At 68.4% G+C, this 84,507-nt stretch carries 92 protein-coding genes and 1 tRNA gene (1 of these 93 running past the window's edge); 42 read left to right on the top strand and 51 right to left on the bottom strand.

Annotated elements, in window-relative coordinates:
* Positions 1–211 precede the first annotated feature (211 nt).
* Together ACFVW6_RS12210 and ACFVW6_RS12205 are read left to right on the top strand one after the other, a co-directional pair.
* The gene (locus ACFVW6_RS12210) at positions 212–904 is read left to right on the top strand and encodes a GntR family transcriptional regulator (RefSeq protein ID WP_378832100.1); all 693 of its coding nucleotides are present in this window, start codon (positions 212–214) and stop codon (positions 902–904) included.
* 107 nt (positions 905–1,011) lie between these two features.
* Positions 1,012–1,380, top strand: coding sequence for a hypothetical protein (locus ACFVW6_RS12205; protein ID WP_355282419.1), 369 nt, complete (start codon positions 1,012–1,014; stop codon positions 1,378–1,380).
* 70 nt (positions 1,381–1,450) lie between these two features.
* Here ACFVW6_RS12205 and ACFVW6_RS12200 read toward each other — a convergent pair whose 3' ends face one another.
* Complete coding sequence (locus ACFVW6_RS12200; RefSeq protein ID WP_378831791.1) at positions 1,451–2,587, bottom strand: lactonase family protein; 1,137 nt, start codon at positions 2,585–2,587, stop codon at positions 1,451–1,453.
* A gap of 237 nt (positions 2,588–2,824) precedes the next feature.
* Between ACFVW6_RS12200 and ACFVW6_RS12195 the strand changes: the two genes are divergently transcribed.
* The 11 genes from ACFVW6_RS12195 (at position 2,825) to ACFVW6_RS12145 (ending at position 13,227) form a co-directional block, all read left to right on the top strand.
* The gene (locus ACFVW6_RS12195) at positions 2,825–3,952 is read left to right on the top strand and encodes a lactonase family protein (RefSeq protein WP_378831789.1); all 1,128 of its coding nucleotides are present in this window, start codon (positions 2,825–2,827) and stop codon (positions 3,950–3,952) included.
* 65 nt (positions 3,953–4,017) lie between these two features.
* A complete protein-coding gene (locus ACFVW6_RS12190) occupies positions 4,018–6,330 on the top strand; it encodes a nitrate- and nitrite sensing domain-containing protein (protein ID WP_378831787.1) in 2,313 nt (770 codons plus the stop codon).
* Positions 6,331–6,361: 31 nt separating this feature from the next.
* Positions 6,362–6,784, top strand: a complete 423-nt coding sequence (locus ACFVW6_RS12185; protein ID WP_378831785.1) for a roadblock/LC7 domain-containing protein — start codon at positions 6,362–6,364, stop codon at positions 6,782–6,784.
* Positions 6,781–7,164, top strand: coding sequence for a DUF742 domain-containing protein (locus ACFVW6_RS12180; protein ID WP_355282433.1), 384 nt, complete (start codon positions 6,781–6,783; stop codon positions 7,162–7,164). The genes ACFVW6_RS12185 and ACFVW6_RS12180 overlap by 4 nt, the downstream gene beginning before the upstream one ends.
* Positions 7,145–7,753: an ATP/GTP-binding protein gene (locus tag ACFVW6_RS12175; RefSeq protein WP_378831781.1), complete on the top strand. Its 609-nt coding sequence runs from the start codon at positions 7,145–7,147 to the stop codon at positions 7,751–7,753. The genes ACFVW6_RS12180 and ACFVW6_RS12175 overlap by 20 nt, the downstream gene beginning before the upstream one ends.
* A 98-nt stretch (positions 7,754–7,851) precedes the next feature.
* Positions 7,852–8,274, top strand: a complete 423-nt coding sequence (locus tag ACFVW6_RS12170) for an ester cyclase (RefSeq protein ID WP_378831778.1) — start codon at positions 7,852–7,854, stop codon at positions 8,272–8,274.
* Positions 8,275–8,407: 133 nt separating this feature from the next.
* Positions 8,408–9,553 (top strand): lactonase family protein, encoded by a 1,146-nt coding sequence (locus tag ACFVW6_RS12165; protein ID WP_378831776.1) that lies wholly within the window; start codon positions 8,408–8,410, stop codon positions 9,551–9,553.
* A 117-nt stretch (positions 9,554–9,670) separates the two neighbouring features.
* Positions 9,671–10,099 (top strand): MarR family winged helix-turn-helix transcriptional regulator, encoded by a 429-nt coding sequence (locus ACFVW6_RS12160; RefSeq protein ID WP_378831774.1) that lies wholly within the window; start codon positions 9,671–9,673, stop codon positions 10,097–10,099.
* Positions 10,096–11,481, top strand: a complete 1,386-nt coding sequence (locus ACFVW6_RS12155) for an MFS transporter (protein WP_378831772.1) — start codon at positions 10,096–10,098, stop codon at positions 11,479–11,481. The genes ACFVW6_RS12160 and ACFVW6_RS12155 overlap by 4 nt, the downstream gene beginning before the upstream one ends.
* 233 nt (positions 11,482–11,714) lie before the next feature.
* Positions 11,715–12,575: a DNA/RNA non-specific endonuclease gene (locus ACFVW6_RS12150; protein WP_378831770.1), complete on the top strand. Its 861-nt coding sequence runs from the start codon at positions 11,715–11,717 to the stop codon at positions 12,573–12,575.
* A gap of 22 nt (positions 12,576–12,597) precedes the next feature.
* Positions 12,598–13,227 carry a LysE family translocator gene (locus ACFVW6_RS12145; RefSeq protein WP_378831767.1) on the top strand — a complete coding sequence of 210 codons (630 nt, stop codon included), beginning with the start codon at positions 12,598–12,600 and terminating at the stop codon, positions 13,225–13,227.
* 6 nt (positions 13,228–13,233) lie between these two features.
* On the opposite strand, the gene ACFVW6_RS12140 is transcribed toward ACFVW6_RS12145, so the two are convergent.
* The 4 genes from ACFVW6_RS12140 to ACFVW6_RS12125 form a co-directional block, all read right to left on the bottom strand.
* Positions 13,234–13,383, bottom strand: coding sequence for a hypothetical protein (locus ACFVW6_RS12140; protein ID WP_355282452.1), 150 nt, complete (start codon positions 13,381–13,383; stop codon positions 13,234–13,236).
* Positions 13,380–13,652 (bottom strand): hypothetical protein, encoded by a 273-nt coding sequence (locus tag ACFVW6_RS12135; protein WP_378831764.1) that lies wholly within the window; start codon positions 13,650–13,652, stop codon positions 13,380–13,382. Before ACFVW6_RS12135 ends, ACFVW6_RS12140 begins: the two co-directional genes overlap by 4 nt.
* 182 nt (positions 13,653–13,834) lie before the next feature.
* Positions 13,835–14,062: a hypothetical protein gene (locus ACFVW6_RS12130; RefSeq protein WP_378831762.1), complete on the bottom strand. Its 228-nt coding sequence runs from the start codon at positions 14,060–14,062 to the stop codon at positions 13,835–13,837.
* 158 nt (positions 14,063–14,220) lie between these two features.
* Positions 14,221–14,688, bottom strand: coding sequence for a hypothetical protein (locus ACFVW6_RS12125; RefSeq protein ID WP_378831760.1), 468 nt, complete (start codon positions 14,686–14,688; stop codon positions 14,221–14,223).
* A 145-nt stretch (positions 14,689–14,833) separates the two neighbouring features.
* On the opposite strand from ACFVW6_RS12125, the gene ACFVW6_RS12120 reads away from it, so the two are divergent.
* Positions 14,834–15,001 carry a DUF4236 domain-containing protein gene (locus ACFVW6_RS12120; RefSeq protein ID WP_218721039.1) on the top strand — a complete coding sequence of 56 codons (168 nt, stop codon included), beginning with the start codon at positions 14,834–14,836 and terminating at the stop codon, positions 14,999–15,001.
* A gap of 19 nt (positions 15,002–15,020) precedes the next feature.
* On the opposite strand, the gene ACFVW6_RS12115 is transcribed toward ACFVW6_RS12120, so the two are convergent.
* Positions 15,021–15,473 carry a MarR family transcriptional regulator gene (locus ACFVW6_RS12115; protein ID WP_355282463.1) on the bottom strand — a complete coding sequence of 151 codons (453 nt, stop codon included), beginning with the start codon at positions 15,471–15,473 and terminating at the stop codon, positions 15,021–15,023.
* A 93-nt stretch (positions 15,474–15,566) separates the two neighbouring features.
* A complete protein-coding gene (locus ACFVW6_RS12110) occupies positions 15,567–16,115 on the bottom strand; it encodes a dihydrofolate reductase family protein (RefSeq protein WP_378831756.1) in 549 nt (182 codons plus the stop codon).
* Positions 16,116–16,574: 459 nt separating this feature from the next.
* On the opposite strand from ACFVW6_RS12110, the gene ACFVW6_RS12105 reads away from it, so the two are divergent.
* Positions 16,575–17,198, top strand: a complete 624-nt coding sequence (locus tag ACFVW6_RS12105) for a hypothetical protein (protein ID WP_378831754.1) — start codon at positions 16,575–16,577, stop codon at positions 17,196–17,198.
* A gap of 39 nt (positions 17,199–17,237) precedes the next feature.
* Complete coding sequence (locus ACFVW6_RS12100; RefSeq protein WP_378831751.1) at positions 17,238–18,608, top strand: FAD-dependent oxidoreductase; 1,371 nt, start codon at positions 17,238–17,240, stop codon at positions 18,606–18,608.
* A gap of 7 nt (positions 18,609–18,615) precedes the next feature.
* Here ACFVW6_RS12100 and ACFVW6_RS12095 read toward each other — a convergent pair whose 3' ends face one another.
* The 3 genes from ACFVW6_RS12095 to ACFVW6_RS12085 are packed head-to-tail and all read right to left on the bottom strand — an operon-like array spanning position 18,616 to position 19,891.
* The gene (locus ACFVW6_RS12095) at positions 18,616–18,894 is read right to left on the bottom strand and encodes a hypothetical protein (protein WP_365014103.1); all 279 of its coding nucleotides are present in this window, start codon (positions 18,892–18,894) and stop codon (positions 18,616–18,618) included.
* 60 nt (positions 18,895–18,954) lie between these two features.
* Positions 18,955–19,560, bottom strand: coding sequence for a class I SAM-dependent methyltransferase (locus tag ACFVW6_RS12090; RefSeq protein ID WP_355282478.1), 606 nt, complete (start codon positions 19,558–19,560; stop codon positions 18,955–18,957).
* 49 nt (positions 19,561–19,609) lie between these two features.
* A complete protein-coding gene (locus tag ACFVW6_RS12085; RefSeq protein ID WP_355282481.1) occupies positions 19,610–19,891 on the bottom strand; it encodes a hypothetical protein in 282 nt (93 codons plus the stop codon).
* 243 nt (positions 19,892–20,134) lie between these two features.
* On the opposite strand from ACFVW6_RS12085, the gene ACFVW6_RS12080 reads away from it, so the two are divergent.
* On the top strand, positions 20,135–21,031 hold the full coding sequence (locus ACFVW6_RS12080) for a D-alanyl-D-alanine carboxypeptidase (RefSeq protein WP_355282483.1): 897 nt from the start codon (positions 20,135–20,137) through the stop codon (positions 21,029–21,031).
* A 44-nt stretch (positions 21,032–21,075) separates the two neighbouring features.
* A complete protein-coding gene (locus tag ACFVW6_RS12075) occupies positions 21,076–21,642 on the top strand; it encodes a hypothetical protein (RefSeq protein ID WP_378831747.1) in 567 nt (188 codons plus the stop codon).
* 13 nt (positions 21,643–21,655) lie between these two features.
* Here ACFVW6_RS12075 and ACFVW6_RS12070 read toward each other — a convergent pair whose 3' ends face one another.
* On the bottom strand, positions 21,656–22,420 hold the full coding sequence (locus tag ACFVW6_RS12070; protein WP_355282489.1) for a GTP pyrophosphokinase family protein: 765 nt from the start codon (positions 22,418–22,420) through the stop codon (positions 21,656–21,658).
* Between the two features lie 63 nt (positions 22,421–22,483).
* Here ACFVW6_RS12070 and ACFVW6_RS12065 point away from each other — a divergent pair, with 63 nt between their 5' ends.
* Together ACFVW6_RS12065 and ACFVW6_RS12060 are read left to right on the top strand one after the other, a co-directional pair.
* Positions 22,484–23,065, top strand: a complete 582-nt coding sequence (locus ACFVW6_RS12065; protein ID WP_378831744.1) for a hypothetical protein — start codon at positions 22,484–22,486, stop codon at positions 23,063–23,065.
* Between the two features lie 15 nt (positions 23,066–23,080).
* The gene (locus tag ACFVW6_RS12060; RefSeq protein WP_378831741.1) at positions 23,081–24,196 is read left to right on the top strand and encodes a metallophosphoesterase; all 1,116 of its coding nucleotides are present in this window, start codon (positions 23,081–23,083) and stop codon (positions 24,194–24,196) included.
* 7 nt (positions 24,197–24,203) lie between these two features.
* Here ACFVW6_RS12060 and ACFVW6_RS12055 read toward each other — a convergent pair whose 3' ends face one another.
* Both ACFVW6_RS12055 and ACFVW6_RS12050 read right to left on the bottom strand, forming a co-directional pair.
* Complete coding sequence (locus ACFVW6_RS12055; protein ID WP_378831739.1) at positions 24,204–25,589, bottom strand: DUF1214 domain-containing protein; 1,386 nt, start codon at positions 25,587–25,589, stop codon at positions 24,204–24,206.
* A 118-nt stretch (positions 25,590–25,707) separates the two neighbouring features.
* Positions 25,708–26,709, bottom strand: coding sequence for a helix-turn-helix transcriptional regulator (locus ACFVW6_RS12050; protein ID WP_378831737.1), 1,002 nt, complete (start codon positions 26,707–26,709; stop codon positions 25,708–25,710).
* A 110-nt stretch (positions 26,710–26,819) separates the two neighbouring features.
* Here ACFVW6_RS12050 and ACFVW6_RS12045 point away from each other — a divergent pair, with 110 nt between their 5' ends.
* A complete protein-coding gene (locus tag ACFVW6_RS12045; RefSeq protein WP_378832098.1) occupies positions 26,820–27,215 on the top strand; it encodes a RidA family protein in 396 nt (131 codons plus the stop codon).
* Positions 27,216–27,290: 75 nt separating this feature from the next.
* On the opposite strand, the gene ACFVW6_RS12040 is transcribed toward ACFVW6_RS12045, so the two are convergent.
* The 3 genes from ACFVW6_RS12040 to ACFVW6_RS12030 all read right to left on the bottom strand — a co-directional run bounded on the left by ACFVW6_RS12040 (position 27,291) and on the right by ACFVW6_RS12030 (position 29,560).
* The gene (locus ACFVW6_RS12040; protein WP_378831734.1) at positions 27,291–28,247 is read right to left on the bottom strand and encodes an Acg family FMN-binding oxidoreductase; all 957 of its coding nucleotides are present in this window, start codon (positions 28,245–28,247) and stop codon (positions 27,291–27,293) included.
* Positions 28,248–28,520: 273 nt separating this feature from the next.
* Positions 28,521–29,216, bottom strand: coding sequence for a DUF2993 domain-containing protein (locus ACFVW6_RS12035; protein ID WP_378831732.1), 696 nt, complete (start codon positions 29,214–29,216; stop codon positions 28,521–28,523).
* A gap of 83 nt (positions 29,217–29,299) precedes the next feature.
* Positions 29,300–29,560, bottom strand: coding sequence for a hypothetical protein (locus tag ACFVW6_RS12030; protein ID WP_378831729.1), 261 nt, complete (start codon positions 29,558–29,560; stop codon positions 29,300–29,302).
* A 184-nt stretch (positions 29,561–29,744) separates the two neighbouring features.
* On the opposite strand from ACFVW6_RS12030, the gene ACFVW6_RS12025 reads away from it, so the two are divergent.
* Positions 29,745–30,635: an SDR family NAD(P)-dependent oxidoreductase gene (locus tag ACFVW6_RS12025; RefSeq protein WP_378831727.1), complete on the top strand. Its 891-nt coding sequence runs from the start codon at positions 29,745–29,747 to the stop codon at positions 30,633–30,635.
* Positions 30,635–31,396 carry a glucose 1-dehydrogenase gene (locus ACFVW6_RS12020; protein WP_355282512.1) on the top strand — a complete coding sequence of 254 codons (762 nt, stop codon included), beginning with the start codon at positions 30,635–30,637 and terminating at the stop codon, positions 31,394–31,396. Before ACFVW6_RS12025 ends, ACFVW6_RS12020 begins: the two co-directional genes overlap by 1 nt.
* Before the next feature lie 6 nt (positions 31,397–31,402).
* Here ACFVW6_RS12020 and ACFVW6_RS12015 read toward each other — a convergent pair whose 3' ends face one another.
* The 4 genes from ACFVW6_RS12015 to ACFVW6_RS12000 form a co-directional block, all read right to left on the bottom strand.
* A complete protein-coding gene (locus ACFVW6_RS12015; protein WP_378831724.1) occupies positions 31,403–32,113 on the bottom strand; it encodes a hypothetical protein in 711 nt (236 codons plus the stop codon).
* A 191-nt stretch (positions 32,114–32,304) separates the two neighbouring features.
* A complete protein-coding gene (locus ACFVW6_RS12010) occupies positions 32,305–33,960 on the bottom strand; it encodes an AMP-binding protein (RefSeq protein WP_378831721.1) in 1,656 nt (551 codons plus the stop codon).
* Positions 33,957–34,511 (bottom strand): nuclear transport factor 2 family protein, encoded by a 555-nt coding sequence (locus ACFVW6_RS12005; RefSeq protein WP_355282520.1) that lies wholly within the window; start codon positions 34,509–34,511, stop codon positions 33,957–33,959. The genes ACFVW6_RS12010 and ACFVW6_RS12005 overlap by 4 nt, the downstream gene beginning before the upstream one ends.
* Positions 34,512–34,593: 82 nt before the next feature.
* The gene (locus ACFVW6_RS12000; RefSeq protein ID WP_378831719.1) at positions 34,594–35,760 is read right to left on the bottom strand and encodes a PucR family transcriptional regulator; all 1,167 of its coding nucleotides are present in this window, start codon (positions 35,758–35,760) and stop codon (positions 34,594–34,596) included.
* 159 nt (positions 35,761–35,919) lie between these two features.
* Between ACFVW6_RS12000 and ACFVW6_RS11995 the strand changes: the two genes are divergently transcribed.
* Positions 35,920–36,681, top strand: coding sequence for a class I SAM-dependent methyltransferase (locus tag ACFVW6_RS11995; protein ID WP_378831717.1), 762 nt, complete (start codon positions 35,920–35,922; stop codon positions 36,679–36,681).
* Positions 36,682–36,899: 218 nt separating this feature from the next.
* Positions 36,900–38,960: an AMP-binding protein gene (locus tag ACFVW6_RS11990; RefSeq protein WP_378831714.1), complete on the top strand. Its 2,061-nt coding sequence runs from the start codon at positions 36,900–36,902 to the stop codon at positions 38,958–38,960.
* A 25-nt stretch (positions 38,961–38,985) separates the two neighbouring features.
* Here ACFVW6_RS11990 and ACFVW6_RS11985 read toward each other — a convergent pair whose 3' ends face one another.
* On the bottom strand, positions 38,986–39,642 hold the full coding sequence (locus tag ACFVW6_RS11985; protein WP_378831712.1) for a TetR/AcrR family transcriptional regulator: 657 nt from the start codon (positions 39,640–39,642) through the stop codon (positions 38,986–38,988).
* 101 nt (positions 39,643–39,743) lie between these two features.
* Between ACFVW6_RS11985 and ACFVW6_RS11980 the strand changes: the two genes are divergently transcribed.
* Entirely contained in the window at positions 39,744–41,540 is a 1,797-nt protein-coding gene (locus ACFVW6_RS11980; protein ID WP_378831710.1) for an FAD-dependent oxidoreductase, read from the top strand.
* A 24-nt stretch (positions 41,541–41,564) separates the two neighbouring features.
* Here the strand turns inward: ACFVW6_RS11980 and ACFVW6_RS11975 are convergent, their stop codons facing one another.
* Together ACFVW6_RS11975 and ACFVW6_RS11970 are read right to left on the bottom strand one after the other, a co-directional pair.
* Positions 41,565–41,915: an Lsr2 family protein gene (locus ACFVW6_RS11975; RefSeq protein WP_378831707.1), complete on the bottom strand. Its 351-nt coding sequence runs from the start codon at positions 41,913–41,915 to the stop codon at positions 41,565–41,567.
* A 129-nt stretch (positions 41,916–42,044) separates the two neighbouring features.
* A complete protein-coding gene (locus ACFVW6_RS11970; RefSeq protein WP_378831705.1) occupies positions 42,045–43,226 on the bottom strand; it encodes an MFS transporter in 1,182 nt (393 codons plus the stop codon).
* A 153-nt stretch (positions 43,227–43,379) separates the two neighbouring features.
* Here ACFVW6_RS11970 and ACFVW6_RS11965 point away from each other — a divergent pair, with 153 nt between their 5' ends.
* Together ACFVW6_RS11965 and ACFVW6_RS11960 are read left to right on the top strand one after the other, a co-directional pair.
* Positions 43,380–43,721, top strand: a complete 342-nt coding sequence (locus ACFVW6_RS11965; protein ID WP_378831703.1) for a hypothetical protein — start codon at positions 43,380–43,382, stop codon at positions 43,719–43,721.
* Between the two features lie 231 nt (positions 43,722–43,952).
* Complete coding sequence (locus ACFVW6_RS11960) at positions 43,953–44,987, top strand: cytochrome P450 (protein WP_378831700.1); 1,035 nt, start codon at positions 43,953–43,955, stop codon at positions 44,985–44,987.
* Positions 44,988–45,026: 39 nt separating this feature from the next.
* Here ACFVW6_RS11960 and ACFVW6_RS11955 read toward each other — a convergent pair whose 3' ends face one another.
* The 5 genes from ACFVW6_RS11955 to ACFVW6_RS11935 all read right to left on the bottom strand — a co-directional run bounded on the left by ACFVW6_RS11955 (position 45,027) and on the right by ACFVW6_RS11935 (position 49,382).
* Positions 45,027–46,304 carry a hypothetical protein gene (locus ACFVW6_RS11955; RefSeq protein ID WP_378831698.1) on the bottom strand — a complete coding sequence of 426 codons (1,278 nt, stop codon included), beginning with the start codon at positions 46,302–46,304 and terminating at the stop codon, positions 45,027–45,029.
* The gene (locus ACFVW6_RS11950) at positions 46,304–46,819 is read right to left on the bottom strand and encodes an AAA family ATPase (protein ID WP_378831695.1); all 516 of its coding nucleotides are present in this window, start codon (positions 46,817–46,819) and stop codon (positions 46,304–46,306) included. Before ACFVW6_RS11950 ends, ACFVW6_RS11955 begins: the two co-directional genes overlap by 1 nt.
* A gap of 29 nt (positions 46,820–46,848) precedes the next feature.
* A complete protein-coding gene (locus ACFVW6_RS11945) occupies positions 46,849–47,394 on the bottom strand; it encodes a dihydrofolate reductase family protein (RefSeq protein WP_378831693.1) in 546 nt (181 codons plus the stop codon).
* 90 nt (positions 47,395–47,484) lie between these two features.
* Positions 47,485–48,162 carry a response regulator gene (locus tag ACFVW6_RS11940; RefSeq protein WP_378831690.1) on the bottom strand — a complete coding sequence of 226 codons (678 nt, stop codon included), beginning with the start codon at positions 48,160–48,162 and terminating at the stop codon, positions 47,485–47,487.
* Positions 48,159–49,382: a sensor histidine kinase gene (locus tag ACFVW6_RS11935; protein WP_378831688.1), complete on the bottom strand. Its 1,224-nt coding sequence runs from the start codon at positions 49,380–49,382 to the stop codon at positions 48,159–48,161. The genes ACFVW6_RS11940 and ACFVW6_RS11935 overlap by 4 nt, the downstream gene beginning before the upstream one ends.
* Before the next feature lie 163 nt (positions 49,383–49,545).
* Here ACFVW6_RS11935 and ACFVW6_RS11930 point away from each other — a divergent pair, with 163 nt between their 5' ends.
* The gene (locus tag ACFVW6_RS11930) at positions 49,546–50,691 is read left to right on the top strand and encodes a lipase family protein (RefSeq protein WP_378831685.1); all 1,146 of its coding nucleotides are present in this window, start codon (positions 49,546–49,548) and stop codon (positions 50,689–50,691) included.
* Positions 50,692–50,709: 18 nt separating this feature from the next.
* Here the strand turns inward: ACFVW6_RS11930 and ACFVW6_RS11925 are convergent, their stop codons facing one another.
* The 4 genes from ACFVW6_RS11925 to ACFVW6_RS11910 all read right to left on the bottom strand — a co-directional run bounded on the left by ACFVW6_RS11925 (position 50,710) and on the right by ACFVW6_RS11910 (position 53,613).
* Positions 50,710–51,750, bottom strand: a complete 1,041-nt coding sequence (locus ACFVW6_RS11925) for an oxygenase MpaB family protein (RefSeq protein ID WP_378831682.1) — start codon at positions 51,748–51,750, stop codon at positions 50,710–50,712.
* A gap of 110 nt (positions 51,751–51,860) precedes the next feature.
* Positions 51,861–52,400, bottom strand: coding sequence for a nitroreductase family protein (locus ACFVW6_RS11920; RefSeq protein ID WP_378831679.1), 540 nt, complete (start codon positions 52,398–52,400; stop codon positions 51,861–51,863).
* A 41-nt stretch (positions 52,401–52,441) separates the two neighbouring features.
* The gene (locus ACFVW6_RS11915; protein ID WP_355282570.1) at positions 52,442–52,873 is read right to left on the bottom strand and encodes a MarR family transcriptional regulator; all 432 of its coding nucleotides are present in this window, start codon (positions 52,871–52,873) and stop codon (positions 52,442–52,444) included.
* 134 nt (positions 52,874–53,007) lie between these two features.
* Positions 53,008–53,613 carry a TetR/AcrR family transcriptional regulator gene (locus tag ACFVW6_RS11910; protein ID WP_378831677.1) on the bottom strand — a complete coding sequence of 202 codons (606 nt, stop codon included), beginning with the start codon at positions 53,611–53,613 and terminating at the stop codon, positions 53,008–53,010.
* 105 nt (positions 53,614–53,718) lie between these two features.
* Between ACFVW6_RS11910 and ACFVW6_RS11905 the strand changes: the two genes are divergently transcribed.
* Entirely contained in the window at positions 53,719–54,570 is an 852-nt protein-coding gene (locus tag ACFVW6_RS11905; protein WP_378831674.1) for an SDR family NAD(P)-dependent oxidoreductase, read from the top strand.
* A 201-nt stretch (positions 54,571–54,771) separates the two neighbouring features.
* On the opposite strand, the gene ACFVW6_RS11900 is transcribed toward ACFVW6_RS11905, so the two are convergent.
* The 3 genes from ACFVW6_RS11900 to ACFVW6_RS11890 are packed head-to-tail and all read right to left on the bottom strand — an operon-like array spanning position 54,772 to position 58,057.
* A complete protein-coding gene (locus ACFVW6_RS11900; protein ID WP_378831672.1) occupies positions 54,772–55,620 on the bottom strand; it encodes an SDR family NAD(P)-dependent oxidoreductase in 849 nt (282 codons plus the stop codon).
* Complete coding sequence (locus ACFVW6_RS11895; RefSeq protein WP_378831670.1) at positions 55,617–56,546, bottom strand: alpha/beta fold hydrolase; 930 nt, start codon at positions 56,544–56,546, stop codon at positions 55,617–55,619. The genes ACFVW6_RS11900 and ACFVW6_RS11895 overlap by 4 nt, the downstream gene beginning before the upstream one ends.
* The gene (locus ACFVW6_RS11890; RefSeq protein WP_378831667.1) at positions 56,543–58,057 is read right to left on the bottom strand and encodes a flavin-containing monooxygenase; all 1,515 of its coding nucleotides are present in this window, start codon (positions 58,055–58,057) and stop codon (positions 56,543–56,545) included. Before ACFVW6_RS11890 ends, ACFVW6_RS11895 begins: the two co-directional genes overlap by 4 nt.
* Positions 58,058–58,217: 160 nt before the next feature.
* Here ACFVW6_RS11890 and ACFVW6_RS11885 point away from each other — a divergent pair, with 160 nt between their 5' ends.
* Positions 58,218–59,456, top strand: a complete 1,239-nt coding sequence (locus tag ACFVW6_RS11885) for a PucR family transcriptional regulator (RefSeq protein ID WP_378831665.1) — start codon at positions 58,218–58,220, stop codon at positions 59,454–59,456.
* Positions 59,457–59,678: 222 nt separating this feature from the next.
* A tRNA-Pro gene (locus tag ACFVW6_RS11880) sits at positions 59,679–59,755 on the top strand.
* A 39-nt stretch (positions 59,756–59,794) separates the two neighbouring features.
* On the opposite strand, the gene xerC is transcribed toward ACFVW6_RS11880, so the two are convergent.
* The 12 genes from xerC to ACFVW6_RS11820 form a co-directional block, all read right to left on the bottom strand.
* Positions 59,795–61,006 (bottom strand): tyrosine recombinase XerC, encoded by a 1,212-nt coding sequence (xerC, locus tag ACFVW6_RS11875; RefSeq protein ID WP_378831662.1) that lies wholly within the window; start codon positions 61,004–61,006, stop codon positions 59,795–59,797.
* Positions 61,006–61,221 carry a helix-turn-helix transcriptional regulator gene (locus ACFVW6_RS11870; protein WP_378831660.1) on the bottom strand — a complete coding sequence of 72 codons (216 nt, stop codon included), beginning with the start codon at positions 61,219–61,221 and terminating at the stop codon, positions 61,006–61,008. Before ACFVW6_RS11870 ends, xerC begins: the two co-directional genes overlap by 1 nt.
* Positions 61,222–61,233: 12 nt before the next feature.
* The gene (locus tag ACFVW6_RS11865) at positions 61,234–62,937 is read right to left on the bottom strand and encodes a replication initiator (protein ID WP_378831657.1); all 1,704 of its coding nucleotides are present in this window, start codon (positions 62,935–62,937) and stop codon (positions 61,234–61,236) included.
* A 43-nt stretch (positions 62,938–62,980) separates the two neighbouring features.
* Positions 62,981–63,616 (bottom strand): hypothetical protein, encoded by a 636-nt coding sequence (locus ACFVW6_RS11860; RefSeq protein WP_378831655.1) that lies wholly within the window; start codon positions 63,614–63,616, stop codon positions 62,981–62,983.
* Positions 63,617–63,785: 169 nt separating this feature from the next.
* The gene (locus ACFVW6_RS11855) at positions 63,786–64,463 is read right to left on the bottom strand and encodes a DNA methylase (RefSeq protein ID WP_378831653.1); all 678 of its coding nucleotides are present in this window, start codon (positions 64,461–64,463) and stop codon (positions 63,786–63,788) included.
* A complete protein-coding gene (locus ACFVW6_RS11850; RefSeq protein WP_378831650.1) occupies positions 64,460–64,651 on the bottom strand; it encodes a hypothetical protein in 192 nt (63 codons plus the stop codon). Before ACFVW6_RS11850 ends, ACFVW6_RS11855 begins: the two co-directional genes overlap by 4 nt.
* 2 nt (positions 64,652–64,653) lie before the next feature.
* Complete coding sequence (locus ACFVW6_RS11845) at positions 64,654–64,974, bottom strand: hypothetical protein (RefSeq protein WP_378831648.1); 321 nt, start codon at positions 64,972–64,974, stop codon at positions 64,654–64,656.
* Positions 64,971–66,269, bottom strand: coding sequence for an FtsK/SpoIIIE domain-containing protein (locus tag ACFVW6_RS11840; protein ID WP_378831646.1), 1,299 nt, complete (start codon positions 66,267–66,269; stop codon positions 64,971–64,973). The genes ACFVW6_RS11845 and ACFVW6_RS11840 overlap by 4 nt, the downstream gene beginning before the upstream one ends.
* Positions 66,269–66,472, bottom strand: coding sequence for a hypothetical protein (locus ACFVW6_RS11835; RefSeq protein WP_378831643.1), 204 nt, complete (start codon positions 66,470–66,472; stop codon positions 66,269–66,271). The genes ACFVW6_RS11840 and ACFVW6_RS11835 overlap by 1 nt, the downstream gene beginning before the upstream one ends.
* Position 66,473: 1 nt before the next feature.
* Entirely contained in the window at positions 66,474–67,064 is a 591-nt protein-coding gene (locus ACFVW6_RS11830) for a DUF2637 domain-containing protein (RefSeq protein ID WP_378831640.1), read from the bottom strand.
* 2 nt (positions 67,065–67,066) lie between these two features.
* On the bottom strand, positions 67,067–67,333 hold the full coding sequence (locus tag ACFVW6_RS11825; RefSeq protein WP_378831638.1) for a hypothetical protein: 267 nt from the start codon (positions 67,331–67,333) through the stop codon (positions 67,067–67,069).
* A complete protein-coding gene (locus tag ACFVW6_RS11820) occupies positions 67,330–67,776 on the bottom strand; it encodes a hypothetical protein (protein ID WP_378831636.1) in 447 nt (148 codons plus the stop codon). Before ACFVW6_RS11820 ends, ACFVW6_RS11825 begins: the two co-directional genes overlap by 4 nt.
* 143 nt (positions 67,777–67,919) lie before the next feature.
* Between ACFVW6_RS11820 and ACFVW6_RS11815 the strand changes: the two genes are divergently transcribed.
* Both ACFVW6_RS11815 and ACFVW6_RS11810 read left to right on the top strand, forming a co-directional pair.
* Complete coding sequence (locus ACFVW6_RS11815) at positions 67,920–68,657, top strand: XRE family transcriptional regulator (protein WP_378831634.1); 738 nt, start codon at positions 67,920–67,922, stop codon at positions 68,655–68,657.
* A gap of 4 nt (positions 68,658–68,661) precedes the next feature.
* Positions 68,662–69,144 (top strand): NUDIX hydrolase, encoded by a 483-nt coding sequence (locus ACFVW6_RS11810; protein WP_378831632.1) that lies wholly within the window; start codon positions 68,662–68,664, stop codon positions 69,142–69,144.
* Here the strand turns inward: ACFVW6_RS11810 and ACFVW6_RS11805 are convergent.
* Positions 69,120–69,647 carry an HD domain-containing protein gene (locus ACFVW6_RS11805; RefSeq protein ID WP_378831630.1) on the bottom strand — a complete coding sequence of 176 codons (528 nt, stop codon included), beginning with the start codon at positions 69,645–69,647 and terminating at the stop codon, positions 69,120–69,122. The two genes, ACFVW6_RS11810 and ACFVW6_RS11805, sit on opposite strands and share 25 nt — an antisense overlap.
* 1,269 nt (positions 69,648–70,916) lie before the next feature.
* Here ACFVW6_RS11805 and ACFVW6_RS11800 point away from each other — a divergent pair.
* Positions 70,917–71,099: a hypothetical protein gene (locus tag ACFVW6_RS11800; protein WP_378831627.1), complete on the top strand. Its 183-nt coding sequence runs from the start codon at positions 70,917–70,919 to the stop codon at positions 71,097–71,099.
* Between the two features lie 489 nt (positions 71,100–71,588).
* Here ACFVW6_RS11800 and ACFVW6_RS11795 read toward each other — a convergent pair whose 3' ends face one another.
* Both ACFVW6_RS11795 and ACFVW6_RS11790 read right to left on the bottom strand, forming a co-directional pair.
* On the bottom strand, positions 71,589–72,386 hold the full coding sequence (locus ACFVW6_RS11795; RefSeq protein WP_378831624.1) for a hypothetical protein: 798 nt from the start codon (positions 72,384–72,386) through the stop codon (positions 71,589–71,591).
* Positions 72,387–72,564: 178 nt separating this feature from the next.
* Positions 72,565–73,530, bottom strand: coding sequence for an HNH endonuclease (locus ACFVW6_RS11790; RefSeq protein WP_378831622.1), 966 nt, complete (start codon positions 73,528–73,530; stop codon positions 72,565–72,567).
* 558 nt (positions 73,531–74,088) lie between these two features.
* Here ACFVW6_RS11790 and ACFVW6_RS11785 point away from each other — a divergent pair.
* Positions 74,089–75,357 carry a hypothetical protein gene (locus ACFVW6_RS11785; RefSeq protein ID WP_378831620.1) on the top strand — a complete coding sequence of 423 codons (1,269 nt, stop codon included), beginning with the start codon at positions 74,089–74,091 and terminating at the stop codon, positions 75,355–75,357.
* A 285-nt stretch (positions 75,358–75,642) separates the two neighbouring features.
* Here ACFVW6_RS11785 and ACFVW6_RS11780 read toward each other — a convergent pair whose 3' ends face one another.
* Positions 75,643–76,863 (bottom strand): tyrosine-type recombinase/integrase, encoded by a 1,221-nt coding sequence (locus ACFVW6_RS11780; RefSeq protein ID WP_378831617.1) that lies wholly within the window; start codon positions 76,861–76,863, stop codon positions 75,643–75,645.
* A gap of 429 nt (positions 76,864–77,292) precedes the next feature.
* On the opposite strand from ACFVW6_RS11780, the gene ACFVW6_RS11775 reads away from it, so the two are divergent.
* The 6 genes from ACFVW6_RS11775 to ACFVW6_RS11750 all read left to right on the top strand — a co-directional run.
* Positions 77,293–78,048 carry a hypothetical protein gene (locus tag ACFVW6_RS11775; protein ID WP_378831615.1) on the top strand — a complete coding sequence of 252 codons (756 nt, stop codon included), beginning with the start codon at positions 77,293–77,295 and terminating at the stop codon, positions 78,046–78,048.
* 432 nt (positions 78,049–78,480) lie between these two features.
* Positions 78,481–79,212 carry a hypothetical protein gene (locus tag ACFVW6_RS11770; protein WP_378831611.1) on the top strand — a complete coding sequence of 244 codons (732 nt, stop codon included), beginning with the start codon at positions 78,481–78,483 and terminating at the stop codon, positions 79,210–79,212.
* A 535-nt stretch (positions 79,213–79,747) separates the two neighbouring features.
* Entirely contained in the window at positions 79,748–81,445 is a 1,698-nt protein-coding gene (locus ACFVW6_RS11765; protein WP_378832095.1) for an aldehyde dehydrogenase family protein, read from the top strand.
* A gap of 315 nt (positions 81,446–81,760) precedes the next feature.
* The gene (locus tag ACFVW6_RS11760) at positions 81,761–82,522 is read left to right on the top strand and encodes an iron-containing redox enzyme family protein (protein WP_355282635.1); all 762 of its coding nucleotides are present in this window, start codon (positions 81,761–81,763) and stop codon (positions 82,520–82,522) included.
* The gene (locus ACFVW6_RS11755) at positions 82,519–83,103 is read left to right on the top strand and encodes a hypothetical protein (RefSeq protein WP_378831608.1); all 585 of its coding nucleotides are present in this window, start codon (positions 82,519–82,521) and stop codon (positions 83,101–83,103) included. Before ACFVW6_RS11760 ends, ACFVW6_RS11755 begins: the two co-directional genes overlap by 4 nt.
* Before the next feature lie 90 nt (positions 83,104–83,193).
* On the top strand, positions 83,194–84,507 hold the 5' portion of the coding sequence (locus ACFVW6_RS11750; RefSeq protein WP_378831606.1) for an RND family transporter. It continues 1,104 nt past the right edge of the window; only the first 1,314 of its 2,418 coding nucleotides appear in the window; its start codon is at positions 83,194–83,196; its stop codon lies beyond the right edge, outside the window.

Raw genomic sequence — 84,507 nt, 5'->3', positions numbered from 1 at the left:
AAATATTTTTTTTTTTGTTATCGTACCCACTATCCGACCCTGGGTCCTGCTCCCCCCCTCCCGGGGGGCCTGGGGCCGGGGCGTCGATCACCGTCCGGTGATCGACGCCGTTTCCATGGGTCGGCGCTGCGCTTTCGCGCGTTCTAGACGCATAATGCATAACGTGCCGAACGACAACGATCGCCGCCTGTCCGATTCGACGACTCGGGATCTGCCCCGCCGCGCGAACTCGCAGCGTCAGCAGCTCTCCGAAGACGTCGCCAGCTACGTTCGGGAGCTGATCATCTCGGGCCGTGTGCGCTCGGGCGAGTTCCTGCGTGCCGAGCCGATCGCCGAGGCCGTCGGCGTCAGCAACACACCGGTGCGCGAGGGTCTGCTGCTGCTCAGCGGCGAAGGCTTCGTCGAGCTCGTGCCCCGGCGCGGTTTCATGGTCTCGGCCTTCAGCAGGCAGGACGTGCGCGATCTGTTCTGGGCGCAGGCCACCCTGGCCGGTGAGCTGGCCGCGCGCGCCGCGAAGTCCATCTCGCCGCGCCAGCTCGCGCACCTGGCCGACATCATCGCCGAGCACGAGCAGGCGGTCGCCGACGGCGCCGATCTGGATCGCATCGTGGCGCTCGGGCACGAGTTCCATCGCACCGTCAACCTCGCCGCCGACTCGCGCAGGCTGGCGCTGCTGCTGCGCTCGATCGTCAAGCAGCTGCCGAACCGGTTCTACGGCAATATCGAAGGCCACGCCAACGAGTCGCTGGACTTCCATCCGGCCATTCTCGAGGCGCTGCAGAAGGGGCGCGCCAAGGCCGCGAGCAGCCTGATGCGCGACCACATCATGTCCGGCGCCGACGAGCTCATCGCGATGCTGGAGAAGCAGGGCATGTGGTCGGAGCCGGAGAAGTCCACCGCCTGAGCGGAGGTGTCCAGAAATCTGGACACTCGTCCTGGCGGTTCGCGCGCAGCATGGGTGACGCAGCACACCCACTGCAGCGAACCGGACAGGAAAGGCACCGTTCAACGATGAGCACCCCCGATCAGGCCACCAAGGATCTCGCCGAGAACTGGATCAAGGCCCTCGTCGACATTGATCTGTTCACCGAGATCAGCACCGAGGACTGCCTCGTGTGGCACAGCGCCGACGACAAGTGGGTCACCGTCGCCGACGCGGTCGCGGCCGTGTACGAGCGATCCGGCGACGGACCCGTGCCTGCCTTCGCCTCCGTCGGCATCACCTACACCGAGAACGGCTTCTTCCACGAGTGCACCACCGAGGTCACGATCGGTGGACAGGAGATGAAGCTGCACCTGCTGCAGATCGTCGAGGTCCGCGACGGCAAGGCCGCGCGGGTCCGCGAGTACATCGGCCCGGAGATGGGCGTGCAGCCCTGATCCTGGGTGCTCGGCCGTAGGGGCCGGTGTCGGTGATCGTGCGGTCACCGACACCGGCCCCTGTCGGTTGTCAGCGGGTCAGGACCACCACCGGTCCGTCGGACATGATCACGCCGGTGTCGGCGGCGGGTCGCCCGGACGGGACGAGGCTGCCGTCGGGGCGGATCGTGTAGGTGTGCACCCGGGTCGTCACCTGTGCGGTGAGGACGTCGACGAGGTAGAGGGTCGTGCCGTCGGGGTGCAGCGCCACCTGGCCGGGCAGGGTGCCGCCGGGACCGGCGTACGGTGAGCCCGGCAATTCGGTGAGGCGGCCGTCGTCGTGCACGTCGAAGCCGGCGATCGAGGTCCCCATCGCGTTGGGGACGTAGAGCCGCGTGCCGTCGGCGGTCGGCACGGCGCCGTGCGGGACGCCGTGGGTCGGGTAGGGGGAGCCGGGCGTCGGTGTCAATCGGCCGTCCTCGCCGACGGCGAAGCCGGACAGGTCGAAGCCGAATTCGTTGCTCACGTACAGGTATCGCCCGTCGGGGGTGAATCCGGGCGCGACCGGACCGAGCTCCACCGCGGTGGCGCCCAGCGGCGTCAGGGCGCCGTCGGGTGCGATCGCGTAGGTGGACAGCGTGTTTCCGAGATAGGTGACGACCCGCAGGAAACGGCCGCTGGGATCGACGCGGGCCATGCCGACGGCGCTGAAGCCGTCCACCGGCACAGCGGGCGCGCCGGTCGCGGTGAGCGCGCCCGAGGACGCCACCGCGAACGACTCGACATGGCCGGGCGCGCCGCCGACGACCACGAACAGCCGGGTGCCGTCCGGGGTGAGGGCCGCCGAGGTCGGCGGGCCGCCGACGGTGATGTCGGCGCCGGGAATCGGGCGCAGTGCGCCGTCGTCGTCCAGGCGATAGCCGCTGACGCCGGCATCACCCGCGTGCGGGACGTAGACGGTCCGTCCGTCCGGTGCGACGACCAGCGACAGGACGCCGAAGCCGGTGGGAAACGGGCTGCCGGGCACGGTCGACAGCGTGCCGTCGTCGGCGACGCGCAGGACGCTGATCCCCATCGACGCGGTGCCCGCGGTGATCAGGAAGCGGGACGGCGCGGCGGCGGTGGCCGGCGCCGGCCGGCTCACCGTGGTGCACAGCACGGTGAGGAAAGCCAGTGCGGCACAACGGAAGAACCGGCGGCGAGAGTGGAGGGTGGGTGGCGAAGCCATCGAACGATCTCCTCGATGAGATGTGAAAGGGTGATCTACCTGCCCGGCAGATCGGAACCAGATCGAACGATCACATTTTGTATTTGGGGCAGCAACCACCGTTGTGCGAAATAACAACAGGTGACGGCGTTCGGCACCGGATCTCAAATCCTTCGCCGCAATAGAAAAGCAAACTATATTGTGCATAGTTCAGGTGGGCGACGTGGCCTGCCGGAACACACGGAGGTTTCGTTTCCGATGCTCAGGACCGTTTTCGGACAGCCGGGGCGCGTCGCGGTCGGTATGGCCGCCGCACTGGCACTCTCGCTGTCTCCGTCGCTCGCCCACGCGGACGACGCACCGCGCTATCTGCTCGTCACCGGCACCGGTTCCTCGAACATCAGCGTGCTGCGGGTCGACGACGACGGCACGCTCACCCGGGTTCCCGGCGCTCCGTTCGCGAGCGACACCGGGTCGCTGACCCTCGAGCTCACCCCCGACGGCCGTCGCGCCTACGTGGGTCACGTGGTGTCCGGCTCGATCATCGGCTACGACCTCGGCGCCGACGGCGCACTGCACGAGATCGCGGGCAGCCGAAGGGATTTCGGTGCCCCGGTGATCGGCGTGACGATCACCCCGGACGGGTCACGGCTGTTCGCGACGATCGGCACCGTCACCACGGAGGTGCGTTCGTTCGACATCACCGCCGCGGGCGTGCTGGTGCCGACCGGCGCGCCCGCCACCCCGGTGCCCGGCGTGAGCGGGCTGAGCCTGCCGCAGGTCACCCCGGACGGGCGCAACCTCATCGTGAGCACCTTCGTCGGCGCGTCGGTGACCAGCTACGCGATCGGTGCCGACGCCTCGCTGACCCAGGTCGGTGCCATCATGGCCACCGGGGAACGGCCCGCGCTGCCCGCCGTCACCCCGAACGGCCGCTACCTCTACCTCAGCAACGAGGGCAGCGGAACCCTGTCGGGCTACGTGATCGCCCCCGACGGCGGTCTCTCGAACGCGCCCGGATCGCCGTACCCGACCGGCGCGACACCGCACGGTTCGGCGATCACCGCCGACGGCACCCGCATGTATGTGCCCGCGTCGACCGGTGGCCAGGTCGACGGGTTCCGCATCGGGGCCGACGGCGCGCTCACCGCGCTGCCCGGCTCGCCCTACAAGACCCCCGACGGTGCGCTGCCCGGCCGTCTCGTCCTGAGCGCGGACGAGAACGAACTGTTCGTCATCGACACGCTCACGCTGCAGGGTCCGGCCCGGGTGCACACCTACACCGTCGCCGCCGACGGCAGTGTCGCCCCGTCGGGTCTGCCCGCGGCGGACACCGGCGTGCTCTTCCACGACGGCCCGTCGGCCCATCTGACCCCCGCACGATGACGCCACGCGGCGGGCCGCCCGGCCCGCCGCGACCGCGTCGCCCGCACCCTCCGAGGAGAACCGCTGTGCCATCGGCCGTCGTCGAGCCGAGCGCCGAGACCACCCGCGCCCGCCGCCGCCCGTTCCGTGATCGCTTCGGCACGAGTGTGCGTACCCGCATCATGGCGATCGCGCTGGTGCCCAGTGCCGTGCTGTTCGGCACCGGCGCCGTCGCCGTGGCACTGGTCGGGTTACAGGCGCAGTCGGTGAAGGAATGGGCGGACTATCGCGGATCGGTCATCGACCCGTTGCTGCGCTTCGTGACCGCGATCCAGGCCGAACGGCTGGCCAGCGTGACCGCCCAGGCACCCTCGCCCGCCGCCGCGGCGGAGCTGCGGGCCAGCCGCGACGACACCGATCGCGCGATCCAGGAGACCGTTCGCATCGCCTCGTCGGCGCAGAACATCGACCAGAACACCGGCGCCGAATCCATCAGGGCGCTGGGCGATCTCATCGGCCGGATGCAGGTGATCCGGGAATCGGTCGACAGCAGGCGGGCCACGACGGGCGATGTCGACCAGTATTTCACCGATGTCATCGCCGCCATGCTGGCCTCCGGCCAGGATTCCGCGCGGTACAAGTCCTCGGACACCACCACCATGGACGCCGAGCTCACCTCGATCGAGCTGCTGCGCGCGGCCGAGGGCCATTCCCGCGTGGTGGGTCTCGTCGCCGCCGGCGCCGCGCACGGCATGCCGACGCTGCGGGAGCGCCGCACGCTCGCTCAGCACATCGGCGTCTACCGCAAGCAGTTCGATCTCGTCGACACGCGGCTCTCGGCCGAGGTCAGGGCGAGTGTGCGCGCGCTGACCGCCGGGTCCGACTGGCGCTTCGGCACGGCGGGTGAGGACGAGATGTCCGAGCGCGGCGACCTGACGATGCCGGCCGAGGAGTGGCTGGCCGCCGAACGCGCGGTCGACACCCGATTGATCGCGGTGATCCGCGACCAGTTCCGGGTGACGGTGGACGCGACCAGCGGCGCCGCCGACCGCATGCTGAATCGGCTGATGGTGATCTCGGGCGTCATGCTCGTGGTCACCTTCGCGGCCGTGTCGATCTCGTTGGTGCTGGCCAATCGACTGGTGCGCCGGCTGAAGGCGTTGCGCTCGGCCAGCCTGGGCCTCGCCAATGATCGGCTGCCCGAGCTGATTCGGCGTATCCATCACGGCGATCAGGTCGACGCGGAGTCCGAGACCGCGGTGGTCGATGGTGGTCGGGACGAGATCGGTCAGGTGGCCGCGGCGTTCGCGGTCGCGCAGCGCACGGCGATCGAGACGGCGGTGGTGGAGGCGAGTACCCGCAACGGGTTCAACAAGGTGTTCCTCGATATCGCGTTTCGCAGTCAGGCGTTGGTGCGCAGGCAGTTGGATGTGCTCGATGTCGCCGAGGCCAGGCAGGACGATCCCGAGGATCTGGAGCTGTTGTTCCAGCTCGATCATCTGGCGACGCGGGCCCGCCGCAATTCGGAGAATCTGCTGATTCTCGGTGGTCGCGCGCCGGGGCGGCGGTGGCGCAATCCGGTGGCGCTCGAGGAGGTCGTGCGGAGCGCGGTGTCGGAGACCGAGGGGTATGCGCGGGTCAGCGCGGTCCGGTTGCCCGCCGTGAGTGTGCTCGGCAGCGCGGTGGCCGACCTCATCCACCTGCTCGCCGAACTGATCGACAACGCGGCGGCGTTCTCGCCGCCGGAGGCGCCGGTCTCGGTGCACGGCAATGCCGTCGGCAGGGGAGTGGTCGTCGAGGTCGACGATCAGGGTCTGGGGATCGTGTTCGAGGAGCGTGAGCGGCTCAACGCGCTGCTGGCCGAGCCGCCCCAGTTCCATGAGATGGCGTTGGCGGGGCATCGGCATCTGGGGTTGTTCGTGGTGAGCAGGTTGGCGGTTCGGCACGGTGTCACGGTGACGTTGCAGGAGTCGCCCTACGGCGGGGTGAAGGCGATCGTGCTGGTGCCGTGGGCGGTGCTCGAGGCCGGCGACGACAACCCCACCACCGCGGTGGAACCGGTGACCACCCGGGACCTCGGGCCACGCTTCCCCGAAGCCGCCGCCCTGCCCAGGCCCGCCCCCGCGCTGCCCACCGGGCGCAACGGGTTCGCGGCCGCCATGACACCCCACGGCTCGGACGACGCGCCCGCCGACCGCAGACCCGCCCTCCCGCGCCGCGATCGGCTGACCCACCTCTCGCCGCAGCTGAGTGTCGAGTTCGAGGAAACCGGCACGCGCACAGCGGTTCCCGAGCCACCGGGGCGCACCAGGGGGCCCGAGAAGATCCGCGCGGCGATGAGTTCGCTGCAGCACGGCACGCGACAGGGTCGCGGCCGCCCACCCCATACGCACCCGTAGAACGAACGGTCGGAACATGAACGAGGACATGATGGTTCGCCAGCCCCCCGCGGGAACCCTGGACTGGCTGCTCACCACCCTGGTGAAGAACACGTCCGGCGCCGAGTCCGCGGTGGTGCTCTCCGCCGACGGCCTGGCGCTGGCCGGTTCGGTCGGGATCGAGCGCGAGGACATCGAACACCTGGCGGCGATGGCGTCGGCGCTGCACAGCCTGGCCCGCGGCGTCGGCACCCGCTTCGGCAAGGGCGCGCTGCACCAGACGGTGATCGAGCTCGAGCTCGGTTATCTGCTGGTGACCGAGGCCGGTCAGGGCGCCTGCCTGGCGTTGCTGGCCGACGCGGACGCCGATCTGGGGTTGGTCGCCTACGAGATGAACGTGATCGTCGGACAGGTGCGCGACCATCTCTCGGCGTCACCGCGGAGTTCGACGACGCGAGCGTCGCATCTGTCGTGAGCGGGGGACCGGAGGACGCGTGGGGCTACGAGGACGACGATCCGGGACCCCTGGTCCGGCCGTTCGCGCTCACCCGTGGCCGGGCGGGCAAGGAACTCCAGGATCTCGACATCCTGACCCTGGTGATCTCGGTCGGCTACGACGCCGACGTCGCCCAGCTCGACCGCGAGTACGCCGAGATCTTCCGCCTGTGCAGGCACCGTCCGCTCTCCATCGTCGAAATCGCCGCGCACCTGGGGTTGTTGCTGGTCACCGTCAAGGTGCTGGTCAGCGATCTGATCTCGGCGGGCTATGTGATCTTCCGTTCCCCTCCACGGGCCGATACCGGCCCCGACCCCGAACTTCTGCAGGCGGTACTCGATGGCATACGCAATCTCTGACGGCTACAGCTCCCCGGCGATGTCGGCCGAGCTGGCCGTGAAGGTCCTGGTGGCCGGTGGATTCGGCGTGGGCAAGACGACGATGGTCGGCGCGATCAGCGAGATCACCCCGCTGCGCACCGAGGAACAGCTCACCGAGCTCAGCTCCTCGGTCGACGACCTGCGCGGCATCGAGAACAAGCGAACCACCACGGTCGCCCTGGATTTCGGCCGGATCACCATCAATCCGCGGGTGATCCTGTATCTGTTCGGCACGCCGGGACAGGATCGGTTCTGGTTCCTGTGGCCGGAATTGTCGCGTGGCGCGCTGGGCGCGGTGGTGCTGGTCGACACCCGCAGGCTGGCCGACAGTTTCGCGGCGGTGGACTATTTCGAGTCCCGGCGGATTCCGTTCGTGGTCGCGGTGAACTGCTTCGACGGCGCGGATCGCTACGAGCCCACCGAGATCCGTGCCGCGCTGGGGATACCGACGCATGTGCCGATCCTGCTGTGCGACGCGCGTGACCGGGCGTCGTGCAAGGAAGTCCTGGTGTGTCTGTTCGAATACATCACGGCGAACACCACCGCCGTTCGTGATCGGTCAAGCTGAATATATAAAGCGCGCAATAACTCTGAGCGCTTAGCTGTGCACAATATATTATTGGCTCGACCCGGAGATCCGGGCAGTCATTCAGCGAAAGGTGAACCATGAGCGACCTGCTCGACCTCGTCCGCACGCATTACGCCGGCCTGGAGACCGGTGATCTCGACCTCGCCGCGAGCCCGTTCACCGACGACGTGGCGGCCGAGTTCCCGTCCGGTCCGCTCGCCGGTATCGAGGCGCTGCGCGGTCTCATCGGCGCCTTCATCACCGCCTTCCCCGGCATGCGGATCGAGCGCCGCAACACCTGGGTCGACGGGGACACCGCGATCGCCGAGATCGTCTTCACCGGCGTCCAGACCGGTCCGCTGGCGACCCCGGACGGCGAAGTACCGCCGTCCGGGCGGACCGTGACCTTCCCGCTCATCGACACCTTCACCCTGCGGGACGGCAAGGTCGCCGAGCATCGGGTCTACTGGGACAACGTCAGCTTCCTGACGCAGCTGGGTCTGCTGCCCGGCCAGGAGTAGCCCCGGCCATCGGTACCGCGAAACCCCTTCGGCTCCGCCGCGGGGGTTTTCGTCGTCTGCGCTGGTCAGCGGCTCGACAGTGTGCAGATTCCTGGACAGTTCGGTGGGCTGTCCGAGACATAGCCTCCCAGGTATGACCTCTGATTCAACGTCGACAGGTGGTTCGGGGAGGCGGCGGGCAGCCTGGGCACTGGCCCTGGCGGCGACCGTTCTGTCCGGCGTCACCGCGGTCGGCCCCGCGTCGGCCGACAGCTCCGGATACCACATCTACGCGCACGGCTTCCTCAGCGACGGCATCGCCGGCTACACCGCCGCCGACACCGGGCAGCCCACTCCGATCGGGGCGAAGGTCCCGTCCGGAATCCTCAACTGGCCCCAGGCGGCCACTCCGGACGGCCGGTTCCTGCTGGTGGCGCCCGGGTCGAATCCGCAGCTGATCCCGTACGAAATCGGCGCCGACGGCGAACTGTCCGCGGGCACGCCGCTGACGATGCCCGATGTCCCCGTCGACATCACCTTCTCGCCCGACGGCCGCTTCGCCTACGTCGTCGTGGGGCTGCACAGTGCCCAGGTCGTGGCGGTCCGGATCGGTGCCGACGGCACCCTCACCCGGCACGGTGCGGGGACGCCGTTCGGGGAGTTGGTCGACGGTATCTCCTCGGCCACCGTCTCGCCCGACGGTCGCCAGCTCTACGCCGCGAGCCTGCTGCCGCGGCAGCTGCTGGTGTTCGACATCGCTGCCGACGGCACCGTGTCGCCGGCGAAGCAGCGGGTCGACACGGGGCTCAATCCGATCTTCCCCCGGGTCACCCCGGACGGCCGTCATGTCTACGTCGTCAACGAGATCAGTGGCTCGGTCTCGGGTTTCACCCGGGCCGAGGACGGGTCGCTGGCCGAGATCGCGGGCTCGCCGTTCCGCACGGGTCTGCTGCCGCACGTCACCAGCATGACGCCCGACGGTCGGTTCCTGTATGTGCCGAACATGGGGTCCGGGCACATCAGCTCGTTCCGGGTCGAGCCGAACGGCGTCCTGACCCCGCTGCCCGACGTCGATTTCGCGCCGGGGCAGCCGGGGGTGTTCGCCGAGTCCTCGGCGATGTCGCCCAGCGGCGAGGTGCTGTGGGCACTGGGGACCGACCCGCTGCGCGGTGGCGAGGAGATCCTGCGCCGCTTCACCGTTGGCGCCGACGGCGTTCTCGACCTCGACGAATCGACCGCGATCTACACCGGCACCTACCTCGCCGACGGGCGCACGATGACCCTGCTCCCGCGCCGCTGACACCCTCGCCAAGCACCCTCCGGCGCCGGTCGGAGGGTGCTTCTGTGTTCCCGGTCTATAAGGAGCATCACCGCAGTTATTCAAGTAAATTGATCAATTCGGTTGTATGGTTCGGCTATGGCCAACGACCGATCGACCGCCCGCGAGCTCGGTGAAGTGCTCCAGCCCATCGCTCGTCGGCTCCTGGCCGGGCGATCGATCTCGGTCGGCAAGCTAGGCGTGATGAGCTATCTGGCCAAGCACGGCCGGGCCACCGCCACCACCCTGGCGGCCGAGCAGACCGTCAGCCCGCAGGCCATCGCCACCGCGGTGCGCGAACTCGAAGCCCTCGGCCTCGTCGTGCGCACGCCCGACGGCGAGGACCGCCGCAAGATCTGGATCGCACTCACCGACGGCGGCCGGGAACGGCTCGTCGACGAGCGCGCGGCCGGGCTGGACTGGCTCGACCGCGCCCTCGCCGACCGGCTGACCGCCGCCGAGCGAGCGCGCCTCGACGCCGCCCTCCCCGCCCTGCGGAAACTGGTGGACGCCGGGCCGCCCGCATGAGGGCCGGGCCGCGCAGGCTGGCCCCCACGCTCGTCTACACCGCGCTGACCTCGGCCATCGTCAGTTCCCTCGGCATGCTGCTGGTCCCGGCGATCTCGCACGACATGCACGTCGACGTCAGTGCCGCGCAGTGGATGCTCACAGTGAACCTGCTGGTCGGCGCCGTGACCACGCCGATCATGGGCAGGCTCAGCGACGGCCCGCACAAGAAGCGGCTGCTGCTGTGGTCGCTGGTCATCATTCTCGCCGGCTCGCTCGTCGCCGCGCTGGCGCCGAACTTCACGGTCTTCCTCGTCGGCCGCGCCCTGCAGGGCCTGAGCTACGGCATCGTCCCGGTGACGATCGCGCTGGCCCGCCGCTATCTGCCGCCCGACCAGGTGCGCAACGGCATCTCGACCCTGTCGGTGACCGTCACCAGCGGGCTCGGTCTCGGCTATCCGCTCACCGGAATCCTCGCCGACCTGTTCGGCTACCGCTTCGCCTTCTGGGCCGCGGCCCTGTTCCTGCTGTCGACGGTGCTCGTCGTCTGGCTGGTGGTGCCGGACGGGCCCGACGAGCGCGCGCCGCGCACGCCGTTCGACCTGCGCGGAGCGGTGCTGATCGGGGTCGGCCTGGCGAGCCTGCTGCTCGTCGCGGGCGACGGCGCGCGCTGGGGCTGGGGCTCGCCCGCGACGATCGGCCTGTTCCTGGTGTCGGTGGCGATCCTGGTGGTGTGGGGCCTGGTCGAACTGCGGACCCCGCATGCCCTGGTCGACCTGCGGGTGCTGCGCACCGGCGACGTGCTCGTCGCCAACGGCACCGCGATCGGGCTCGGCGCCGCCATGTACGCGTGCCTGTCGATCGCCAGCCTGATCGCCCAGGCGCCGACCTCGACCGGGTACGGGGTGGCGCTGCCGCTGTTCTGGGCCGGCTTCGTCATGCTGCCGCTGTCGATCGGCAGCTTCGCGGCCAATCGGGTGGTGCGCGTCGTCTCGGCCCGTATTCCCATGCGGGCCCTACTGATTCCCGGCTCCGCGCTGGTCACCGCGTCCAGCCTGCTGCTGTGGATCGCCCACGACGAACTGTGGGAGATCCTGGTCGGCATGTTCGGCTTCGGCATGGGCATCGGCACCACCTACGCCGCCATGCCCGCGCTGATCGCCCGCAGCGTCGCCGACCGCGAACTCGGCAGCGCGGTGAGCTTCAACCAGGTCCTGCGCACCGTCGGCGGCTCCTTCGGCAGCGCCATGTCCGGCGCGGTCCTGGCCGCCCACCTGGCCCCCTCCGGCTACCCGACCGCCACCGGTATCGGCATCGGCCTTGCGGTGGGCGCCGTCGGCTGCACCGCGGTCCTGGCCGTGCTGTCGGCCACCCATGTGCTGACGCGACAGAAACAACCGTGACCGCGCGGAACCTTCACAGCGGCCACTGCACGTGCTTGACCTCGAAGAACTCGCGGAGTCCTTCCTCGCCGCCCTCGCGGCCGATTCCGCTATCTCTTCGGGACATAGAAACCCCTGGGTGATGGCGGGATTCACCGGTGATATGGGTAGTCGACTACGCGTGAGGCCGGTGGGCGGGGCGACGACGATGGCGTGCACATCCATCGCCCAGCCAGGTTTCGGGAGTGATCGTTATGACTGCCACCCACACGCCGTCGACAGCCGTGAACTCGGCGAACGAAGCCGTGCCCCGGACCGGCTACGAGCCGGGGTTTCTGGCCACCAGGATCGAGGTGCCCGAGCTCGACGCCGGGATCGGCGGTGACGCGGTGCGCCTCGACGGGTCGGTGGTCATCCGGTACACCCACTTCTCGCTGGCGCTCAGTGCCGCGCGGCGCTTCGCCTTCTGGGTGGCGTGGAATATCGACGGCGCGTCGATGAAGCGCATCGACCGGACCGGCATCGAGTTCGTCAAGGACCCGCGGCTGCCGGCCCAGGCGCAGGTGGGAAACGAACTCTACCTGCGTAATCGGCTCGATCGCGGGCATCTCGCGCGACGGGCGGATCTGCTGTGGGGGAGCATGTCCGAAGCCGAGAAGGCCAATATCGACTCGTTCTTCTACACCAACATCACCCCGCAGATGGACGACTTCAATCAGAGCAGCCGCAACGGTGTGTGGGGACAGCTCGAGGACGCCGTGTTCGCCGATGTCGACATCGACGACCTCCGGGTGAGTGTCTTCGGCGGCCCGGTGTTCGCCGCCGACGACCGCGTCCATCGGGGCGTCGCGTTGCCCCGGGAGTACTGGAAGGTGATCTGCTTCGTCGAGGGTGGTCGGCTGAAGTGCCGGGCCTTCCTGCTCTCGCAGCGGCTCGACCAGCTCGAGGCACTCGAGCTCGACGAGTTCCGCGTCTTCCAGGTGTCGGTGACCGAGCTGGAGCAGCGGACCCGCCTGCGCTTCCCGGACGCCGTGCGTGCCGCCGACACCGTGCCGGTCACGGAGTCGGCCGCGCCGCGCGCGCCGCTGACCGCCACCGCCGACATCACCTGGTGACGGTCGCTTCTACGATGGAGCGATGATTGCCGCGGTCCTGTCGTTCACTCTCGCCGCGGTCGTCCTGGTACTGCTGCCCGGCCCGGACACGCTGGTCGTGGTGCGCAGTCTCGTCCGGGGCGGCCGCCGGGCCGGGATCCGCACGGCCGCGGGGGTGCTGTGTGGGCTGACGGTCTGGGTCGTCGCCGCGGTGCTCGGACTCTCGGCGCTGTTGCGCGCCAGCGAAGTCGGGTACGAGGCGCTCAAGATCGTCGGCGCCTGCTATCTGGTGTGGATCGGGGTGCAGTCGCTGAAGGCGCTGCGGCGGCCCGTCGGCGCGGGCGTGCTCGATCCGGCGGCGTCGACGGCGCCGCTGGACCGGGTGGGCAATTTCGGCGCGGGCTTACTGACCGACATCCTGAATCCGAAGATCGGCGTCCTGTTCGTCAGCTTCCTGCCCGGGTTCGTCCCCGACGGCTACTCGCCGGTGTGGACGACCCTGGGGTTGGGGGCGGTGTACATCGTGCTGACCGCCCTGTACTGCGCCGCGCTCGTGGTCGCCGCGGGGTCGATCTCGACCTGGATGCAGACCGAGCGCATCCGCCGCCGCATCGACGCGCTCACCGGCCTGGTGCTGGTCGGGTTCGGTGTGCGCCTGGCGACCGAATCCTGACCGTGCTCAGTGAACCCGTTCGTCCGGCGTCGGTTCCGGCTCCGGGGGATGACGTTGCAGTTCCAGCCAGTAGCTGATCACCACCACGGCGTAGCCGGACACCAGTGAGCCCACAGCCAGTGCACAGAGCCCGCCGATCACGGCCAGCGCTGTCACCACGTCCCTCCCGACCGGTCGCGGCGGTCTCCGCGCAGCCGGTCCGATCGAGCGCGCTTGGCCGCATCCGCCAGATCGGCGATGTCGAACGCCAGCGAGCGGCCCTCCTGCACCAGCTCACGGCCCGAATCGGTGGCTGTGCGCCGGATTTCGCGTTGATGCGCGGCCACCGCGGCCCCCACCTCCCTGGCGAATTCGCCGAACGCCGCCAGATCCCGCGCGGCCAGCTCGACCCATTCGCCTACTACCGTTGATACCAGCAACCTCATCGTCGCCACCCCGCCGGAATATTGAGTGAACAGTTGTGCACTGACATCACTACGCTATCCGGTAACGGAGGTACCGGCAAGTTCTACCAGGCGCCGGAGCGACGACGCAGTCCCGGTGCCCGGCACCGGGACCGCGTGTCGGCGGCGGGAGCAAGGACCGCCTCTACGCCTACTTCCCCGGATCAGGGCAGGGGAACCCAGGTGCCGAAGAACCAGAAGCCGTGCTGGGGCACCTGGTCGCGGTGTTCGGGGCGGTGTTCCTGCTGGGGGCGGTGTTCCTGCTGGGCCTCCGGTCGCGGCTGGTCGTGGCCACCCGGATCGGCACTCGCGACGCCCGCCGCCGCACCCGCCACCCCGACGGCGAGGGTGCCGGCGACCGCGGTCTTGGCCAGTGTCGACTTGATGCTCATGCGGATTCCTCCTGTCGTTCGACCCGGGGGAGTGGGTCGGCGGTCAGCGGTGTGCTGAACCGATAGGGAGAACCCTCGTCCTCGAAACTGGGGACGCGGTGGGGTGTGGGTGTGCGTGAGCTGTGAATTCGACGCGCGGCGGACTCCCGGTGCGGCGCTCAGGGCATCTCGACGATCTCGGCCCTGGCGATCTCGGTGATGGCGCGCAGCACGGACTCCCGGGCGGGCACCCGTGCGGTGGTGGCGAGGTGGTCGATCAGCAGGATCGCCGCGGGCCGGGGGTCGGTCGGCGGGCGGTCCTCGCCCTCGTCGATGCCCAGCGCGCCGGTCAGCGCGCCGACGACAGCGGCCGGGTCCAGGCGCGGCAGCCAGACCACCGACCGCCGTACCACCGCCTCGAGGACCGCGCGGACATCGTCGCCGGTGAGACCGTCCGGATGGGCGATCTCGAGCAGTTCCCGCACCACCGCCGCGAGCACCGCGCTCACCTGATCGGCGGGCAGTTCGGCGAGATCGCCGGTCGCGGCGCCGAATCCGGGCTCGTCGGCGGCCTGCGCGGCGAGCAGGGCGGCCTCGATCGCGGTCGCGATCGCGCGGGCCGGTGTGGGCCACTCGGTCGGCCACATGGCGCTGTCCTCCTCGCGGGTCGATCCGCCGCGCACGTCCGTGCGCGGGCAGGTGCCAGCGTAGCGAGCGCCGGTGGCGGGCTCGCGAGGTCCGTACGAGCCACCGGGATCGGTTATCCTGGAACCGATCTCAGGAAGGCTGCACATGCCCATCAGATTCCGTCAGCGCAAGTCGTTCGGCCCGCTGAAATTCAACTTCACCGAATCCGGCCTCTCCTCGTGGAGCATCAAGATCGGCCCGTGGACCTGGAACTCGCGCACCAGGAAGAACAGCGTCGACCTGCCCGGTCCGCTGAGCTGGCGCCAGCGCTGACCCACGCCCAGCGGTAGCGTCAGCCGGCGAGGGTGGTCGGCTGGTTGACGATCGCCGTCATGATCGCGACCGCATGGGTGAGCACGGTGAGGTCCTCGTCGGAGAGCTTGGACAGCTGCTCGGTCAGCCACTCCTCGCGGGCCTGGGCCTCGTCGGAGAGCAGGGCCAGGCCGGATTGTGAAGCGGCGATGATGATCTGACGGCCGTCGGTCGGATGCGGGGACCGCTCCACCAGGTTCATATCGGTGAGCGAGGCGATGACGCGGGTCATCGACGGCGGCTGCACGCATTCCCGGCCCGCCAGCGTGCCCGGTGTCATCGCGCCCTCCCTGGCCAGCGTGGACAGTGCCGAGAGCTGCGTCAGGGAGATGTGCGGATCGGCGCGCCTGCCGCGCAGACGCCGCGCGAGCCGGACGGTGGACAGGGAAAGGTCACCGGCGAGAGCGCGGGTGTCCGGCAGAGGCGTGGTCATACCCATGAACTTTACGAACAAAACCTCCTCGGCGGCTACCGATCGGGGGGACCGGGGGCGAGACCCCCGGCACACCGCCGCCGACAGGCGAGCTCAGCTCGCGGCCGGGCCGTAGTCGAGGTGGACGACGCCGTTGTCGTAGACGTCGGTCGAGAGCAGCGCGAGGGGGGTCTGTTCGCCGTCGACGAAGAACCGCTCGCCGGTGCCGAGCGCGATGGGGTACACGAACAGGTGCAGGTGGTCGACCAGGCCGTCGCGCAGCAGCGCGCGGACCAGCGTGCCGCTGCCGCTGATGTAGATGGTGCCCTCGGTCTCGTCCTTGAGCTTGCGGATCACGTCGGCGTCGTAGCCGCCCAGACGCACGCTGTTGGCCCACTCCTCCTTGGGCTCCTGCGATCCGACGATGTACTTGGTGGTCTCGTTGAAGAACGGGGCACCCGGGTCGTCCTCGACCGTGCGGGTCGACCACGCGGGGGCGAACATCTCGAAGGTGTTGCGGCCGAGCAGGATCGCGGTGGCGTCGCCGGTGATCGCGCCGAGGGTTTCGCCCATCTTCGGATCGAATCCGTAGGCGACGGTGAACGACGGGTCGTCGTACATGCCGTCGAGCGCGATGAACTCGTGTACTGCGATGCTGCCCATGATGGTGTCCCTTCGGTGGTTGTCGTCAGCGGTGCTTCGCTGTCGAAAACTACCTTGCCGGAAACGCCTTACGGTTTGTTTACGGTGGCGCGCTGGCGATCGGACACGGTGCGCGGCAGCGCCGGAAGACCCCGGACAGAACAGTCCCCGGTAGCCTCGATCGTCACCACGAACCTCAGTCGTCGCTGACTGTTCTGGTACCCGATCGGCTTGCCGGGGGCCTGGGCCGGAGCCTGGGAATCAGTCACCACTGTCGACAGACGTCTCCGTCGGCTGCGCGGCTATTTTCCGGTGTTCCGGTATGTATCCAGTCTTCTCCGGATTCCGCCGCTGTCAATACCTGCGCCTACCCCAATATGGCGGAAAAAGGGCATTGTGCGGAGGGTGGGCGTGGAGGACAGTGGGTATGTCCGGTGGTGCCCACCGGGGCGCCGCCTTTACCCAGGTAGGAGGTGGCTCGTGTACGCACGTTCAAGCACAATCGCGGCTCAGCCGTCGTCGATCGACGGCGGGATCGCATACCTCCGCAACGACATCATGCGGAATCTGCCCGAAGTCGAGGGCTGGGTCGGTCTGTCGCTGATGGTGGACAGGGCGACAGGACGCTGTATCGCGACGACCGCGTGGGAATCCGAGGAGATGATGCAGGCCAGCAGGCCGCGCGTCCAGATGTGGCGAGACGGCCTGGCCCAGGCGCTGAACGGGCCGGTGGACAAGGTCGAGGAATGGGAAGTGGCGGTCATGCACCGCGATCACCTGGCCGGCGCGAACGCGTGCACCCGGTGCACGTGGGTGCAGGTCGATCCGTCGGCGATCGACGGCGCGATCGAGACGTTCAAGGCACAACTGCTGCCGGAATTCGAGAAGCTCGACGGCTTCCGCAGCGCCAGCCTGTTCGTGGACCGGGCCACCGGCCGTGGCGTCGGCTCGACCGTCTGGGCGAGTCGCGAGGAGCTCGACAGCAGCCGTGAGCACGCGGACCGGATCAGGGCGATGGCGACCCGGGTCACGGGCGCGCGCATCGTCGACGTGGCGGAGTTCCGGCTGGGATTCGCGCACCTGCGGGTGCCCGAGATGGTGTGAATCCCGATCACCGCACGGCGCGCCCGTACCGTGGACGCCATGGGCGAACGTGTGGTGGTCATCGGTGGCGACGCGACGGGAATGGCCGCCGCGTCGCAGGCCCGCAGACTGCGTGGTGTCGACGAGCTCGAGATCGTGGTGTTCGAGAAGGGGTATCACGCTTCGTATTCGGCGTGCGGCATCCCCTACTGGGTGAGCGGGGACGTCGGCGAGGTCGACGACCTGATCGCCCGCACGCCCGCCGAACACCGCGATCGCGGGATCGACCTGCGCCTGCGGACCGAGGCGATCGAAATCGATCCGGCCGGTCGCCGGGTGCGCGCGCGTGATCTCGGCACCGGCGCGGAATCCTGGACCGACTACGACGACCTCGTGCTGGCGACCGGCGCGACACCCGTGCGGCCGCCGCTGCCCGGAATCGATGCCGACGGTGTGTTCGGCGTGCAGACCCTCGACGACGGGCAGGCCCTCATCGACGGGCTGGCGGCGGCGCCGGGGCGTGAAGCGGTGGTCGTCGGCGCCGGGTACATCGGCGTCGAGATGGCCGAGGCGCTGGTGGTGCGCGGATTCCGGGTCACCATGGTCACCCGGGGTGCCGAGCCGATGTCCTCGCTCGATCCCGATATGGGCGCGCTGGTGCGGAAAGCCATGGAGGGGATGGGCATCCGGGTCGTGCCCGACGCCGAGGTCACCGGGCTGCCGACCGGCGCGGACGGCCGGGTCCGCGCGGTGGCGACCGCCGACGCCGAGTATCCGGCCGACGTGGTGGTCCTCGGGATCGGCGTGCGCCCGGCCACCGAGCTCGCGCGCCGCGCCGGGCTGCCCCTGGGCGAATCCGGCGGTCTGCTCACCGACCTGGCGCAGCGGGTGCGCGGATACGACGAGATCTGGGCGGGCGGGGATTGCGTCGAGGTGCTCGATCTGGTGTCGGGGACGTCGCGCTATGTGCCGCTGGGCACCCACGCCAACAAGCACGGCCAGGTCATCGGATCCGGTGTCGGCGGCGGCTACGCCACTTTTCCCGGTGTCGTCGGTACCGCGATCAGCCGGGTGTGCGATCTGGAGGTGGCGCGCACCGGCCTGCGCGAGAAGGACGCCGAACGCGCGGGGTTGCAGTTCCACGCCGTCACCATCGAATCCACCGGCCGCGCCGGCTATTTCCCCGGCGCCGCCCCGATGACGGTGAAGATGCTCGCCGAACGCCGCACCGGCCGGCTGCTCGGCGTGCAGATCGTCGGCCGCGACGGCGCCGCCAAGCGCATCGACACCGCGGCCGTCGCGCTCACCGCGCGGATGACGGTGGAACAGGTGATCTCGCTCGATCTCGGCTACGCGCCGCCGTTCTCCCCGGTCTGGGACCCCATCCTGGTCGCCGCGCGCGCCGCGGCCCGCGCGGTGGTGCGCGGGTAGGAACACCTCAGCCGGACTGGGTCGCCAGGTAGATGAGCAGGGTCAGTCCCAGGGCGAGGGCGCCGAGCACCCCGCCGACCAGGGTGTCGGCGCGATTGTCGGCCTCGCCGCGTTCGATCCGGTCCCACCCGAAGAACGCTGCCGTCACCGCCGCCACGGCGGTCGGCGCCGCGAGGAATTCACCGGCGAAGGGGATGAACGAGAGCACGAACGCGACGATGCCGAGTACCAGCGCCAGCAGTCCGACACCGTTGCGCGGGGGCGGCGGGACCTCGGGGTCGGGCATGCCACGAGGCTAGCCGGTGTCGCGGCCCTGCGTGGTCCCAGCCGACGCCGGACCGCGCGTTCAGGAGAACACGGCGACCAGGAAGTCCGAGTCGTCGGCGAACGGCCGCAGATCCCAGGTCGAGAGCAGCAGATCGACGGTGAGACCGGCGGATTCGGCATCGGCCAGGAATTCGGTGAACGCGTAGCCCCGGTCGGCGCCGAATCCGACGACCACCCGGCCACCCGGACCGCGATGCCGGGCGAAGGCCGTCAGCACCGCCGACCGGGTGGCCGGCGCGAGGAAGGTCATCACATTGCCCGCGCACACGATCACGTCGAAGTCGCGGGTGGGCAGATCCAGTTCGGCGAGGTCACCGACCAGCCAGGTCGGGCCGGGATGATCCGCGCGCGCCGCCTCGATCAGCACCGGATCGCCGTCGACGCCGACCACGGTGTGCCCGGCCTCGTGCAGGTAGCCACCGATCCGGCCCGCCCCGCAGCCCGCGTCGAGCACCCGTCGCCCGCGCCCGAGCATCGCGTCGATCAGGCGTGCCTCACCGACGATGTCCTCGCCCGCGGCCGCGAGGTTGCGGAAACGCTCCACGTACCAGCTCGAATGCGCCGGGTCGGCGGCGGTGAGCTCGTCCCAGCGGCTCGGGGTGCGCTTGCTCGGCGACGCGCTCATGCTCGGGTCCTCCTCGGGTTCGACCCGCTCGACCCTACGCCGACCGCGATCACTGACTCGGCTGCGGCAGATTGCACGCGGAGATCCGGGGATTGGCACCCAGATAGTTGAATGGTCCGGCGAGGACGGTGACGGCGATCGTGCCCAGCCCGCCGCAGTCGGTCGGCGGGTTCGCGAAGTACTGGCGTTGCGACGCCGCCAGCAACCCGAGCCCGAACCAGACCAGCATCAGCGTCGACAGGAGGAACTTGGCGATCTGGTGCGATGGCCGAGCGTGGATCTCTCGAACCTCGCGAATCTCTCGATTCCGTCGATTCCGGCGACCGCTCATCGTCATCGCGTCCTTCCCGTTTCCGAGTAGCTCGCTGATACTCCCTGTGACCAGGGCCGATCCTGTGGAACCACCGACACGCGCGACGCTCAGTGCTATCAACAGTGCAGCCCGGCGCCCGGACAGTCAACCGTTACGGGGTGTCGCGACCGGTGGATCCGGCGGCCGCGAACAAGCGGTGGTCAAATCCCACGACTCGGCACGGTTGTGGGACAGAATGTCGCCATGCGGACATTTGCCGGGATGTTGCACGCTGTTGTCGCCGGAGTTCTGGTCGTCGCCGCTGGTCACGGGGTCGCGGGCGCCGCGCCGTCGGGCAGCGCCGCGCTCGACCAGCTGCCCTGGACCGTCGGTCCGGAGGGAGTGCAGGCCACCGGGGCCGCGCTGGCCGACGGGCTCACCGGAACCGTGGTGTGGTCGCGCAACGCGCACACCCCGGTCCCGATCGCCAGCATCACCAAGGTGATGACGGCCATCGTCGTGATCGCGGGCAACGATCTCGAACGGCCCGTGACGGTGCCGAACGAGGCGTTCGCCTACTGCGCCAGGCACAACGGGAGCACCGCGGGCCTGGCACCCGGCGAGGTGCTCACCGCCCGCCAGCTCCTGTACGGGCTGATGCTGCCGTCGGGCTGCGACGCCGCCTACGCGGTCGCCGAGTCCTTCGGGCCGGGACAGGACGCGTTCATCGCCAAGATGAACGACACCGCGCGCCTGTTGGGCTTGGCGGGAACACAATTCACCGATCCCAGCGGCCTCCCGAACCCCACCGACGACTCCACGCATTCGACCCCGGTGGACCTCGTCGCGATGGGCGTGCGCGCGATGAGCCTGCCGGTGTTCCGTGAGATCGTCGCCGCGCGCGACTATTTCGTGCCCGCCGGCCCGGGGAACCGCGAGCACCGCTGGGAGACGACCAACCGGCTGCTGCGGGAATACCCCGGCACCATCGGCATCAAGACCGGCAACACCGACGCGGCGGGCCACTGCCTGCTGTTCGAGACGGTCCGGGCGGGCATCCCGGTGATCGGCGTGGTGCTGCACAGCTCGCCGCACAGCAGCGTCGCCGCGAAGGAAGACGCCGAGCGCCTGCTGAACTGGGCCTACGACCCGATCATGCGCGTGCTGCAACCGGCCTGACGACCAGCGCGCCGATGTCGGAGGGTGTTCCTACACTGTCCGGCGTGACGCTTTCTCCCGCCGATCTGCTCGGCTACACCGAACGCGACCTCGACGCCGATCTCGCCCGCTGGTTCCCGGACGCCGAACCCGTCGTCGTCCCCGGCGGAACCCGTTCGGCCGCACCGTTTCTCGACCGGCTCGCGCCCGCCGACGCGGCCGCGCTCGCCGCCTTCGACCGCCGCGTCCGCTCCGGGCGGCTCCCGCAGTTCCTCGACATCTTCGACTGGTCCTACGCCTTCGATTTCGCCGCCAACGACTGCGGCATCCTCGACGCGGACTACACCACCGCGCTCACCGACGACGACGTGTTCTCCGTCGGCGCCGACGGCGGCGGCAATCTCTACGTCGTGCTCACCACCGGCCAGATCGCGGTGTGGTTCCACGAGGAGGAGGTGCTCGAGGGCGGCACCCGCTTCGACAACCTCGACGTGTTCCTCTGGTCGTATGTGCGCTACCGGGCGGTGCGCGCGGGCCGGCTCGCGCGCGCCGACGTCGAGGCCGACTTCACCGCGCTCGGCCAGGACGGCGCGCTCGCGCGGGATCTGGGTCTGCTGGCGATGATGTCCTAGCCATCCGGCGCGCTCAGGCGCGCGGTGCCCCCGCGGTGAAGGCGTTGTAGAGGACGCTGAGGTCGAGGGACTCGATCGGGCTGGTCGGCGGGCGCGGCGTGCGGTCGATCTGCCGGTGCAGGGCCTCCATCTTCTCGTCCAGCTGGGTCGCCACCTCGGCGGCCTGCGCGAGGTCGCTGCGCAGGTTCGGCGGCACCTCGCCCCGGTACTTGTAGTAGATCTTGTGCTCGAGGCTGGCCCAGAAGTCCATCGCGATGGTGCGGATCTGGATCTCGACCGGCACCCGCTGGGTGCGGTCGGAGCGGAACACCGGGATCGAGACGATCAGGTGCAGGCTCTGGTAGCCGTTCGGCTTGCGGTTGGTGATGTAGTCGCGCTCCTCGAGGACGGTGATGTCCTCCTGACCGGCCAGCATGTCCCGGATCGTGCCGATATCGGAGATGAAGCTGCACACCACCCGCACCCCGGCGATATCGAGCACGTTCTCCCTGATCGCGGCCAGGTTCATCGCGTAGTTCTTGCGCTGCACCTTCTCCAGCACGCTCTCCGGCGACTTGAGCCGGGAGCCGACGTGCTCGATCGGGTTGTACTCGTGGGTGTTGTTGAAGTCCTCGCGCAGGATGTTGATCTTGGTGGTGATCTCGTCGATCGCGAACTTGTAGCCGAGCATGAAGTCGACGAACTGTTCGCGCAGATCGCGGATGTCCTCGACGGTGGCGTGCGCTCCGTTCCCGGGCGGGCCGTCGTCGGCGTTGGGGTCGAGCTGCCAGGTTTTCATCGCCCTCCATTGTGCCCGCATCGCCGGGGTGCTCCGGCGGGCGCGGGTAGGGTCGGTGCCACCATGATGCTCACCGATCGCGTCGCGCGCGGGATCGCGTCCGGCGACGTGACCCAGGTGTTCCGTCGCTGGGCCCGGCCCCGGGTACGCGCCGGTGGCACGCTGCGCACCTCGGCGGGCACCGTCGAGATCACCGCGGTGGACCAGGTCGAAGCCGGTGCCATCACCGACGCGGACGCGCGCGCGGCGGGCGAGGCGGACGCCGACGCCGTGCTGGCGGCCTTTCGCGGCGCGGCGCACTATCCCGTCTTCCGGATCGCGGTCCGCTTTCTCGGTCCCGACGACCGGATCGCGCTGAGCGGCCGTACCGATCCGGACGCGCACGAGGTGGCCGAGATCACGGCGGCACTGGCGCGGTTGGACCGGGCCAGCCGACGGGGGCCGTGGACGGCCGCGGTCCTCGACGTCATCGTGGCCCATCCTGGCCGGCGGGCCGGTGACCTCGCGGATCTGCTCGGCCGGGACCGGGAATCGCTGAAGCTCGATGTCCGCAAGCTGAAGAATCTCGGTCTCACCCGCAGCCTGGAGGTCGGCTACGAGATCTCGCCGCGGGGGCAGGCGTATCTCCGCGCGACCGGGCGGTGATGGGAAGATACGCCGATGTTCCAGATATTGCTGGTCGGTGCGCTCCTCGGGCTCGTGCACTGGCTGCTGTACCGGCGATTCGGCGTCGCCACCGGACTCGGGCGCGCCGCGCGCCGGGCGCTCGCGGTCCTGCTGGTGATCCTGTGGATTCCGCCGGTTGTCGCGGTCGGCGCGGGCAACGTCTACTCGCCGGAGCCGGTGCGGCCGATCGTGTGGTGGGGTGAGGTCTGGTTCGCGGTCATCTTCTACCTGCTGATCGGGCTGCTCGTGCTCGGCGTGGTGCTCGCGGTGGCCCGGCTGCTGAAGTTCCAGCACCGTCGTGGGCTGACCCAGGTGGCCTCGGCGGTGCTGGTGGTGGCCTCGCTCGGGACGGTCGCCTACGGCGTCACCGAGGCGAACGACCTGCGGGTGGTCGAGACCGAGCTGTCCTTCGCCGACCTGCCCCGCTCGGTCGACGGGCTGCGGGTGGCGGTCGTCGCCGACATCCACGTCGGCGCGGCCCGTGGCGCCGGCTTCACCCAGCGGGTGGTCGACCTGGTCAATGCCCAGCAGCCCGATGTGATCGTGCTGCCCGGCGACCTGCTCGACGGTTCGGTCGCGTATGTCGGCCCCGATATCGACCCGCTCGCGGGGCTGCGCGCGAAGTACGGGAAGTTCGTTGTCGCGGGCAATCACGAAGGGTACGTGGACCGTCCGGACAACTGGCTCGACTACTACGACACCCTCGGGCTCACCACCCTGCGCAACAGCCACGTCCCGCTGACCGTCGGTGACGGCGCCATCGACATCGCCGGGGTCTACGACTTCGACGCCACCGATCCGGCGCCCGATGTCGACGCCGCCCTGGCCGGACAGCAGCCGGGCCGGTTCACGGTGCTGATCGCCCACCAGCCCCTGCAGGGCACCGGGGCGAGCGAACGCGGCGTCGACCTGCAGCTGTCGGGACACACCCACGGCGGTCAGATGTGGCCGCTGAGGTACCCGGTCGGCTGGATCAACGGCACCGTCGCCGGCGCGAGCCGCATCGGCGACATGCAGATGTACACCACCCGCGGTGTCGGCGCGTGGGGTCCGCCGGTGCGCGTCGGCGCGCCGCCGGACATCACCGTGGTGACGCTGCGGGCCCGCTGACGATCGGTCAGCCGTGGCGCCGGAAATCCGGCAGCTGCCAGGTGCCACCGAATGCCGGGCCGTCGGGGCCGTAGATCCGGAAATAGGTGAACCAGCCGGTGCCGGGGGTGGTTTGGATCCATCGGTCGATCGGGGTGTTCGGCGGCGGCGTCGGCCCGAAGTAGAGGGTCAGCGGCTCGGCGGTGTCGATGTCGGCCAGCTCGTACAGGGAGCGCAGCGCGGGCCGGTTCAGCGGCGAGCGCAGTTCGCTGCGGGTACGCGCGTCGTAGGCGGTGATCGACCAGAACAGGGTCGCCGGAACCGGTTGCGGGACAGTGAGGCTGTAGTAGCCGGCGCCCTCGAGATAGGCCCCGGCGGAGTCGCGCAGCCCGAGCCAGTACAGCGAGCCCGCGCCGGGAGTACGCGCGAACATCGCCGGTGACTCGATCTGGGCCTGGTAGAACCACTTCTCGCGCGCGTACAGATCGGTGTAGCCCGCGGCGTCGAAGGTTCCGTTCTCCGAGCGCAGGACGGCCCACTCCCAGCGGCTGTCCGGCCACACCTGCCGATCCGGCCTGCGATCGGCGAACGATTGCACGCACAGGTGCAAGTGTCCTCGCCGGGCCGCGTCGGTGAGAATGGCCGTCATCCGCCGATCGGGCACGAACGGGAGGTCGCGCGCGATCCCGAGCGTCGCGAGTTCGCCGTACTGGTAGCGATAGTCGGGGTTGGGCGGCTCGGAGTTCAGGATCTCGTGCAGGATTCGCCAGTAGTCGAGCGTCTCCTCCCACCGCACCGGGGTGAAGTCCAGCCCCTTCTGCTCCGAAAGATCCACCCACTCCAGCGGATTCGACTCGGCGTCGGCACCCAGCGGATACACCCGCACCTGCTGGATGAGCGCGATCGCGGGGTCGACCTCGGCGCCGTGCGGCAGCGCGCGGACGAGGACGAGCACCCGGTTCGTCGTCGCGGTGCCGGTGAAATAGCCCTCCGGCACCGGCTCGTCGTAGCCGGGCGGCAGCAGCAGGTGCTTGCCGCCCTCGGCCCCCGCCGGTCCGGGCAGCCCCAGGTCGAGCACCCAGAGCTGGTTGAGGTCGTTCGCCGTGCCCATGAGCGTGCCGGGCGGCACCTCGATGACCATCGGCCCGGCCGACAGATCGATGGTGAGCCCGGCGTAGGGCGTGTCGGAATTGGCGGTGAAGACGTACTGATCGGGGCTGCCGACCAGCAGCACCATCACCCGATTCGGCACCGCTCCCGCCGCGAGATTCTCCCGCCACGTCGCCTCGAGCGAGACGGTGGGGAAGAAGAACCGGTACATCGCCAGCGCCCGCTGGTAATCGAGTTCGTCATAGGCGCGGCGGACAGCGTCCGGGCTGGGAAAACCGCCACGAATGTACTGCGGTGCAGTCATGCCCGACCTCTTCCGTCGACAGCATCGGCCCCTCGCCGCCGACGTTAGGCAGACGTGTACCGCCTCGCTTCACCCGAAACGGATGAACCACGCACCGTGTGCCGGGCTGCTACCGCCGTCACCCGGCATCCTTGTCGTCGGGTTCCGGAACCGGCGTCGGCGCGTATCGGGCGGCGACGGCGATCGCGCGATCCCGCAGGGACGCGCGCAGCGACGACGGAGCCAGCGCTTCCGCGTCGATGCCGAGCTGCCACAGCGCCCATTCGGCGTGCCGGGAATCCTGGAAGGTCACCGCCAGCCGGAGCCACTCGTCGTCGGGTTCCTCGGAGTGGACGGCCAGTGCGGTGCGCACCAGCTCCTCGCGCCGCGCGGGCCGGACCCGGACCAGCACGGCGAGCTGGTCGCCGCCGATGCGGAAGCGGGCGCTGCGTTCCTGCCAGGCCCGGTCCAGATCGACCCGGTCGGGCCGCTGTGCCGGTTCGGGCAACTCCTCGGCCGCCAGCACCCGGGACAGCCGATAGGTGCGGTCCGCCCCGGATCTCGTGGCCAGCAGATAGCCGTGGTCACGCACCATGACGATCCCGATCGGGTCCACCGTCCGCCAGCTCGGTGCCTGGCCGACCGCGGCGTAGTGGATGCGCAGCTTGTGCCCGGCGAACACCGCGCGGCGGATCGCGGCCGCGATGTCGCCGGGGACCTCGTCGTCGACCGCCGGACGCGAGAGCAGATCCGTCGCCGGGTCGATGAGCAGCCGTTCGGCGACGTCGGCCGCGGTGGTGCGGTGGGTGTCGGGCAGCGCGTCGACCACCTTGAGCATGGCCGAGGACAGCGCCGAACCGAGACCGAAAGCCTGTGCGCCACGGCGTGATCCGGCGATCAGCAGGGCCAGCGCCTCGTCGTGGTTCACCCCGGTGAGCTCGGTCCGGAACCCGGGGAGCAGCGCGAAGCCGCCGTGTCTGCCGCGTTCGGCGTAGACCGGCACACCGGCCGCCGAGAGCGCCTCGATGTCGCGCAGGACCGTGCGGGTGGACACCTCCAGCTCGGTGGCGAGCTCGGTCGCGGTCAGCCTGCCGCGCTGGCGCAGCAACAACACCAGCGACACCAACCGGTCTGCGCGCATCCGAGAACTCTACCGAATACACGACAGAGGATGTCGTGATTACTTGCGAGGGTTGTCCCACGGCGTCGCGGACGCCGGACTACGACGAATCGAATGGAGCTGAAGTGGGACTGGAACGAACCGCGGTCAACCCGGTGACCTGGTCGGTGGCGATGGGATTCAACCAGGGCGAACTCGTCACCGGGCACACGCGCACCCTGTACTGCTCCGGGCAGACCGCGATGAGCGGCGACGGGACGCCCCGGCACGGGGGGGACCTGGCCGCGCAGCTGGCCCTGAGCCTGGACAACCTGGAGGCCGTGCTCGCCGAGGCGGACATGTCGCTGGCCAATCTCGTCCGGCTCAACGTCTACACCACCGACGTGGACCTGCTGTTCCAGCACTACGGCGTGCTGGCGGCCCGGCTGGGCGCGGCGGCGGTGGCACCGGCGACCACCATGCTCGGCGTGAGCCGGCTGGCGATTCCCGGGCAGCTGGTCGAGCTCGAGGGGACCGCCGTCGACTGAGGCGTTCCGGCGCACCCGCGCGGCACGGTGGTGCGGGTGCGCCGCGGAAGATGAACCGGGAGTGGAACTTTCGCGTCAGGCGACGCGGCGCGTCGGGGGTTCGAGCACATCGGCCAGCGGACGGCGCGGGCTCGCGGAGACCGGGGGAGCGGTGTGGTGCAGGCGGCCGACGCGGACCACCACTTGGGGATGCGCGCAGTCGTGCAGCAAGGAGTGCCGGATCGCGTCGCGGAGTTCGGGGATGCCCAGCGGTTCGGATTGGATGCAGGTCGCCAAGCCCAGGCTGGTGGCCCCGAGCAGCAGGGCGCTGGTCGCCTCACCCGCCCGCAGGCGGGCGCGGCGGTCGTCGGCCGCGGTGCAGATCACGACCCAGCTGGCGTGGTCGGCGCCGTCGCCGGGATCGTCGAGACCGGGGTCGCGGAAGGCGCGGAGCGGGAGGGGGTCGTCGTGCCTCGGCAGCACCGTCGTGTGCGACGGCACGCCGTCCCCGTGATCGGCGCGCCCGCTCCAGGTCGCGAGTTCGCGCAGATACGCGGCGTCGGCGCGGTGCCGCGCCGCCGCGGCCCGCATCGGCTCGGCGAGCAGGGGCAACAGCTGTTCCGGGATATTCCGGGCGACCGCGCCGAATTCGACAACGGTCGAGGACAGCGCGCGCAAGGCGCCCGCGGGCAACGGCAACGGCGCGAATCGGCGCCGCTCGGATTTCCGGAGCAGAATCGCGGCCGCGAGCTGGATATCGGTATCCGACGGCGGCCTCGGCGAGACGGTGACGGTGGCCAGATGATTCGGGTCGTCCGGGTCGGGCAGGAATTCGGGAATCGCCGACCAACCGGTGACCGCGAGCGCCACACGCAAATGATGGAGGGCGGCGCCGCAACTGACGACCATGGCCTGTCCATCGGGATCTTCCACCGGCAATTGCCGCGCGGGATCGCTGTACAGCTCGACCCGTCCGTCGCCGACCTGCCAGCGCCACGGCTGCGTGTTGTGCACCGACGGCGCCTTCACCGCGAGTTCCAGTGCGGCGGTCATCGTATCCACATCGAATAGCAACGGTGTCATTTCACGATCCCTCCTGACGGGATTGCGGCACGCGCTTCTCTTCCGGTCTTCCCACTGTGGAAGACGCGCCGCAATCGACCATAAGTCGGTCTTCCGAATTAAGCGAATTCATATCGTTTCAAATACCCCGCATATCGGTCCGGCGCGCCCGGCCGTCGATCGAGCTGACCGGGGGTACAGCGGCGCGAGCTATCGGTTCCGTAACGAAAACAATGCGCGGGGTATTTTCGCCGATCGCATCGCTCAGGGGAGGTCGGTGAAATGGACGTCGTGGGCGACGGCGGTGGCATGCAGGCCGTCGGGGGCGGGGCGGATGGCGGTGAGGCGGGCGCCGAGGGGCAGTTCCTGGAGGGGAACGACGAAGGTGAGGGGGCCGCGGAGCAGCGACAGCGGGACGGTCGGGCCGCCGAGGGCGGACTGGACCGAGACGGGGGTGACCTCGATGCCCGCGTCGGTGGGGGCGACGGTCACGAAGACGGTCGCGGGGACCGAGAGGCCGGCGACCGGGAAGGTGCCGGTGACGCGCAGTCCCTCGGGACTGTCGGAGATCGACTCCACGCCCGAGGGCGCGAAGGTCCGCACGACGTCGTAGGGAACCACGGCCGTCGCGGTCGCCGTGGCGGCGACGAGGTTCGCGGTGCGGTTACCCACGATGTCGGCGAGCGGCGCGGAGACGTCGGTGAGCACGACATCGAGATCGCGGACGGAGATGTTCTCGCCACTCCAGTCGCCGACCCGGATGTCGATGTCGCGGTAGATGCCGTCGATGGCCTGGGTCAGGAACGGGACGCCGCCGATCTCGACGTCCGGTGGCTGCGCGAGGTCGTACCGGGCGGCGACGGCGCGGCCGATCTCGTTCTGCGCCAACACGACTGCGACGCGATCGCCGACGACGAGTCCGATCACCCCGACGACGATCAGTATCAGCACTGCGCGCATACGCTCACCCTCTCGGCCATCCCACCATCATGCTGTGGATCGTGGCCGCGTGCGGGCAGGGCGACACCGAAAGGCGGGAACCGCTACGTCGCGCGGACGGTCACCACGGTCTCGGCGCTGGGGAATTCGATCACCCGGAGCCGCCCGTTGACGAGATCGATCGTGTCGGCGATCACCCGTCCGGCGTGCTGGGCGCCACCGGCGAAGCTCGTGCTGATCACCCGGAAGCTGCGTCGCGGCGTGAGGACCACATCACCGGATTGCAGCAGTCCGGCCGAGGTGGCGGCACCCGGGCACTGCTCGATCGTGGTCTTGCGGCCCCGGCCGCCGAGCAAACCAAACACTGTGTTTCTCCCGTGGTGTCCGTCGCGGAAGCCGCGTCCCGTCGCGGGAATCGCGAGCGGGTATCGGAGACTTCTTACCCACCGGCCGCACCCAGGAAACCCCAGGCAATCGGACCCGACGCCGTTCCCGATGAGCGGGAAGGGGCGCAGGCAGCCGCGCGGACCCGGTCCTACGGTGAGCGACATGACCGCGACACCCCATCCCGACGACCCGGCGAACACGCCGGGCGTGCCCCCGATCGCCCTGGTGACCGGCGCCAGCCGGGGCGTCGGCAAAGGCATCGCGCTGGCACTCGGTGCCGCGGGATGGACCGTGTATCTGACCGGCCGGGGCAGCGCCGGTGACGGCGGGCCGCTGGAGGTGGCGGCCGCCGAGGTGAGCGCCCGCGGTGGCACCGGCATCGCCGTGCACTGCGATCACCGCGACGACCCGCAGATCGCCGCCGTCTTCGCCCGGATCGCGGCCGAACAGGACGGGCTCGACCTGCTGGTCAACAACGTCTGGGCCAATCCCGACGGCTTCGCCGGTTTCAGCGAACCGTTCTGGCGGCGACCGGTCGGCGACTGGGACTCGCTGATCGGCGTCGGCCTGCGCGCGCACTACGTCGCCTCGGTCGAGGCGGCGCGGCTCATGGTCGCTCGCGGCCGCGGCGTCATCGCCAACATCTCCTCCTTCGGTACCCGCGGCTACCTGCACTCGGTGCTGTACGGGATGTCGAAGGCGGGCCTGGACAAGATGGCCGCCGATATGGCGGTGGAACTGCGCGGTACCGGTGTCAGCACGCTGTCGCTGTGGCCGGGGATCGTGCGCACCGAGCAGGTACTGGCCCTGGGTGTCGAGGACATCGAGGGCTTCCCGATCGCGGGCGCGGAGACGCCCGAATTCGTCGGACGGGTCGTGCTGGCGCTGGCGACCGACCCCGCGATCGGCGACCGCAGCGGCGCCACGGTGATCACCGCCGAGGCGGCGCTCGACTACGGCATCACCGACATCGACGGTGGACAGCCGGTCTCGCATCGCGCGGCCTTCGGCGGCGGCGCGGTCTTCGGCATCCGAGAAGAAAAGGAACTGTGATGGATCTTTCGGGCAAGGTAGTGCTGGTCACCGGTGGTGCGCGCGGTCTGGGCGCGGCCTTCGCGCAGGGCATCGTCGCCGCGGGCGGCAGTGTCGTGATCGGCGACCTGCTGGACGACGACGGCGCCGCCGTCGCGGCGGAGCTGGGCGAGCGCGCCCGCTTCGTGCACCTCGACGTCACCGACCCGGCCGCGTGGCAGACCGCGGTCGACACCGCGATCGAGGCGTTCGGCTCGCTGACCGGCCTGGTCAACAACGCCGGGGTGACCGCCACGGGCGTCCCGCTGGTCGAGGAGCCGCTGGAGACCTTCCAGCGGGTGATCCAGGTGAACCTGGTCTCGGTCAACATGGGCATCCACGCGGTCGTGCCCGCACTGCGGGCGGCCGGCGGCGGTTCCATCGTCAACATCTCCTCGGCCGCCGGACTCGTCGGCCTGGCGCACACGGGCGCCTACGGCGCGGCCAAGTGGGGCGTGCGCGGGCTGACCAAGGTGGCCGCGATCGAGCTCGCGAGCGACCGGATCCGGGTGAACTCGGTGCACCCCGGCATGGTGCTCACCCCGATGACCGCGCCGACCGGCATCGTCCTCGCCGACGGCGCCTTCCCGAACGCGCCGCTGGGCCGGGTCGGTCGCCCCGAGGAACTGGCCGGTGCCGTCACCTACCTGCTCAGCGACGCCGCCTCGTACACGACCGGCGCCGAGCTGGCCGTCGACGGCGGCTGGACCGCCGGTCCGCCGGTCGTGCGCGTCGAGGCCTGACCCGACTCAGGGCCGAGCAGGCTTGCGGCACAGCAACATCTGGTGGGCGCCCGCCTGGAACTCGTAGTCGACATCGACGATCCGCCCTTCGATCCCGTGCTCGCGCAGATCCGCGAGCAGCCGGTCGAGGTCGCGGTAGCGTTCGTCCGCTCCGATCGGAACCAGCGGGAAGATCCGCGCCTCGGTGCCCACCCGGAGCAGTTCGCGGACCGCGGCGAGATGGAACGCGTAGTCGAGGTCGGCGGCGTAGCTGAACAGCAGATGCGAGCTGAGCACGAGGTCGAAGGCGTTGTCGCCGAACGGCAGACCGGGCAGTGCGCCTGCGACGTAGCGGTCCGGTTCGGTCCGGCTGTGCGCGGCGAACAGCTCGGCCGCGCGCTGCCGGACCGTGAGGTGTTCGCCCGGGCCGGCGAAGTACGTGAACCGGAACTGCTCCGGATGGGCGCGAACGTAGTCGTTGCCGCGCACGACCTCGCCCGCCGCGGTGGCGGCGACCTCGGCGGTGCCGCCGTTCGCGTAGGCGAGGTCGCAGGCCGTCACGTCGCCGCCGAGGCCCCGGACCGCGGCGGTGAACCCGGCCGCGCCGCCGGGACAGTCCAGCAGGCGGCGGCGCAGGTCCGCGTCGGTGAGGGCGAACATCGCCCGGTACTCACCCAGTGCGCGGGAGCTGACCAGGAAGCCGCCGAACGGCTGGTTGCTGGTGTGGTCGGAAGTCATTGCCGGTACCCCGTTCTCGTCGGGGCCGCCGACCGGCGCGGACCGCGAGTCCGACGCGAGGACGGGATGCGGCCGCTCCGGGGGCGGCCGCACGCACAGTCGATGATGGCCGCTACCGCGGCCACCACCCCTGCGCTGTCATCGTCACCTCGCCATTGAATCACAGCGGGCCAGTGATTTACCGCGGGCGATCACAGCATGCGCTGCCTGCCGTGCGCAGCGAATTCCGATTCCAGGTCACGTCGGTCCGCGTCGGTCATGCGGCGGTACCGCGGTCGGCCGCGACCCGCCCACCGGTGCACCGGCTCCTGTGTCCGCCAGGCCTGCTCCTGGAGTTCGCGCTTGAGGATCTTGTTCGACCCGGTCACCGGCAGATTCGCCGAGACCCGCACGAATCGGGGCATGCCCTTGCTGCCGAGATCGTCCTGGGCGCAGAGGAACTCGGTGAACTCGTCGAGATCGAAGCCGTCCGGATCGGCGACTTCGACGGCGGCCATGACCTGATCGCCCGAGCGGGGATCGGGCACCCCGAACACCGCGGCGGCGATGACGGCGGGGTGCCTGCGCAGCACCTGCTCGATCAGCAGCGTCGAGGTGTTCTCGCCGTCGACCCGCAACCAATCACCTTTGCGCCCCGCGAAATACAGGAATCCGTCGGTGTCGAGGTAGCCGAGGTCGCCGGTCCAGTACCAGCCGTTGCGAATCCGGTCGGCGTCGGCGACCTCGTTCTTGTAGTAGCCCTCGAAGACGAGCGCGCCCGCCTTGTCGATCATCTCCCCGATCGCCTCGTCGGGATTGCGGACCCGGCCGTACTCGTCGAGCTCGGCCCGCGCGCACTCGCGCAGGGTTTCCGGATCCACCACCGCGACACCGGGATGCGCGGGCCTGCCTAGCGCAGCGGGCGGTGCGGCGGGATCCAGTGCGGCCAGGCTCGGCCCCTCACTGGAGCCGTAGCCCTCGTGCAGTGCCGCGCCGAAGCGGCGCCGGAACTCGTCCTGGTCGGCGACCGACGCCTCGGTCCCGAAGCCGCGGACCAGCGGATTGTCCGCATCCTGCGCGGTTTCGGGGGTGGCGAGCAGGTAGCCCAGAGCCTTGCCGACGTAGGTGAAGAAGGTCGCGCCGAAGTACCGCACGTCCGGAAGGAATTGCGAGGCCGAGAATTTCGGCGTCAGGCACACCGTCGCGCCGACCGACAGCGCGGGCGCCCACAGTGCCATGATGGCATTGCCGTGGAACAGCGGCATACAGCAGTAGTCCACGTCGTCGCGGATGTGCCCGAACTTCGCCGCCGCCGCGGCGGCGATCACCGCGAGGCGGCGCTGGGTGCACCGCACCGCCTTGGAGGTTCCGGTGGTGCCGGAGGTGAACAGCAACAGCAGCAGATCCGCGGGTCCACCCACCGCTGTCGGCTCGACCCGATGGGCATCGACGCGGGCGGCGTAGTCGGGGCTGTCGACCAGCAGGAACCGGTCCTCGGTCAGGTCCAGATCCAGCCGCCGCAGCCGCGCCATCCCCGCCGCGTCGGTGACGATCAGCTGGCAGTCGACATACCGGATGTCCTCGGCCAGTTGCGCGTCGCCGCGGGTGGGATTGAGCCCGGCGACCGTCGCGCCCGCCAGCGCCGCCGCGCCCAGCCAGAAGACGAAATCGGGCACATTGTCGAGCAGCACGCCGAGGTGGAACGGGCCGTCGCGGCGCAGGCTCCGGGCCAGTTCCGCGCGCGCGGCCGACTCGTGGACGACCGCGTCCCAGGTCCAGTCGGTCTCGCGGGTGCGCAGACCGAGGCGCTGATCGCCGAGCCGGTCGAGCAGCATGGTCGCGATGTCCGCGTGGTTCCCGTTCGTCATCGCACGCCCGGGTGGACGAGGTCGATGTACTCCTGCGGCAATTCGTCGAAGGTCAGTTTGCGGATCTCGGACGGGCCGGAGTGGTACGAGTCCTCGCCCTCGATGCGGCCCTCGGCATCGATCGGCCACAGCAGCAGCTGGCGGAACACGATCAGGTAGTCGGCGTCGGGATCGTCGACGGGGATGCCGATCTGGAGGGCGTAGGAGCCCGGGTAGATCTGCTTCAGGAAGCCCTCGGTCACCACGCAGTCGTCGTCGACGACGAGCCGGTCCAGCTCGTACTCGAGGACATTGCTGCGACTGGCGACGAAGTCGGAGTAGTAGGTGTGCACGGTCTCACGCCCCTTCGGACCGATATCCCGGCCCGCGTTCCAGAAGTGGTAGGCGGGTTCGGGCACCAGGGTCCGCATGAGCCCGTCCAGGTCGGGGGCGGCCTCGGCCTTCATGTGCTCGATGACGATGCCGAGCACCTGGCGATGCCGTTCGTTCGTGGTGACGGCCAGGCGCTGCTCCAGCGGCGCCCAGGTGCTGGTCGGATCGATGACCGCCATGGCGGGACTCCTTCTCGTTCACCGGGTTTCCCCGGTTGCCTCATCGGTGCCCGCCGATCATCGCGCGCCGGAGTGATCCAGATCACCCGACACCTGTCGCGGGATGGTCCATCTCGGACCGACGCGCGTCGGATCCGTCGGGCGACAGCTCGGCCGCGGACAGGGCGATCCGCCGCATCATCAGCGCCAGCGTGGCCATGAACCGGTCGAGCGATTCGCCGACGTCCCAGCCCATCGCCGCCTCGACCTGCGCGATCCGCGCGGCGACCGTGCTGTGGTGCAGGTGCAGTTCGTCCGCGGTGCGGCGCAGCGAACCGAACAGGCAGAACGCCTCGAGCGTGTCGACGGCCAGCGCACCGGCCTCGGTCGCGGCGAACTCGTCGAGCCGCATCACATCCGGTGCGCCGAGCAGCTTCGGCACCGGAAGTTCGCCGAGCAGCGCGAGTGAACCGAGCCGTTCGAAGGCGATCACCCGGCGGCCGTGCCAGGTCGAGGACGCGAATCGCAGCGCCCGGCGCGCCTGCTCCCACGAGGTGGCCGCCGCCAGCGCGGGCAGCCGTTCGCCCATCCCCACCCAGGGCCCGTCGGCGCCCCGGCGCGAGGCCGGAAATGCTTGGACGACAGCGGCATTCAGTACATCGGACAGTTCCCGGCAGGTGCTGCCGTCCTGGAGGAGGACGGCGGTGACGGTGCCGAGGATCGTCGAGCGGACCACCGGGACGCGCGCACCGATGATGCGCACCGCGTCCGCCGCGCCCGGACCGGAGATCGCGAGCAGGCACAGCGGCCGCGCCGGGTCGACGCCGAGCAGCCGCATCGCGCGCACCCGGTCGGCCCGCCGCTGTTCCTCCGAGAGCACCACCTCGAGCAGGGCCGGATCGGCGAGCCCGGTCGGCCCGGCGGCGCCCCGGCGCGAGGTCACCCGCAGGCAGTGCCGCATCCGGGCCACCAGCACCGCGTCGAGCGGGCGGGCGTCCCCGGCCCGCTCCAGCCACACCACCGGGTCCACACCGAACGCCGCGGGCGGCGGTGCGGCGGCGGCCAGCAGTCGCCCCGCCGCGTCGTACCGGATCGTGGTCCCCGACGGCCACCGCGCACCCGCCGGACACTCGGCCAGCACCGCGGCCGCCCGGATCACGGTGTCGGCATTGGCGTCGGACTCGGCGAACCCGTCGAAATACTCGACCACCCGCAGCAGATCGTCGGCGAACTCCGCCGCACCCGGCGGCTCGGGATCGATCGCACCCATTCGGCACCTCCACTGGCGGGGACGTCTCGACCAGAGTGTCAGCAGCATGCCGCCGCGCCGCCGAATTTCCCCCGCCCCGTCCCGCTGGGTGGCACGATCCGAACCCTCCGCGGCTCGCCGCACCGATCGATCCACCGGCCGGTGGGGCAAGATCATGGTGTGCACCCGACCTTCGACGACTTGGTGACGGAGGCCGCGGCCGTGTCGGTGGACGGCTGGGACTTCACCTGGCTGGACGGGCGTGCCACCGAGGAGCGGCCGCCGTGGGGATACCAGGGGTTGATCGGGGAGCGGCTCGGGGCCGCCGCGGCGGGGCTGGACCTGCAGACCGGCGGCGGTGAGGTGCTGGCCGGGGTGCCGCGACTGCCCCCGGTCATGGCGGCGACGGAGGCGTGGCCACCGAATGTCGCCGTCGCGACCGCGTTGCTGCGTCCTCGGGGCGTGGTGGTCGTCGCCGACGACGGCGAGCCGCCGCTGCCGTTCGCGGACGGGGCCTTCGATCTGGTGGTCAGCCGTCATCCCGTCACCGTGCACTGGGCCGAGATCGCCCGGGTCCTCGAACCCGGCGGTGCCTATCTCGCTCAGCATGTCGGACCGGCCAGTGTGTTCGAGCTCTGCGAGTTCTTCCTCGGTCCGCAACCTCGGGACGTGCGCGAGCGGCGGCACCCGGATACCGCCCGCGCGCAGGCCGAAGCCGCGGGTCTCGAGGTGACCGACCTGCGGTCGGCGCGACTGCGGATGGAGTTCGGTGACATCGGCGCGGTGATCTACTTCCTGCGCAAGGTCATCTGGATCGTTCCCGGGTTCACCGTGGAGCGCTACCTGGATCGGCTGCGGGAACTCCACGAACAGATCCGCGCCGACGGCCCGTTCGTCGCCCATTCGACGCGCTTTCTCATCGAGGCCAGCAAGCCGCGCTGACCGGTCGGTCCGGCCGGAAAGTTTGGTTCTTCTCACGATGGCGACCGGTCTCGTTTCGTTCGGTCGCCAGAATCCGGAGATCTTTCGTTCGCCCACGGCGGGCCGCGCCACCATGGGTTCTGGTGCAGTGCCTGCCGACCGGGCACCGCCGTGGCACGGGGGCCGCGGTGACGAGGCACTTCCCGGCAGTGTGGCCGGGCCTGCGGAAGCGCGAACGAATGCCGAGTGACGTCGTCGATGTGGCCGTGGACTTCGCCGTCCCGCGCCGGCCGCTGTGGGATGTGCTGCTGGAACCGCAGAGCTACCCGCGCCTGTGGACCGGGATCGGCGGGTGCGAGCGGATACTGCACCCCGACGGCGGCACCGTCTGGCAGGTCCGGGTCGGCGACGCCGCCCTCGGGGTCCGGACGGTGGGCCTGGCGCTGACGATCGGGCGCTGGTACGAGAGCTTCGAACTGCACAATCCGGAGACCGGCAGCTTCGCCATGGTCCGGCTCACCGGCGCCGACGACCGCACCTCGGTGAGTGTCACCGTCTTCGCGGCGCCCCGCCTGCATCCGGCGCTGCGCGGCGCGACCAACGCCACGATCGTCAACTGGGTCAAGGACGGCCTGCGCCGGGCGGTCGACCTGGTCCGCGGAGCACGGACGTCGGTGGTGGCCAACGGCGACCGGGCCCCGATCCGGCGCCGATCCGAAATCGCGCGGTGGTGGGTGAACTCGGGCCTGGTCGCACCGCCGCTGACCTCGGCCCGGCAGCTGCGCTCGCTGTACCGGTGGGGATTCAATCTGGCGGGCGGGTACGCCGCCGGCGCCGCGCACAGCCCCGACCAGCTCGCCCTGCTCGACGACGGCAGTACCGCGACCTTCGCCGAGACCGACAAGCGCACCACAGCGCTGGCCGGCGCGATGTACGAGGTCGGCCTGCGGGCGGGCGACGCGGTCGGCCTGCTGGCCGGAAACCATTGCGGCATGGTCGAAACCATGGTCGCCGCGGGCAAGCTCGGCGTCGACGTGGCACTGCTCAACGCCGGCCTGTCCGGACGGCGCATCGAGGAGATCGTGCAGCGGCACCGCCTCTCCGCGCTGTTCGTCGACACCGACCTGGCGCACCTCGTGCAGTACCTGCACCGCGATCTGCCCCGCTTCTGCACCGACGACCGGCCGGTGCGCCCGGATCAGACCACCATCGAGGACCTGATCGCGTTGCGCCGCACCAAGTTCCCGGTGCCGACCGTGCCCGGCAGGCAGATCGTGCTCACCTCGGGCACCAGCGGCACCCCCAAGGGCGCCCGCCGGCCGCACGCGAAGGGCTTCGACACCCTCGTCGCGCTGCTGTCCCGGATTCCGATCCACGTCGGCAGCACGATGATGATCCCCGCGCCGCTGTTCCACACCTGGGGACTGTCCGCGCTGCAACTGAGCACCGCCGTGCGCGCCACCGTGGTGCTGTCCCAGGGTTTCGACGCCGAGGACTGCCTGCGCCGCATCGCCGAACACCGGGTCCAGACCCTCATCGCGGTGCCGACCATGGTGCAGCGCCTGGTCGACCTCCCGGAGACGGTGCGCACCCGCTACGACCTGAGCAGCCTGCGGCACGTGATCAGCTGCGGCGCTCCGCTGGCGGCGATCACGGTCGACCGCTTCCTGGCCGACTACGGCGACGTGCTCTACAACCTCTACGGGTCGACCGAGGTCTCCTGGGCCAGTGTGGCCGGACCCGAGGAGCTGCGGGCCGCCCCCACCACCGCGGGCCGCCCGCCGCTGGGCACCCGCATCGCCGTCCTCGACCCCGAGCGCGTGCCGGTGCCGGTCGGCATGATCGGGCGGATCTTCGTCGGCAACCACATGCTGTTCGACGGCTATGTCAGCGATGCGCCGCCGGAGGAGTCCGACGGCATGCTGGACACCGGTGACCTGGGCTATCTCGACGCCGAGGGCCGACTGTTCGTGGCCGGGCGCGACGACGAGATGATCATCTCCGGTGGCGAGAACGTCTTCCCCCGCCCGGTCGAGGAGGCGCTGTCGTATCTGCCGCAGGTCACCGATGTCGCGGTGGTGGGCGTGCCGGATCGCGAGTTCGGTCAGCGGCTGGCCGCCTTCCTGGTCAAACATGAGGGCTCGGGACTCGACTCGGACATGGTCCGCACCTACGTGCGCAATCGCCTGAGCCGCTTCTCCGTACCGCGCGATGTCACCTTCCTCAACGCGTTGCCGCGAGGCGAGACCGGCAAGGTGCTCAAGCGGCTGCTGGTCGATCCGGAGGGGCTGGCGGGCTGATCCCGGTCGCCGGAGCCGACCGTGCTCAGCCCGCGGTGCCGGGCACGGCGATCCGTCCGCTGTAGATCGCCCGCAGCGACGTGGCGGCGAATGCGGCGCAGTAGTCGATCAGGTCGGCGATCGGCACGTCCAGCCGTCCGCTGTGCTTCTCGACGATGACGCGCTCCAGCGTTCCGACCACCGAGAGCGCGAAGATGTCCATCACCTCCGCGGGCGGGTGCTCCTCGGGCCTGGCGCTGGTGCCGGTGGCCGCGACCAGCCGGGCGAATCGCCAGAGTGCCTCGCGCATCCGGTCTTCGGCACCCGCGCCCGCCGGTTCGACGAAGACGATCCGGAGCTTGCGCGGATCGCGATCCAGGGCGGTGAGGTAGGTGCCGATGCCCGCGCGCAGCTTGCCGGTGCCCCGGGCAGGCGTCGCTTCGACGGCCGCCGCCACCGACCGGTACAGCTCGTCGATGACGCCGTCGAAGACCGCGGCGAACAATTCCCTGGTGCCGGTGAAGGATTCGTAGAAGTAGCGGTCGGTGAGCCCGGCCTCGCGACACAGGTCTTTGACGCCCGTCGCGGCGTAGCCGTCGGTGCCGAACAGCGCGAGCCCGGCATCGAGCAGCTTCGCCCGCCGGGCGGCGGCCCGTTCCTCGGCGCCCAGGCCGCCGTAGGTGCGGCCGGGCCGGGTGCTCACCGCGTCACCGTGATCGTCATGTCGGCATTGTCTCCCATCCGCGCCGACTCTGTGTCAGCATGTGACGATCGCGATCGTCAGATTGAGAACGGGGTCGATCAATGGCAGCTCGACAGCAGGACCACCTGGTCAGCCGACGGACCGTGCTGCGCGGTGCGGCCGCGGTGGCCGCGAGCGCGGGGCTGGCCGCCGGGCCCGCGCAGGGGAGTCCACGGAGGCGAAACAGTCCGGCGGGCACGACCGTCGCGATCTTCGGCGCGGGTATCGGCGGTTTGACCGCTGCCCACGAACTGGCCGAACGCGGCTTCGCGGTGACGGTCTTCGATCGCAAGGAACTCGGCGGGAAGTCACGCACGATCCCGATGGCGGGCACCGGGGCCGGGGGCCGGGCGGCACTGCCGGGCGAACACGGCGCGCGCGGATTCACCTCCTTCTACCACCACGTGCACGACACCATGCGCCGCATCCCGGTGCCAGGCACGCGGAAGACCGTGTACGACAACCTGATCCCGTTCTCGGTCACCGACCCGCGCTACCCCCGCGCCGGCAACCTGCCCGACGGCTTCCCGCTGATGTTCGGCTTCTACTTCGATCCGGCCGAAGCGCTCACCCCGATGGGGCTGCAACGGATCCTGACCGAGGTGTTCATGAAGAACAATCTCGTCCCGCTGCCCGAGGCCATCCACATGGCCGGGCGGGTGGTCACCTATCTGACCTCGAGCGAGGAACGGCGCTTCGGGCAGTGGGAGCACGTCAGCTGGTGGGATTTCATCGGCGCGGGCAGCCGATCCGCGCAATTCCAGGCGCTCGCCGCGACCGGCCTGACCCGGGCGCTGGTGGCGGCCAAGGAATACGTGGCCAGCACCCGCACGATGGGCAACATGATGGAGGGCTTCTTCCTCGCGCTGCTGCGGGAGCTCACCGGCGGGCCGAAGGTCTACGAGGTGCTCAACGGCCCGACCAACGAGGCCTGGCTGGATCCGTGGATCACGCTGCTCGAGGGCATGGGTGTGCGATTCCGGCCGGGGGAGGCGCTTGAGGAATTCGTGGTCGCGGACGGACGCATCGCCGGTGCCCGGATCCGGGGTGCGCACGGGAGCGCCGCGCGGGTCGAGGCCGACTGGTACGTGTGCGCCGTGCCGACCGACCGGGCCCGCGCGCTCTGGACACCGGAACTGCGGGACCTGGATCCGGCGCTGGGCCGGATGGACGCGCTGAACCTGGACTGGATGAACGGCCTGCAGATGTTCGTCAGCGAGCAGCTCGATCTCGGCCGGGGCTACAACATCTACCTCGACGCGCCGTGGCGGCTGACCTCCTACACCCAGCGCGCGTTCTGGGACGTCGACTATCCCGCCGTCTACGGTGACGGCTCCGTCGCCGACGGTCTCACCATCGACATCGCCGACTGGGACACCCCGGGCATCCTGTTCGGCAAGCCCGCGAAATACTGCACCCACCAGGAGATCTACCAGGAGACCTGGGCCCAGCTGACCGCCGCTCTCAACGACGACGGCCGGATCCTGCTGCCCGACGGCATCGTCCGCGAGTGGATGATCGACCCCGGCATCGTCTGGAACGGCAGCGAGAACACCAACGACGAACCGCTGCTGGTGAACACGATCGGCTCCTGGGACAACCGGCCGACCGCGCGGACCCGCGTCCCCAACCTGTTCCTGGCCGCCGACTACGTGCAGACCAACTTCGACCTGGCCACCATGGAGGGCGCCAACGAAGCGGGCCGCACCGCCGCGAACGCCCTGCTCGCCGCCGCCGGCTCGGCGGCGACACCGGCGCAGCTGTTCACCCGGGAGTCGATTCCGGCGTTCGAGCCGTTGCGGGTGGCCGACGCCGCCCGTTTCCGCGCGGGTCAGCCGAACCTGTTCGACCTCGGGTGATCGGCACAGCCGCGGGTCGTGTCGCTAGGCGGTCGCCTCTTCGTACGCGGCGATGATGTCGGCCGCGATCCGGCCGCGCGCCGAGACCGGGTGACCGTTGTTGCTGGCCCAGGTCCTGATCGCGGTCAGATCGTTGCGTCGCGCCGGAGCGGCGGCCGAGGTGGCCGATTCGGACCGGCGACCGCTCCCTTTGATCCGTCCGGTGCGGCGAGCCGCGGGGATCCACTGTTCGAAGACATCGCGGAGTTTGGCCGCGTTCGTTTCCGACAGGTCGATCTCGTAGCTCGCACCGTCGATGCCGAACGATACGGTCTCGTCGGCGGCGGAGGCGCCGTCGAAATCGTCGACGAGGGTGACAACGACTTTGCGCGCCATGAGGATCCTGTTCGATGAGGGGCTGTTTCCTCAGTGATCGTAATGCGAGCCCGGTGATCGCTTCCGCCGCCCCACTCCCGGGGATATTTCGGGGTTACCCGTCGGTCGGTGGGAGCGCGGTGCGGTGGTCTACCGGCCGACGTCCTCGGGGCGAACCGCCAGCGCGACGGTGACGGCGAGCAGCCCGAGCACGGCCGCGGTCGGCGCCAGCGCGACCGCGCCGGCCAGGGCCAGCGCGCCGCCGCCGAGACCGGCGCCGAGCGCGACCGCGAGGTAGACCGCTGACCCGTTGAGGCCCATCGCGATCGGCGCGATCGCGGGGACGAGCGCGAAGAACCGGTGCTGCTGCGGCACGATCGAGATGCCGACGCTGATGCCGAGGCCGATCATGGCGACGACCGCGCCGAGGGTGGTCGTGCGGGCCGCCGCGAGCAGGACCGCGGCGGCGGCGACCCCGACCGCGCCGAAGGTGAGCGTGCACGGCGCGCCCCGCCGATGGATGAGTCGCGCGACGATCGTGGTGCCGATGACCTGCCCGCACCCGAAAGCCAGCATCGCCGCGACGACCAGCGTGCCGGAGACATCCAGGACCGTGGGCAGGTAGGCGATGAGGAGGAACGCGGGCACGATCACGGTCACGGTGCCGAGCAGGATCGCCCGCACCCGCGCGTCGGTCAGGATGCGCAGCCGGTCACCCAGCGACAGCCTCGGCGCGTGCGCGGGCCGGAGGAACGCCACCGCGCACCCCGCGATCACCGCGGGCACCACCAGGATCCACACCGCGGCGCGCCACCCCCAGGCATGCCCGGCCAGGATGCCGAACGGGAGTCCCGCGACCAGCGCGAGGGACCCGCCACCCGCGACGACGGCCAGTGCGCGGGCCCGATGCGCGTCGTCGCTCAGCAGACCCGCGGTGCTGAACGCGTTCGCCTGATACGCCGCCGCTCCGAGCGCCGCGACGACCCGCCCGGCCGCCACCGTCGCGAAGTTCGGCCCCGCGGCCTGCAACACCAGCCCGGCGACGAACACGACCATCCCGCCGACCAGCAGCACCCGGCGATCCCAGCTCCCGGTCAGCGCGGCGATCACCGGCGACCCGATCGCGTAGACGATCGCGAACAGCGCGGTCAGCTGCCCCGCCGTGCTGATCGAGACGCGCAGATCGACGGCGACCTCCGGAACCAGCCCGGCCAGCACATAGCCGTCCACCCCCAGGGTGAAGGTGCCGATGGCGAGCACGAGCAGATGCGCGAGGGTCAGATTCCGCGGCCCTGCCACCGACGGCGCGTCGAGCTCGGCCCTCGTACTCATCGCGGTCCCCACAGCATGGTCCTCAGTCTCGACGGTCGGCGCCGCAGCGGCGCCCCGACCCCACAGCTCCTATCGCTACCAAGCTTTCACCGATCCTCGCCCCGCACCGAGCGGTGCCCCGGTCGCCTCAGGCGGTTGGGGCATGATCGGCGGATGGAGTTCCAGCTCGCGATATCGGCCCGGCCCGACAGTCACCAGTTCGCCGTCTCGATCGAGCCGGAAGGGATGTACTACGAGTTCCCGAAGGAAGGCAAGGTCGTGCTGACGTTCCGCGGGCCCGACGCGATGCTGGCCGAACTGACCCACTACCCCGATGCGGTGATCGTCTGGCGCCCGCCGGATACCGAGGTCTGGGCCACCACCACGGACGGAACCCACGAACTGATCGGCGGGTTCAGCGGCAACCCCGCACCCGGTTTCGACACGGGGGGAAAGCCGTTGGACCAACCCCTGCGCGGCCTGATCGAACGCGTCTTCCACCACCGGGAGCCATGACAGGAATTCCGTCGCACCGAGGGTTGACTCGGCACGATAGCGGGCGCACCATCGGTGGGGTCGATGCTCCGGGGTGGGAAGAGGTTTGCCGTGAACGTAAGCGGGCAAGGGTTTTTCGATCAGCTCGACTGGTTCGACGAAGGTCATTGCGCGCGGTTGGACGGGGAGCTCGCGTGGGCGCGCGAGCACTGTCCGGTCGTGCACACCGGGTTCGGCGGTGGCATGCATGTAGTGACGCGGTACGAGGATCTCGTCACCGTGGCCGCGCATCCGAAGATCTTCAGCTCGGCCATGCCCGGCTTGACGACCGTGCCTGTGGCGTTGCCGCCGATCGACGTGGATCCGCCACTGCACCATGACTTCCGGGCGTTCCTGAACGGACCGTTCGCCAAGCCCGCGCTGCAACGGTACGAGCCGGTGGTGCGGCAGCTCGCCGACGACCTGATCGATCGGTTCGCCGAGCGTGGGGAGGTCGAGTTCGTAAGCGAGTTCGCGATCCCGTTCACCGCGGGCGCGCTGGCCAAGATCGTGCTCGACGACGACAACGAGGAGCGCCTGGCCCGCGCGGTCGACGCCGTCACCCAGGTGTCGGTGCAGAACACCCCCGAAAGTTTCGCCGCGGTGGCGGGATTGGCCGCCGAGCTGATGGCGGAGCGGGCAGCGGCGCCGCGCGAGGACCTGCTCCAGTCCATCGTCGACGCCACCGTAGAAGGCGGCCGTCCGCTCACCATGGAGGAACGGCTCGGGGTTGTCACCGTACTGCTGCTGGGCGGTCTCGACACCACCCGCGGCGCCCTGGCCTACATCGCCGAGTACCTCACCGCGGTCCCCGGCTTGGAGCAGCGCCTACGTGAACCCGACTGGGCGACGCGCGATCTCGACGAGATTCTGCGCTACACCTCGACCGTCAGCGTCATGGGACGGGTCGTCGCCGAGGACAACAACCTGCTGGGCATCCCCCTGGTCAAAGGCGACCGGATCGCCGTGCACTGGCGCTCCGCCAACCGCGACACCGTCCGCTTCGACAACCCCGAACACCTCGACTTCGACCGTAACCACAACCCCCACTTGGCCTTCGGCATCGGCATCCACCGCTGTGTCGGCCGCCACTTCGCCCGCATGCAACTCGACATCGGCATCACCCGCCTCCTGGACCGCCTCACCGGCTTCCGCCTGGCCCCCGGCACCGAGATCGAGCGCTCGGTCGGCATCAGCGTCGGCGCACCCCGCGAACTCCTCCTGACCTTCGACAGCGTGAAGCGCTGACACCCCCGCTCCGCATCGAGACCGGCGGGCGTGCGGTCGCTAGCCCGGCGTTGTCAGGCCCAGGAGCAGCGCCTCGAACTCGGCGGCGTACCGGTCGGCTCGTTCCTCCGACAGCGAGGTCGAGAAGTCGACGCCGAGCCTGCCCGCCCGGGTGTGGATCATGTGCACGGAGGTGCGCAGTAGTGGATGGTCGGTGTGCCCGGCGGCCGTCATCATGGCGACGAGCGGTGCCCAGTCGAACCGCAACGCGTAGCGCAGGTCGGTGATCGTCGTCTCCGGTGGCGTGGGAGTCGGTGCCAGCACGCCCAGGTTCGTCGTGATCGTGCGCGGCACCAGGGGCCGCGGCTGGTCGACGGTATCGGCCATGTGCAGGAACGATTGGTGCACAACACCCGCCGCCAAGTCCGCGGCCAACTGTCCCGTCACGACGGCGCCCACGTCGGCGGGATCCGAGCCCGGGTGTACGGCGACGACAGCGTTCGCCATTCCGAGGATGTTCGTGCCCGCCCAGACCGGCACCGGCGGGTTCAGTCGCGGCCGAATGTCCACGGGCGAAACGACATTGATGTCGATCGGCCGATCACCCTCGATCGGCAGGAACCGCCGGGTCGCGACGCCGGCCACACCGGCGACGAGGCTGTGCACCGTCTGACCTCGACGCCTGGCGGTGGCGAGCAGGGCCCTGGTGTCGGCCGCGCGCAGCCGCACCTGCCGCCAGCGCACGGGAGCCACCGCCCGGCCGCTCGGCAGATTTGTGGGAGTGGCGTGCGTCAACCGGCTCGGCGGGCCCGCGGTCCTGACGATGCCGCGTTCGCCGAGTAGTGCCTCGGGAGACAGAGGCACCGGATGCGGTCGGATCGCCGGTGTCCGCCCGGCGGCGAGTTCGGTGTAATACGACCACACCTCGTCGTGCCAGAACTGCACGAGCCTGCCGTCGGCGATCGCGTGATGGCACGCGAGAGCGACCCGAGCCGGGTCCGTGCCGACGGAGAGCCGCGCGACCGGACCGCCTGCGCCGAGCGTCGGGGACTCGTCATCGATCCGCCCGATCGGCGCTGCCGGCGGCCCGGCCGGGACCACAATCTCGAGACCGCGCAGTCCGGCGACGGATTCGTCGTCCCCGGCGGTGGGCACGAGCCGGGCGGTGAGCACGGGATGCGACAGGCACACCAGGTCCCACGCCGCCCGCAACATGTCGAGATCGAGCGGCCCGACCACCTCATCGGTGACCCGGATCGTCGCCGAGGTGACGGCGAAATACGACTCGAACGACGACAGCGGGCGGGCGAAGGCGCGGGTCGGGGACGTTTCCGGCATCACGACCCGAGACCACGCAACCAGCGACGGACGTCGCCGGCCGACGTCAGGTGCACCACGGTCAGTTCGGGAAACCGGGCGATCAGTTCTTCGGTGCGGACCCGACGGTCCTCGTAGCGGGCCCAGGCCCATCGAATGGGGTGGTCGTGATCCGGCCAGTGCCGGAACGATTCCCGATTGCCGTTCCACAACTCCCGGCCGGTGACGGCCCGGGTGAACGAGCGCCGCACGACCCGCGTCATCACCGTCCGCTTCGGCAGGTCCAGCCAGACGACGGTGTCGGCCCGCGTCCACAGCAGATCGCCCAGCCACCGCCGATACTGGTCTTCGGTCACCCAGCACGGCCCCGCCGTGAACTGCTCGACCTCGGCCTCGAATTCCGGTCGCTTCACCCAGCCCGGCCCGTGATGCAGCGCATCCAATTCCCGCCTGGGCAGGGCGAGCCGGTCGGCCAGCGCGCCCGCCAATGTCGTTTTCCCCGCCCCCGAGATTCCGGAGATCAGAATCCTCTGCACCGACTCACTTTATCGGTGCCGCGGCCTCGTCAGCGGGGAGCCAGCCGGTGCACGACGATGCCCGAGTCGAACCGGGTGGTGCCGAGCAGCTTCAGGTGTGTGGTGTCGGCCTTGCCGTCGAAGAGCCGGGTGCCCGCACCGGCGATGACGGGAAACACCCAGAAGTGGTACTCGTCGACGAGCGCGTTGTCGAGCAGGAGCTGGGAGAGCGCGCCGGTGCCGAACTTCAGGAGCGCACCGTCGGTCCGGGCCTTCACCTCGCGAACGGATTCGACGGTGTCGCCGGCGAGCAACTCGGCGTTCCAGGTCAGCTCCGACGGCCGCAGGGTGGTCGAGGCGACGTACTTGGGCAGGGCGTTGATGCGGTCGGTGTAGGGGTCGCCCGCCGGGCGCGTTGGCCAGACCTGGGCGAAACCCGAGTAGGTCTCGCGGCCGAGCAGCAGCGCGTCGGCGGCGGACAGCAACTCCGAGGCGTAGGCGGCGTGCTCGTCGTCCCAGTACGGCGCGCTCCACTCGTGCGGTGCGTCGACGCTGCCGTCGAGAGTGACGAAGGTGGATTCGATCAGCTTGCCCATTGTCTTCTCCTACATAGTGGTTCGTGCGATGTGAACACTGTGCCCGTGCGGGTTTACGGTTTCCTTACGCACGCGACGACGGCCCGTCGTTCACTCGTCGGGGGTCGTCAGGCCGGTCCGGAAGGCGATCACGACGAGCTGGGCGCGGTCGCGGGCACCCAGCTTGGACATCGCGCGGCCGACATGGGTGCGGGCGGTGGCGGGACTGAGGAACAGGGCCGCGCCGATCTCGTCGTTGCTCATTCCCCGGCCGACCAGGGCGAGGACCTCGCGTTCCCGGTCGGTGAGCACCGACAGCCGGTCCGCGGCCGACGCGGCCAGCCGGCGTTGTGCGGCGAACTGTCCGATCAGGCGGCGGGTGACCCGCGGCGCCAGCAGGGCGTCCCCGGCCGCGATCACCCGGATGGCATGCAGCAGTTCGGCCGGGCCCGCGTCTTTGAGCAGGAACCCGCTGGCCCCGGCCTGCAGGGCGTCGAAGACGTTCTCGTCGGTGTCGTAGGTCGTGAGGATCAGGACCTTGACGTGCTCGAGCCCGGGGGTGCCCGCGATGCGCGCGGTGGCCCGGATCCCGTCGAGCGTGGGCATGCGAATGTCCATCAGCACCACGTGCGGGCGGGCGGCCCTGGCGAGATCGCACGCTTCGACGCCGGTGGTGGCCTCGCCGACCACGCTGATGTCGTCCTCCAGGTCCAGCAGCACCTTGAACCCCGATCGGACGAGATGCTCGTCGTCGGCGAGGACGACCTTGATCGCGGGCGCCGGGCTCACCGGAGCGCTCCGACCCGAGCCAGCGGGAGCTGGGCGAGGACCTCGAATCCGCCGTGCGGCAACGGATTCGCGGTGAGATCTCCGCCGAGCAGGCGGCAACGTTCCCGCATGCCGGTGATGCCGCGACCGTCGCCGCCGCCGTCGGCGAGTTCCGGTGCGCGCGCCGCCTCGGCCGGTCCGGTGTCGGCCACCCGGACCCGGAGCCGGTCGGCACTCGACTCCAGGACCACGGTCACCGAGGTGCGCCCGACGTGGCGGATCACATTGGTGATCGACTCCTGCACGATCCGGTAGGCCGCGCTCTCGACCGCGCTCGGCAGCGGCGTCCGGGCGTCGGACCGTTCGACGGTGAGTTCGAGTCCGGCCTCGCGGGCCATGTCGAGAATGTCGTCGAGCTGCCCGAGCCCGGGGCTCGGTGCGCGGCGGTCGTCGCCGCGCAGCACGCCCAGGATCGCCCGCATCTCCCGCAGTGCTCGCGCGCTGGTCTGCTCGATGATCCGCAGCGTCTCGCGCGCCTGCTCCGGTCGCTTGTCGAGAATGTGCGCGGTGACACCGGACTGCACATTGATGATCGCGATGGCGTGGGCGACGGTGTCGTGGACTTCCCGCGCGATCCGGAGCCGTTCGGCGTCGACTCGCGCTCTGGCCTCCTCCTCGCGATGTCGCTCGGCCAGCTCGGCGCGTTGCTGGGCGTCGGCGGCGATGATCCGGCGGGAGCGCACCGACATCCCCAGCGTCATGCTGATCACCGTCGCGCCGATCCGGAAGAACACCCAGCCGATGGCCACGCTCGGCTCGGTGTCGGCGGCCGCCGCCAGCCAGCCCAGCGACAGCACCGCGATGCCCGCGCCGGCGATCACCACCGAGCGGCGACGGTCGCTGTGCGCGGTGAGGGTATAGGTGGCGACGAACAGCGCGAGGCAGGACAGGCGGTCGGGAAATCCGAGACCGAAGTACACCAGGCTGAGCACGCCGGTGATGCCGAAAACCAGCACCGGATAGCGGCGCCGGACGACGAGCACGCCGCCACCGAGGATCAGCAGCGCATAAGCGGCATGCCCGAAATCGGTGACGGGCCTGGCCACCGGCTCCGCCCCGAGCGCCGTCCCCGCGCTCTCCACCTGCATCCCGATGACGAACAACGCCAGCAGCAGATCCGTCAGCCACGGTGGCCTGCGGGCCGCCCACGCCCTCGCTCGCGGTACATCCCACCGTCGCATGTCGTGATCGTAGGGGACCGGTCGCCGCGTCCGCATGGGTGCGCGGGTGCGCTCCGCTACGCGGCTCGGCGTAGCCGAGCGGGCCGGGACTACGTCGATCGGCGTAGCGGCTCGATGCCGGCGCCGGACGCGAAAACCCCAGGCCGGGAGTGGAATCGGAGGCATGAAACGTATCGTCTCCGTCGGGGCGGCAGTGCTCGCTCTCACCTCCATGACCGCCGCCGGTCGCGCGTCGGCCCAGCCACCGGAACCCGGCAGTGTCGTCACCGCACGCGAACTGACCGGCGGCGAACTGATTCCCGGCGCGGCGCGCGGCTACCGCCTGCTCTACCGGACGACCGGACAGCACGGCGAACCCCAGGTCAGCGGCGCCACCGTCCTGGTGCCCGCGGGTGACCCGCCCGAGGGCGGCTGGCCCATGGTGTCCTGGGCGCACGGGACCAGCGGCATGACCTACGGGTGTGCCCCCAATCTCGATGGCGGGCAGGCCGACACGTTCGACGAGACACCGCAGATGTCCACCTACCTGGACCAGGGCTACGCCGTCGCGGCGACGGACTACATCGGGCTGGGCGGACCGGGGACCTACGAGTACCTCGCGTGGCGCGCGGCGGGCCACGCCCTCCTCGACGCCGTGCGCGCCGGCCACACCGTGGACCCGCGGCTGTCGCGGTCGTTCGTGGCTGCCGGACATTCCATCGGCGGCCAGGCCGCGCTCGCCGCGTCGCGGCTGTGGCCGGACTACGCCGCCGACCTGGACCTGCGTGGCACCGTCGCCTACGCGCCGACCAGCAATATCGGCGAGGCGATCGCGGCGCTCGCCCGTCCCGGCACACCGGCCCTGCCCGGCCTCGACGGACTCCATGCCCGGCTGGTCATGATCCTGGCCGGGCTCGATCACGCCCGCCCGGACATCGGGGTGGCCGACTATCTGACTCCGCACGGCAGGCATCTGCTCGATGTCGCCCGGGCCGGCGAGGACTGTCTGGGCGTGCTGGAGGCCGCGGTCGCGGGCCGACCGGTCGGCGCGTTGTTCGCCGCGCCGCTGGCCGATCCGCCGCTCATGACGGCGTTGGCGGACTATCTCGACCCGCCCACCGACGGGTTCCGGCGGCCGGTGCTGCTCCTGCAAGGTGACGCGGACCGGGTTCAGCCGATGCCGACCACGGTGCTGCTACAGGAGCAGCTCCGGTTCGCCGGGGCCGACAGCAGGCTCGTGCGCCATCCCTCGGCCGATCACTTCGCCATCCTGGTGGCCACCGCGGGCGAGACGCGATCGTTCGTCGCCGGGGTGCTTCCGGCGAGCTGACCGCGAGATCGAAGACTGTTACGCCGCAGCCGATTCCGCCGTCTCGGTGGTCGGCTGCCGTCGGCAGCGGCGGCGGGCACGCAGGACGTGTTCGGGGTCGCCCGCCGCCCGGTCGTAGACGAAGAACACCACCCTCGTGATCAGCCGTGCCGGTGCGTCCAGCCATCGGCGCGGCGTGATGCCGAGCTCGGTCGCCGCCCAGCCGGGCAGCATCCCCACGATCACCCGCAGCAGTATGTTGGCGCAGTACCAGATCGGGAAACGGGACAGGGCCGCCACCGTCGCGCCGACCGGCCTGCCGAAGCGGGCGAACAGCTCGCCCACCCGGCGGGCGCCGTCCCGGGCGACGGTGCCGTGCCACGACCCGACCTCGCGCAGGATCCAGGCCGCTTCCGCTCGCGCGGCGGCGCGGTCGGCGGCGGACTCGGCGAGCTCGCCGCGCACGGTGTGCCAGTACGCGTCGACGGCCGCGCGATCGCGGGGAACGGCTGTGCCGCCGAGCTTCTCACCGATCGGGGCGATGTCGGCCCAGTACCGGTCGACGTCGTCGGGTGCCAGCGCCCGTCCGCTGAGCTGCTGATAGCCGTCGAGGAACCCACCCCAGATGGTGACGTGCACCCAGGTGATCAGGTCCGGGTCGGCGGCGTTGTAGTCGCGTCCGTTGATCGTCCCCGAGACCGGCACGTGCATCCGGTTGACGACCTCGATCACCTGATCGGACACCGGACCGGCCGCATACGTGGTCGCGCGGACGAATCCCGCGGTCCGGGCCAGGCGGCCGAGCGGGTCGCGCTCCAGATCGGTGTGCTCGAGCGTGCCGCGCAGGACCACCGGATGCAGGCTGCCGATCAGCAGCCCGACCACCCCGCCCAGCAGCGCGGCGGGCTGGTGACCGAGCACCCGCCACGCCGGACTGTCCGGGCCGGTGTATCCCTGATCGCCCGCCGGTTCGTCGTAGGACTCCCACGGGAGATAGCCGGCGTCGAGGATGAGGACGGGCAATCCGTGGATCAGGGGGCGCGGGCTGTACCGGCCCCAGACCGGCTCGATCGAACTCATCGTTCCCCCTTCCCGCGCCGACCCCGGAGCTCTGAAGGGTCTGCGGGACAAGCTGTTCGGCAGTAGGGGACACCCTAGCGGCGGAAGCGATGCGCGACAACGCGACCGACTCACCGCCAGGGCGCCGCCCGCAGGTGGGCGATCTCGTGCCGGGTGCGCGCGGTCGCGGTGTCGGCGGCGCGGCCGACCGCGATCATCGACAGCACGGCCCAGCCCGGATTGGGGGCGAGATCGGCGGTGAGCCCGTCCCGGTCGAAGGCGCGGAATTGGTGGCAGGCCAGGCCGAGGACTTGGGCTTGCACGGTGAGGTGGGCGACGGCCTGGCCCAGGTCGTAGTCGGCGAATTCCGAATACGGCAGGTCGGAGTCGTCGACGAAGCGCCGGGCCAGCGTGACGATCAACAGCCCCGCGTCGGGCGCCCAGCGCGCCGAACTCGGTGCCAGAAACTGGAGGAGCCGCTTGTGCTCGACCTCGCCCGGCCGGGCCGGATAGAAGCTCCACGGCTGCGAGTTGCCCGCCGAGGGCGCCCACCGCGCCGCCTCGAGCAGCACGTCGAGGGTCTCGTCGTCGACGGTTCCCGCCGGGTCGAACGCGCGGGGGCTGTAGCGGCCGGCCAGGAGCGGATGCAGGCGGATCGGTTCGGAAGACACGCTCACTGCCAACCCGGGTCCGCCCGTTCCTATGCCCATCGTCACCGCGCGGCGATGCGCCCGATGATCTCGACCGCTCTGGCGAGCTGCGCGATCTCCTCGCCGGACAGCTCGGACAGTCGTTCGGTCATCCAGGATTCGGAGGCCCGGGATTCCTCGGCCAGCAGCGCCTGCCCGGTGGGGGACACCGACAGCAGCGTCTGCCTGCGATCGGTCGGGTGCGGTCGCCGATCGATCAGGTTGAGCTCGGTGAGCGACGCGATGGTCCGCGTCATCGAGGGATGGCGCACCTGTTCCCGGTCGGCCAGCGCACCGGCCGCCATCGCCCCTTCCCGGCCCAGGGTGGTCAGGGCCGAGAGCTGGGACAGCGAAATCTGAGGATCGGCGCGGTGGCCGCGCAGGCGGCGGGCGAGCCGCACGGTGGCCAGGGACAGGGCGCCGGCCAGATCAGGGGTTGTCGACAACGTGGACACGGATCCGAAACTACGAACCGGTCCCGGTGGTCAGCTGTCAGTGAGCTGAGAATTTCCCATGAACTCCCGAGCGCGGACCGGGTCGGTGCCGTCGAGATCGGTTGTCGCCCAGACCGGTCGACGGTGGCACCGGATCAGGGGAGGAGAGTGTCGAGCATCCGCATGAGCAGTTCCCGTACCTGCGGCCAGGGCGGATGGACGTCACCGAGGCCGGGAATCGAGGCGAGGGTCGAGGAACCGCGCACGGTGGACACGGCCACCGAGATGGCATCGGGAAAACCCGCCGCCCGCGCGTAGGTGGGCAGCGCCGCGGCCGCGATCGCGTGGATGGCCGCGAGTCCGGCCCGCGTGGAGGGCACCACCTGTTCCGCGATCTCGGGATCGGTCCTGGCCGCGTTGAGCAATTCGAGCACCGCCGGGCCGATCGGCAGGTTGTGCAGGTCCCACAGCCGGTCGAGCAGTTCCTCGGCGCGGTCGCGTTCGGTCTCGGCGCGTAGCGGCGTGGCCACGGCCTCGGCGGCCAGTTCGTCGACCATCCGCTGCAGTGCGGCGTCGACCAGGGCGTTCTTGGTCGGGAAGTAGTGCTGCTGGGCGCCCTGGCTCACGCCCGCCCGCTCGGCCACCCGGCGGGTGGTCAGCGCCGCGTACCCGCCGTCGGTCAGCACCTGGATCGTGGCGTCGAGCAGGGCGTCGACCGTCGCGGCCCGCCGCTGCGACTGGGTACGGGTCGGGTTCGGCACAGGCCGATCCTACCGATGCCCAGATTTGCCAGTCGAATGACTTGTAATGCAACTGACTGGTAACTACGGTTGCGTGGACCGCACACCGCAATCGGGAGAGACACGATGAAGGATTTCAACGGCAAGGTCGCCGTGGTCACCGGCGCCGCCTCGGGCATCGGGCGCGCGCTGGCCGTCGAGCTGACCGGGCGCGGCGCCCGCCTGGCGATCAGCGACGTCGACGCCGCAGGTCTGGCCCGCACCGCCGAACTCTGCGGCGGCGCACCGCATCAGCAGATCCTCGACGTCGCCGATCGCGCGGCCGTGCACGCCTACGCCGACGCCGTGGCCGCCACCTTCGGCACGGTGAACCTGGTGATCAACAACGCGGGCATCACCAAGTTCGGCACCGTCGACGAGACGCCCTACGCCGATCTGGAAGCCGTCATGGACGTCGACTTCTGGGGCGTCGTGCACGGGACCAAAGCGTTCCTGCCGCACCTGATCGCCTCCGGCGACGGGCACGTGGTCAATATCTCCAGCGTCTTCGGCCTGTTCGGCGTGCCCACCCAGAGTTCGTACAACGCGGCCAAGTTCGCGGTCCGTGGCTACACCGAGGCCCTGAGTCAGGAGATGCTGATCTCCGGCCACCCGGTGGCGGTGACCTGCGTGCACCCGGGCGGCGTGCGGACCGGCATCGTGGCGAGCGCGACGTCGAGCGTCGGCACCGACATGACCGCCCTGCGCACCCTGTTCACCGAGAAGCTCACCCCGACCAGCCCCGAGTCCGCCGCGCAGACCATCCTGCGCGGCGTTCTCGCGCGCAAGCCGCGCGTGCTGATCGGCTACGACGCCGTCGCCATGGACACCGCGGTGCGCCTGCTCGGACCGACCTACCAGCGGCTGTTCGCCGCTGTCGCGACCAGGGTGCTCGGCGCGCTCGCGCCGCGGCCGGTCCAAACGGGAGCGCACCTATGACCGAAGCGATCGCGCAGCGCACCCTGTCCGACCATCGCGGACCCCCTGTGGCGCAACACTGTCCATCCGGCTGGTGAATCGGCGCTGAGCGAGACGCCGGCCGGGGGTCGAATCCGCCGTGTCAGCAGACCGGGCCACCGCGTGACCGAAACCCGGCGGCTCAGGCGCGGGAGTTCGCCGGTGCCGCCGGGGGGAACGGATTCACGCGCCGAGGACGCGGCGCTCGAACTGGGCGACGACCCTCGGATACAGCCGCGGGAACAGGCGAACGACGCGGTCGAGGAACGCGGCGTCGCGCCCGACCCGGATCCGGGGCGAGCCGGCCGCGACACCGTCGAGGACGATGGCCGCCGCCTCGTCGGCCGGCATCCGCAGGAGCTTGTCGTTGTAGATGGCGGCACGCTTACGCTGTGCGGCAGTCACTTCCGCACCGTCGGCGAGCGCCTCCGCCACACCGTTGGACGCGATGTCGGTCTTCACCCCGCCGGGATGGACAGCGGTGACCCGCACCGGGTGCCCGGCCGCCAGCATCTCGGCGCGCAGCGCCTCGGTGAAGCCGCGGACGCCGAACTTGCTGGCGCAGTAGGCCGACAGTGAGGGCTGTGCGAGATAGCCGTTGAGACTGGAGATGTTGACGACATGGCCGTCACCGGAGGCGATGAGGTGCGGGAGAAACGCCTTCGTGCCGTGGATGACCCCGAAGAGATTGACCGCGATGACCCTGTCGTAGTTCGCCCAGTCGCTGTCGAGCACGGTCGCCGAACGCCCGGCGATCCCGGCGTTGTTGTAGACCTGGTGAACGGCGCCGAAGTGCGCGATCACCTCCTCGGCATAGTCGATCACCGCCTCGCGATGAGCCATATCGACTGTCGCGGAGTGGATGTCGGCGCCGAGCGCGGCCACCCGCGCGCTGGTCTCGGCGAGGCCGTCGTGGTCGATGTCCGAGGCGGCGACCAGCGCGCCGCGCCGTGCGAGCCCGAGCGCCAGCGCACGGCCGATGCCCGAACCCGCGCCGGTGACGACGGCAACTCTGCCCTGGAAGGTGGTCATCCGAGCTCTCCTGCGGACTGCGTGGCGCGGGCGTGGTCGGTGATGACGCGGGCGAGCCGGTCGAGGACGCCGGGCGCGAGATGGTGCCGCATCCCGGGGATTTCGAGATAGCGGGCGCCGGGGACGGCGACCGCGGTGGCGCGACCACCACTGGGATGCACCATCAGGTCGGTGTCGCCGTGGATCACCAGGGTCGGCGCGGCGATGGTGCGCAACTCCACGGTCCGGTCGCCGGACGCCTGGATCGCCCCGATCTGGCGGGCGATGCCTTCGTGCGCCCGCGGACCGGCGCCGCGGATCCACGCCCCGGCGGCCCATCGGCACTCGAGCGCCGAATCGGGCGGGAAGGTCGTCGACCCGATGTGGCGCAGCAGGGCCAGATGGCGATCGACCGCCTGGTCCGTCGTGCGCGGCGGGCGCGCACCCAGCCGGGCCTTCGTCGACCACGCGGGCTGACCCACCTTCGGATTCCCCGTCGTCGAGAAGATCGACGTGAGGGTGACGACGCGTTCGGGATGCCGGGCGGCGAGGGTCTGGGCGATCATCCCGCCCATGGACATGCCGACCACGTGCGCGGCCCCGATGTCGAGGTGGTCGAGCAGCCAATAGACGTCGTCGGCCATATCGGCGAGCGTGTACGCGTCGCCGCGCGGACGCGAGAACAGCATCCGCGCGGTGCCGGGCGGTCGACCATGCCCGGCACTGGACCGGCCGACATCCCGATTGTCGAACCGCACCACCCGGAACCCGGCCTCGGCGAGCTGGTCGACCAGGCGCGGCGGCCAGACCGTCAGATCGAGGCCGAGCCCGGCGACGAGGACCAGCGGGACGCCGCCCGTCGGCCCGTCGATCCGGTAGCAGATACGCGAGCCGGTCGGCAGCGGCGTCAGCCGTTCCCGCGTCGGCCCACCGTCGGAACCCGTCACGCGGGGACCGTCGCCGTGCGTCGCGCTGTCTCGAAGTGCAGCTCCGGGTCGAGGACGTCGGCCTGGCGCAACAGCTTCACATCGTCCTGGTAGTTCATCGAGGTCCGCCACGGCATCCGGTCGCCCTGGCTGGGCAGCTGATCGACGACCCGCTGGATGTAGCCCGCGGCGAAGTCGAGGAAGGGCCGGGTCGACATGGCGGTGTCGGCGATCTCGGCGCGGGCGATCCGGTAGCCGTTGTCGTCCATGTGGGCCAGTACGCGGCAGAAGTGTTCACACAGCAGGCCGATCTTCAACGTCCACGAGGAGTTCGTGTAGCCGATGGCATAGGCGAGATTCGGTACGCCCGAGAGCATCAGGCCCTTGTAGGCCACCGTGTCCGCCGTCGCGACCGTGCGGCCGTCGATCGTCACCGGGACACCGCCGAACGCCTGCACGTTCAGCCCGGTCGCGGTGACGATGATGTCCGCCTCGAGTTCGCGGCCAGAGGTCAGCAGGATCCCGTTCTCGGTGAAGGTGTCGATGCGATCGGTGACCACCGAGGCCGTGCCGTTGCGGATGGACCTGAACAAGTCACCGTCGGGCACGGTGCACAGCCGCTGCTCCCACGGGTTGTACGGCGGATTGAAGTGCTCGTCGACCGGATAGCCCGCGGGCAGCTGCTTCGCGTTGGTCCACCGGATGATCCGGCGCATCCGGTCCGGGTACTTCTGCGACAGACTCCAGACCAGCTTCTGCTGGGCGATGTTCTTGCGGCGGGTCAAGGCGTAGCCGCGCTCGTCGCCGAACAGGCGCTTGAGCGCGTTCGCGATCGGGTCCTTCCTGGGCACCGGCAGGATGTAGGTCGGGGTGCGCTGCAGCATCGTCACGTGCGCTGCCGTCTCGGCCATCGCGGGAATCAGCGTGACCGCGGTCGCGCCGCTGCCGATCACCACGACGCGTTTGCCCGCGTAGTCGAGGTCCTCGGGCCAGTGCTGTGGGTGCACGACGGTGCCCTGGAACCGGTCGCGGCCGGGGAATTCGGGGGTGAACCCTTCGTCGTAGCGGTAGTAGCCCGCGGCGGAGAAGATCCAGTCGGCGGTGAGTTCGAGGTGTTCGCCGGTGTCGGTGCGTTCGACCTGCACGGTCCAGCGTGCTTCCGCCGACGACCACGAGCCGCCGACGACCCTGTGGTGGTAGCGGATGGTGTCGTCGAGTCCGTTCTCGGTGGCCGTTTCGCGCAGGTAGTCCAGGATGCGGGCGCCGTCGGCGATGGATTGCTCGTCGCGCCAGGGTTTGAACTCGTAGCCGAAGGTGTGTAGGTCGGAATCGGAGCGGATGCCGGGGTAGCGGAACAGGTCCCAGGTCCCGCCGAGGCTGCCGCGGGCCTCGAGGATGGTGAAGCTCTTGTGCGGCAGCAGGGTTCGCAGGTAGCGCCCCGCACCGATGCCGGAGATCCCGGCACCGATGATCAGGACGTCGACGTGGTCGGTGCCCGTCTGCGCCGGTTCGGCGGTCGGGGTGGATGTCATGGCGGCTCCTTGATCCGGCTCCGCGGTGCGTGTGCCGGTGCGGAGGCTGAGGGCGACGTGTTCGGCCCTGGCGGGACGGCGCCGGGGCGGGGTGTGCCTTCCAGAATCCGCCGGATCGACGGCCTTGCGCTACGACATAAAGACGCAGCATGATCGGTAGATGCGGCAAAATGATGCACGCGATCTGCACTGGCCCGAGCCCGGTCCGGAGATCGTCGCCCTGATCCGGACGGCGGCCGAATCGGCGCTCACCCCGTCGGGGGAATGGCTGGAAGACCTGCACGCGGCCTCCCTGGCGGGGGAGCGGATGCGCCGGATCGCCGAGGACCCGGTGCTCGCGGCGGCGGTGCGGCGCGCCAACCTCGCCAACATCACCCACTGGGCCTGGTCGAACGTGCAGCATCCCGGCCGCCGGGTCCCACCGCACCTCGGCCCCGAAGCCCTGACCGCGGCGCGGGACCTGGTCCGGCGCGGCCTGGACGAGTCCTCCCTCGACGCCTATCGCACCAGCTACAGCGTCGTCTGGAACCGCTGTATGGAGATCTGCTTCGGGCTGACCGACGACCCCGCGCAGCTCCGCGAGCTGCTGGAACTGGCGTCGCTGTCGATCTCGACCTATGTCGAGGACACCGTCGCCGCCATCACGGCCCAGATGAAGGCCGAACGCGAAGACCTGACCCGCGGCACCAACGCCGAACGCCGCGCGACCGTCTCGCTGCTGCTCGAGGGCGCGCCGATCCGCCGCGGCGAGGCCGAACGCCAGCTCGGCTACCGGCTGACCGGCCCGCACACCGCGGCCGTCCTCTGGGCGAGCTCGCCCGGCGCGAGCGACCAGCTCGAAATGGCCGCCGAACTGCTACTGCGCGTCGGCGGCGCCGGCCACCGGCTCACCATCGTGGCCGGCGCCGCCGCGCTGTGGCTATGGTTGCCGATCGACGCCGCGCCGGACCTGGACCCGGTGACCACCGGTCTCGCCGACGCCCCGGACGTGCGCGTCGCCATCGGCAGACCCGGCCTCGGCATCCCCGGCTTCCGCCGCAGCCACCTCGACGCCCTCGAAACCCAGCGCATGCTGACCCGGCTCACCTCCCACCGCCGCGTAGCCCGCCACGAAGACGTCCAACTGGTCGCCGTCCTGACCGCCGACCCGCTCCGCGCCGACGAATTCGTCGCCGACACCCTCGGCGACCTCGCCACCGCCGAACCGGACGTCCTCGAAGCGATCACCACCTACCTCGAACACCAATGCAGCATCACCCGCACCGCCGACCACCTCTACACCCACCGCAGCACCATCGTCCGCCGCCTCTCCCGCGCCGACGAACTCCTACCCCGCCCCCTGTCGAGTAACACCATCGCTGTCGGCGCCGCCCTCGAAGTCCTCCGCTGGACCCGATGACCCCGAACCCACCCTCGCGGTCACCTCACGCCGTCGCCGTTGTCCGCGCAACGCAACCGAATTCACCTGCCATGGGCACCCTTTGCCACCACCGTGCAAGGCGTCCCACTCGGGTGCTTTCGGCCGTGCGCGAACGCCCAAAAACAGCCATCTACCAGCCGATTAGTTCCTACGCAGAGTAGTGCGGTAATCTTTTCGAGCACCCGGAGACGGGGGCAAGAACGGGCTGTGGCGCAGCTTGGTAGCGCACCTGACTGGGGGTCAGGTGGTCGCAGGTTCAAATCCTGTCAGCCCGACCATGCAAAAATCCCCTCTGACCTCGGTCGGAGGGGATTTTTTCATTCTCCGACAACCCGGAGAGCGGGACCAGAACGGGACCGCAGGTGGCTGGAGAGCTTGTCGCCGGCATCGGTGACCTCCCGCCGATCGGGGTGGAGGTAGCGCTCGGTGGTGCGGCTGTCGGCGTGGCCGGCGATCTTCTGGAGCACGTGCAGACTCACCCCGGCATCAGCCATCCACGTCAGCCCGGTGTGGCGCAGGTCGTGACGGCGTAGATGTTCGTAGCCCAGCTTCTCCACGACCTCGTCCCAGTGGGTCGCATCGCGGAGGACCCCTGTCGCGATCCGTCCACCACGCGGGCCGACGAACAGTCGCGCGTCCGTATTGCTCTCACCGACCGCGGCGATACGGTCGCGAACCAGCTGCCGAACCTCCTCGATCAGCGGGACGTACCGGCGACGGTTTCCCTTGGTGCCCTTGTCGTCGAGCCCGCCCGGTCCGGGTGTTGTCTGCCGGCGAACGGTCCACGTCCACGTGCTGGTGTCGATATCGCCGACACGGCAGCCCGACACTTCACCGATCCGCGACGCGGTGCAGGCGGCGAAGGTGACGACATCGCCCCACCCCTGGTATTCGCCGGACGAGCACGCCACCAAGGCATTTGCCAGCGTCGTCAGCGAAGCCCAGTCCGGGAGCGCCAGCGACCGCGGATCGTCGAGTTCGTCTTCGATCTGGGCATACAGCTTCTGCCACCCTCGGACCTGGGCGGGATTGTCGGGCCTCAGCCCGTCGCGCTTGGCTTGCTCCAATACCCGGACCAGGACGGCAAGCGTGTTCTTGACACTCGACTTGCCTGTTCCATCGGAGATCCAGCTCACCACGGCGCGGTCGATCGCCCCATTGGTGATCATGCCGATCGGAATGTGTCCAAGGGTAGGAACCACCCGCATCCGCCAACCGCACCCGTACGGGTCGGTGGTCTTCTTCTCCAGGCCGCGCAGAGCCAAGTCCATATTGGTATTCCCATAGTCGGCCAGCGACATTGACGCCGTTTTCGGGTCGATTCCCTGCATGGCGAGACGCTTCATGTTCTCGATCCATGCCACGGCCTCTTCGCGAGTCTCGAAGGGTTCGGCGACGGATGGCCGCTTCTTCGTCGCCGGATCGGTCCACCTCACCCGGGCCCGAAACGGCCGCCTACCGTAGTCGTGCCGCTCTTCGATATCCGTCGAAAGTTTTACTCCCACAGGGAGGTTCACGAGATTCGCCATCACGCAGCCTTTGCCGGATCGGTACGCAACCCTTGCAGCCACGTCTCCACATCCTCAGCGCTGTACTTCACGACACGCGGCGAGACTCGCACATACGCGGGTCCACACGGAGGGTTCGCGGTCCGCCACCTGCGCAGGCTGGAACTGTCTATTCCCAGTACCGCCGCCAGTTCGGCGGTTGTGTACAACCGACCATCTACCAATCGGGGGTTCATCGGTCGACCTTCCTATGCTGCTTCGGATTGCTGAACAGAACTCGGTGTGCCGGGCGGGTCATTGGCCAGGGCCAGGCGGTTGTTGTACTCGATGCGCCATTTCTGCCGGGCCATCGCGTGCGCGATCACGAGGTTTTCGCGCGGTGGTGCGTCCGGGTCGCCCGGCGGGACGGGATAGACGCGGATGTGTGAGGTGTCGGGCTTCTCGATGCCTACGGCGGCGAGCTGTTGCCGAACGTATTCCTGCCGTTCGGCCTTGTGGTCGGGCAGCGTCTTCCCGGTCCACTTCTTCGACACCAGAACCCGCCGACCAGGGACACCGAGGAACTCGCGGCGGTGAGCCTTGGTCTTGCAGTAGCCGGGCTGGGTCTTCTCGCTGGCGCCCTTGGGAACGATCCCGTACCGCAACCACACACCGCACTGAGGTGAGCACGGAGTCACGCACATTTCCGCGTGGAGCCGGTCGTAGTGCTCAGCTACGCGGCGCGACGGAGGTTCGAGCAGGTCGCCGACACTCTTGGTCAGGTACTTGGTCAGGTACCGCACCCGGCGTTCCATCTTGTCGGTACCACCGAGGACCTGAATCGGCTTGGCCTGCACCCCGAAGCGGATCACGTGGGCGGGTTCGAGGTCGTCGACGCCATCCATCACCGCCAGGGCCTCATCCCAGGTCGTCAGCGGCACACCGGTTTTCGGGTCGGTGAACGTGCCGGCGGTGTAGTCCCAGACCGGCATGTTCTCGCCGGTGTAGACCTCACGGTCGAAGTGGGGCCACCAGATTTGGCGGTAGGTCGCCGCGGTGACCGCCTTGAGCAGCTTGTTCGACACCGACCCTCGAATAGCCACGTGCACATGGGGAGCGGCGCGCTTCTGCGGCTCGACGCTGGCGAAGTACTGCACATCCCAGCCGACAGCACGGCGCAAGTTCTGTACCCAGCGGTCGACCAGCGCGGCGAAGTGGATCGCGTCGCGGGCAGCCCGGGCGTAGTCGTAGGTGTCCGGGTCGACCGGGGAGCCGTCCGAGACCATCGCGCCCTTGCCGTCCTTGCCCGCCTTGGGGTCCCACACCTGGTTGATCGCGCCGTACCCACCCAAGGTCAGGGTCAGGAAGGTGGAGGGCTGGTAGCCGTTGTAGATCGCGCCCACGGTGCGCTTTTCGACCTTGCGGCGGGGAAGGTCGGGCACGTCCTGGCGGCGGCGAGTCGACTTGGCCTTACGACGGGGCAGCTTGTCCAGCGGAGCGAAGGTGCCCCGGACACCGAGGTCACGCAACTCCTGATCGATCTCAGCGACCAGGGCGCGGATGGAGTCAGCGGTGTCGGTGTCCTCGTCCTCGCGGGCCTTCCGGTACTGGTCGAACAGGTGCGCGCGGGCACTGAGGAGGTCTATTTGTTCCTGGGTGGGCTCGACGGTCTCATCGACCGGTTCCTTATCCAGGCACCAGCCCTCGCGGAGCTGGGTCATACGCAGGACGCGGTACGCCTTGGCGCAGGCGGGGCACACGTTCTCGAAGCGGCATTTGCACGGTGCCCCGACGTAGGAGATCGTGCCGGTGCGGTCATCGACGGCGCGCATCGCGACGACGCGGGCGCACACACCTTCCTTTTCGGCGGCGGCTTCGGCGATGTCGCGCAGGTCGGGCAGGGCGCGACGCTGGGCGGCGGTGAGAGGGCCGAGAGAGGCCGCAGGCATGGAATCGGCGTGGTTGTCGTTCATGGTGTGGCCTCCCTCGGCGTGGTGGATATCGGTAGTGGTGTGGTCATGCAGCCTTGGAGCCGGGCAGGGGCTTGAATCCGGCCAGGGACTCGAACGGCACGACCACCGGAGCGGCGAGGGAATCGGAGCGGCGGAAGCTGATCTCGACCACTCCGGGGCCGGCGAACCGGATCCGTGCCTGTTGAGCGCCGAACCCGTGAGCGAGGCTGTCGGTGCGGCTGGTCCAGGACTCCGGCGAGTGACCCGGCAGCATCCGAGCCCGCACGGTGTCGGTGGAGTCGCCGATCCGGACCGAGACCAGCCGGGGCACGAACACGCGGTCACCGTCGCGGGTCGACAGGCCGCAGGCGGTGAGCAGCTTGACCCAGCGGCGGCGGTAGCGGTGCCAGGTCAGGAATCGGGACCGGATACGGCCGGTGAACCAGCGCTCGAAGGTCTGCGGACTCCTGTGTCGCCACAGCACCATCCCCGCGACAGCTCCACCAGCCACCCCGATCCCGGCAGTCCAGCCGTAGACCCAGGCAGCGGCAATGGCGATGCCGGCGGGCACCGAGACCATCGGGAACAGGACGGCCCACCAAGCCAGGGTGAACACCGACAGCAGTAGGCGACCGGCCCCGGTGAGCGCAGCATCGAGGACTTCTCCCGCCGGGTCGTGCGTGGTCGTGGTCTTGTTCATCGGTAGGCCTCCGGATCGAGGTCGGACATTGCGAACAGCGGAAGCTGTCCTGGTGTGGGATCGGTCGGCAGGGGGACGATCTTCTTCCGACGCTTGCGGGTCCGATCAGCAGCGGCCTGAACGACCGGGTTTGATTGTCTGCGAACAGTTTTGGGTGTCTCGCTAGTGGTCATGCCGCCTCCAGGCCGGTGGTGTTGTCGAGGTGGTCGAGCAGGTGCAGGCCCAAGTGGTGTGTGTAGGCGGGCGGGATGGCTTGGGCCAGTTCGGGTCCGGTCATCCAGTCGATGCCCATGCACGCCGGTCCGAGCCAGGTACCGACGTCACCGGTGATCGAGACGTTCATGCCCGCGGCGAACCCGCGGCGACGATTCTTGGTCGAGGTGCGGGCAGTGTGGGCGGGATGCCACGGCACCGCGGGCAGCAGCGGGATCCGGGGGTCGATCGCGAACTTTCGGTGCCGGTAGGTGCGCAGCCCGAACATCGACCCGCACAACACCGCGTCAGCGCGCATGTCCGCGCCCATCACGTTCTCCACCACCCACGGCACCGGCTGTTCAGCAAGGTGTTCCAGCGTCGCGCCGAGCAGCCAGCCCGACCCGTTGACCCCGGCCCGTGAGGACAGGGTGGTGTGGTCGTGGCAGGGCGGGGACGCGGCGATCACGTCGAACTCGTGACCATGGGCGGCCAGGAATTCGAGGGCGTCGCCGTGGTGGAAGGTGAACGGGTAGCGCGGTTGCGGGTCGATGTCGACGCCGGTCACGTCGAACCCGGCGAGGTGGTAGCCCATCGAGGCGCCACCGGCTTTGCAGTACAGGTCGAGCAGGCGAGGACGAGCGGGGCTGTTCATGCCGCGTCGTCCCATCCGGCGTAGTCGTCGTAGTCGTTCCAGGCCGGGGCGGTGCCGGTCTCGGCGAGCATCGTGGCCGCCACCGAGCGCGGGTCCAGGCCACGGGCTTCGGACCGGCAGCGGGCACGGGCGGCGAAGTCGATCACGTCGGCGAGGCCGTTGTCGGTGTGGGAGTTCTTGCGGGCCATGGTCATTTCTCCAGTTCGGGAAGGTCGGATTCGAGGAGGCCGCAGACGCAGCACACCAGCGGGCCGGTGACAAGTTCGGCCCAGAGGTCGTTGGTGACCAGGACATGGCCGTGGTCGCGGCACTGCTCGGCGGCAATACAGCCGTCACAACGGATGGTGTCGCCGTCATAGAGCCAGCCGGAGTGGGTGTCGGTGGTCAGGAACTCGGCGGCCTGGCTGGTGGTGGTGAAGCAGGTCGGCTTGCCCTCGGCGTCGGTGTAGATGTCGCCGCAGATGTCGCAGTAGACGACGACGTGGGATTCGGTGCAGAAGCCGCGTTTCATGCCGCACGCCCCTGCTGCTGGTCGTCTTCGCCGGGAATGTAGTCCGGGTCGAAATCGGAGTAGTCACCCTGCGGAGCGGTGTCGGTGCCGGCGGGAGCGTAGGCGGCCACGATCGCGTCAGCGGCGTCGTTGTCGATCCAGAAGGCGCGCACTCGAACGAACTCGCTCGTGCCGTCCTGTCCCACGTAGCCGACACCCGGGGTCGTGTCGGGGATGTCGTGGCACAGGGCACCGCGGTCTTTGGAGCCCTGCCCGTGGACCATCGCGGTTTGGGTCGGTTCGTCCAGGCGCAGACCGATCCGGACCGGGAACAGCTGCCGGTTGGGCATCGTCTCCTTCGACGGGTCCTGGAGGGCCGCGATCACCGACACCCCGACCGCACGGCCCTTCGACAGCAGCTGTCCGGTGAGCTGACGGAACTTCTCCTGCTGCTCACGGGTCGCGTACGACGACAGCGACGCGGCCTCATCGATCACGATCAGGATCAACGGCTCGTCGGAGGTAGGAATGTGCTTGCGGACCCCGGCAGCGCGCAGACGAGCAGACCGCTCATCCATCACGGCGACGGCCTCTTCGAGCATCCCCAGGATGCCGTCAGCGTCCCAGTGAAAGCGGACCCACAGTCGTTCACCGGCACCGAATTCCATGCCGCCCTTCGGGTCCGCCATCCACACGTCCACGAACCCAGCCTTGATCGCGGGACCGATACCCTGGATCACCGACCACAGCACCGAGCCCTTACCCGAACCGGTCGCACCGGCGAGCAGGATGTGGGCGTAGAGGACGCGCAGCAGCCACGGCGCACCGTCTTCCCGAACACCGACGTGCACGGCTTCCAGGTCGACACCGGTCGACTCCACACCGGCGGTGACGGGGGCGGCGAGGGTGTCGAAGGTCCGCAGCTCGATCCGCACGAATCCCGGACCGGCCTGGGAGACCAGGACACTCGGGACACCGAGGTACTGGGCGAGGGCGTCGCGGGTTTCCTCGTTGGTCCAGTCGGACAGCTTCTGGCCGCCGACTACGTGCACGTCGAACACCGCGCCCGAGGGAGTCGTGTCGACACCGCCGACGATGTTGGGCCAGTTGCCCTCCGAGCCGAGACCGACCGCCGCCCACATCAGACGCAGGTAACGGTGGTCGGTCAGAACCAGAGCAGCGGTCCGCAGTTCGGGCGGGATGCCGGCAAACGGATCGGGGTCGATGGCCTTGCTGACGACGCCGTCGAGGTAGCGCCACCGCAGCAGTAGCCCGGCAGCGATCACCGTCGACAGCGCGACGACAGTGGTACCCATCAGGCCACCGCCTGCAAGGTCGCGGTGTAGGCGTTCAGGGCCTCCGTGAGCTGGTCGATCAGCGTCGCGGCATCGATCGGCGGCATGAACAGCTCGCCGTCGCCGAGCTTGACGACCACCATCCCGATCTGTGCGGAGTACTTGACCTCGAAGGTGTTGTTGCCGGAGTGGACCAGGATCGACATGAACGAGTGATCAGCCATTTCAGTTGCCCCCTGTAGGGATCGGGACCGCGATAGGCAGCAACGGCGCAGCCGAACGCGGAGGAGTGATGGTGTGTACCGGCGCGAGGGCCGGAGCGGGCGCCGGAACCGCGGGCACCACATCGGGCACGAGGTCGGCGGAGTCGGGTCCAGCCACCACGGCGGTGGGAACGGTCGGCGGAGCGGGTTTGCGCGTCCGCAGCAGCACGGCCAGGCCGTGAGTATCGAGAAGCAGTGCGGCCGGGGCGATCACGGCCAGGACCGCGGCCATGATCCCGAAGCCGGAGACCAGGGCGTGAGCGATGTTGCCGCCGATCGAGACCGTCGCTCCGGCGATCAGCACCCGGGCGAAGAACGTTCGTTCGGGGCTGTCGGCGAGGGCGAGTACGGCGATGGTGGCTTGGATGATGGTGCCGTCCACGATCACCGGGAACAGCCACGCGAGATGGGTGGGAGTGTGGGCCATGACCGCGAGGTCACGCAGGGCCGCGAACGAGAGGACGAACGCAGCGGCGCCGATGGCCAGGACGACCAGGACGGCGGACCAGCGTGCCCACCGGATGACCTTGGGCTGCTGATCCGCCGTACCCATGGTCACACCGCCGGGAAGTGGGAGGCGGCCCGCTGCTCGGCCAGCGCGTGGTCGGCGGCATCGTGGGCCATCAACAGATCCGGCAGGATCTCGGCCAGGTACCGCACCGCCGGGATTTCCAGCAGGACAGTCACATCACCGGCGGTGGTGTCATCGAGCAGGATTCGTACCGAACCCCGATACGACGCCTGGTCGATCTCCGGGACGTAGACCGCCTCTACCTGGCCGTCCTCCCGCAGGCTCACAGTGGTGCGCTCCACGGTGATCACGCGGCCTTCTGTGCGGCGGGCTGGTTGGCCTTCGCGCCGGAGTTGTCGCCCTTGATCCCGGTCGCGCGGATGTAGAAGGAGATCGACTTGAACTCGCCGTTACCGATCACACGCGGCTTGAGCATCAGCCCCTCCAACACGATCGGGCGGAACCCGGGTGCCACCTCATCGGCCGACGGCGTCGGCATGACATCGGAGATGAAGGTGATGTCGAGGCCGGTGTTCTTCGCGCCCTTGCCCGCACCGGACGGGTCCATGACCGTGGCCTTCCACATCCGCATACGGGAACCGTTGCCGTCGCGGTCCATGTCGATCTTCTGCCGCTTGGGAGCGTTGCGGTCGCTGCTGAATTCCTCGTCCGCCTCGATCTCGCCGATCAGCATCAGACCCCGGGGGAAGACGGCGGCGAAGTCGGTGGGAATCCACATGTCCTTGAGTGCCATTGACGTATCTCCTTGTAATACTTGATGTTTCGGGTTCTCAGGCGGTTCAAGTTCCTCCTGTGCATCAAGAATGCGCCGACATATAGGGACGCCAAAACCCAAGAAATGGGACCTTTTGGGACATTATCCGGTACTATGGAGTCATGGGAAACGAGCGACTTCGCGGGGCGATGAGCGCGGCGAATCTGACCAAGAACGGTCTTGCCGAGCTGGCCGAGGTGTCAACCAAGACGGTTGAGCGATGGATCACGCAGGATCGTTGCCCGCATCCGGAAATGAGGCTGCGGGTCGCGCGGCTGCTGAACCGTGACGAGACGTACCTGTGGCCAGAGCTGTTGGCGGGCAGTCGTTCGGCCGCAGCGTCGCAGTCCGAGCTGGTCCAGATCTGGCCTACCCGCCCGGATGTCCCGCACGAGGTGTGGCGCACGCTAATGCGGCAGGCAACCAGCCACATCGACGTCTTGGTCTACGCGGGCGGTTTCCTTGTCGAGTCGCTGGACTTTGTGAACGTCGTCAAGCAGAAGGCCGCTGAGGGTGTCGAGATTCGCATTCTGCTCGGAAAGCCGGAGGCGCCCGAGGTCCTCAAGCGGGCAAAGGAGGAAGGGCTCATGTCCCTTCCTGAGCGGTGCAAGTCCACCAAGGAGTACCTGACAGGAGCCGCCGACTCGCCGAACGTGCAGATCGCCACACACGGAACTCCGCTCTACAACAGCATCTACCGGTTCGACGGTTCCATGCTGGTGAACACCCACAGCTACGGCGCCTATGCAGCAAAGTCTCCGGTTCAGCACCTTCAGCATGTGCCGGGAGGTCAGTTGTTCAACTACTACATGGAGTCCTTCGAGGCCGTCTGGAAGCTGGGAGATCTCGAAGTAGGCTGAGCCGATGGGACGCCGAATCGACTACCATGATGACCCGAATGCGCCTGCCGCGAACAGCGTCCGGCCGAGCGCAGGCGCTTTTGTGCGCCGCGGCGACGCGATATTGCTCATCTGTCGATCCGACAACGGCAACTGGTCTATGCCTGGTGGCGCCCACGATCCTGGCGAGTCGCTCAGTCGGACCGCAGTCAGGGAGACCCAAGAGGAGACCGGCGTCGATGTCAAACTCACGGGCATCGTGGGCATCTTCACCGACCCCCGGCACGTCATTCACTACACCAGCAACGATGAGGTGCGACAGGAGTTCACTGTCATTTACCGCGCGGAAGCCACGGGCGGTGAACCGACGCCGAGCAGCGAGAGCACGCTAGTCGAGTGGGTGCCTATCCAGGACATTCCTACCCTGAAAATGGACCCGAGTCAGCGCAAGCGGGTCGATTGGGCGCTCACCCAGGAACAGCCCTACATCGACCCAGCGGCACGCTGAACCGCGGCTCGCAGAAGTGGCGCCGAACGAGAGATAGCGGTGTGCACGATACTGCCAGGCTCGTACCGGGTCAGGATCTCGTCGATTCGCTCGTCAACCGAGAAGGGCTGCCCGCTCGGGCCGGTGGAGAGGTCTGCCCACCACATGAAGTCGTTGGCCCGATCGAGGTCGGCTACACCATCCAGGCGGAACTCGTTGAACGCGGCAAGATCGATGCCGCGAACCTCCGCCTCGACGACTGCGGCTGTGTGGAACGCGACCAGGTGGCAGACGACAGCGGAGTGGCCCAGGGCCTTGAGCAGGCGAGCGCCGTCGATCGGGTGGAAACCGATCACGGGGTGCGCATAGCCGACATCGTGCAGATACGCAGCGTCGATCGCATCGGAGCGGAGTTGTTCTGGCAACTGGTCTGCAACACTTTCCATACGTCGGCCGACAGCTAGGGAATGTGCGCGGCGCGAATCTGTAAGCGGGGCAAGCAGTTTCATCATCGCGTCGTTCACGATACCCATGATACGCGCGATTCTCTTCGCTCGCAGGTTGCTGGAAACCCTCAGCTGCCTGCGCGCTGCACGGTGGGCGCTGTGGATTTCGCTACGCGTTACGCGGCCTGTTACGCGTATTCGCGCAATCTTGTTATCATGATGGCATCACGCGAGTGGTGCCGAGCGGGTGGACCACCGTTCCAGCGGTGGCCCACCCTGATGGATCAGCTAGCCCCATACTCGGCGGACCAACATGAGCGCCCCGGCGATCACGGCAGCCCATGCAAGGACAATGCCGTAGTCGACCGGGGCCTTTGTTTTGCTCCGGCGGTGTTGTGCCATCTCCATCACCTCCTTCCTCGGAACGATGCGGCGTGGACCGTTTCCACACCGTCCCTGGGCTGGAGGTGCACCCAGACTAGACGAGCCGCCTAGGGTCGAAGGCCATGTACGCCAGCCGATCTGATTGGGTTCATAGCCTGGGTTCACGGCTCCCCGAGTTGTCGAGCGCCAGTCACTTCACGAAGTGGTTGCTGAATTTCGCTATATAGAGTCAAGGGCGCCTGCGGCGGCGCAGAGCGCCGCCGCCGCGCTGCGACGCGCAACGCGGCTCCAAACGGACGTCGCCGCGGCGCGTCGGCACGTCGGCGACGCTCAGCGCCATACCGTGGCGGCCCTGCCTCTTCTGGCCGCTTTCTGCTTTTCACCGAGCAGTGCTGGGCGCGACGGGAGCCGTCCCCGACCGACTCTCCCGGAGTCGACGACGAATCCGCCGGCACTGTGCCACTCGACCGGCTGTGGTCCAGGCCAGGCGAGCAGAACGTGAATCGGCGCGTTGGGTGGGTGGTTCGTCGGGCCGAGACCCGGAGCCGTGACCCCTCCCCGGCTACCGGTCGAGGTGCTGGTCGAGCCCGAAGTTCTCGGCGACGTGACGGGCGCCGGTGTAGCGGGTTCGCGGGCCTTGAGGTGGGCGCGTCAGGTGCCGAGGCGGGCGGCGGGGTTGGTGCACTCGCGTAGATGGCACAAATCGCGCCGGGGGCGAATGGCCGGGGTCCTTCCGTGTCGGAGGAATCTGCCGAGTGGCGTACCAGACCACACCCACCCCGGCAAGGACCAAGCGTTGTCACCACCCGAGGTGGTCACCAGCGGCGACGTCTGTTCCTTCAACTCACCAATCAAAGTGGTGGTCGAGCCGGGTGACCACCTCGGGTGGTGAGACCTTGCCGGGGTGGGTGCGGCCCGGTCCGGGCGGTGCCCAGATTCCCCCGACACGGAAGGATCCCGACCATGGCTCTCACCCCCGACACGATCTGCGCCATCCGCGAGTGCACCAACCCCGCCACCCACCTCTACGAGTTCACCTTCCAGAACCAGCCGCGCAGCCAGGCCCGGTGCGAACCCCACTACGCCGGCGCCCGCCACGTCGCCGAGAACTTCGACCGGTGGCTCGACCATCACCTCGACCGGTAACCGGGGAGGGGCCACGGCCCCTTTCTCTGCCCTCCTGGCTTGCCGAACGGATAGCGACCTATCGGCCGCTCGGGCTAGGTCGCGGTGTCGGTCTCGCGGGCATCGACCGCGGCGAGATGGTCCCGCCACACCGTTGCCGAACGATCTACGGACGGCTCGGATTCGGGCGCCGGTTCGTACTGCGGCACCGGAGTAAGTACAACGTGCTCGATCTCTGTCATGCCTGGTTGGACGTTGCCGAACAGCTTTCGGTTCCACCGAGTTCCATAGCGACCTGTCGGCCGCTCGGCCTTGGTTGGGGTCGGCCTGCATTGTGATCCCGCGCCCCTCACACCTCAAGGGCGCCGGTGGCGTCAGCTGCGCTGATGGACATTCGTCCACCCTTGACCTGCGAGCCTCTGCGCGTGACAGGCAGGCCCTATGGGGCAGGCGGGTAGCCGGCCCACCTCATGCGCAACCCGACCCCAGCCAAGGCCGAAATGCGGTCGACTACCGAGGGAACTGATCCATCGTGTCGTAGAGAAAGCCTACGAGCGGGTTGCTGCGTAGTGCGATGGGGTAGGCGACAGTCCGATCGTTCCGTCTGCCGAAAGTTTCCGTCGATGGCCGTTCGAACCAGTGATCAATGCGTGTCGCGTTGATCGGCGACTCGTCCCCCTTGACCAAGATCATCAGAAACGGCGAGAACCCCATGACCCAGCACTCCGTCGTGGAGGACACACCGGTGGCAACCTCAAGTGTCATCGCTTCAGCGCCGGTGTTGAAGTACGCCGTGCCGACATTGGCGAGGGCAACGTGCAGGGTGAACGGTGCAATCGAGGCGGGCGAGTCGCTGAAGTAGGCGGCCTTCAGCTGTGGATGGTCATCGAGCAGCCTGCGGTCATGCTGCACTGCCAGGAATCCACCCAAGATGTGGCGCACGATTCGTCCTGGATGCAGATTGCGAATCCTCTCGGACGGCACTCCTCTTCCGTGCTCCAGCGGCAGCATGATCGCGCTGCCGTCGGTCTTGGATGCGCTCCACAACTCGCCGTAGTCGCAGCCGGTTTCCTGGTGGAAAGCTGCGGCGGCGGCGTGTAGGTGGCCAACGGTGTCCTCATGCCAGGCTGTGTACGCCTGCGGGAGGCCGCGGTGACCCGCACCCCCGTTGCACTCGGTGCACAAGGATTCGAGCGCATGCCCCTGTGCAAACTGCTTGACGACTTCGAGCTCGCCACCGACATGCCGATAGAGCGTGACGCTGGAATCGTTGCCGGTCGCCTCTGGCGGGAGATGCTCGCGGGTCATCTCCCGCTCATGGCCGCAGTGGCGACACCAACCCATATCCACACCTGCACCATCCACCCGTACCCAGGACCCGGCGCAACCCATTTAGACCAGCGTGGCGGCATTTCGGCTGGATCGACCGGCAATCGCTCCAGGCCGTCCCCAGGCCAAACGCCCGGCCTCAGCGATAGTTGTGCGCTCAGGACTTGCGATGTTGAATCCAGTGCAGTTCGAACCACTTCCGCTGTTCGGGGGTTACGGCGATGGATAGTGGCATCCCGTGAAGTTCCTGGTACACGGGGAACCCGTGGTAGGGCTGCGAGACGTCGATGGCGTCGTCAGGGGTGACTGCGATGATTCCGCGGTCGAACAACGTATGGAGGTCGCGGCGTAGCAGGATTCCGCCGTGCTCGTGATGCCTGCCAACCCTTGCGTAGCTGTAGAGGTGGCAGGCGTCGAGCACCTCGCTCGGGAGGTTTCCGGTGAAGGCGCATCGTGTGTTGTACTTCGCGAGTAGGTCCTGGCGAAACTCCCTCTGACCCAGACGAACTCGAGTTGGGCGTGTGGTGTGGCCATCCCGCATCTGACGTGTTGTCGCGTCAATCGGCCCGAAGACCTCTGCGCCGATTGCAGGTGAGGCTGCCGTACGCACTGACTCCCAGCGTAGCGGCCGAAAACTGTTCTGAGAACGGGGCTTTACGCAAAAGGCGCGGAGCTCCGCGGCGCTGAACGTGCCATGGAGGTCAATCCAGGACTGTGCGTGCGTCGAGCGGTAGGTGATGACGTCCACGTCCTCGAACACAGGATCGTCGAACGTGGCACCGCATTCGTAACAGCGATACGTTGGCCGCAACGTTTTCCGCGGTTCGTAGTTCGTCGTCCTGCACTCTGCGTTGATGCATCGTCCACGCCGCTTGACCGCGTTGCCGGTGTCGATCCGTTCAATCACTGACGCGCCGAGGGATTCGACCTCGTTCCACAGGAGGATGACGTCGCCGGCACGGACATTCAGATGGTTGGGGACGGTGCTGTCCCAGCTGTAATGGCTCGCCGGGTCGTCGTCGTACTTGCTCCCGCCTCCCAATCGGCGGTAGTCCGACTTCGACATCACGAGCCATGCTCGACGGTCCGTGATGTCTGGCAACGACAACTTGCTCTTGGCCACTAGTCCCTCGCCGGTTCGCCTGTAGCGCTGGGTATGCGCTGTTCATGATCGCTTAGAGTATGCAGCTTCGGTCTGACAGCCTCGGCCCCCAGTACTCGCCGTCGTTGTGTGCTGGCGGGCTTGTGGGTAGTCACGCCACTGGTTAGGCAAGCGGGACGCGTGGTGGCCCGTCCGATCCTGCCAGCAATGCTTCGCTGTCGCGGGTGCTCGCCCGATGTCCGTTCGGACAGACAGAACCGCAGCGAGGCTCGATTCACCGCCGGTGGGCTCCTACGACCTTATCGATTAGCGCATATGTTCGACTATTGCGTGTTCAATCCCGGTCGCGCGACGTTCGGTCCCATCGGAGGTGGATCAACATTCGACCGCCTGACGGGAACGACTGGCCTTGTCGGGACGGTGGTGAGCCAACCCGCAGTGTGTATGGCCACCTTGCAATCCCATGGCGAGTCGTTCCCTCGCACTCTATGGTTACTTCGATCGATCAGCTTGCGTGGACCTGCTATGAATAGCTATCCAACCTCTACCCGAGAGGAAGAATTGAACAGCATCGGAGATTTGGAAGCCAATCTGCGTCAACCATTTGAAGAAAAGCTATCAGAACTCGGGTTTCAAGCCAATGCGTATGAGGGTGACGAGGTTGCAATAACTCTTGTCGACACGCCTGAGTATGGGTATTTGAAGTTTTCAATTTCGCAGCAGTGTGTACCACTTCTGGTGGAGCAGCTCAACAGCAACCCGCAGAGGCTTCCGAACTATCATGCGTTCGCATTCGATACGGGAGTTATCGAGTTCGCGATTAGACTTCTTGACAGGAATCGAAGGAGGCAATCCAGAACTCTTGTCTCTGACTCTATACCTTGCGCACATCCAAGAAGACCTGTTAATAGAGACCGAGATGTCTATGTTCACGTCACAGACCCAGAAAGCCGAGTCTGTCTTGAGATTTCGAATATTTCGCCAGCATTCGCCCTGCTATCGATAGAAAAACCAAGGCCCAGTCACCATGTTACCGCAGCAGGAATCGAGAACGGCATCTCATTGAAAGTCCTTACCCCGACGAGGGGGCCGCATGACAAGGATTCTATCGCACGTGCCGAGAGCCTGGCTGTGGCATTCTTCTACGAACTATCAGCGCGAAACTCCGTGCCGATGGATTTGGTGGTGGAGCGTGTCGGGCGGTACTGCATCGAGGATGACGTAGAGGACGGGCCGTATCTGAGTGACGCCCGATTCCCTCGGACGCGAATCGGTAGTGAAGTCGCCCAGATATTCAGCTTCGCGGAGGGTGCTCGACAGAATCCATTGCTTGCATTTCTTTCATACTACCAAGTTCTGGAATACTTCTTTCCATACGCCGGGCGTCGGCACACTATCCACCAGGTGCGAAAGGAGTTGGCCGACATTCAGTTCACGAACTCTGATCAGGATATCTTGCGGATAATCTCCGTAGCCGAAGGGGCTACCAGAAGTTCGGAAGCGGACCAGATTACTATTCTTCTCCGGGAATCGGTTCGAGAAGATAGACTGCTTGAATTCTTTCAGAACGTAAAACCTGATGATCATTTTGGCAAGTCGAAGACCATCAAAGGTGTCGAGACTATAAATCCCAAGAACCCCCACAAGCCACTTCTTTCGCAGGTGGCCGACCGGGTGTACCAATTGCGCAATCGAATAGTGCATGCCAAGGATGATCCAAGATATGACGACGCGAAGTTCATCCTACCTAAGAGTCCGGAAGCGAAGGCGATTGGCCCGGATGTTGAATTGGTTAGACTTCTTGCAATTGAAGTGATAACTGATTCTCAGCTGTGGGGCAGGTCGTGATCTGCGGGGCAGAGCGGCTCGTAGTACAGGAGAATACGGTCGCGAAATGCCCGGCCGCGAAACGCCCAACCTGCGGCCTAAGGCGGGACCAGAACGGGACCACACGCTACGAACAATGCTGAACAACCCCCATGTCAGCGCCGATCGTTGAACCACCGAAAATTGCTCCTGAGCAGGCGTTTTCGCCTACGGGCTGAACTGGGGGTCAGGTGGTCGCAGGTTCAAATCCTGTCAGCCCGACCATGCAAAAATCCCCTCCGACCTCGGTCGGAGGGGATTTTGTGGTTATCGGACCAGCCGTAGCTGGGGACCATTTGGGGACCGCCTCGGCGTTTTGAGGTGCGCAGAGAGCATGTCACCGTCCTTCTGCAGCGCGACGATGTCCGGATGCAGGTATCGCTGGGTGATCCGCGGGTCGGTGTGCCCGGCGATCTGCTGGAGCCTGTGCAGGGGCACGCCGGCGTCGGCGAACCAGGTGAGCCCGGTGTGGCGCAGATCGTGACGCCGCAGGTGCTCATAGCCCAGGCGCGTCACCACCTCGTCCCAGTGCGTCGCCTTCTGCAGGACTCCGGTCTGGATGCGCCCGCCGCGCGGGCCGACGAACAGGCGCGCGTCGGGGTTGTCCTTCCGCGTCCGAATTCGGTTGGCCAGCATCGGCCGAAGCTCCTCGATGATCGGAACGCGCCGAGACCGTTTGCCTTTCGTGCCTTTGTCCATCATGCCGCCGGGGCCAGGCGACGTTTGGCGGCGCAGGTTCCAGATCCATTGGTCGGTGTCGATGTCCTTCACCCGGATACCGGACACCTCCCCGATTCGCGACGCGGTGCAGGCTGCGAAGAGAATGACATCGCCCCAGCCGCGGAACTCGTCCGAAGACGCGGCGACGAGGGCGTCCGCCAGCGTCGTCAGCGTCGACCAGTCCGGCAAGGCCAGCGCCCGCGGGTCGTCCAACTCGTCTTCGATCCGTTCGTACTGTCCCTGCCAGCCCGTGATCTTCACTCGGTTCTGGTCGATCACCTCGTCACGGACGGCCTGGTCCAGCACGCGGGCCAGCGCGGCCAGGCTGACCTTCACCCCGGACTTGCTGACCCCTTCCGCGATCCAGTTCATGACCGCCCGGTCGACGATGCCCGCGCTGACCATCGTCACTGGCAGGTGGCCCAGCGCCGGGACGACACGGCGCGCCCACGCCGGCTTGAAGGCGTCGCCGACCGTCTTGACCTCGATGCCACGCATCGCCGTTTCCCAGCTCGCGCTGTCGTAGTCGGCGAGCGTGGCCGTCGCCATCTGCGGATCGACCCCGCGCGCTGCTGCGCCCTTGATCCGCTCGACCCAGGACTCGGCTTCCTCGCGAGTATCGAAGGATTCGGACTTGGACGGTCGCGCTTTCGTTGTGGGATCGGTCCAGCGCACCCGCGCCCGGAATGGCTTCGCGCGGTTCCGTTCCGCGATGTCGGCGCGAATTTCGACACCGAGCGGGATGGCGTGAACTGCTTTCGAGTCCATCACGCCGCCGCTGGATCGGTCCGGTTGCGGCGCAGGTACGCGAGCAGATCCTCGCCCAGGTACCGGGTCACCCTGCCGGAAAGGTGAACGAACGGCGGTCCCTGCGGCGGAACCGCCGTCCTCCAGCGTCGCAAGCTCGACGGGTCGACCTTGAACAGTGTTGGCCGGGTGGGGAGGGAGGAGTCGCGAAGCGCCGCAGGTCAACGCTAGTTTTGGGCCATGTATAGGCGGGATACGGCCGGGACTAGCTGAGGCCCGGCCGTATCCCGTCCAGGTCCCGGTCGAATCCCGGCCAGGTCCCGGCCAGACCGCGCGCCAGAGCGGCTCCGCGTGGTGCCAGATCGCATTCTCGTCTGGGCGGTACCCCGCTGTCGCGTTCGGCAGTCCCGCGGGAAGGCTTGGGCTATCGCCCAAATGTATGGTGCCGCTATGCCTGTGCTCGGTCTGAACCGCTGGCTCGGTTCTGTCGTCATTCTTCTGCCGTTCATCTACGCCGGCTTCGCCGCATACGGCCTATGGCGCCGTTGGGGCGCTGACCAGTGGGGCGACCTGGCGACGTGGATGGCTGGAATCGCAACGACTGGCGCGGTGCTCGTTGCCCTCTGGCAGACGAACCTCGCCCGTAAGCAAGCCGAACAAGCGCGAGCTGACGCTGCAGCCGCCGTGGCGGATGTGAACGCCCGCCTCGCGACGGAGCTGGCCGCAGCCGATGCGCGGCTAGCGCGTGAGCTCGATGCGGCCCGCCGAATGGAGCAGGTCAAAACAATCCCGCCGATCTGGGAAGAAGTGATGGCGGTGAGCAATGCCTACGTGTACCACCTCAAAGAGGGACTCAGGACTGGCCCGGCTGCCAATACAGATGAGGCCTGCGACCATTGGCGCGCACAGCATGCGACGCCGATGTCTGACGCGCTCGCTCGTCTTGAGCTGGCATTCAGCTCTGCCGTTATGCTGATCAGCGAGCCACATACGCAGCAGCTGGTAGTCGACCTATACACGAAGTGCCGGCAGGTCCAGGTTTTGGCGCTGGAACTTCAGCGAGTTCGGCTGCTAGAACGCCGAGCCCCTGATCCAGCTCCACTGGAAGCTCTGCTCCAGGAGATACGCGAACAACGGAAACCGATCACGCGCGTCGTGCGAGAACACCTCACTCAAGTACCGCCTCTCGCCAACGGTGCAACCTGACGCGCGCTCCGACCATGGATGCTGGGGACCAAGTGGGGCTCACGCCGTGGAGTTCCTCCGCTGGCTGGTTCACGACACCGACGAGCTACCAGCACGGCCAGGGGCGCCAACCTCGAGCCGGCACACTTAGGCGACACGGCCTGCCGAGCGCGCTTTGATCCCCGTTACAGCCGTAACCTGTGACTATGGCGCAAAGAGGGAGCCGCCAGCTCGACGAAAAATGCCCACGCTGCGGTCAGGCGCTGAGGCAGGAATACTACAAAGTGCCCGCTGGCGGCGGATATGAATACGTATTTGGTTTGAAGTACTGCGTGACCTCGCAGTGCCTCGGTCCAGGGGCGACATCGCCGTAGAGGCTGCAAGCTACCCAGGGGATGCGGCAGTGCGGTTGTTTGCACGAACCGTGTCAGCGGCGCGGACTATCCTGCATCCGTGACCAATGCTGATGCGGTGCTCGACGCTGAATACCGAGCGCTTGTTCGTTCTCTTCACAAGGACACGATTGACACTATCATTGCAGTTGAGAGTTGGTGGGAGCCGCACTGTTTCCGTGCAGTGACACTGGGGGCGTACGCGCCTGACGATCAAGACCCTGCGGAGCTGCCCGCGGAGACGGTGAAGCTAGAGGATCAGTGGCGAAACGAGCTGGTTCCCAAAATGTCGACCCTCATCTATGGCCACCCGGATCCCGACGTCCGGGACGCCGCTGATTTCCTCGTCAAGCGCCTCTGGTCGATGATCATGATTCTTCACAAGTATCGCAAGCGGCGGCGTCAAGATGAAGATGAGAATAGTGTTGCGGTTCATTTGGTCCATGATGGATTCGAACGACTTCGCCGAGCTGCTTATCACGCCCCGTTTCGCATCGAACGCCCTGTGCCAAGGTTCGATGGAATTCGAGTTGGCAACTTCGAGCCACTGCCTGGGAAGATGCTTGAGCTGATTCGGCAATTTCAGGATGCCGGCGTGCTCGAGAAGGACGATGAAAATGACATCCTCGGCAGTCGGATCCCACAGGCAGTCAAGCGGCTGTCGGATATCTTCTTCATGTCGAAGGAGCAGCGGACCGCTTTGCTGCAGCCGTTTGACGTGGACGATCCGGCCGTGGCCGAACCTGAGCGTGGGGATCCCTCTCGAAAGTTCGGGTTCACTTTCGACGACTGATGCCACGCCCGGTCGGCTAGGCTGACCCGATCTCCGAGAACGACCGTCACCGAACACTCCCTGCGGCAGGGGTCGACGGTGTCTCGCAGGCGGGTGTTCGAGCACGGATGCTGGGGACCAGCCGGGGACCACACGCATTGTGCGGGTGCGAACCATACGACGTCAGCACTTGGCTTGCGTCCGATGCGAACCGTGCGTGACGTGCGACAACGGCTAGTAGCCAGTCCTGGGGGTAAGGTGGTCGCAGGTTCAAATCCTGTCTAGCCCGACAGTGAAAACCCTTGTGACCTTGGTCGGAGGGGTTTCCTTGTGTCTCAACACTTGACGTGGTTTGGCCAGATCGCACAGAAACCCCACACTTTTGAATCTGATCGGTCGTCCAGCATGCGCATGATGCCCGCGCGAACCCACCGGCTTGGACCGACTGTGTCGGTGGATCGGAGAGGCGTCGACGGGTCGTCGCGATCAAACGGCTGGAGCGCGATCGTGTTACGTAACTCCTTGTAACCGAGTAAATCCCGGGGACAGTGAAGGAATGAAAAAGACAGTCGATAGCGCCGTGCTCGACCGGGCGCTGGCGGAGCTGGGCAGCGGCGAGAAGGTCTGGTCGAAGACGACGCTGGCCGAGCGTCGAGTACTGCTGAGTCGTGTCCATGCCTTGACCGGTCGGTACGCGGCGGACTGGGTGCGCGCGGCTACCGAGATCAAGAGCCTGGACGAGGATTCGCCCCTGTTGGGCGAGGAGTGGATGTCGGGGCCGCTCGCTCTCCTGCAGGGGCTCGAGGCTCTGGGGGACACCCTGGCAGCGCTCGCCGACGGTCGCAGCCCGCTGGACGGTGTGAAGATCGACGCCGCGCCCGGCGGGCGCGTCGCGGTGCCGGTGCTGCCGTTCGACACGCTGGACAAGCTCATCCTCAACGGGTTTCGGGCCGATGTCTGGTTGCGCCCTGGTATCGACGCGGGAACCGCCCGGCGTCGCGCCGGCCTGGCGCAACTCGACCCGACCGCCACCGGGGGGATCGGCGTAGTCCTGGGTGCGGGCAACATCATGTCGATTCCGCCGCTGGACGTTCTTTACGAGTTGTTCGCGCACAACCGGGTGGTCGCGCTGAAACTGAACCCGATCACCGATCCGCTGTTGCCGGTATTCGAGAAGATCTTCGCGCCCTTCATCGACCTCGGGGCTTTGCGCATTCTGCGTGGTGGTGCCGCTGAAGGCGGCTACCTCGTCGAGCACCCCGCTGTCGCCCACGTTCACATGACCGGCGGTACGCAGACGCACGACGCGATCGTGTGGGGCCCGGGTGCCGAGGGGGACAAGCGACGGCGGTCCGGTAGGCCGCTGTTGGACAAGCCGATCACCAGCGAGCTCGGTGGCGTCTCGCCGACCATCGTGGTTCCCGGGCCGTGGAATGACGACGATGTGAAGTTCCAGGCCGAACACGTAGCCACCTCGCGGCTGCACAACGGCGGCTACAACTGCATCGCCGTACAGGTTGTCGTCGTGAGCCGGGACTGGGAGCACAAGGCGAAGTTCCTCGATGAACTGCGCGCGGCCCTGCGGCGGGCGCCCCAGCGCGACGCCTACTACCCGGGAAGTGCGGGACGGGTCGACGCGGCGTTGAAGTCCTATCCCGGCGCGACCGAGTTCGGAGGGCGGGTATTGGTCGAGAATCTGCCGACCTCCGACAGCCCGTTGCTGCGCACCGAGTACTTCTCCCCGGTGCTCGGTGTCGTCGAACTCCCCGGCGACGGTGCGCGATTCCTCGCCGGCGCGGTGGAGTTCGCCAACAACGAATTGATGGGCACGCTCGGAGCCAACCTCCTGGCGCATCCGGATACGCTCGCGGAACTGGGACCGGCGTTCGATGACGCGATCGAGAATCTGCGGTACGGCACCATCGCGGTGAACGCATGGACCGGGCTGGCGTTCGGCATCGCGCGCGCGGCCTGGGGCGCCTACCCCGGCCACACCCTCGCCGATATCCAGAGCGGCACAGGCGTCGTCCACAACGCGCTGTTGCTCGACGATGTCGAACGGACTGTGGTGCGGGGACCGTTCCGGCCCGCACCGCGAGCACTGCTGTCGGGAATGTTCACGCTCAGCCCGAAACCACCGTGGTTCGTCACCAACCGAACCGCGGTGGCGACCGGACGTGACCTCGTCGAATTCTACGCGCGGCGCCGATACGCGAAGCTTCTCAAGATCTTCTACTCGGCGCTGTCGGGCTGACCGCTGTTATCGAAATACAGCTCGGGACGGCAATCGTGGAACGGTTGCCGTCCCGAGCTGTTCGTGTTGCTCCGAGGTGGTCGGACTTTCGTAACGAGAGCACTGTCGAATAGGTTGTTGCCGTTTCCGTAGGGTCGTAATCTTTTGTCTGGGAGTCGTCGACAACGTAGTCGGAGAATCCTGGAAGTTTCATGCTCGAGTATCCGGAAAGTATTTGCGACTTTTGTCGAGATCGACGGAAATGCCGGGTGTCTATTCTCGTGGCCGACCGTCGAGAACGGTGTCGGTACACAGTTTTCTGGAGTGGAGTTCTCAATGACCACGCACACGCAAACGGTCGAAGATTTCGTCGAAAGCGAACTCGCCGAACAGGCCGGGAAGCCTTCGAGTGCGCTGCACGAAGATCTGTTCGCCCAGCTCGATGCCGAGATCGACGCACTGTGGCAGCAGGCCCGCGAGGGCAGGATGTGGAAACACGTCACCACCCACGGCTTCGATCGCGGGTTGTACTTCCTGGTGATGAAGCAGGTGTTCCACTACACGAGCCACAACGCGACCAATCAGGCCGTCGCCGCGTTCCGGACCACTCCGGACCAGTTGGGTCTGCTCAAGTTCGTGTACGAGCACGCCCGCGAGGAACTCGGCCACGAGCGGATGGTGCTGCACGACCTGCGCGCCATCGGCCTGATCGAGAAGGGCGAGGTGATCGAGGACGCACCGCTGCCGGCCACCGACGCGCTGATCGGCTATCTGTACGGCGTGGCGCTGCGGGAAGGCCCGATTCCGCGCCTTGGCTACTCCTACTGGGCGGAATCGGTGTACACCCACATCGCGCCGCTGCTCGACGCCGCGCGCGCCACGCTCGGTCTGACCGATCGGGAAATGGCCTTCTTCGTCGCTCACGCCGAGATCGACAGCAAGCACGCCGACGAGGTACGTCACACGATCACCAGGGCGGTGACCACGCCCGAGCAGGCTCGCGATGTGCACCGGGTGGCGGTGACGACCCTGTCGTTGACGTTGTGGCTGCTCGAACAGTCCTACGAGAAGTGGGTCGAGCAGAAGTCCGCGGAGTGACAGTCGAGACGCAGGCACCAGCGCTGTCGGCGCTGGTCTGCACCACCCCGAGTGAGCTCGACCAGGCTCGTGCCTTTCGGTCCGGTGTGTTCCGTTCGCGTCGCAACATCGGCTTCGATGCCGGGGTCGAGCGGCGGCGAGACGCGGACGCGATCATGGTCATCGTGGTCAGGCACGCGGGCAGGCCCGTCGCGACTCTGCGGACCACAGCATTTCCCTGTGCACGGTCGACGATCACGCCTCGACCGGAGCTCGACGACCTGGGCGTCGATTCCGAGGTCGGCCGGCTCGCTGCCATCGCCGATCCGAGCCGTGCGCGTTTCGCGCTGAGCGCGATGGTGCTCGGCGCGTTGTGGATGCGGGATTTCTCGTCACACCGCACGTACGTCGCCCATGCCCATCCGTACCTGGTCGATTCCTACCGCGCCGTCGGTGCGGTCGACACCGGCCTACATCAGGGTATGCCGGGCCGGGACACCGACTATCGACTGGTAGTCGGTTCCTACGCCGACTGCGCTCGATCCGGTCTGGAACTGCTCGGCCTGGCCGAGCATCAGGCCGGTGACTTGCTGAATCGGTGATACAGGTCGTACCCACGATTGCCCGGCCTCGCCGGACGGTGAGGCCGGGCAATCGGCAGCTTCTGAAATTCTCGAGGGCAAGGAAAAGCAATGCGCCCCCATATCATCGGCGCCCGCGCCGCACGAACGATCTATGAAATTCTGTACACCTACCGGCGTGCGACGATCATCTTTCTGATCCTCGGTGTGGCAGCGGGATGCTTCGGTATCTTCACCATGCGCCTCGATATGTCTTTCCGGCCGACCTTCACCAACGATCCCGATCAGATCGAACGAACCGAGGGAGCTGAACGTGAATTCGGCCGAGCGGGATTCAACGAACTCGTCGTGATGGTCGATATCGGCGATGCTCGCGACGCCGCGAAACTTCGCGTTGTGCACGAACTCGCCGAAGGAATCGCGAAGTCGCCGCATGTCATCGCGGTGCGGGAACCGCTGAATTTCCCGTTCACCGACCGGTCGGGCGTCTTCCACCCCGCAGGTGTCGGCGCGCAACTGCCACACGCTGACCCGGCTACCATCGATCGACTCGTCACCGATGTCGCCGCCACCCCGTCGGCTCGCCGCCTCATCTTCGGCGACGGCAATCGCCGCGTGGCCGTGACCGCCACGTTCGACATCGCCAACCAGGACTTCGCCACCTGGCGCGAGGCCGACCGCGAATTCCGGAATCTGGTGTCTCGCTGGGCATCCGCGTCGGGAGCTCAACCGCCGTTCGACCGCATCGTCGATACCCAGATCACCGGATATCCCGATGTGGAGCAGGTCTACGCGCACGAAGTGCTGTTCAGCACGCTGCGTGGAGTCGCCGTGTTGATCATGGTGATGATCGCGATCCTGTACGTGTACTTTCGGCGGGTCGTCGACGTCGTCATCTGTCTGATCGGGGTCACCCTCTCGGTGCCGCTGACGCTGGGCGCGATGAACCTGCTGGGTCAGCCCTTCTCGATCGTCAACAGTCAGGTGCTGACCCTGGTACTCATCGTCGGTATCGCGGAGGCGCTCCAGCAGCATCAGGAGTACATCCGCCGTCGCGAAGCAGGCCGCGACCATCCGGTCGCCAACCGTGAAGCCTTCTCGCTGCTCGCCTGGGCCGCGTTCATGACCGGGCTGGCCACGGTACTCGGATTCGCCGCCCTGGTGGTGGCCGACATGAGCGCCATTTCGTCCTACGGCCTGTGCACCGCGGTCGGGGTCGGTATCGCCTACCTGGTCAACTGGCTGGTCGTGCCGCGCGCGATCGATGTGTTCTACCGAGGATCGGCCCAGCGACAGTTCGGGGTGCGCGCCAACAAGGCGAGCATGGCGATGTTGCGCGTCGCCGACCGTATGGTCACCGGACGCCCCGGCGCGGTCGTGGCCACGTTCGTGGTCGTCGTGGCGGTCCTCGGCTGGCTCGGACTG

Source organism: Nocardia sp. NPDC058244 (genome assembly GCF_042882065.1).
In the GTDB taxonomy this organism is placed as follows: Bacteria; Actinomycetota; Actinomycetes; order Mycobacteriales; family Mycobacteriaceae; genus Nocardia.
The sequence above is the reverse complement of the archived record's forward strand: the minus strand, read 5'-3'. Positions and strand labels throughout refer to the sequence as shown.

Bases quoted from the DNA above. Each gene is read 5' to 3' on its own strand.
- ACFVW6_RS12205 (WP_355282419.1), top strand. From the start codon at position 1,012: ATGAGCACCCCCGATCAGGCCACCAAGGATCTCGCCGAGAACTGGATC.
- ACFVW6_RS12200 (WP_378831791.1), bottom strand. From the start codon at position 2,587: ATGGCTTCGCCACCCACCCTCCACTCTCGCCGCCGGTTCTTCCGTTGT.
- ACFVW6_RS12195 (WP_378831789.1), top strand. From the start codon at position 2,825: ATGCTCAGGACCGTTTTCGGACAGCCGGGGCGCGTCGCGGTCGGTATG.
- ACFVW6_RS12185 (WP_378831785.1), top strand. From the start codon at position 6,362: ATGGTTCGCCAGCCCCCCGCGGGAACCCTGGACTGGCTGCTCACCACC.
- ACFVW6_RS12175 (WP_378831781.1), top strand. From the start codon at position 7,145: ATGGCATACGCAATCTCTGACGGCTACAGCTCCCCGGCGATGTCGGCC.
- ACFVW6_RS12170 (WP_378831778.1), top strand. From the start codon at position 7,852: ATGAGCGACCTGCTCGACCTCGTCCGCACGCATTACGCCGGCCTGGAG.
- ACFVW6_RS12165 (WP_378831776.1), top strand. From the start codon at position 8,408: ATGACCTCTGATTCAACGTCGACAGGTGGTTCGGGGAGGCGGCGGGCA.
- ACFVW6_RS12160 (WP_378831774.1), top strand. From the start codon at position 9,671: ATGGCCAACGACCGATCGACCGCCCGCGAGCTCGGTGAAGTGCTCCAG.
- ACFVW6_RS12155 (WP_378831772.1), top strand. From the start codon at position 10,096: ATGAGGGCCGGGCCGCGCAGGCTGGCCCCCACGCTCGTCTACACCGCG.
- ACFVW6_RS12150 (WP_378831770.1), top strand. From the start codon at position 11,715: ATGACTGCCACCCACACGCCGTCGACAGCCGTGAACTCGGCGAACGAA.
- ACFVW6_RS12145 (WP_378831767.1), top strand. From the start codon at position 12,598: ATGATTGCCGCGGTCCTGTCGTTCACTCTCGCCGCGGTCGTCCTGGTA.
- ACFVW6_RS12135 (WP_378831764.1), bottom strand. From the start codon at position 13,652: ATGAGGTTGCTGGTATCAACGGTAGTAGGCGAATGGGTCGAGCTGGCC.
- ACFVW6_RS12130 (WP_378831762.1), bottom strand. From the start codon at position 14,062: ATGAGCATCAAGTCGACACTGGCCAAGACCGCGGTCGCCGGCACCCTC.
- ACFVW6_RS12125 (WP_378831760.1), bottom strand. From the start codon at position 14,688: ATGTGGCCGACCGAGTGGCCCACACCGGCCCGCGCGATCGCGACCGCG.
- ACFVW6_RS12120 (WP_218721039.1), top strand. From the start codon at position 14,834: ATGCCCATCAGATTCCGTCAGCGCAAGTCGTTCGGCCCGCTGAAATTC.
- ACFVW6_RS12115 (WP_355282463.1), bottom strand. From the start codon at position 15,473: ATGACCACGCCTCTGCCGGACACCCGCGCTCTCGCCGGTGACCTTTCC.
- ACFVW6_RS12110 (WP_378831756.1), bottom strand. From the start codon at position 16,115: ATGGGCAGCATCGCAGTACACGAGTTCATCGCGCTCGACGGCATGTAC.
- ACFVW6_RS12100 (WP_378831751.1), top strand. From the start codon at position 17,238: ATGGGCGAACGTGTGGTGGTCATCGGTGGCGACGCGACGGGAATGGCC.
- ACFVW6_RS12095 (WP_365014103.1), bottom strand. From the start codon at position 18,894: ATGCCCGACCCCGAGGTCCCGCCGCCCCCGCGCAACGGTGTCGGACTG.
- ACFVW6_RS12090 (WP_355282478.1), bottom strand. From the start codon at position 19,560: ATGAGCGCGTCGCCGAGCAAGCGCACCCCGAGCCGCTGGGACGAGCTC.
- ACFVW6_RS12085 (WP_355282481.1), bottom strand. From the start codon at position 19,891: ATGAGCGGTCGCCGGAATCGACGGAATCGAGAGATTCGCGAGGTTCGA.
- ACFVW6_RS12080 (WP_355282483.1), top strand. From the start codon at position 20,135: ATGTTGCACGCTGTTGTCGCCGGAGTTCTGGTCGTCGCCGCTGGTCAC.
- ACFVW6_RS12070 (WP_355282489.1), bottom strand. From the start codon at position 22,420: ATGAAAACCTGGCAGCTCGACCCCAACGCCGACGACGGCCCGCCCGGG.
- ACFVW6_RS12065 (WP_378831744.1), top strand. From the start codon at position 22,484: ATGATGCTCACCGATCGCGTCGCGCGCGGGATCGCGTCCGGCGACGTG.
- ACFVW6_RS12060 (WP_378831741.1), top strand. From the start codon at position 23,081: ATGTTCCAGATATTGCTGGTCGGTGCGCTCCTCGGGCTCGTGCACTGG.
- ACFVW6_RS12055 (WP_378831739.1), bottom strand. From the start codon at position 25,589: ATGACTGCACCGCAGTACATTCGTGGCGGTTTTCCCAGCCCGGACGCT.
- ACFVW6_RS12050 (WP_378831737.1), bottom strand. From the start codon at position 26,709: ATGCGCGCAGACCGGTTGGTGTCGCTGGTGTTGTTGCTGCGCCAGCGC.
- ACFVW6_RS12040 (WP_378831734.1), bottom strand. From the start codon at position 28,247: ATGACCGCCGCACTGGAACTCGCGGTGAAGGCGCCGTCGGTGCACAAC.
- ACFVW6_RS12035 (WP_378831732.1), bottom strand. From the start codon at position 29,216: ATGCGCGCAGTGCTGATACTGATCGTCGTCGGGGTGATCGGACTCGTC.
- ACFVW6_RS12025 (WP_378831727.1), top strand. From the start codon at position 29,745: ATGACCGCGACACCCCATCCCGACGACCCGGCGAACACGCCGGGCGTG.
- ACFVW6_RS12020 (WP_355282512.1), top strand. From the start codon at position 30,635: ATGGATCTTTCGGGCAAGGTAGTGCTGGTCACCGGTGGTGCGCGCGGT.
- ACFVW6_RS12015 (WP_378831724.1), bottom strand. From the start codon at position 32,113: ATGACTTCCGACCACACCAGCAACCAGCCGTTCGGCGGCTTCCTGGTC.
- ACFVW6_RS12010 (WP_378831721.1), bottom strand. From the start codon at position 33,960: ATGACGAACGGGAACCACGCGGACATCGCGACCATGCTGCTCGACCGG.
- ACFVW6_RS12005 (WP_355282520.1), bottom strand. From the start codon at position 34,511: ATGGCGGTCATCGATCCGACCAGCACCTGGGCGCCGCTGGAGCAGCGC.
- ACFVW6_RS12000 (WP_378831719.1), bottom strand. From the start codon at position 35,760: ATGGGTGCGATCGATCCCGAGCCGCCGGGTGCGGCGGAGTTCGCCGAC.
- ACFVW6_RS11990 (WP_378831714.1), top strand. From the start codon at position 36,900: ATGCCGAGTGACGTCGTCGATGTGGCCGTGGACTTCGCCGTCCCGCGC.
- ACFVW6_RS11980 (WP_378831710.1), top strand. From the start codon at position 39,744: ATGGCAGCTCGACAGCAGGACCACCTGGTCAGCCGACGGACCGTGCTG.
- ACFVW6_RS11975 (WP_378831707.1), bottom strand. From the start codon at position 41,915: ATGGCGCGCAAAGTCGTTGTCACCCTCGTCGACGATTTCGACGGCGCC.
- ACFVW6_RS11970 (WP_378831705.1), bottom strand. From the start codon at position 43,226: ATGAGTACGAGGGCCGAGCTCGACGCGCCGTCGGTGGCAGGGCCGCGG.
- ACFVW6_RS11965 (WP_378831703.1), top strand. From the start codon at position 43,380: ATGGAGTTCCAGCTCGCGATATCGGCCCGGCCCGACAGTCACCAGTTC.
- ACFVW6_RS11955 (WP_378831698.1), bottom strand. From the start codon at position 46,304: ATGCCGGAAACGTCCCCGACCCGCGCCTTCGCCCGCCCGCTGTCGTCG.
- ACFVW6_RS11945 (WP_378831693.1), bottom strand. From the start codon at position 47,394: ATGGGCAAGCTGATCGAATCCACCTTCGTCACTCTCGACGGCAGCGTC.
- ACFVW6_RS11935 (WP_378831688.1), bottom strand. From the start codon at position 49,382: ATGCGACGGTGGGATGTACCGCGAGCGAGGGCGTGGGCGGCCCGCAGG.
- ACFVW6_RS11930 (WP_378831685.1), top strand. From the start codon at position 49,546: ATGAAACGTATCGTCTCCGTCGGGGCGGCAGTGCTCGCTCTCACCTCC.
- ACFVW6_RS11925 (WP_378831682.1), bottom strand. From the start codon at position 51,750: ATGAGTTCGATCGAGCCGGTCTGGGGCCGGTACAGCCCGCGCCCCCTG.
- ACFVW6_RS11905 (WP_378831674.1), top strand. From the start codon at position 53,719: ATGAAGGATTTCAACGGCAAGGTCGCCGTGGTCACCGGCGCCGCCTCG.
- ACFVW6_RS11900 (WP_378831672.1), bottom strand. From the start codon at position 55,620: ATGACCACCTTCCAGGGCAGAGTTGCCGTCGTCACCGGCGCGGGTTCG.
- ACFVW6_RS11890 (WP_378831667.1), bottom strand. From the start codon at position 58,057: ATGACATCCACCCCGACCGCCGAACCGGCGCAGACGGGCACCGACCAC.
- ACFVW6_RS11885 (WP_378831665.1), top strand. From the start codon at position 58,218: ATGCGGCAAAATGATGCACGCGATCTGCACTGGCCCGAGCCCGGTCCG.
- xerC (WP_378831662.1), bottom strand. From the start codon at position 61,006: ATGGCGAATCTCGTGAACCTCCCTGTGGGAGTAAAACTTTCGACGGAT.
- ACFVW6_RS11870 (WP_378831660.1), bottom strand. From the start codon at position 61,221: ATGAACCCCCGATTGGTAGATGGTCGGTTGTACACAACCGCCGAACTG.
- ACFVW6_RS11865 (WP_378831657.1), bottom strand. From the start codon at position 62,937: ATGAACGACAACCACGCCGATTCCATGCCTGCGGCCTCTCTCGGCCCT.
- ACFVW6_RS11860 (WP_378831655.1), bottom strand. From the start codon at position 63,616: ATGAACAAGACCACGACCACGCACGACCCGGCGGGAGAAGTCCTCGAT.
- ACFVW6_RS11855 (WP_378831653.1), bottom strand. From the start codon at position 64,463: ATGAACAGCCCCGCTCGTCCTCGCCTGCTCGACCTGTACTGCAAAGCC.
- ACFVW6_RS11850 (WP_378831650.1), bottom strand. From the start codon at position 64,651: ATGGCCCGCAAGAACTCCCACACCGACAACGGCCTCGCCGACGTGATC.
- ACFVW6_RS11845 (WP_378831648.1), bottom strand. From the start codon at position 64,974: ATGAAACGCGGCTTCTGCACCGAATCCCACGTCGTCGTCTACTGCGAC.
- ACFVW6_RS11840 (WP_378831646.1), bottom strand. From the start codon at position 66,269: ATGGGTACCACTGTCGTCGCGCTGTCGACGGTGATCGCTGCCGGGCTA.
- ACFVW6_RS11835 (WP_378831643.1), bottom strand. From the start codon at position 66,472: ATGGCTGATCACTCGTTCATGTCGATCCTGGTCCACTCCGGCAACAAC.
- ACFVW6_RS11830 (WP_378831640.1), bottom strand. From the start codon at position 67,064: ATGGGTACGGCGGATCAGCAGCCCAAGGTCATCCGGTGGGCACGCTGG.
- ACFVW6_RS11820 (WP_378831636.1), bottom strand. From the start codon at position 67,776: ATGGCACTCAAGGACATGTGGATTCCCACCGACTTCGCCGCCGTCTTC.
- ACFVW6_RS11815 (WP_378831634.1), top strand. From the start codon at position 67,920: ATGGGAAACGAGCGACTTCGCGGGGCGATGAGCGCGGCGAATCTGACC.
- ACFVW6_RS11810 (WP_378831632.1), top strand. From the start codon at position 68,662: ATGGGACGCCGAATCGACTACCATGATGACCCGAATGCGCCTGCCGCG.
- ACFVW6_RS11800 (WP_378831627.1), top strand. From the start codon at position 70,917: ATGGCTCTCACCCCCGACACGATCTGCGCCATCCGCGAGTGCACCAAC.
- ACFVW6_RS11795 (WP_378831624.1), bottom strand. From the start codon at position 72,386: ATGACCCGCGAGCATCTCCCGCCAGAGGCGACCGGCAACGATTCCAGC.
- ACFVW6_RS11780 (WP_378831617.1), bottom strand. From the start codon at position 76,863: ATGGACTCGAAAGCAGTTCACGCCATCCCGCTCGGTGTCGAAATTCGC.
- ACFVW6_RS11775 (WP_378831615.1), top strand. From the start codon at position 77,293: ATGCCTGTGCTCGGTCTGAACCGCTGGCTCGGTTCTGTCGTCATTCTT.
- ACFVW6_RS11765 (WP_378832095.1), top strand. From the start codon at position 79,748: ATGAAAAAGACAGTCGATAGCGCCGTGCTCGACCGGGCGCTGGCGGAG.
- ACFVW6_RS11760 (WP_355282635.1), top strand. From the start codon at position 81,761: ATGACCACGCACACGCAAACGGTCGAAGATTTCGTCGAAAGCGAACTC.